This is a genomic window from Xanthomonas sp. AC360 (genome assembly GCF_979258225.1).
On the sequence record NZ_OZ409846.1, the window covers coordinates 1,145,316 to 1,260,658 of the forward strand.

Consider the following 115,343-nt stretch of genomic DNA (forward strand, 5'->3'; position numbering starts at 1 on the left):
GGCGTTGCGTGCTTGCGGTGCAGCGTGATGGCAGCGCCGCTTCGCTATGCCCCGGCAACTATGCTGCCCTGCAGCGTGATGTTCTGAATTTGGTAGCGCTAACATCCAGCGCCACTGATCGCCCGTCTCCCCCATCGCATCATCGTCGCGCCGATTCCGGGCAGCGGCACTCCCTACGCAGGGGCGATGCGTGGGACATCTGCTCACCTGTTAGGGAAGGGAATACGGTGAAGAACAGCTACGCACGTACCGCGTTGTCCTGCGCGTTGGGGTCCATCCTGCTGGGCATGACCAGCACTGCCGCCTGGGCACAGTCCACCGACGCCGACAGCGCCGCGCAAACGCCACCGGCCACAGCCGGCAACAACGATGCAGTGACCCAGCTCGACACCGTCACCGTCTCCGGCTACCGACGCAGCATCCAGTTTTCCACCGATGCCAAGCGCGACTCGGTCGGCTTTGCCGACACCGTGTTTGCAGAGGACATCGGCAAATTTCCGGACATGAATATCGCCGAGTCGCTCAACCGCATCCCCGGCGTGCAGCTCTCGCGCGACGTCAATGGCGAAGGCCTCAACATCGCCATCCGCGGCCTGGGCACCAGCTTCACCAAGACCACGCTCAACGGCGCCAGCATCGCTACCGCCTCGATCGGTCTGAATGCGCAGAACCAGAATCGCGAAGTCGATCTGAACCTGTTTCCCACCGAATTCTTCACCCAGCTCACCGTGAGCAAGACGCCCACCGCCAGCATGCTCGAAGGCGGCGTTTCCGGTGTGGTGGACATGCGCAGCGCGCGCCCGTTCGATCGCCCCGGCGTGCACTTCACCTACCAGGCGCAGGCCGACTGGAACAGCACCAGCGAAAAGACCACCCCGCGTGGCGCCTTCATGGGCAGCTGGACCAACGAAGCAGGCACGCTCGGCGCGTTGTTCGGCGTGGCCTCGGTGCGTAGCAAGCTGGGCGTGCGCGGCTTCGAAAGCGTGGGCTGGACCAACCCTGGCCTCACCTACACCCAATGCGGGCTCACCCCGCCTGCAGGCACGCCGGCGACCAATCAACCGGCGGCCTGCAACGTCAACGGCGGCGGCAACTGGCGCATTCCAGACCGCGTGCCGGCCACCGCCGGCAGTGGCTTGACCACCGGCGAAACCATCGACGCGGCATGGCTGCTGGCGCGCAACCCGGGCTTGAGCATCGACCAGATCAGCGATGCGTTGATTCCGCGCCTGGGCCGCAGCGTGTACATGAATGGCGATCGCGACCGCGATGCGTCGGTGATGTCGCTGGAATGGCGGCCCTCCGACAGCATGCATTTCTACCTGGACACGCTGTATTCCGAAGCCAAGCGCACCACCGAGCGGATCAGCATGAATCTGATCGGCCGCAACGGCAACATGATTCCGCTAGGCATGCAGCTGGATCAGAACAACGTGGTCACCAGCGCCACCTTCGCCAACGCGCAGTATTTCCTGGAAGCGCGCCCGTACCGCGAAGAGGTCAAGTTCTGGAGCGTCAATCCCGGTGCCGAACTGCTGTTCGGTGCCGAGCAGGACATCAAGCTCAACGTGCAGGCCAACGCCACGCGCAGCTGGCTGGATCGCGAGTCGCCCAGCATCCTGGTCACCTCGCCGTTCACCACCGTCGATTACCGCAACCAAGGCGGCGACCGCCCGTCGATCAGCAGCCCGCTGGATCTCAACGACCCGAACCTGGGCTGGGGCTGGAGCGGCGGACGGGTCAATATCCAGAACGAAAAACGCGTCACCCAGACCCGTGGTGGACGTGCCGATCTGCAGTTCGGCGAAGACAAGCGCAACATCAAGATCGGCGCCGCATACGACCAGGCCGAGCGCACCATTCGCGGCTTCGACAACAGCATTGCCTGGGAGCAGGTGGTGTGCCGCGGCGGTGGCGGCAACGTGTGCAACGGCGGCCCTGGTTCGGCAGTCCCGAATGCGGCCCTGGCCAGTTACTTGCGGCCCGGCCCGGGCGGCTTCATCACTGCCGATTTCAACCGTTTCCTGGGCGACACCAACTACTACGCGCTACGCGATTCCGCACCGGAAACCAACTCCGCCAACACCGGCGCCTCGGCCGGCGGCATCCGCGAAAAGAACCTGGGTTTCTATATCGAAACCAACGCCGAAACCGAAGTGTGGAACCGCACGCTGCGCTTCAACGCCGGTGTGCGTTACGTCACCACCGACCAGACCATCACCGGCCCGGTCACCATCAACGGCATCCGCCGCGTGCAGGTGCTCGATTCCGATTACGCCGAAACCCTGCCCTCGTTCAACGCAGCCTGGGATGTGGCCGACAACGTGGTACTGCGTCTGTCCAGCTCGCGCACGCTCACGCGTCCGGACCCGAGCGCGATGTTGCCCAACACCAATTTCAGCGATCCGTCCGCACAGACCGCGACCCAGGGCAATCCGAACCTGGCGCCGTATCTGTCCACCAATGTCGACTTCGGCGGCGAGTGGTACACCGGCGGCGAAGGCTATGTGGGCCTGACGCTGTTCAACAAGCGCATCAGCGGCTTCACCGTCAATGGCGTGCGGCGCATTCCCTTCAACGATCTTGGTGTGCCCTACGAGAGCCTGCTGCCGATCCAGCAAGCCGGGCTGGACCAGCGCGGTGGCCCAAATGCCGCCACGGTGGACGTGCAGACCCAGGTCAACGCCGATGGCGTGCTCAACATCCGCGGCACCGAAGCGATCTGGGTGCAGCCGTTGGACAAGCTGGTCGACGGCATGGGCTTCAGCGTGAACTACACCCATGTTACCCAATCTTCGGAAGGCGAAGGCATTCCGGCAGTGGCCGTCGGTGTGGCGCCCAATCTGTGGAACGGCACTGTGTACTGGGAAAAGAACGCAGCCTCGGTGCGCCTGTCCTACACCTGGAACGACGACATGGTGATCTCCGGCGCCAATCAGAACGGCATCCCGTACGCACGCCTGAATGCCGATGCACGCGGCCAGCTCGATCTGTCGGCCAGCTACGCGCTGGACTGGCTGCCTTCCAAGCCGCAACTCACGCTCAATGTCACCAACATCACCGACGAGCCGTTGCGCACCACCTATGCGTGGCCCAACGCCACCTACGATCTGTACGAGCCCGGGCGCACCGTCATGCTCGGCATCCGCGGCACGTTTTGACAGTGTCCATCGAGACGCGCTCGCCGTTGGTTGCCGGGTGTAGCGGGTGTTCGGACTGCACGCGTGATTCGCGTGCACTCCGTCTGCCGCGCGCCGTCCAACGTGCCTGCACGACGGCGCACGACGTTTTGTCCGACACTTCAGGCACTGCGCCTGCAACCGCGATCCAGACGGATCGCGGCCGGCGGCGTAGCGCGCGCCGCGGCGTTTTCCGCAGCACTCTCCGAGCCCGCCTCACCTCATGAACGATCGATCACAGCAGCTCTCCGTGCGCGAAAAGATCGGCTATAGCCTGGGCGACCTGGCCGCCAATCTGATCTTCCAGACGCTGGTGACGTTTTTGGCGTTCTTCTACACCGACGTGTTCCGCATCCCGGCGAGCGCGGCGGCCACGTTGATCTTCGTGGTCGGCCTGCTCGGCGCGTTCGTGTTTACGCCCATCATCGGCATCCTGGCCGATCGCACCCGCACCCGCTGGGGCAAATTCCGCCCATGGATCCTGTGGACCGCACTGCCGTTTGGCGCACTGTCGCTGGCGGCCTTCAACACACCTGCGCTGGGCGAGCACGGCAAGATCACCTACGCATTTGCCACCTACACCTTGCTGATGCTGGTGTACGTGGCCAACAACCTGCCGTATTCGGCGCTGAGCGGCGTGCTCACCGGCAGCATGGAGCAGCGCAACAGCTTGTCGGCGTATCGCTTTCTGGCGGTGACGTTTGCGCAGTTCATCATCCAGGTCTTGCTGCTGCCGCTGGTGCTGATCCTGGGTAATGGCGACAAGGCGCAAGGCTTTCGCAACACCATGGGGTTGTTCGCCGCGGTCGGCACGCTGTGCTTTCTGATCACCTTTTTCACCACCCGCGAGCGCGTGCTGCCGATCGCCGAACAACGCAGTAGCGTGCGACAGGACCTCACCGACCTGGTGCGCAACAAACCCTGGCTGGTGATGCTGGCACTGACCATTCTGGTCTTCATCAATCTCGCCATGAAGGGCGGGATGTACATCTACTACTTCAAGTACACCCTCGACGCGGGCGCGCTGACTCACTTTCTCGATGCCGCCGGATTCAACCGGTTTATTGCCGCAATCAACAGCGTGCTGACCGGCGCCGGCATGAGCGCCTTGCAGTGGCCGCAAGACGCGCCAACCTCGGCGTTCAGTGTGTTCAGTGCCGGCGGCATCCTGGCCATGATCGTGGGTATCGGGTTTTCCAAACGCCTGGCCGACCGCTACGGCAAGCGCAATGTGTTTGGTGGGGCGCTGCTGATTTCCACGCTGTTTCTGCTGGCGTTCTATGTCTATCCGGCGACTGCCATCGGTTGGGTATTCGGCTCCTATGTGCTGCACGGCTTTTTCTACGGCATCACCATCCCGTTGCTGTGGGCGATGATTGCCGACGTTGCCGACTACTCGGAGTGGAAGAACCACCGCCGTGCCACCGCCATCATTTTTTCGGCGATGTTGTGCGGCCTGAAAATCGGCCTGAGCGTCGGCGGCGCACTGGTCGCCGGCCTGCTCGCCTTCTATGGCTACGACGCTGCGCTGCCGCAGCAAAGCGGCGCGGTCACTGACGGCATTCGATTAGCCATCAGCGTGTATGCGTCCATCCCGTTCCTGCTCGGCACCGCACTGCTGGTGTTTTACGAGATCGACAAGCCGCTGGAATCCCGCATCGAACGCGAACTGGGCGTGCGCCGTCAGGCCGCTCCGCTCGCGTCGCCCTAACCCTTTCCTTCCACCTCATGCACAGGTCCGCGCATGTCCGATGAACTGCAAGCCGCCACACTGCAGGCGCTGGCGCGCACCGCCATTTCCGCACCGCTGGTCACCCATCTCTACACCGCCGACCCGTCCGCACACGTCTTCGACGGCGCGCTGTACATCTATCCCTCGCACGACATCGATGCCGGCGTGGCCTTCAGCGACGACGGCTCGCATTTCGGCATGGAGGATTACCACGTCTTTCGCATGGCGCATCCCAACGCGCCGGTCGAAGACCTGGGCGAAGTGCTGCACGTGCGCGATGTGCCGTGGGCGCAACGCCAGATGTGGGCACCGGATGCAGCGCAACGCAATGGCAAGACCTATTTGTATTTCCCGGCAAAGCGCGCCGACGGCATCTTCCAGATCGGCGTGGCAGTCGGCGATCAACCCCACGGCCCCTTCATCGCCGAAGCCGAACCGATCGCCGGCACCTACTCGATCGACCCGGCCGTGTTCGCCGACGACGATGGCGCGCATTACCTGTACTTCGGCGGCATCTGGGGTGGTCAGCTGCAGCACTACCGCGACAACCGCTACGCGCAGACCAACCAGGAACCGGTGGGCGATGCGCCCGCACTGGGCCCGCGCGTGGCGCGCCTGCACGAGAGCATGACCGCACTGGCCGAACCCACACGCGAGATCGTCATCCTCGACGAACACGGCACCCCGCTACGCGCCGACGACCTCGACCGCCGCTTCTTCGAAGGCCCCTGGCTGCACCGCCACGCCGGTCGTTACTACCTGTCGTATTCCACCGGCGATACGCACCTGATCTGCTACGCCACCAGCGACTCGCCGTATGGCCCATTTCACTACCAGGGCGTGCTGATGCAGCCGGTGATCGGCTGGACCACCCACCACTCCATCTGCGCGTTCGACGGCCAGTGGTATTTGTTCTATCACGACGCCGTGGTATCGGGCGGCCAGACCCATCTGCGCAACATCAAGATGGCACCACTGGAACATCTGGCGGATGGAACGATCGCGACGATTTATCCGTACGGGAAGGATGCCGTCTCGCCTTGGTGAGATGGCGGTGGCGATCAGGTCCGCTGCTGTCTGTCCATCATGGGGTCGCCGGCCAACTGCGCATCAGAGCGGCTGACAGAACGACATCGCTCATGGCCACCCAGGCTCGGCCGCTCCTCGGCGCGGCACCAACCACCCGTACACTCCAGTGCTGAGTACGCCGTTCACATCCATCTGATGACTGCTCGTGACGTATCAGTCGCTGTAAGGCAACGCTCATCAAGTCCCCCGCGCCAGTCATTCCCGCGAAAGCAGAAACTCCAAGGCCTCGCAAGCCAGCGATTCACGTCCATGGCCTGACGCTATCGCCTGGATGACAAGACTTATGCAGCGTTGCCCTAAGCTCGCTCCCGACCTCGCACCGGCATAGCACCTGATCGTCACGCTCGCGAACCGGTTGTCGAGCCGATGTGGGAGATCCTGCAAACCTGCCTGCTACCGCCCGTGACCACCGCAGCCACCGCATTCTTCAATGCGTCCGAGCCGTCCTTGCAAGGGTAGAGTCCGTCAACGAACGGGAACTCACCGCGCCTTTCGATAGGCAGCGCATTGCACGCTGCATCCACACGCATCGTCGCAACGTATGCCCCTGCACTGAGCTTTTTTGAGAGAGGTTGCCATGCGCCAGGCGTCGATGCTGTTCTTACTCACCCTTGCGGTCTACGGCAATGCAAGCGGCAGCGAGCCGCGCGCCGCACTGCCCCGCGCAGACAGCGTTGACGTGCCGCGCTTCATGGGCGACTGGTATGTCATCGCACATATTCCAACCCGTCCAGAACGCAAAGCCTACGACGCAGTAGAGAGTTATGCCCTGCGACCGGATGGCCGTATCCAGACCACCTTCACTTTCCGCAAAGGCAGCTTCCAGGCCCCGCTCAAGTCCATGCACCCGATCGGCCAAGTCGCAGAGAATGGCAACGGCGCGCTGTGGAGCATGCAATTCCTTTGGCCGTTCAAGGCCGAGTATGTCATCGCCTGGCGCGATGCCGACTACACCCAGACCATCGTGGCGCGCAGCAAGCGCGATTACGTCTGGTACATGGCACGAACCCCGCAGGTCTCCGATGCCGACTATCAGCAGGCGCTCGCGCGCATTGCGGCGATGGGCTACGACGTGTCACAGCTGCGACGCGTCCCGCAATCGCCGCGCTGATGTGGCCTAACCTGTTGGAGAGCCCACACGCCGCGCTCTCCAACGCACCTGCCGCACACATCAGACGTCTTTGGTGTCTACCGAAAATTCCCATCCATCGTTCAACCCACCCAAGGGCTTGGCCTCTGTCGCCAACTCCTCCTCGAACGCGCAAATCGCCTTGTATGTCGGCACCATGGTCGGATACACCGTGACATCCATCGGAAACGCGGTGTTTTCCGGGTAATGGCAGCAACGCACCTTCTGCTCGAAGCGCAGCAACGTCACCGAAAATTCCAGTGCCGACTCTTTGCTCGGGAACACCACGGAAAACGCAATCTCGCGCGGCTTGGAAAGATCCACGCCCTGCTCCGCAATGTGCCACAAGGTGTCGCCGTTATCGTCTTTGGGATACAGATCCAGATTTCGCTGCATGGTTGATTCGCTGTGTGGCGCCTGGTTGGCCGATACAGAAGCTTAGCGCCTTGGCGGTCGGCGATCTGTGTCTTCTAACATCCAGGCGTCCCGCCAAGTCGTGTAGCCGAAGCCTGCCCTGAGAGTTGAGCGTAAGGCAGTCTTGGTCGGGTATTGCCCACTGCTGAAAAATGCACAGCGTCGCTTTCTGAAGGGATGAGCTCACCTACGCTTCTCGCAACGCGTGCACATCCCAGCCATGCCACGAGGGACCGCCAATAGTCATCTGAGGCGATTCATACCTGGCGCCGGCGGCTCCAGACGGCGCACAGGCCCAGACGATAAGGTATCCTGCGCCGCTACTTTTTTGGAGCCGAGACCTTCAGCTCGTTCTTCAACGCCGCCATGAAATCATCGAGCCGATGGCGCCCGCTTAGATGCTCCTGCACGTTCGGAAACTGCGCTGCAACATAACGCATCAAATACGTCACCTTATCGTCGGACTTAGCATGTAGCACAAGGTTGAGCCGCTGAATTTCGGCGCTATTGGGGAAGTCGCGTGCGGCCTGCGCAAGCGCAGCGGAGTACCCGGGGTTTGCCTCGGTCAGGCCTTTCAGATAGCTCAGCGCATAGGCCTCGATCTTCAGTGTCTTCCAGCCGTACAGGTCTATCGGTTGGAGTTGCTTGCTTCGCCCTGTCGCGCTGTACAGAAACGCCAGCAGATCCAGCGTCGAACGATCGGAGGGCATCCGCTTGTAGCGCTGCTCCAGCGCCGCGCCGTAACGCTGGAAGATCTCGTCCGCCGTCGCCATCTTTCGTTTCTGCAACTGACTGATCAACGTATAGCTCGCTATCGGATCTTCCGGCAACCGGGCACCCTCTCCCCAATAGCCCGCCGAGACGATAAGGCGTCTGAATTTATCGTCATCGAGGTCCACCGCGTCGATACACAGCCCCGCAACTTGCTGAATCTTCTTGTCGTTCCTGGACAATGACCTGACAAGTGCAATGTCATACGCAAGGTACTCGGGCTGCTTTTTCGCATTCCACCAGTCGATTTCCCAATTCTTGTCGAGTTTGATCAACGTGCAAACGTCACCTGCTGCCCCTGCGCGGATGGACGCGATCAAGCGCTCTCTTTCGGCGTCCGGATCTGTCGTCGAGAAGATGTCATACATCGATTTCTCGATCGCCGTGTGTTTCTCCTTGAAGTCCACATGTGTCCAGGCGGCGACAGCTCCGCGTGCATCCTCAAGCACGAGGCGGCAGTGCGTGATGTAGGCCCACAGGCGATCCGGCACTTGCGACCTTGGCAGCAGTTTCGCGGCTTTTTCGTACAGAGGCAGTGCGATATCACAGTGCCCCGCGCGGTGTTCGCGCATACCGCGCTCGAATATGATGAATGGATTGCCAGGCAGCTTTTCGTCAGCGAGCTTCATGTAGGCGTCACTGGCAGCGACATCGGCCCGGTAGAGGATATTGGACAGGACAAACGCGTCATACGCGCTTTTGCTTGTCTCCGGCACCAGTCGCTTCAACCTTGCATTGACCTCGCTCTTCCTCCCTTCATCGATAAGGCGCTCTGACTCGGCAGAGTTGGCCAGACGCTCGTATACCGGCGACACTTTCCCGACTTCGGACATGAAGGTGGACGAGCTCGAGGCCTGCACCGCCGGCAGCCAAGTTGCCATAAAGAAGACGACCACAGCCACGCACCGCAGTTTCACGGAGCCCCCTCGGTGAATGCTTGACCCGCTATGCATGCTGCGCCTCGACGACGACTGCGGTGCCATAGCACAGGACTTCGGTCAGGCCGGCCATCAACTCGGTAGCGTCGTAGCGCACCGCAATGATGGCGTTGGCGCCAAGTTGCCTGGCATGCTGCACCATGTCGCGATAGGTCTCCGAGCGTGCCTGTTCGCACAGTTCGGTGTAGATGGTGATGTTGCCGCCGAACAAGCTCTGCAGACTGCCGAAGAAGTTGCCGACGATGGAGCGCGACCTCACGGTGATACCGCGCACCAAGCCCAGGTTGCGGATGATTCGATGTCCAGGAAGCTCCAGCGCTGTGGTTACCATAGTGTCGTTGAGCGAGGAAATCGCTGAGTGGATTGGCGAAGAGTCGTATGGGTTTGTCATTAACTTGTTCTCTCCTCATGAGGGCGAAAGCCACCGATCGTCTTATATCGGAGGATAGATAAACGACTGCAGCCGGAAGATGCCTGTTGCTTACTAGGAGAACTCGAACCATCGTGATATCCAACCCAAGCGCTTTGCTTACAACGCCAGGCCCTTCTCAAAGGCAACGCTGGCAGATCAGAACCATGCCCGGATACACGATGACATCCGCAAGCAAGTCTTTGGTCTGTTCGCAATACCGACAACATGCCTTCTGTTCGCAACTCAGCATGATCAAGCCCAATTCCATCGCCAATTCCTTGCTAGGAAGCACAACTAGAAAACGATCTCCCTGGACTCGGCGAGATCCACTCATCACTCAGCAATGTTAAAGAAAGTGTTTTCACTATCGCTTTTAGGATAGAAAGCTGACAAAAATTGCGGTAATCAACTGCAAGACAAGATGCGCGCCTTGTTGGGACGCACTGCGTGATGCTGACAGCGATCGACAGATCAGCTCACCTAACTAGTGGCTACCAACGCCAGCCATATCGGCGCTTGCGCTCTGCATGCACGCTCTTGTCCTCATTCCAGTCATAGCGTTTATACCCCGCGCCGTACAAACCCAGGTGCAAGAAGATATAGCCGAAAGGCAGCAGCCCGGCAGACCACCACAACAGCGATGGCGAGGCAGCTCTGGTGAGCACCAGATAGCCCATATAGGCGGCACCTCCCCAAAACAGAAGTGCCATCGAAAAGCATAACAGTCGCCGGATCACCAGCCACAGCATCGCCAAACCGCGCTCCACCTTGCTCGGTGGGAGATGCCGTCTGGAATGAAAATACGCATGCACGCCAATTAGTGCAGCAACGAACAGGAATGCTATGAGGATATTCAACGTCGGACCAATTGCCTTCGAAAAGTCTCGTGCGAAATTTTTTACAAGGACGACCAACGCACGGACTATGCGTTGCAGCCGTGGCGCATCGACATCTACTGAGCTATGTGTCGACTACAAGACTCAGCAAGTTTGGACGGTGCGCTGTCTCTGCAGAGACCACTGGCAGATGCAGCGCACTATGCCAAGCCAGCGTCGTTACGGCACCCAGACCAGATTCATCAGCTGCGGGTCGGCGGTCACCTTGACCAACTTGCCGCTGGGGCCGAACTGCACCTGGTACTCGGCGAAGCTGTCGCGCCAGTAGCGCCACAACGAGGCTTCCAGATTCGGGTTCTCGCTGCTGATCGGGTAGCCGACCGCCATGAGCACCTGTTCGCGGGTCATGCCGCCGGTGAGCTTGCCGTCCACGATGGCCTGACGGATCTTCGGCGGGAAGGTGGCGAGCTTGAGCTTGGGATCGGCGGTGACGATGTAGCGGGCGGCGAAGGCGGTGTTGTCCAGGTCGCGGCTGTAATCGTTGCCGATGGACTGCTTTTCACCGGCAATCTTGAGGTTGACGCGGTTGCGGCCAAAGCCGGTGACGCTGACCGGGGTGCCGACCGGGAGCACGCGCTTGCCGTCTTCGGCGTAGTTGCTGTCGCTGATCCAGCTGCCGTCGGTGCGCAGGTTGCAGCACAGAAAGCCGTCGTACTTGGCCACATCGGCGGCCGAGGCCAGGTTGGCGGCGGTGAGCAGGCTCAGGGCCAGCAGGGAAGAACGCAAACGCATCGTAAAGACTCCTTTCTCGACGGCCGTAGCCGCGCGGCAATGATGGGGTGAGGCGCGCCGCCGTTTCCCCAACGGCGCACACGCATTGTCGCAGCCTGCGGCCGCTTGGCAAGCGCGGGTGACGCGGGTCGCCCGGGGTTGTGTATGCTCGGGGCGTGGAAACCCTCTCACCCGCCGAGATCGTCGAACAGATCGCCGAGTTGCGACGCACGCACCGTGCGTTGGACGACGAAATCCAGCGCATGCCCGCGAACCTGGAAGACGAGCTGCAGATGAAGCGCCTGAAGAAGCGCAAATTGCAGATCAAGGACTGCATTATTCGGCTGGAAATGGAGCTGGTGCCCGACGAGCCCGCTTGAGGCGTTGGGGGCTTTGCTCGGACCTGGACCTTCATTGCGAGGGCAGGTGCACTTGGACCCGCGCTTCGGTATCAGGTGTCCGGCGATCCTTTACAGGCGCTGGTCTGGCGTGACCTAGGCTGATCGACTTTGTAGCAGTGGTGAAGCAGCACGCGGGGGTGGACGCACCGTGCCTCGCAAGCCGTCCCCTCACCCCCAACCCCTCTCCCGCAGGCGGGAGAGGGGCTTCAGAGCAGCGATCGGCGGACTGCTTTCTCCCGCCTGCGGGAGAAGGTGCCCCGCAGGGGCGGATGAGGGGACGGGCGCGATTCGAATCGGCTTACAGGTTTGAATTTGCCTACGGACATGGGGCCCGATTTCCGTCCTTCTGCTGCCCCGCCCTGCTCCGGATTTGAGTGCAGATGCAGTTGGGTGTGGATTCGGATTGGAGTACAAAAGCGAGTGCGGCGTCGGTCGTGGGCGCCACAGATTCTTACCCTGGCCGCATTGCTCCATCTGGCCGTAGTTAATCTACTTCGGCCGCACGCGGACTGCTTCGATCGCGACCAGCCCCGAACCTCCGGGCACCCTTTTTGCTAAGCCACGCGCGTGTCAGCCAGCGCGCAACAGGATCTTGCCGCGGCGGCCTGGCTCGTCACTTGCCGCCGCTGCCTTGGCCGCATCTTTCAGGTCGAACACCGCTCCCACCGGCAAGGCCAGGCTGCCATCGACGGCGGCCTTCAACAGCTCGCCGATCATGCGGCGCTTGTCCTCTGATTTTGTGGCCTGCATCACCTTGCTGCCCCAGAAGCCGCGCACGGTCGCCTGCTTGAAAATCACATCGCCGCTGGAGATCTGCAGCGGCTCGCCGGTCATCGACCCGAACGACACCAGCTCGCCGCCTTCGGCCAGCAGCCCCATCAAGTCGCCGGCAGCACTGCCAGCGACCGAATCGACGGCGCGGATGATCGGCGCATCGCCGGCCAGCGCGCGCACTTTGTCCTGCCAGCCGTCCTGCGCAGTGGAAACTGCATTGCCGATGCCCAGCGCCTTGAGTTCGTCCACGCCTGCATCGCGACGGACCAGGTTGATCACGTTGATGCCGCGTGCGGCGGCAAGCATGGCCACGGTCTTGCCGACGGCGCCGTTGGCGGTGTTCTGCACGATCCAGTCGCCTTTTTCCACGCGCAGGAATTCGATCAGCATCAGGGCGCTCAGGGGCATGGCGATCAACTGGCAACCGCGGTCGTCGTCCAGTGCGTCGGGCAGCGGGACCACGCCAGCTGCATCGGCCAGGAAATACTCCGCCCAGCTTTCGTGGACGCCGGCCGCGACCACGCGCTGCCCGGTCTGCAGGCCTTCCACGCCCTCGCCCAGGGCGTCGATGACGCCTGCCCCTTCGCTGCCACCGATCGCCGGCAACTCCGGCTTATAGCCGTAGTTGCCGCGCACGGTCCACAGGTCGTGGTTGTGGATGGGTGAGCGGCGCATGGCGATGCGCACCTGCCCCTTGCCGGGCTGCGGCACGGGCCGTTCGCCGAGTTCAAGCACCTTGGCGGGATCGCCGAATTGGGTATGGATGGCTGCGCGCATGGAATCTCCTGCCAAGCGCATCCGCATTGCGATGCGCTCGATCACTGTGAAAGGTGATTCGATGTTATCGACATGCGCGCAAGCGGCTGATGAAACGAACGCAACTGTTGTGTGAAATCTCGCTGTGCTGCGGATCGATGTCTGGTGAGGGGCGATGTGCTGCATGGCTGCACGGTTACCTGCAGCCGCACCCTCATCCGGCGCTATGCGCCACCTTCTCCCGGTGGGAGAAGGAGTCATCGGGTCGTTGGATATGCTGCGGATCGATGTGTGATGAGGGGCAATGCGCTGCATAGCTGCATGGTTGCCTGCAGCCGTACCCTCATCCGGCGCTACGCACCACCTTCTCCCGGTGGGAGAAGGAGTCATCGGGTCGTTGGATATGCTTCGGATCGATGTCTGGTGAGGAGCGGTGTGCAGCACGGTTGCACGGTTGCCTGCAGCCGCACCCTCATCCGGCGCTGCGCGCCACCTTCTCCCGGTGGGAGAAGGAATCATCGGGTCGTTGGATAGGGTGCGAATCGATGTGTAGTGAGGATCGATGTGCTGCATAGCTGCACGGTTGCTTGCCAGCCGCACCATCATCCGGCGCTATGCGCCACCTTCTCCCGATGGGAGAAGGAATCACCGGCTCGTTGCTGCGGGTGGGGTGCCTCGAGGCCGCGATGGTGTTTTGTCTATGCCGCGCGCGTGTTGTGTCTCTGCCGCGCTGTCCCGCTTCAGCGGCAACACCGCGTTCGATTTACTGCGGCCGCACTGCAGCGCGCGATGTCGCACCATTTCCAACTCGACCGAACGGGAACACTGCGTCATCGCCAAGCATTGCCGCGCGCTTCGCCACCTGCGCGGCTCTTACCGCCAAGACCGCCGCCTCACTCCGGCGGCAACACCACATCCGGTTTCACCGCCTCCGGGCTCACCCGCTCGATGGTGTGACGCAGTTCGCGGCCGAGGATGAACTTGGCATCCTTGGCCCACGCATCCAGCCGCTCATCGAACAGCAACTTGCTGTTCTCGTCCGGCCAAACCAGGCGCAGCTCGCGCAGTTTCTGGATGAAGCTGCGGAACAGGGTCTTGTCGAAGAACTCCGGCGCGGCAGGTGCATACAACAGGCTCAAACGCTGCGCCGCCTGTTGGCACAGGCTTTCCAACTCGCCGGCGCCGAGCACGCCGGGGCCGTTCTTCACCAGCACCGAAATGGCGATGTAATAGCGCTCGAAAGCCTGTTGCAGCGAGTGGCCAATCGCGCGCAGACGGAACACTTCATCGGTCTGCCCGGTGTTGCGGGTCAGGATGCCGCCGTCGTCTTCGGTGACATTGAGCAGCAGGCCTTCGCGCACGAACATGTCGATAGTCTGTTCGATGCGTTCGGCAAAGCGGTCTTCGCTCCACGGCAAAAACAGCTCGGCCTGCAGGAACGGGTACACCGTGCGACCCAGCCGGATCAGACCGGCGCGGCTCATGCGGCGGTTGTTCTGGAAGCAGCACGCCACCCACGAGGATGCGGTGAACAAATGCAGCACGTTGTTGCGGAAGTAGCTCAGCAGCACCGCGGTATCGCCGCTGACGCTGAGCACATCGCCTAGCGGGTGCGACACGCGCGTGAGCACGTTGATCTCTTCGGCGTGAGTGATGATGCGTGCCGGGGTATGCGGAGTCACCGTGACGCGGTCCGAATACGGCATTTCCGCCAGCAGTTTCTTGCACAACTCGATCTGCGCGATCAGATCCGCCTCGCCCATCGCGTGCTTGGGCGTGGACAGCAGCGCCAGCGCCAGCAGGTTGATCGGGTTGACGTCGGCCGCGCAGTTGATGCGGGTCTGGATCTGCGTGGACAAGGTATCCACCGCCGGTGCCAGCCAGCTGGGTTTTGCGTCTTCCGGCAGCGGCTGGCCGTCCCAGTCCGGGGCGTGCTTGGCCAGCACGTCGTTGAGCGCGATCGGCTCGCCGAAGTTCACCACTACCTGGCCGTAGTTCTGCTTGAGCACCTTGGGGATCGACCACAGCAGTCCCCAGATGGATTCTTTTTCCTTGGGCCGGCCGGTGAGCTCGTCCAGATAGCTGTTGCCTTCCATCAGCTTCTCGTAGCCGATGTAGACCGGCTGAAACAGCACCGGCTTGCGTGGCTGACGCAGATAAGCGCGCAGCGTCATCGCGATCATGCCGCCCTTGGGCTGCAGCAGACGCCCGGTGCGCGAGCGTCCACCTTCGACGAAATATTCGATCGAATAGCCGCCGGCCACCAGCTGCGCGACGTATTCGCTCAGCACCGCCGAATACAGCGCATTGCCGCGGATGCTGCGGCGGATGAAGAACGCGCCGCCCTTGCGCAGCAGCGTGCCGACCACCGGCAGATTGAGGTTGATGCCGGCCACGATGTGCGGCGGCACGATGCCGCGTTCGTACAGCAGGTAGCTCAGCAGCAGGTAATCCATGTGACTGCGGTGACTGGGCACGTACACCACTTCGTGTCCGGGCGCGGCCTGCTTGAGCTTGTCCAGGTGATGCACCAGCACGCCAGCGTAGATGCGATTCCACACATGGGTGAGCAGGAAGCTGGCCGAACGCACCACCGGGCTGGAATAGTCGGCGGCGATTTCCCACGCATAGGCATGCGCCTTGCGCCAGGCATCGACCGGCTTGGAGTTATCGCGCTTGGCCTGGGTGGCGATGGCTTCGCGCACCGAGTCGGCGGCCAGCACCTGGTCCACCAGCAGGCGGCGGGTGGACAGATCCGGCCCGATCACCGCCTCGCGGATCCGCCGGAAATGCGTACGCAACACGCGCTGCAATTTGCGCAAGGTGCGCTCGGGCGGCAGACCTTCGGCCATGGTCTGGCGCAGCGAGATCGGCGGGGCGAAACGCACGATGGTGGTGCGGCCATTGAGCAGCACCGCCAACAGACGGCGGAACCGGCCGACCAACGCCCAGTTTTCCGAGAACAGCACCGCGAACCAGCCGCTCTGCTTGTCCGGTGCACGGCCGACGAAGATCGATACCGGCACCAGATGCACGTCCAGATCGGCGCGCACCCGATGCGCCTGCAGCAGCTTGGCCAGCGAGTCGGAATGGGTCTTGCCGCCGCGCTGTTCGGGAATCAGCGAGTTGCTGCTGCTGCGCCGTGACAGCGCCAGGTAGGCGCGCTTGCGCTGCAGCGGGTCGCCCGGCAGTGGCACCAAGGGCGATGGCAGGCCGGCTTCGCGGCAGGCCTTGTCCAGGATCAGGGCGCTGGATAGACCATAGTCCTCCAGCACGTAAACCACCTGGGTGCCGTCGTCGTAGCGGGCGAGCGGTTCCGGCTCGATGGTCAGGCTCAGCCACGGGTCGGCCAGGCGCCCGAGCAGGCGCGCCCACCACGGGCGCTTGGCCTGACGTGCAGTGGCCAGCAGCGGCGCGGTCGACGCCGCTGCTTCCGGCGGCACCGGGGCGGCGGTGGGCAACGGCAGGGCGGCCGCGCTCGCGCCGGGGTCGGCAGCGACCGGGGTGGTCGGGGCAGGCTGGCCGTCCGGAAACGGCAGGGGGTTCTGTTCTGGCATCGCGGTCATTATCGCCCAGCCGGGCGTTGCCCGGCGTCTGGGGCCGGTACAGGCGGTAGCAGCGCCGTATCGGGGCCTGCCGCAGCATCGGGTAAGGGCTTGGCCGGCATGGCGTCGAGCAGCGCCTGTATCTCGTTCTGGGTCTGTTGCTGGTACCAGTGCCCATCGCGCTTGATCAGCGCCACGGTCAGGTCGATGGCGTGCGCCGCCAACGGATAGCGCAGCCGTACCTGGGCGCTATCGCCGTCCTGCTTGATCAAGCCGGTGCGCAGCGCATCCAGACTGGTATCGATCGACAGGTCGTAGCGCTCCAGCACCTTCTTGCACGCCGCCCAAAACGGCCCCAGCCGGCGCAGGCTTTCTTCCATGCCCAGCCGTTGCAGATCGGCATCGGAGGTGATGCCGGTGGCGCGGGCCGCGGCCACCAGGTCGGCGATGCTGGCCTTGGCGCGCGGGCGATCGGCCAGCGGCGCGGTGGCCGCCCAGGCGCTCAGCGCGTCGACCAATTGCACGTAATGGGCGCGCTGCTCGGGCTGGTAATCGCTACGGCTGCGCAGGTACTGCACGCCGAACTGGCCCAGCGACTGCGCGGCCTGGGCGATGCCGCGCGACTGCCCGGCCAGCTGCGCGTCGAAGGCCTGCTGCAGACGGCGCTCGGCATCGGGTGCCGACAACGACCCCAGCAGCGCACCGACTTCGTTGGGCAGCGGCAGCTCGGTCAGCGGCCAGCGGCTGGCACCGCTGCGCCAGGCGGCTTCCAACTGGGTGTATTGCGCAGGCGTCACCCGGATCCGCGCATAGGCGACCAGATCGTTGCGACGCAACGGCAGGGTCATCGACTGCATCGCGGCGGCGGGCTCGGCCTTCGCACCGGGCAAAGGGGCAGCAGTGTCGTTGCGCTGGCAGCCGCCAATGCACAGCGCAGCCAGCAGCACCCACGCAATGGACTGACACCGGCCGGCGCGGACGGTAAATGGCGACATGCGCACGATGTTCCCCTGATCGATCGGCGCATCTTGCTGTCTGAATGCACTGGCGGCAAGGCGCGACGCTGCCGTACGCAAAGGTATGGGCCAAAGATGTTAGGTTTTCGTGGTTTCCTGCACGATGTCAGCCGGTGTCCGACATTGGCTGCTGTTGTCTTACTCGGACAACTTTGTCCACCCACCAGGTCGCAGCCCTTGTCCCAGCTATGTTTGACCCAATGGTGCGGCGCATCATGTAAGCGCTTGCAGTTCCTGCTAGCGTGCGCGCCATCTCGCTTCGAGGTCGCCATCGGATGGGGCCGATGACATTCATGAGCCTGTGCGACACGAACGTTCTGCGCCAGCAGACCGTGCGCCCTGTGCTGGCGTACGGTCGCCACCGCCTTGTTTTGGAGAAAGCGCCATGAGTCGGCCCCGTTCGGAAGGCGGCAGCGTCACCATCAAGGATGTGGCGCGCGAAGCGCAGGTGTCGGTGGCCACGGTGTCGCGCACCATGAACGGGCATCAGCACGTGGCCGAGTCGGTCCGCGAGCGCGTGCTGCAGGTGGCGCGGGCGCTGAATTACATCCCCCATCACGCTGCGCGTAGCCTGAGCAGCCGTCGCACCCACACCATCGGGGTGGTGCTGCCGGATCTGCATGGCGAGTTCTTTTCCGAATTGATCCGCGGCATCGACCAGGTGGCGCGCGACCAGGGCTACCACTTGCTGGTGTCCAGTTCGCACGGCGACCCGCAAGCGCAGCGGCGCGCCCTCGAACGCCTGCCCGGGCGCGTGGATGGCGTGGTGGTGATGTCGCCATCGCTGGGCGATTCGGGCGTGCACGAAGACGCATTGCCCGGCGGCCTGCCAGCGGTGCTGCTCAACTGCGCCGGCCGCGCCAGCCAGCGCCCGGTGCTCAATGTCGACAACTACGGCGGCGCGCGGGTGATGACGCGCCACCTGCGCGACAGCGGCCACCGCCGCATTGCCTTCATCGCCGGCCCCGCCGACAACTTCGACGCGCACGAGCGCCTGCGCGGCTATCGCGACGAGCTGGCGCTGGATGCGGATGCGCAGCCGTGGGTGCTGCCGGGCAACTTCGATGAAGAATCCGGCTACCGCGCCGGCCAGACGCTGGCGCAGGACGTGCATCCGGATGCGGTGTTCGCCGCCAACGACATGATGGCGCTGGGCTGCCTGTTTGCGCTCGGCCATGCCGGGTTGAAAGTGCCGCAGGACATCGCGCTGGCCGGCTTCGACGATGTGCCGATGGCACGTTACGTGTTGCCTGCGCTGACCACCATGCGGGTGGATATCGCCGGGCTGGGCGCGCGTGCGCTGCGCTTGCTGTTGGGCCAGCAGTTGGTGGATGCACCCGCGCCGCCTGCCGATGCCGCGCCGCCGGCGTTTTCGGAAATGGTGCCTGAGCTGATCGTGCGTGCGTCCAGCGCGCCGCGCGCCTCGCCTGGCGGCTGACACCATGCGCCACGTCGCATCTTCACGAATTCTTTGCAGTTTCTTATGCTTTTTATAACGCCTGTCATTTGTTTGTTGCCGTTCTGCTGTCTTTGAAACAACGCACCACCCGCGCCACGCCGACCACTTTGCCGGTACGCGCCTGACCCCTGGGAGGGGGAAAGTCATGAAGACCTACCGCACCGTGTCCACCCTGCCGGCACGCAGCCTGTTGTGCTGCGCCCTCGCCGCTTCGTTGTTGTCCGCCGCTCCGGCGATGGCCCAGTCCAGCAATGCCACATTGCGCGGACAGGTAACCACGTCCCAGGCGGGCACCACCGTGACCGCGACCAATGTCGCCAGCGGCGCGGTGCGACGAGTGACCACCGGTACGGACGGGACTTATGCGCTGGTCGGCCTGCCGCCGGGCACCTACAAAGTGGATGCCGGCCCGGGCACCGAAAAGACCGTGACCCTGTCGGTGGCCTCCTCGGTCAGCCTGGACCTGGGCGGCGGCGATGCGACGGCCACGGCGCCGGCCGGCGACGCCACCACGCTGGACGCGGTGCAGGTCACCGCCACCACGCTGCAGGAGGTCAAGACCTCCGAGGTGGGCACCAATATCTCGTTGAAGCAGATCAACACGGTGCCGCAGCTGACGCGCAACTTCCTGGAATTTGCCGACACCGTGCCGGGCATGCAGTTCGAGACCGATGCCAACGGCAACAGCCGCATCCGCGGCGGTGCGCAGGCCAGTTCGGCGGTCAACGTCTATATCGATGGCGTGGGCCAGAAGAGCTATCTGTTCGGCGGCGTCTCCGGCCAGCAGCAGAGCGCGGGCAACCCGTTCCCGCAGTTGGCGATCGGCGAGTACAAGGTCATCACCTCCAACTACAAGGCCGAGTTCGACCAGGTCGGGTCGGCGGCGATCGTGGCGTCCACCAAGTCCGGCGGTAACGAATTCCACGGCGAGATCTTCGGGCGCACCACCAACACCGATTTCCGCGCCCGCCAGGCCGACGAGCGCGCCGGCGCGCCCAACGCCGACGGTGACAAGCGCAAGACGCACCAGGACGAATACGGCTTTGCGCTGAGCGGGCCGATCGTCCAGGACAAGGCGCACTTCTTCTTCAGCTACGAAGGCAAGGGCTTTGAAGTCTCGGCCAACCCGGTTGCGGTGCCGGACGCCTTCAGCGCACTGCGCGACGATTTGCCGGCCGGCGTGCAGAGCCGGCTGGGCTCGGTCACCCGTCCGTTCAACGAAGATCTGTACTTCGGCAAGATCGATTGGGACATCGGCGACAACGACCGCCTGGAGCTCACCGCCAAGGTGCGCGACGAAGAAAGCCGCGACAGCGTGGGCGACCAGAACACCGCCATCGCCGCCAAGACCAATCTCAATTCCGAAGAACGCTACGACCTGCGTTGGCAGCATTTCGGCGAGAACTACGTCAACGAAGCACGGGTGTCGTATGAAGACGTGCTGTTCAACCCGACCGCCTACACCATCGGCAGCCAGACCGTGTACACGCGCGGCATCGCCGAAGACGATGTGCTGCTCAACGACGATGCCACCAGCGGCCTGGCGATTCAGCGCAAGGGACAAAAAGGCCCCAGCTTCCAGAACGACCTGACCTTCAACAACATCGAGTGGCACGGCAGCCACGTCATCAAGATGGGTGTGAAGTACAAGGAAGTGGAGTTGACCCAGAGCGAAAATTCCGCGGCCAACCCGTCGTTCTACTACGCGGTGACCGATGGCGCGGGCACTGCGTCCATTCCCTACCAGGTGCGCTTCAATCTGCCGTTTGCCGGCGCCGCGCCGTCGGTGACCACCACCAGCAAACAGCTGGGCCTGTACCTGCAGGACGATTGGGACGTCAACGACAAGTTGCAGTTGAACATCGGTGTGCGCTGGGATGGCGAAAAGATTCCGTCCTACCTGGACAACGTGACCCCGCCGGAAGTGATCGCCGCATTGAACGGCCCCGGCACCAACCCGGCGGTCAGCGCCACCTATGCCGAACAACTGGCCAAGGGTGGCGTGAACATCAACGACTACATCAGCAACGGCCGTAATCGCAAACAGGACAACAACAACTTCGCGCCGCGCCTGGGCTTTTCCTACGACTTCCGTGGCGACGAATCGCTGGTGCTGTTCGGTGGCGCCGGGCGCAGCTACGACCGCAACCTGTTCGACATCATGGGCCTGGAGCAGGTCAAGTCGGCGCTGTCGCAGTACACCGTTCGCTTTGTCGAATCCTCCGGTTGCACCCCGGCTGCCGGCACTTGCACCAACTTCAATCCGTCCTTTGTCAGCAACCCGGACAGCCTGGGCGGCCTGGTCAATGCACGTGTGCGCAACGGCGAGATCGACCTGCTCAACAACGATCTGAAAACTCCGTATTCGGACCAGTATTCGCTCGGCCTGCGCACGCGCGTGGGCGAGTGGAGCAACTCGGCGACGGTGTCGTACATCCACAGCAAGGACGGTTTGATCTTGACCTTGGGCAATCGCTTTCCCAATGGCGATTTCTTCCAGGCCGGTGCGCAGCCGTGGAGCCAGCCACCGCAAGGCTTCGGCAATCTGATCATCGGCAACAACGGTGTCGAAACCAAGACCGCGCAGCTGCTTTTGTCCACCGACAAGGCCTACACCAAGGAAAGCGGCTGGGGCCTGACCGCCGCCTACACGTTCTCGCACGCACGCGGTAACCGCGGCAACGACGATCAGTACGGCTTCGATGCGGCGACGATCGCCAACTACCCGTTCCTGGATCTGAACTCGGTACCGCGCCACCGACTGGTGCTCACTGGCATCTACGATCTGTTCTGGGGCATCAGCGCCTCGGCCAAGCTGACCCTGGCCACGGTGGCGCCGCGCAACGAAGCGGTGTCGTTCGACCAGTACGGCGGCCCGACATCGGACAACATCCGCATCGTGTCGGTGGATGCACCGGGCGGCAAGTTCCTGGCCGGCGGCGACATCTTCGGCACGCGTCAGCTGGATCTGTCGTTGTCCAAGGACATGCATGTCACCGATGCACTCACCGTGCAGGTGCGTGGCGATTTGATCAATGCGCTGAACTTCCGCAACTACGACCAGTACGCCATCGACTGGGGCAATGCCGGCGTGTATAGCCCGCGCGTGAGCATCAACCAGTACGGTGCGATCTCCACCCCGCCCCGTACCTTGTTCATGAGCGCCCGCATCATCTGGTAAGCCGGCCCCGCGATCTGCACCACCGACTGGTGCAGATCGCAGGTGTCGCACGCTTCTGTTTCCCGCGCACGGAGATCGCGCCGTTCTGGACTGGTAACGCTTACTGGTTCGGTGCGGCGCATGCCGCGACGCATGCCGTATAGCGCACTTACTGCGCGCTGCGCCCCGCAACGTTTGCGCCTTTGCCGTTTTTGTTTGCAGTTGCTGTTGTTTTTTGCGTTGCCCGTTGTCCCGTATCACTCACATCAAAGTACCAACCTCGACGCGCCAGTCACTCCACTGGTTCGCGCTTTACCCCTGGGAGGGGGAAAGTCATGAAGAAGCACCGCACCGTCTCCACCCTGCCGGCACGCAGCCTGTTGTGCTGCGCCCTGGCCGCCTCGTTGTTCGCCACCACCCCGGCCATGGCCCAGTCCAGCAACGCCACGTTGCGCGGCCAGGTCGCCTCCGCGCAGAGCGGCAGCGAAGTCGTCGTCACCAATATCGCCACCGGCTCGGTGCGTCGTGCGCCGGTCAATGCGAACGGCAACTACACCATCGTCGGGTTGCAGCCGGGTACCTACAAGGTCGAGTCCAACGGCGTCAGCCGCACGGTGACCTTGTCGGTGGCCTCCAGCGCCACTGTCGACCTGGGCGCCGAGACGGCTGCACCGGCCGGCGATGCGACCACGCTGGAGACGGTGACGGTCAGTGCGCCGATGATTCGCGACGTCAAGACGTCCGAGGTGGGGAACACCATTTCCGCGCGGCAGATTCAGCAGTTGCCGCAAGCCACGCGCAACTTCCTGGAGTTTGCCGACACCGTGCCCGGCATGGTGTTTCAGGTAGACGGCAACGGCAACACCAAGCTGCGCGGCGGTGCGTCCAACGCCAGTGCCGGCAATCTGTACATCGATGGCGTGGGCCAGAAGAGCTACGTGCGCAGTGGCGGCGTCGCCGGGCAGAGCGACACGCAAGGCAATCCGTTCCCGCAGCTCGCCATTGGCGAGTACAAGGTGATCACCTCCAACTACAAGGCCGAATACGGCCAGATCAGTGGCGCGGCGATCACCGCGGCCACCAAGTCCGGCACCAACGAACTGCACGGCGAAGTGTTCTATCGCTACACCGATCAGGATCTGCGCGATAAGCGGCCCGACGAGGAAGACAACGGCAAGATCGACTCGCAGACCAAGGAATACGGGTTTGCGTTGGGCGGGCCGATCATCCAGGACCGCATGCATTTCTTCGTGGCCTACGAGGGCAAGGAAAACGTTGCGCCCAAGAGCGTGCAGCCCAGCGCAGAGGCGGCCACCTTCGTCAATCAGCTGCCGTCCAACCTGGCCAGCCAGTATGGCCCAGCCAACATGCCGTTCGAAGAAGACCTGTTCTTCGGCAAGATCGATTTCGAACCCACCGACCGCGATCGCATCGAGCTGAGCACGATCTACCGCGACGAAACCCAGACCGCCAATGTCGGCGGCACCAATACGCTGGCGCAGGCCACCGACAAGATCAACAAGGACAAGCGTACCAATCTGCGTTGGCAGCACAGCGCCGACAACTGGTTCAATGAGGTCATCGTCGGCACCGAGAATTCGGAGAACAATCCGACTCCGCGCACGCTGGGCAACGGCATCGTCTATACGTATTTCCAGCCACGTGCCGGCTCCACCGATATCGATGAGCGCACCTTTTTGACCACCGGCTCGGCGGGTGGCCTCAATGCGCAGCGCAAGAGTCAAAAAGGCTGGTTCATCCAGAACGATCTGACCTTCACCAGCTTCCAGTGGCACGGCGAACACACCATCAAGATGGGTGTGAACTACAAGGACATCGAGCTGACCTCGCAGGACGCCGCGGCGGTGAATCCGCAGTTCAGCTATCGCGTCAACGGTGGCAGCGTGGAGTCCACGCCGTACCGCGTGGACTTCGTGGCGCCGTACACCACGCCGGGCCAGCGCGCCACGGTGGTGTCGCCGTCCAAGCAGTACGGTATCTACCTGCAGGACGATTGGGCCGCCACCGACAAGCTGATGATCAACATCGGCGTGCGCTGGGATTACGAAGACACCCCGGCCTATACCAACTTCGTCACCTCGCCGGACTTTGTCACCGCGCTCTACGCCAACGATGCCGAAAACCCGGGCCAACCGTGGGCCAACCGCCTGCTGCCCAGCGGCATCAACGTGGCCGACTACATCAGCACCGGCAATAACCGCAAGAACTTCAAGGATGCCTGGGCGCCGCGCTTCGGCTTCTCGTACGACTTCTTCGGCGATGAGAGCGCCATCCTGCACGGTGGTGCGGCGCGCTCGTACGACCGCAATCTGTTCGAACAGTTGGCACTGGAAACCAGCAAGGCGGCGTTGTCGCCGGTGGCGGTGTATTTCGAAAATCCGGCATCAGGCCAGTGCTATCGCGCAGATCGCTCCTGCGTTGCGTTCGACCCGCGCTATCTCAACGGTATCGATCAGCTCAACACCATTCCCGGTGTCAGCGGCAGCGCCGAGCTGTTTATGTTCAACAACAAGCTCAAGACGCCGTACAGCGATCAGTACAGCATCGGCATCACCAATCAGGTGGGCGATTGGTTGACCGATGTGACCTTCCAGCGCGTGCTGAGCTACGACGGGTTTGCGATGGGCTTGATCAACCGCTACCCGGATGGTTCGTACTTCCAGAATGGCAATGTGCCGTGGGGCGAGCCGGTACCGGGCTACCAGAACACCATCCTGGGCACCAATGGTCTGGAGCAGCGCAACAGCCAGGTGCTGCTGTCGGCCGACAAGCCGTACACCAAGGAATCCGGTTGGGGCCTGACCCTGTCCTACACGCACACCAGCGCGCGCCAGAACCGCAACATCGACGAGCCGTACGGCTTCGACAAGGCCACCATTCGCGACTATCCGTTCGTCAAATCCGACGCGGTGTCCGCGCATCGCTTTGTGGCCTCCGGCTCGATCGACGGCCCGTGGGGCGTGACGCTGGGTGCCAAGCTGGTACTGGCAACGCCCGAGCCGATCAACACGATCGCCTGCTTCGGCTTCACCGATCCCGATGGTGCGACCTGCCAGCAGGTGGGCGTCACGCCGCCGGGTAGCGGCAAGTTCCTGGTCGGTGGCGATATCTGGGGCTACCGCACGGTGGACTTCCAGGCCACCAAGGAGTTCACCGTTGTTGGCGACTTCAAGATGTCGGCGCGCGTCAACCTGCTCAATGCCTTCAACTTCAAGAACTACAGCGCGTATTCCTATAACAGCTTCGGCAGCAATGGGCAGTTCGATCCGGATATCAGCCTCAACACCAGTGGCGAGATCAACTACGTGCCACGCAGCGTGGTGTTGGAAGTCGGCGCAAAGTTCTGATTGAGCGTCATCGCCACACGCGTGCGGCTGCGCGTGTGGTCTTCGCAACGGGGCCAGCTGGCCCCGTTCGTTTGTCCGTCCTCCCTCGATCAGGAACGTGCAGGCATGATCCCCGCACCACTTCGCAACATCGTCATCGTCGGTGGCGGCACCGCTGGCTGGATGGCGGCCGCCGCCTTCGCGCGCGTGCTTGGCCCCACCTTCAACGTGCAGCTGATCGAGTCCGAGCAGCTCGGCACCGTGGGTGTCGGCGAAGCCACCGTGCCGCACATCAAGGCCTTCAATAACTTGCTCGGCATCGATGAGGCCGAGTTCGTGCGCCAGACCCAGGGCAGCTTCAAACTGGGGATCGAATTCGTCGACTGGCAACGCCCGGGCAGCGCGTACATCCATGGTTTCGGCACGCAGATCGGCCATTCGCTCGGGCTGCTGCCGTTTCATCAATACTGGATCAGGCAACAGCTGCGCGGCAAAGCGCAGCCGTTGGGCGCGTACACGCTCAATACCGTGGCCGCGGCGCGCGGCAAGTTCATGACCTCGGCCGGCGATGTGCCGGCCACTTCGCCGCTGGCCAACATCGCCTACGCGTATCACTTCGATGCCTCACTCTACGCGCGCTTCTTGCGCGGGTTTGCCGAAGCGCGCGGCGTGCGCCGCATCGAAGGCATGGTGGAGCAGGTGCAACTGCACCCCGAGTCGGGCCATGTGGTGTCGCTGCAGCTGGCGTCCGGCCAAGTCATTGCCGGCGATCTGTTTATCGATTGCTCGGGCTTTCGCGGCCTGTTGATCGAAGACGCGTTGCACACCGGCTACCACGACTTCACCCACTGGCTGCCGTGCGACCGCGCGCTGGCCGTGCCCTGCGAAAAGATCGGCCCGCCCACGCCGTACACGCGCTGCACCGCGCGCGCGGCCGGCTGGCAATGGCGCATCCCGCTGCAGCACCGCACCGGCAACGGCTACGTGTATTCCAGCGCGCACATCAGCGACGACGAAGCCGCGGCCAGCTTGCTCGCCAACCTGGATGGCACGCCCTTGGGCGACCCGCGCCCGCTGCGCTTCACCACCGGCCGGCGCAAGCAGTGCTGGAACCGCAATGTGGTCGCGCTGGGCCTGGCCAGCGGTTTTCTGGAACCGCTGGAATCCACCAGCATCCATCTGATTCAGTCCGGTATTTCCAAGTTGCTGGAGCTGTTCCCGCGGCAAGGCATCAGCCCGGTGCTGGTGCAGCGCTACAACGACCGGCTGGCGTTCGAGTTCGACCGCATCCGCGATTTCCTGCTGCTGCACTACCACGCCACCGAGCGCGACGACAGCGCGTTCTGGCGGCACTGCCGCAACATGCCGATTACCCCCGAGCTGCAGGCCACGCTGGACCTGTTCCGCGACAGCGGGCGGTTCTATCGCAATGCCGAAGAGATGTTCGCCGAGATCAGCTGGGTGCAGGTGATGGTAGGCCAGGGCATCCTGCCGACCGGCTACCACCCGCTGGTGGACCAGGTGCCGGACACCGACGCCGAAGGCTTCCTGGCCAGCGTGGCGCAGACCATCAGCCACTGCGTGGATGTCATGCCGACCCATCAGCAGTTCATCGACCGCTATTGCAAGGCGGCGCCGGTGCGGTGAGCGCCCGCCGGTGCAGCGATCGGTACCGGGCGAGTGCCTCAGGACTTTGGCGAGGCAATGCCGGAGTCGCGTGCGATCGTGCCGAAGACGCCGCCCCCAGCACGGTGCGCAGTCGGGTGGCAGCGGCGCATCCGCGCCGGGCGACGGCCAAAAAAAGGATCGGGCACAAGGCCCGATCCCTTCGAAAACCGGGACAAGCCCGGTGGACAATGAGTGGCACAGCTTCCGACTGACATCGGACGCGGCATGCTAACCAGACTTTAACGTTAAAGCAACACTTTAATTCTATTGGGTTAACTTGTTGATTTTGCTGGCAGCGCATGCGCTGGCGTACGGCACGCGTGTTGTCATTCCCGGTGCTGTCCGATTGCTACGCGGATTTCGGCCTGGATAGCGGCAGCCGCCGCTGCCGGGTCGGCGGCCAGGCGGATCGGCCGGCCGACGACAATCGCATCGGCGCCATCGGTGAAGGCCTGCGCCACGCCCACGGTGCGTTGCTGGTCGTCGCCGACCGGGCCGCCCGGACGGATGCCGGGGCAGACGATCGAAAAGGCCGGGCCGGTGGCGCGGCGGATCGGGCCGGCTTCCTGGCCGGAGGCGATCACCCCGTCGATGCCGGCGGCCTGTGCGGCCAGCGCGCGCTCCACCACTACGTCCACCGGTTCGCGGTCGATGCCCATCGCGGCCAGGTCCGGACGCCCCATCGAGGTCAGCACGGTCACTGCCAGCAGGCGCATGTCGCCCTGGTTGGCCTCGGCGGCGGCCTGCAGCATGCCGGCGTGCCAACCGTGCACGGTGCAATAGCTCACCGGCCATTGCGACAGGCGGCGGATGGTGCCGGCCACGGTGGCGGGGATGTCGAAGAACTTCAGGTCGACGAACACGCGCTTGTTGCGCTTGGCCAGGGCATCGAGCACATGGAAGTACTCGCCCGACGCCAGCAGCTCCATGCCGATCTTGTAGAAGGCCACAGAGTCGCCCAAGCGGTCGACCCAGGCGATCGCCTCGTCATGGCTGGGCACGTCCAACGCGAAGATCAGCCGCTCGTGCGCGGCCAGCGGCAAGGGGGGACGGCTCATCGTGCAAGCTCCAGTGCGGCGCGCTTGGCGTCGTGGCGGGTCTGCCAGGGTTGGGAATAATCGTTGTTGAACTGCACCGGCTCCCAGCCGCCATAGCTGGGATTGGGCAGCATCCACCAGCGCTCGCCGAACCAGTCGTGGTACTGCTGCAGCAACGCGCCGCGCGCCTGGCTGGTGTTGGCGGTCACCTGTACGAAGTCGCCCAGCTGGTCGCCGAACTGCATCAGCACGCGGTAGGTCTGCCCGGCCAGCTGACGACGGCAGTTCTTCTCGCTGCCGTTCTGCTCGCAGCCTTGCACCACCGTGCCCAGGCCGAGAAACACGCTGTCGTCGGCCACCGGCAGGCCGGCGCTACGCAGGTTGGCCAGGGTGGCGTCCTTCAGGTGCACGGCGCGGTTGGAGATGTAAATCAGGGTGATGCCACGGGCGTTGGCGGCCTTGGCGAAATCCACTACGCCGGGGATCGGCTTGGCCTTCTTCTGGGCCACCCACTGGTCCCAGCTCAATTCGTCGTACTCCTTGCCATCGCGCAGCAGGCGCGCCTGGTAGGGCGAGTTGTCCAGCACGGTCTCGTCCACGTCCAGCACCACCGCCGGCTTCAGGCCGGTGGCGGCATTGCCGCGTTCTTCCGGCACCAGCGCATCCCAATTGGATTGCTTGAGCGCGGCATCGAGCTTGTCCGCCGCAGCGCGGTAGGTCTGCTCGGCCACCGCACGGTATTCCTCCGAGCGCTGCATCCACAGCACCGCGTTGAGGTTGTCGTCGCCGGCTGGGGCGGTGTTTGCAGTGGGCGCGGAGGCCTGTTTCGCCGCAGCGGCACTGGCGGCCGCGCTGGCCGACACGGCAGCGGCTTGCGCACGCTGGCCCATCTCCTCTTGGCCAGGCTTGCAGGCGCTCAAGGCCAGCGCAGTGCAGGCGAGCAAGGACAACGGTGCGTAAAGCGAGGGGCGCATGGCATCCACCAGAACAGGAGCGGTAATGAAGAGCGCAATTTTAGCGGGTTCGCGCCGCATCGCTCGCCGCTGCCGAAGGCGCTGCGTTCGAGAGCCGCAGAGGCACACCGCCGCTGGCCTGGTCGATCAGAGTTTTCGGTGCGACGGCCGGTGGTCGGATGGCGGCGCTGGTTGCGTCCCCGCGCGCGCGCCAGCTGCCGGCGCCGCCGCCGCAATGGCGCATCCATAACGACGCGTCACGCTGCACGATCACAAGAGCCGAAGAACGCCGATGCCGGATCGGCATATCCTTGCGGGCTGATCGCCCCTGGAGCCACCCATGACAGAGACCTCGCCACCGCCCGTCCTCGATGCCGCTCAGGCCCGCGTGCTTGGTTGCCTGATCGAAAAGGAAGCGACCACCCCGGACGCTTATCCGCTCACCGTCAACGCCGCACAGGTGGCCGCCAACCAGAAGACCGCGCGCGAGCCGGTGCTGAACCTGCAGACCGGCGTGGTGCATCACGCGCTGCGCCAGCTGGAAACGCTGGGCCTGGTGCGCCAGCAGTTCTCCTCGCGTGCAGAACGTTACGAACATCGGCTGGGCAGCGTGCTGGATCTGACGCGCCAGCAAGTGGCCCTGATCGGCCTGCTGCTGTTGCGCGGCCCGCAGACCCTGGGCGAGCTGTTCGCGCGCAGCGAGCGGCTGGCGCGCTTCAACGATACCGACGACGTGCGCCATCACCTGGACCGGCTGATCCAGCGCAGCCTGGCGGTACAACTGCCGCGCGCCAGCGGCCAGCGCGAAGAGCGTTATGCCCACCTGCTCAGTGGCGAGCTGGACCTCGACGCACTGCAGGCCGCCGCCGCAACGCGCGAAAGCACGCCACGCGGCGCCGACACCGCGGCCCTGGAAGCACGGGTGCAGAGCCTGGAAGAGCAGCTGCAGGAACTGCGCGAGCAGGTGACCGAGCTGCGTACCCGCTTGGGCGAGTAAACGCGGGGATTGAAGCGACTGCGCCGCATCGTCGTGGGTGGCGTGCTGCTTCCAGAACAACCGCCGCATGAGCCGCGCCGGTCTGATCCGGCTGGGTCGCACGGTGTACCCGTTCCTGCAGGCCGAGCTGTTTTTGCCATGGAGCAAAGACCGCTTTGCCGAACGCATCGAACAGACCATCGACATGTTCGTGCGCGAAGGCCAGGGCGCACGCCGCAGTCTTCGATGCGGCGTCACGTGCGCACTGCGGTTCCTTCGCGCATCCACTCCGCCGAAGAATGCGCGTCAGCGGCTATCAACCGCTCCGGAGCAAGTCACCGGTCTGCAGTGGCCGGCTCACGCCGTCGCCGGCACCCGTTCCAGCACGCCGCCTGCATAGTCGGCCTGGAACGGCAGGTCCGGCCGATGCGCATAGCCGATAAAGCAATCGCATCGCGCATTGGGGCAGCTGCGGGCACGTAACTGCGTCGCGAAACTGCCGTCGTAGAGATTGCCCAGCGGCGTATCGACGAAGTGGCAGCGCCGCACGGTGCCGTCGCCATCCACCGACAACACCGATTCGCCAGTCAGGCAGGGCGCGCCGAAGCTCGGCGGCGGGGCGAGGTTGTAGCCGAAATGCGGATCGATCCGGCTCAAGCGCTGCACCTGCTCGGGCGTGTAGTAATCGGGCGGACGCGGATCGAAGGCGTTGAGCCACATCGGCGTGATGTCGGGCAAGGCCGCACGCAGCGCTTCGATCTCGTCCATGTGCGCGTGCGCGGCGACCATGCCCACGCTGTGGCGCACGCCGCGGTCGCGCAACGCCTGGCAGCGCCGCAGGAAGGCCGCACGCGTCACCTGGCTGGGATGGTAGGTGCACCACAACGCCAGGCGGTCGAGATTGGCCGCGTCGAGCCAGCGCATGCCCGTGCACAGGTTGGTCTGGATCGCCACGCGGCGTAGTTGCGGCAGCTGGCTCAGCTGCACCATCGCCTCGCGGTAATGCCGCCGCACCAGGCCCTCGCCCCAGGGCGTGAACAGGATCGACAACGGCCGCGTCTGCGCCCGTGCCCAGCTAACAAACCGCGCCAGATCCTGCGCGTCGCGACGCAGCGCGGCGGGGCTGTCGTAGGTCTTGGCGAACGGGCAGTAATCGCAGGCGTAGTTGCAGCTGCTCAGCCGGCCGCGATAGAGCAATGACAGATGCATCGGCCGCTTACCCGACCTGGTACTGCTGCATGCGCTCGACAATCGGCGCCGAGGTCAGCCACGGGCCGATGGTGTCGGCCCGCTCCATGCCCGCGGCGGTGAGCGCCAGCAGCGCTCCGTGCCGTTGCGCCAGCCCTAACGCCAGCAACTCCTGCAGCTGTGGCAAAGCCTCCAGGCAATCGCGGCCAAAGCGCTGACGGAACTCATCGCAGTCCAGCCCCGGAAACACCAACAGCGACTGGATCGCATGCCGCCGCATGGCATCGTCGGCATCCAGCGCAATGCCGTAGTCGGCGCAGGCGAAACTGGCCGGATCGCGCGCCAGATAGTGTTCGAGAATCTCCGCCACCGAGCGCCGGCTGACCCCGTATTCGCTGGAGTAATGCAGGCCGGCGGTATACGAGCGCGCGCCGCAGCCGATGCCCACCATGCCATCGCTCTGGCAGCAGTACACCGGCGCGTCGCTATCGCGTGCATGCGGGGCGCGGAACATGCGCATCGACACCTGCGTGTAGCCGGCCGCCAGCAGATGGTCGCGGCCGGCGCGGTACAGCACCAGGCGCTCGTCCAGCGGCTCGGGTTGCAGCACAAAGCTGCGTCGCCCGCCCGCCTTGGCCTCGATCCGGCCCAGGCCGGTCATCGGACGCACGTACAGCGGATACAGATACAGTTCTTCGGGCGCATGCTGCAGCGCGCTGTCGATGGAGGCCAGGAAACTGTCCACGGTCTGCCCGGCGATGCCGTAGATCAGATCCAGATTCAGCGTTGGAATGTCCTGGGCGCGAATGATGGCGATCGCCCGCTCCACCGTGTCGCGCTGCTGCGGCCGCACCAATGCGCTCACTTCGGCAGCGCTGAAACTCTGGATGCCCATGCTGACGCGATCGATGCCGGCCTGCCGGCAGACCCGCAGCCGCTCGGCATCGACGGTTTCCGGCGACACCTCGATGCCGGCCGGAATGGTGTCCAGCGCAATCGTCGCGTGGCGGTCCACCATGTCGAACACGCGCTGCAATTGCGCCGGATCCAGATAGCTCGGCGTGCCGCCGCCCATCGCAAAGCGCACGAAGCGGTGCGTGCCCAACGCCTGCACGGTGGCGCGCAGTTGCTGCTCCATCTGCGCCAGATACGCCTCCACCTGCGCCGGCGCCGGCCGCGCCAATGCGAACAGATTGCAGAACCCGCAGCGGTACGAGCAGAACGGAATATGCAGGTACAGAAACAGCGCCTGCCGGGGCTCGTCGGCCCAGACCTGCGACAACGGCACGGCCGGCTGTAGCGGCCGGTAACTGGTCTTGTGCGGATACGAGTACGAATAGGCCTGATACGGCGGCTGGCGCAGCAATTCGGCCAACGAAGGCAGGCTCATGGGGTCACCAGGAAATGGGCATAAGGCACGGTCATCACCACCTCGTGGGCCAGGCGATGGCCATGGTAGCCATCCTCGCCGTAGGCAGTGCCGTGATCGGAACAGACGATGGCAAACGCACCGCCGCGCGCGCGCAGTGCGGCAAACAACGGCGCCAGCGCGGCATCCACATAGCGCAGCGCGGCGCAGTGGCTATCGAGGTCGTCGCGCACCGCGCCGGGCAGGTAATGGCAATTGGGCTGATGCATGGCCGAAACGTTGATGAATAGAAAACAGCGGGTCTCGCGCAGCGCGGGGTCGCCCAGGCGTGCGCAGGCCAGCGCGACCTGGCGCTCGGTCGAATCGGCGGCGGTGACGCCAAACTGCGGCGACCAGTGGCTTTCGCGAAACAGGCCGGGCAACTGTGCGCCCAGCGCGTTGCGCTTGTTGAAGAAACCGGTGCCGCCGATGCACAGCGTGTGGTATCCGCAACGTGCCAGGCCATCGACGATAGTGCCGCTGTCGGCGAACACCTGGGTCTGCGCAACGATGGTTTCGCTGCCATCGAAGGCCAGCGCAAACAGGCGCGGATGCGGTCCCTGCCGCGCGGGAGTCGGCAAAAACCCCGCGAAAAACGCCATGTGCGCCGCATACGTAAAGCTGCCCGGCGTGTGCCGCCGCTCCCAGCCGTCGGCAGGCAGATACGGCGCCAGCACCGGCAGTTCGCCGCGCGCAAAACAGCGCTGCGCAGCGTCGTAGCGCAGCGTATCCAAGGTGATCAGCACGATGTCGTGCGCACCGACAATTGCGCGCATGTCCGGCAGCAGTTCAGCCATGCAGCAGGCCCTCCTGGCGCGTGTCGGCGGTCATGCCAGGAGCGGCGGCAACGGCGCCGAGTGCCGCCTGATCTTCGTAGGTGGTGCGGCCCTGCCAGCGCAGCTGCGGCAGCAGATCGCCAAAGCCGTTGGCCTCCAGCACATGGCAGCGCCCGGCGCGCTGGATCAGGTCGAAACCGATCATGCGACAGTCGGCAAACGCGCTGGCCGCCTGCGCCACGGTGCTGGCTACCGCTGCATCCACTTCGGCGCTCTGCCAGGCCTGCGCCGGCAGGCGCCGGTTGCCCAGGTGCAGATTGGTCAACGGGCCGCGGCTGGCACGCGCCACGCGTTGCCGCGCTGCGCCGTCGAACGCGACCACGCGCAGGTCGTAGTGATAACCGGGCAGGCCGGGCGCGCGCGGCTTGGGAATCCACTGTTCCAGGTAAGCGCCCTGCGCGGCGATCGCATCGACCAGCGGCGCAATCTCGTCGGTGCGGGTATAGCGGCGCTGGCGCAAGGCGTTGAACACGCGCACCTGGCCGTCCTGTACCACCAGCTCGGCCGAACCGCTGGCGATCTGGCGTCCGTCGCGATGCCAACGATACGCCAGCACGCCGGCACCGGAGGAGCCGTAGCGCGGCTTGAGAAATGCCTGGGTGCAGCCGCTGGCCTGCAAGCATTCGCGCAGGCCGGCGTAGCTGTCGACCGTACCCAGCAGGGTCGGCACGCTGACCCCTGCCGAGGCCAAGCGCTGCTGGCAGCCAAGTTTGTCGGTCATTGCCAGCAGGTCCGCCGGTGGATTGAGATAGCGCGCCGCCGGCAAGGTTGCGAGCAGGTCTGCAAACCCGGCATGCCACAGGTGCTGATGCGCCAGTTCGCCATGCGCCAATGGCGCAGGTGCCGGCCCTGGCTGTCCAAGGCAATGCCAACCACGCACGATCAGCGCCTGATGCAACGCCGGCGCTTCGCCCGGCGATTCCAGCTTGACCAGCGCGCCCGGATGCCGCGCCAGCCAGTCTTGCAACGGCGCTGTGGTGTCCAGCAGCTGCAGATAATCGAACACCGTCGCCGCGGGCTGTCCCTGCGCCTGCAATGCCTGCTGCAGGGCGGCGACCCTGCGGCTACCCTGCGGTCCCACCAACACCCAATGCGCGCTCACGTCATTCGGAGACAGCGACGTAGCGCTCGTCTTCGTCTTCCTCTTCGTGCTCTTCCAGGATCACCGTGGCCGGCAGCGTCGCCAGACGGGCCTGCCAGTCGGCAGAAATGTAGTGGTGGCTCAGATCGATCCGCTGCAGCTGGCCCAGCTGCGTGCTTTCGACCAGCGCCCGCGCCCCGACATCGCCGATGGTGCCCAGCGACAGGTCCAGCGTGTCCAGGCTGCCCAACCACGGCTGGGTGGCCAGCCAGGTCGCCAATTCGTCGGTGTTGGCCGCGTTGCGCAGGCCCAGATAGCGCAGACGCTCCGGGCCGATGGCTGCCAGCAGCCGCTGGTAGGTGCCCAGATCGCCGTCGTAACCGTAGTCCTCCACGCCCAGCCACAGCTCCAGGTGCTGCAGCGCCGGCAGCGTGGAGTCGGCGATCGCCTGCACGATGGCAGACGGCAGCCCACCGCATTCGATCGCCAGTTCCTGCAGCTGCGTGTGCGTGAACGGGGTCAGCACCAATTTGGACGAACCGCGCACACGCAGCGATTGCAGCGCCGGAAATGCGGCCAGCAGCGGGGTGTAATCGGTCTGGATGATCCACGACACCTCGCAGTCCTCGCAGACCATGTCGCCGACGAACAGCGCGCGCAGCGCGGTCAGTTCGTCGCGGCGTTCGATCAGCCGCTGCAAATAGCCGCTGGGGCCTTCCTCGTAGGATTCGCGCCACGGGCCGATGATCAATGCCTGGATGCTGGCCGGGTCGACCTGCGCCAACAGGGTGTCGAGCAACTCCGCCTGGCTGCCTTCGCTTTCGTACTCCTGCCGCAGCCGGTACACCACGTCGCCGCCGCTGGCGGGCTGGTCCACACTGAAGTCCACCACGCGCTTGCCGCGATAGAATTCCGAATACTCGCCGATCGTCATTGCATTGCCTCCCTGGCTCGGTGAGGTCACAGGATACCCGCACGGTCATGGCAACCTCGTTAATGCCATGCGCCACCGTTCCATTGCCCGTTGCACAGGCGGTCACCGGTGCCTGCACCGCGCCGCACGTTTTGTTCGAAGGACCGATCGCATGCATGCCCATCCCGCCGCCGCGCGCATTCGCGCCACCGTCCAGGCCGCCACCACCGGATTGATCGAGCGCGATCAGCTGGCCGAATTGATCGTGCTCGCTGCAGTGGCGCAGGAACATCTGCTGATCATCGGCCCGCCGGGCACCGCCAAGAGCGCGGTGGTGCGGCGCGTCGCCGCCGCACTGGGCGGCCGCTATTTCGAATATCTGCTCGGCCGCTTCACCGAACCGGCTGAATTATTCGGCCCGGTGGACCTGCGCAAATTGCGCGAGGGCAGCGTGCAGACCGATGTGACCGGGATGTTGCCCGAAGCGGACATCGCCTTCCTCGACGAAGTCTTCCTGGGTTCCACCGCCATCCTCAACACCTTGCTCGGGCTGCTCAACGAACGCCGCTTCCGGCGTGGCCAGACCGACCTGCATTGCCCGTTGCGCCTGTGCGTGGGCGCGGCCAACGCGCTGCCGGAAGACGATGCGCTGGCGGCCTTCAGCGACCGCTTCCTGCTGCATCTGTTCGTCGACCCGGTGGCAGACCATCAGCTCGAAGCGCTGCTGGCCGGCGGATGGCAGGCCGAGCGTGCGCCGCTGCAGCCTGTGGCCGGGCTGGCCGACCTGGACCTGCTGTGCGAACAGGCACGTGCGGTGGACATGGAGGGCGCGCGCACGGCGCTCGCTGCAGCGATCCGGACATTGCGCGGCGCAGGCGTGCAGCTGTCGGACCGTCGCCTGGTCAAGACCCAGCGGCTGATCGCCGCCGCCTGCGTGCTGGCCGGACGCACCCAGGCCAGCGAGGCCGACCTGTGGCCGCTGTTCTATGTGCTGCCCACGCGCGCGCAGCAAGCCAGCGCGCAGGATCTGCTACGCGGCACGCTGGCCGTTGCTGCCAATCCCACCTTGCGCGCGGCCGTCGAACAAGCTGCCCTGCAACCGCTCTCGCGCACTGCGCGGCTGGTGGAGGCCGCCCAGTCTTGCCTGCAGGATCAGCACAATCCGGCCCTGCGCACCATGGCCGAAGCCTTGCTGCGCGAGATCGATGCCAACTTCACGGCCACCTCGCTGCCGGCCGAGCTGGCCCACGAACGCACGCGCCTGATCGAGCAGATCGGCAGCGCCGCGTGACCTGGTCGTGGCAGGACGAGCCGCTGCCGGTCGCCCCGCAAGGGGTGATCGGCGTGGGCGAGGCCGCACGCGCGTTGCTGGCGGCATGGGCGCGTTTGCCCGACGGCGCGGGCTTGCTGGTCACCGCCACCGCGCACGCGTTGCTGCTGACCGGCCCTGCGCCGCAGCTGCCCTGGGCCAACGGCGTGCAGTACGTGGCACCGCGCGCGGACGCCGCTGGCCTGTGGTTGCCCACCGCCGAACGCCCCGCGCTTCCGCTGGAACTGCTGGAGCGTGCGCTGCGCCACCAACACGGGCCGCAGCCGCTGCTGCTGCTGCGATCACCTGCGCTGGTGCTGCCGCTGCATCGGTTGCTGCCAGCGCGTGCCGAGGTCGTGGCGCAGATCCGTCAGCGCTGGGAGGCCGCGTGAGCGCCGCGCTGCAGGTGCCCGCCCCGCTACAGGCCTGGCGGCTGTGGCTGGACTGGTTCGACCCGGACATCGCCTCCCAGCTCGGCACCTGGTTGTTGCGTCTGGACCCCTTGCTCGGCCGCGACAGCCTGCGCCGCCGCGATGGCGACAGCGAACCGGACGGTATCGACGACCTGCGTCGGCGCGGCAGCTACGACCACCTGCTACTGAGCGAGTGGGCACTGGCCGACGCACTGCCGGAAGAATTTCTGCGCCGCGCCGCGCACGCCGAGCACCTGTTCCTGGTGCCCCGCATGCAGACCCGCGCGCGCGATGCGCGTCTGGTGGCGATCTTCGATGCCGGTCCGGCGCAATGGGGCGCGCCGCGTCTGGCACAGATCGCATTGTGGATCCTGCTGGCACGCCGTGCGCAGGCCGCCAATGCGCGCTTTGTCTGGGGCCTGGCGCATCTGCCCGGCGACCTGCACGACGCCGACAGCCCTGACCGGCTGCAACAGCTGCTGCAGGGCCGCACCTTCGAGGCGACCGGCCCGCAGCACGCGCAGGCCTGGGCCACGCAGTGGGCAAACGCGACCCCGACCACCAGCGAGTGCTGGTGGATCGGCGCGCAACCGGTGCGCATGGCGCCGTTCCACCACCAGGCCAGCATCGCGCCGGCAGCCGATGCGCATCTGCAGGTGGTCCTGCAAACGCGCCACGGCACCCGCAGCAGCCTGTTGCCGGTACCTGCCAGCATGGCCGCCAGGCAGCTGCTGCTTGGGCACTTCACCGACACGCAACGCCCCGCCGAGGCCGACACCGCAAACCACGTGGTCAAGGGTAAGTTTTCGCTGCGCCACGCGCCGCTGTTCAGTCCGGACGGCAGCCATGTGGCGCTGCTGCTGGCAGACGGCTACCGCAGCGCGATGGTGAAGGTGCAGCCCGCCGACATCCCCAAACGGGCGGCGCCGCGCTACCACCAATGGGCGCAGGGCGGTCAGCCGCTGTGCCTGACGGCGCAGAACAAGCACGTGGGCGGCATCGTCGCTTTCGGGGAGCAGGCCGCGTTCTGGAATCTCGATGGCATGCACGGCTCCATCGAAGCCGGCGGGCAGAGCCTCTGCCCTGCACCCGGCCAGGTGCGGCTACGTCCATGCGTGTGGCTCAACAGCGGCGGCAAGCCACAGCGGTTCCTGCTGTGGGACCAGCACGGCCGGCTGATGACCTGGACGCGCGATACCAACCAGCGGCAGCGGGTTGCGCAAGGCAGCGAACTCGCCGGGCAGGTGGTGGCGCTGGCACAAGGCGATGCCGAACACGCGGTCTACGCCACCCATGTCGCTGGCGAACTGCGGGTGCTGCGCCTGCATCGCAACGGCAAGCAGGACCTCATCCTGCAGCTGGCGCTGGGGTCGCGCCCGCCGGTCGTGTTGCTGCGCAACCTGGTCCAGGAGGGCCAATGGCGTGGCGCCATCGCCCTCGAACTGGCAAGCCGTCAGGCCGGCGGCGACCGCTCGCTGGCTTACCGGGTGCTGCACGGGGGCCCGGCCGACGGCTTTCAGGAATTCGAGGCGATCGTGGCGTCCGGCGACCGACCGATCGGCCTGATCGGCGACCCGGACGCGCCGCAGCACAGTCTGCTGCTGGTGCTGCGCGCCGATCGTCGCGCGCTGCTCGCCATCGGGGCCAGCGGCCGGCGGACACTGCATCGCGCCGCCAGCGAGATCAGCGCTGCGGCGGTGTCCAGCGATGGTGCGCGGGTCGCACTGGTGACCCTGCAGGGGCAGGCGTGGATCTTGGGCGATGGCGGGCTGACCCCGTTGATGGTCGTGCAAGGCCAGGCCGAGCAACCCGGCCATGACTAGCCCGGCGCGCACGGACAACGCCGGCAGCAGCGTGCGCTACCCGCTGTGGCACGGCAGCCAGATGGTGTCGGCGTTGTGGTTCTCGGCAGCGTGGCTCAGCCCGGAACAACGCCTGGCCAGGATTATCTGTGCCTGGCAACCGGGTAGCCGGGCGCTGCGCTTTGCCGACGGCGATGTGCTGTGCTTCGCCGCGCCGCGTGCGTTGGTCTGCGAGCAGGCGCCCGGCCTGGCGCTGTGCCAGGTGCACGGCGGCCTGTTCTCGGGCGCGTTGACTGCCGCCGAGGCGGCGCAGTTGCCCCCCGCCGATATCGGCCTGGTGCATGGCGCCCAGGTGATCGCCTTGCAGTGGCAACACGCGGTGGCGCTGGATCCTTCCGGGGCGATCGACGTGTCTGGCTACCCGCTGCACATGCCCTACGACTGCCGCCCGAGCGAGCCACCGCTGCAGGTGGACCGGCTGCGCGGCAAACCGCTGCGGCAATTGCTGGGCAATGCCGTCCCGCCAGCCAGCGCCGAGCGCGATGCATTCCTGCACGCGCTGAAGACGCAGCGCCCCGCCGTGCAGAACACCACGCTGTGGCAACGCCTGCTGGCGCGCGCTCAGCGCACCTTGAGCCGCGAGCACGCACCGGCATCGAACGGATCCGCAGCGTCTGGCGCCGGCACCGCCACCGGGCAGAACACGACCGTGCCGGCACGCCGGGGCGCTGCATCGGTATCGGCCTGGCGCACGCGGCTGGCCCGCGCACTGGTTGCCTCACGCATGGCGAGCCTGGTCGGACGTCATCAGGGCGCCTACATGCGCCGGATGCTGCGCCAGTTCGAAAACGGCGATCTGGACGAAGCCTTGCGCAACGCGCTGCCGCTCGATGGCCTGGGCGAATCCCTGGGGCAGGCGTTCGGGGTGCCACAGCGGCGCAGCGACCTGAGTCTGTCGCGCACGCGCGGCGCCGGCACCAGCATCGGCCTGGGCGAAGAGCTGCAGGCGCATCTGCGCGCGACCTATCGCAGCGCCTTCGCGCGCCTGGACCGCGAGGGCCAGATCGATCGTGCGGTGTTCGTGCTGGCCGAATTGCTCAATGCGCGCCAGGAAGCGCTCGACTATCTGGTCAAGCACGCCCGTTACAAACAGGCCGCGGAGCTGGCGCTGGGCTGGGACATGTCGGCGGCGATGATCATCCGGCTGCTGATGCTGGCCGGCGACCACGCGCGTGCGGTGCAGGTCGCGCGCCGCGATGGCGCCTTTGCCGCCGCCATCCAGCTGCTGCACGGCACCGACCGCGTATTGGCCGACGCGCTGCGGCTGGACTGGGGCCAGGCGCTGGTGCAGGCCGGCGACTGGCTGGCGGCTGTGGAGGCAGTGTGGCCGTTGCACAACGCGCGCCACCAGGCTGCGCAGTGGCTGCTGGCCGCAGAACAGGCCGGCAGCACGCTGCACGCACGCGCGCTGGTCAAACGCGCGCAGCTGTTGCCGGACACGCTGAAACACTACGCAGACCGCATCGCCGCGCTTGCAGACCCCAGCGCCGATCCCGCACCGCGCAGCGACATGGCAGCCGCGCTGCTGGTGGATGCTGCCCCCAACCGCTCGCTGCAACAACTGGCGCGGCAACTGCTGCCGGCGATTGCCGCCGATCATGCGTTCGCCCGCAACAGCCTGTCCGTCGGCGATCTGACCACGCTGCTGAAACTGGCCAAGGACCCGCTGCTCAGCGCCGATATTCCAACCTTCAAACCACACGTCGCGGCCAGCCAATCCAAGCTTTGGGACGGCGCCACCCCGCTACAACTGCAGGCACCGCAAGCCGGCCTGGCGGCCATCCACGATGTGGCGGCACTCCCGGGTCGCCGCTATCTGCTGGCCCTGGGCGAAGCCGGCGCGGCGGTGGTGGACGCGCACGGGCGCCTGCTGCGGCGCTACCCGGCGCCTGCCTTTGGCGTGGTCATCGCCGACAGCGGGCAGGTCGCCCTGGCAATCGCACCCCGCGAGCGCGTGTCCACCGTCCACCGCCTGGATTTGATCACCCATGCGGTGCGCGACCTTGGCCAGCTCGCACTGCAGTACGCCGCGCCCAGCTACAGCGGAATCGGCTGGAGCATCGTGGTCGACAACCGGCTGCTGGTGGTCGATACCGACAAGGATCTGCACAGCGTGCTGTGGCATGTCGGCGACCTGCCCGGGCCGGTGATTGCGGCGGGATTCTTCAGCGATTGCGAGGTGTATCTGGTGCAGGCCGGCGAGCACCTGGAGGACTGGACCTACAGCCTGCCTGCGCGACGCCTCAAAGCGCGCGATCCCCTGCGCGTGGACCCGCAAGCGCCGGTGCTCGCGCATCGGCTCGGCAGCGCACAGCAAACGGAGGTGCGCACCGATCCCAATGGCGAGAGTTACCTGCACTACCAGCACATCGGCAGCGCCCGTCAGTGCCGATTGAACGAACACAGTGCCGCATTCGGCGCGCCGGATGGATCGAACGTGGTGGCGCTTGAAGCGGGATTCCTGGTTGGCCTGCATTGGCCGCACGGCTCGCGCTATCTGGTGGTGCGCCACCATGATGGCGGCATCGTTGCGTCGCTGGACTGGCCTGCGGGCAGCACGGTCAAGGTGCGCGAGCAGTCCGGCCATCTGCTGTTCCATGACGCGCACGGCCGCGTGCTGGATCTGCAGACCGACCGCTCGCTGACCCACGCCATGTCCTTCCTCGGCTAGGGAAGGTCCGAACAACGCGTGGCATGACGGGGGAACCTGGGATGTCGCTCAAACGCGGCGGCCCTCCCTGCTGAACATCAAGCGCTTGCGCGTAGTGAAGATGGCCAGCGGTGTCGATCGAAACCACACGGACGCGTTGTTCAGCGCTTGCCTGGCGCGTGTGAGAACCGCACGCCATGGCAGGCGCGACGCCACAACGCCATGCGGATGCATCCCTTGAGGGACGCTTAGAGCAGCTAACAAAACTACTGTGCAGCCGCCAGGCGGGCGCGGCCGGTGCTCGGAATCCTCATGTACCACCCGTACACTCCGGTTCCTCCGCGCCGTCCACACCCACCTGACGACTGCTCGCTACGTTTTGTTAGCCGCTCTTAGCCCCGACGTGATCGGTGCGCGCTCCGCTCAGGTCGGCGTATCCACCTCGTCCCAGTCCGCATCTTCGAAGTGCAGCAGCCAGTTGAGCGCGTAATGGCGCTCGTACACCACGCCGGGCACGATGCCGGCCGGCGGTGCCTGCTGGGTGTGGCCGGCCTGGCGCACGGCCCAGTGCAGGCGCAGATGCAGGTCCAATGCATCCAGCAGTTCGGGCAGCGGCCGCAGCGTCAGCAACGTGCGCGCAGGCGCCTGCACATGCTCCAGAGCGCGCTGCGCGGCCAGCGGCACGTCGCACAGGGCGGTCGGCTGCGGCAAGCTGTCGGCCAGGCCCAGCGCCCACTGCAACACGGCCAGGCTTTCATAACGCCAGCCAAAATTGGCCAGCATCTGTGCTTCTGGGTGCGCCTCGGCGAAGAAAGCGCGCTCCTGCGGCGACAGTGCAGCCGTCACGCCGGGCAAGCGCGTCTCCACCTCCTCCAACGCCGGTGGTGCATCGCCGGCCGCCAGCATCTCCGCACGCAAGGCCACCGCAAACAACGCCAGCATCCGTTGCGTCACCGCCGTCGCCTCGCGCACCCGCGCTTCGCCCACACCGGCCACCGGCGGCAAGCTCGGCGGTACGCGGATGCCCTGTGCGCTCAGCTGCGCCAGATGATGCGCTCGCCGCTCAAGCGCGTCCGGCGGGTACGGCACCTGCGCTTGGTCATCGAGCGCCGGCTCGCCCTGGCTGATCAGCACCCGCCCCTGCGGGTCGCGCACGCTGCCGTCGGTCAGAAAACACACCGCATTGGCTTGCTCGGCCCACTGCGCCAGATCGCCAAACGCGCTGTCGTCGACCTCGAAGCTGAAGTGCTGCCGCACCCGCTGCACATGCCGCATCAGGTGATACCGCGACTGGGTCATTTGCCCGTCGCCCGCCTGATTCACGTAGCCGACAAAGCCATGCAGATGGTTGGCCAGCTCCGGGTCGGCATGGTCGCGATGCTGCACAGCGTCGTGCGGCAGGAAGTCCGGCCAGCGCGGTTCGCGCAACGTGGAATAGGCATTGACCAGCAGCGGCATGCGGGTGTCCTTATGCAGTCGGAGGCAGGCCGGCAGGGTGCCGCACACCTGGGGTGCTGTCCATGTCGGCGGGAGCGAGGTTAATCGTGTAATACGCCAGCGCATCGGTGCCGGGACTCAACACCCGCAGGCCCTCGCGGTGCAGCCCCAGCGCTTCCAGCGCGCGAATGGAAGCGGCGTTGTCCGGCGACACGATCGCGCACAGCTGGGTCAGCCCCAGCCCATCGCGTGCGTAATCCAGCACCGCACGCCCGGCTTCGCGCACATAGCCCTTGCCGCGATAAGCCGGCAATAGTGCAAAGCCGAGATGCGGCACCGGCAAGGTGTCGCGGCACAACAAACCCAACGTCCCCATGAAGGTGGAACCGTCGCGCGTCTCCAGCGCCCAATGCGCAAACCCGTACATGTCGTGATGCGCCTGTGCCCACTCGCGCAGATGCGCGCTCGCCTGCTCGCGGGTACGGATGCCGCGGTCGTTGATGCCGGCGATAAAGCCGGGGTCGTTGACCAGCGTCAATATCGCATCGGCATCGCGCTCGGGATCGAGCGTGCGCAAGCGCAAGCGCGGGGTTTCGATCACGACAGTCACGGCGCACTCCTGCAGCAGGGAAAACCAGACTGCCGTGCGGTTGTGGCGCTGGCAAGCCTCAGCGCGCGCTACAGCCAGATGGGACTGGCAATCATCCAGCAGACGAACCGCGCCGTGCATACACGCGCCGCCAACCTGGCACGTCGAAGTAGATGTCGACGGTCACAATCCATTCCGCGCGCAGCAACCGCCAGGCTTTCGACAACTGGTTACTGCCGTGCCGCCCTTAGCAATGCGGCAGTGTGCGGATCCGTACAGCAGCTACTCTCACGCGTATTGAAGCGCAGGACACGCCTGGAACGGTCTGCATACCACCGCCAATACGCTGGCGCGTGCCAGACCGCGGTGCCAAACGCTAACCACGCACCAGCCGCGCCCACCCGACGACAAGCGTGGTGGCTTGATCAGCCGCGGCTAGTCGAACAACGCCTGGATCGCCGCCAGCCCGGCGCTGGCGCGCTCTTTTTTGCGCTCGGCATCGGCAACCGGGTCGGCACCATCGCGCTGCAGTTCTTCGGCAGGAATCTCATCGAAGAACCGGCTCGGCTTGAGCCGCACATGCTCGCCAAACTTGCGCGTCAGCTTGCTGTGACTCATCCACAGCTGCTCCTTGGCGCGGGTGATACCCACATACAGCAGCCGGCGCTCTTCCTGCAGATTGCCTTCTTCCAGGCTCACTTCGTGTGGCAGCACACCGTCTTCGCAGCCGACGATGAACACATAGCGGAACTCCAGACCCTTGGACGCATGCATGGTCATCATGCGCACCTGGTTACCGCCGTCGTCCTTGTCGTTGCGCGACAACAGCGCCAGCTGCGCGGCCAGATCGCTGGCGCTCGCGCCACGTGGGCCGCCTTCGAACCACTCGGCCAACTCGTCCAGATTGCGCTTGCGGCGTTGGAAGCCGGTTTCGTCCTTGGATTGATTGCGCAGGTCGTTGAGCAGGCCAGATTTGTCGGCCAGCGTACGCACCAATTCGCCGGCCGGCATGGTCGCCGAGTGCTCGCGCATGTCGCGCAGAATATCGGTGAAGGCACTCAGGCCATTGGCCGCGCGCGGCGGCAGATGCTGCAATGCGCCCATCGATTCGGCCGCGCGCGACATCGGCACCGACTTCGCACTTGCCAGCTCGGCCAACCGCGCCAGCGAGGTCGCCCCCACTTCGCGCTTGGGCGATTGCACCGCGCGCAAAAACGCCGCGTCATCCTCGGGGTTGACGATCAGGCGCAGCCAGGACAACACGTCCTTGACCTCCTGCCGCTCCAGAAACGCGGTGCCGCCGGTGAGGTGATACGGCACCCGCAGCAGCTGCATGGCTTTTTCCAGCGGCCGCGACTGGAAATTACCGCGAAACAGAATGCAGAAATCGCTCCACGGCACCTGCTTGGCGGTGCCCAGAAACGAGATTTCGGCCGCGACCTTTTCGGCCTCGTGCTCGCTGTCGCGGCATTCCCACACGCGGATACGTTCGCCGTCGGCCTGGTCGCTCCACAGCGTCTTCAAATGCTCGTGCGGGTTGTGCGCGATCAGCGCATTGGCCGCGCGCAGCACGCGATTGGAGCAGCGATAGTTCTGTTCCAGCTTGATGATTTCCAGCGCCGGGTAATCGCGCCCCATCTGCTGCAGGTTTTCCGGATTGGCGCCGCGCCAGGCGTAGATGCTCTGGTCGTCGTCGCCCACGCAGGTGAAGTTGCCGCGCGGCCCGGCCAGCATCTTCAACAACCGGTACTGGGCATCGTTGGTGTCCTGGCACTCGTCCACCAGCAGGTAGCCGATGCGCTCGCGCCAGCCCATCACGATCTCTTCGTTGGCTTCCAGGATCTGCACCGGCAGGCGGATCAGATCGTCGAAGTCCACCGCATTGAAGGTGGTCAGCCGCGCCTGGTAGCGCTCGTACAGGCTGGCGGCTTCCTTCTCGCGGTTGCTGCGCGCAGCGGCCATCGCCTGTTCCGGCGACAGGCCGGCATTCTTGGCGCGCGAGATCAGGTTCTTGGCATCTTCGATCGCATCGGGCTTGGCGCCATGCATCAGGTCCTTGATCTGCGCGGCAGCATCGTCGGAATCGAAGATCGAAAAGCCGCGCTTCAAGCCGGCAGCGGCGTGCTCGATCTGCAGGAACTTCAACCCCAGCGCATGGAAGGTGCAGATGGTCAGGCCATCGGCGCCATCGCCGCGGATGCGCTTGGCCACACGCTCGCGCATTTCCTTGGCCGACTTGTTGGTGAAGGTGATCGCGGCGATGCGCTTGGCCGGATAGCGGCCGATCGCGATCAGATGCGCGATCTTTTCCACGATCACGCGCGTCTTGCCGCTGCCGGCACCGGCCAGCACCAACAAGGGACCTTCGCAGTGCAGCACCGCGGCGCTTTGCGGGGGATTGAGACCGTGCATAGAGGCTTCCGACAGAGCGCGCCATTGTACCGGGGCGGCCCCGGGCTGGCCGGCGCGATGGATTCAGGTCGGCAGGGGAATGGTTCTGTCGCACAAGGTCTGCAGGTGCGGCGGCACGGCATCAGCGCCGCCCGCGTTGGGCCGCGCGGCAGCATTCACCAATAGCGCGCGCTGCATGCAGCCGCCCGGCCCGGTAAAATCGCCCGATGGCCAAGCTCTATTTCTATTATTCGGCGATGAATGCCGGCAAGACCACCACCTTGCTGCAGTCGGCGCACAACTACCGCGAACGCGGCATGCGCACGCTGATCCTGACGCCCAAACTCGACCACCGCGCCGGCAGCGGCGTGGTCGCATCGCGGATTGGCTTGCGTGCAGACGGGCGCGCGTTCGATCGCGACACCGAACTGCAGCAGCTGGTCGAACGCGACATCGCCACCCAGGGCGCCCTGCATTGCGTGCTGGTCGATGAGGCGCAGTTCCTCAGCCGTGCACAGGTCTGGCAGTTGAGCGAAGTGGTCGACCGGCTGCGCATCCCGGTGCTGTGCTACGGCCTGCGGACGGATTTTCGCGGCGAGCTGTTCGAGGGCAGCCAGTTCCTGCTGGCCTGGGCCGACGAGCTGGAGGAGATCAAGACCATCTGCCACAGCGGCAGCAAGGCCACTATGACCGTGCGCGTGGACGCACAGGGACATGCGGTGCAGGACGGCCCGCAAGTGGAGATCGGCGGCAACGAGCGCTACGTGTCGGTCAGCCGCCCCGAGTTCAAGAAGATCATGCGTGGCGAAGGCCGCATCGACCCACTGCAAATCGCCTTGCCGCTGCCGTCTGCCGACGCCTGAGTAACCGGCATCCTGCCGACTGGCGACACCGCAGCGTCGGTCCGTCCGGCCTGCGCCGGGTAGTGCCCGCTCATTTCGCCACCTGCCGCATGGCGACGTCTTAAGCGGTAGATGGCGGTGTGGCACGAACACACGAATCACCCGTCGCCTTGGTCAGCGCAGCGGAGTCACAGCGCCGTTGGGCAGCTGCGGTAGCGCCGCCACCATCTGTGGCGGCATCCCTGATCGCCAGCGCGCATTGGCGCCAAGCTATACGCTGCGAACGCATCGCTAAACCTATGCAGGCATGCATTCGCAGCGGCATCGCCGGCACCGGCCGACAAGGCGTATCGTTGACACCGATTGCAGTGGCTTGGCACGTCACCAGGCCCAACTGCAGTCCTGTAAACTGGCGATCATCCACTTGTCGGGAGGCACACATGGGTACGCTTCCTCCCGAGTTACGCGCCGATATCGCGCGTGTTGGCCGGCTATCGTCGGTCCCCGATGTGCTGAACATCCTGACCCGCCTCACCGGCATGGGCTTTGCCGCCGTCGCGCGGGTAACCGAGGCGCGCTGGATCACCTGCCAGGTGCGCGACGAGTTGTCTTTCGGTCTGATGCCGGGCGACGAGCTGCCGCTGGCCACCACCTTCTGCGACAGCGTGCGGGTGAAGGGCAACGCGGTGTGGTTCGGGCATGCCTCCGACGACCCGGTCTATCGCGACCACCCATCGCCGCGATTGTATGGCTTCGAAAGCTACGTCTCGGTGCCGATCCGTTTCGACGATGGCAGCGTGTTCGGCACCTTGTGCGCGCTGGACCCGTTACCGCGGGTCATGGACCAGCAGTTGGTGGAGAAGGTCGAGCTGCTCGCACAGCTGCTGGCCGCGCAGATCCAGGCCGAACAGCGCGCCGAAGAGAGCGCGCAGGAATCGCGGCGCGCACGCAGCGAACTGGGCCGCGCCGGTGCCTCGGCGCGGTTGCGCGAAGAGTTCATCGGCATCCTCGGGCACGACCTGCGCAACCCGCTGCAGTCCATGCATGCGGTGGTGGACATGCTCGCCATCGACCCACTCAACCAGCGCCAGGGCGGCGCCATCCGCTGCCTGCAGCGCAGCCTGCAGCGCATGGAAGAACTGATCGATTTCGCCTCCGATTTCGCGCGCGGCATCGAGCGCGACTGGCTGCAGCTGGATTACGGCAGCGGCAGCGACCTGCTCGATGCGCTGTCGCAGGTCGTCGACGAAACCCGCGCCGCCTATCCCAATCAGGTGCTGTCCACGCACGTGGCCATCGACGAACCCGTGCATGGCGATGCGGTGCGTCTGGCGCAGATGTTCGGCAGCATGATGATCAATGCGGTGGTGCAGGGGCAGCAGAGTTCGCTGATCAAGGCGGTCGCGGTCACCGAACAGGGCCGCCTGCGCATCGAGGTCTGCAATCTGGATGGCATCGATCCACGCCGGCTGGATGTGCTGCACGCCTCCACCCACGTACACACCGCCGGCCGCCCCGTGCCGGAAGTGGATCTGGGCCTGCACATGGCCGCGCAGATCGCACAGGCGCATCAGGGCGAGCTGCGCATCACCAGCGGCAAGAACGGCACCTGCTTCCGCGTAGAGCTGGCCTGCGCACGACCACGTGCGCGCATGCACCTGGTCAGCGGCACCACCTCGGCCTGAGTGCTTAAAACCGGCGATACCGCCCCACCGCGGCGATCGCGTCCTGCAGCAGTGCGGTTGCGCTCCGGAAGCGCGTCCACGGATAGGCGCTTTTGGCGACACGCACGTTTTCGTGCGGCGATCACTCCAGGACGCGACGTGCGTGGGTGCATTGGCGGACGCAGCATGTACGAAATTGCATGTCGGTCGCTGGTGTCAGCACAGGCTTGATCGGCGAGATGTACGGCAGGCGCAGGCATTGCCCGCCTACGCCGCACAACACGTAAGGACGCGGCGTGCATGGGTGCATTGGCGGACACGGCATGCCCGAAATCGCACGTCGGCCGCTGATGTCAGCCAGGCCTGATCGGCGAGATGTGCGGCAGGCGCAGACATTGTTCGCCTACGCCGCGCAACACGTACGCATGACTGGGAGAGCGACGGTCTGCCGTCGTTGCGATCGATGCACGCATGTCGGCGATTTACCCACCACGCCGAGATCACTGCAGCATTCTCGCTTCTAGCTTTGATCGCCCAGGATCGCTCTACAAAGACGTCGCTTTGCAGACGAAGCCGCGCGATGCGCACCCGTGCGCACCGCCACACACTCAATAGATCTTGCGCTCGCTCACTGGCGGCGGCGTCCATTGATAGAGCCAGGTTTCGGTCAGCGGCTTGCCATTGGCGCGCAGGTACAGGCGGATATCGATCTGCTGCATGCTGTCATCCGGCGGCACCAGGTCAAACATGGCCCGATAGCCCTTGAGCTCATGCAACGGCCGCGCCGAGACAATCTCGGTGGTACCGCGCGACACCTGGATCACCGCTTCGACCTTGGTCTTGGCATCCTTCACCAACCCAGGCAAGTCGCCGCCGGCAAAGTCCACCGCAAAGCGCCAGGAAAAATGGCTGCGCTTCTGCCCGACGATGCCGCCCAATCCGGTGCGGGTGGCCACGCAATGCGCCAAATGCGAACTGGCCGGCGGTTGGGCGCCCCAATACAACCGGTAGCCCATCAACAGCTCCTGTCCCGGCTGCGGCTTGGCCTGCGGGTTCCAGAACGCCACGATGTTGTCGAAGGTCTCGTCCACGGTCGGGATCTCGACCAACTGCACCGAGCCCTTGCCCCAACCGCTCTTCGGTTCCACCCACAGGCACGGGCGCTTCTCGTAGAACACGCCGTCGTCCTGGTAATGGTCGAAATTGCGGTCGCGCTGCAACAGTCCGAACCCACGTGGGTTTTCATCGACAAACATGTTGAAGCGCAGATGCGGCGGGTTGCACAGCGGCCGCCAGATCCATTCGCCACCGCCGGTCCACATCGCCAGACCATCGGTATCGTGGATCTCCGGGCGCCAGTCCCAATCCATCCGGCTGTCGTTTTCGCCGACCTGGTACATGCTGGTGCACGGGCCGATGCCGAGCCGTTCGATGGCCTTGCGCGGGTACAGCGCGCTGTCGATATCCATCACCAGCACGTCGCCGTTGGTGATGGCAAAGCGGTAGGCGCCGGCGACACTGGGCGAATCCAGCAGGCCGTAGACCACCACGGTGTCGGAGTCGTCGGCCGGCTGCTCCAGGTAGTAGGCGATGAAGTCCGGAAACTCTTCCGGTCCACCGGTGCCGGTATCGATTGCCAGCCCGCGCGCCGACTGCCCGTACTGGCCTTCCTTGCCCACCGCACGGAAATAGCTCGCGCCCAGAAACGCCGAAAAGTCGCGATCGGTGTCCTTGCGCGTGTTGAGCCGGAAGCCGGCAAACCCCAGATCCTTCGGCAACTGCTTGCCGCCTAGCCCACTGCTGCCGTAATCGAACGCAGCCGGGTCGTAGGCCAGCTGCTGGGCCTTGCCATCCACGATGTCGTAGATGTGCACGGGGGTATGGAAGTACAGCCCCAGGTGGAAGAACTTCGCCTGAAACTTGCCATTGCCGTCGGCCCACAACGCGTGGTCCTGCCGATAGCGGATCGACTGATACTGATCCCAGTTCAACGCTTCCAGCGGCCCCGGCAACACTTGCTTGTGGCTTTTGTATGGCGCCTTGGCCAGCGCACGCGCCTGCCCCTTGAGCCACGCATAGTCGAACGGTTGCGGCTGCCCGAGCCGACGCAGCCCCACGGCCTTGGCAGCCAACGCCCACTGCGGCAATGCCGGTAAACCGAGCGCGGCCAAGGCGGCAGCGGCATTCTTCAGGAAGTGGCGTCGTTGCATGCGCATCGATCTGATCGGGAATTGGGCGACATCATAGCCACAAGCCCGGCGTGGACGCGCGTGCGTGCGTCAAGGCGCCGCGGCTGCGGCGTCGCACGCATTGTCCAAAGCCAGCTCTGTCGCCTTGCTGCACAGGAAGCGCCGCTGCGCCTGCACCTCGTCCGGCCCGCTGTACTGCAGCAACGTCCACTGCTCCTGCGCCTGCATCTGCGCACCTGGTGCGAGCTGGCGATACGGTGCATGCACCTCCATTTCCAGCAAGCCCTGCTCGGGATGCAGCGGCGGGGCATCCAGGTACAGCTCCACCTGTCCTTGTTCCGGATGGATCGCGGCCAACGGCTGATGTACAAAGCGGATCACCAGCACCTGCGCGCCGGCAAAGCCGGCCATCCAGCCCGCCGATGGCTGCAGCAACACCTTGCCGCGCTGGACCATGCCGTCATCGCGTACGTCTGCACGCAACGCCAGAACACCCGCATGGTGACCGAACACGGGCGGCACCGTGCCTGGCTCGCTCGGCGGTTGCACCCGAATATCGCCGGCATCGGCCACCGGTACGAAGACCCGCGTACTCGCCGCAACCCGGGTGTTGAACCACAGATCCCAGGCGATCGCATCCTTGCGGATATTGCGCGCCGTGGCTTGCACGTCCACCGTGTCGGCGCGCGCTGTAGACAGGGCGATGCGCTTGCTCAGTTGCACGCCCGTCACCGGGCTGGGCACGCCCTGCAGGGTCACCTCGGTCGGTCCACGTACAACGGCCCGCGTACTGGCCAACGAGAGATACGGATCCGGCGGCCACACCGCGGCGGCAGCCTTGCGCTCAAGGTTGACCTGCTGATGCAACCACCACTGACTCTGCGGCCCCACCCACACATCGTGACCGAGATACGGAACATCGCCTGCGCTGGCAGACACCGTAGGCGCAGGCTGGCGATCCACTGCTGCTCCGATCTTCAACACACTAGGGTGCCCGCGCAGGCTGAAGGACAGCACACGGCCACCGAATGCTGGCGTGACGCTCAGCTCCACTGCATCGTTGCGCAACTGGATACGTTCTATTGGCGCGAGGCCAGCTTTCGCGGACTCATCCGCATGTGCCTTGCCAGGAAGCAATAGCGCCAGTGCCCCGCCAGCCACCAAGGGAATGAAAAGAGGCCGTGACATGGGCATAACGCAGTTCCAAATGCAGGACGTATCGATTGTGGCGTGGTGCACGTGTGGAAACTAGCCGTTTGCATCTTGTTACTGCGAAGGTGGACCCATTGATCGCCCGGCCGGCTGCTTATCCGTTGAGGCTGCACATCGATCGCGAAGATCCATCTGATCCTGGAGGCAGCAGGAACTGCTTAAAAGGTGCTGCCATACCTCAACGCTGGCAACTGCTGCACCACACCGTCGCGCGTTGTCCAATCGTTGCGTGTTTCAATGCCCTTCCGCACTGTTTGCAGGGCTCACCCTCGCGGCCGTAGACCGTCAGTTCCTGCTCGAAATAGCCAGGCGCCCCGTCCGGGCTGATGAAGTCGCGCAATGTCGTGCCGCCGCGCTGGATCGCGTATCCCAGAATATCCTTCACCGCAGTAGCCAGATGCCGGTATCGATCGAGCGATACCTTTCCAGCTTCGCGCAATGGGCTGATTCCCGCACGATGCAGGCTCTCAGCGGCATAGATATTTCCTACGCCGACAACCACCGCTTGATCCATCAGAAAGGTTTTGACTGCAGCGCGACGACCGCGCGATAGCGCATAGAGATAATCGCCAGTAAATGCCTCAGATAATGGCTCCGGACCTAGCGCAGCGAGCAGCTCATGCACCTGCGTATCAGATTGCCACAGCAGGCAACCAAACCGTCGCGGGTCGTTGAAGCGCAGCACACGCCCGTTCTGCAGGCTGATATCCACATGATCATGTGCGCGCGGCAGCGTATCGCCAGGCAATACACGCAAGCTCCCGGACATGCCCAGATGCAGCAACGCACTCCCGCCGGCATCGGTATCCATCAATAGATACTTGGCACGTCGACGGACCTGCGTGATGGTAGCTCCAGGAAGCAAGCGCTCGATCTGCTCGGCAATGGGCCAACGCAGATCTGGCCGACGCAGGATCACCCCATGGATGCGCTGCCCAACCAGATGCGGCGCAAGGCCGCGCACCGCAGTTTCGACTTCAGGCAATTCCGGCATCAGCGCATCCAGCAACAGCCGGTCATGCACCGGCACGGCACGATATGGAGGTTGGCATGCTGAAAAGCAATCAAGCGGCGGTCGGCCAGTCACCGGATAGCGGTCTGCAGGAGCAGCCGAGGGTTTGCGAGCGAGAGTTTATGAGCGACGCATGTGGTGTGCGTCGTCGTCCAGCTTATGCCGAGCACGCTCGCCGGCATGTTCGCGGCGACAGCGGCACCTTCCGCTGGCATGAGTCGCCCCCCGTGCAGCGCGGGAGGCACCTCACGGGCGGTACCTCATCTATTTGCAGGTCGCGTGCGGCTGGAGGTCAGCATGCAGAAAAGCAATCGAGCGGCGATCAGCTAGCTACCAGATAGCGGTCTCCAGGAGCACAGGCGAGGGTTGACGAGGCACGCAGCCCGGTGCGGGTATGGGTGGATTGCGGGGTTTTTCCTAACGACCAGGCAAAAAGAAACCCTCAGTCCAGTTGGACTGAGGGTTTCGGGTAAAGCCCCTGGCGATGACCTACTCTCGCATGGCTTGAGCCACACTACCATCGGCGCAGCTGCGTTTCACTTCCGAGTTCGGGATGGGATCGGGTGGTTCCACAGCGCTAATTTCACCAGGGAGACGGTTGGAGTGTCGCCAGTCGGAGCTTCGTGGCAAACGGATGCACATGGGTGCAAGCGTTTGCGTTGAAGCGCCTACGGCGCTCGTCTCGCATAGTTAACTTGTGACGTAGCTTGCGTTTGCGGATCTACCAACGTTCGTTGGGACCAAGGCAACTTGAGGTTATATGGTCAAGCCGCACGGATCATTAGTATCAGTTAGCTCAATACATTGCTGTACTTACACACCTGACCTATCAACCACATAGTCTATATGGTTCCTTTAGGGGGCTTGTGCCCCGGGAAGTCTCATCTTGAGGCGCGCTTCCCGCTTAGATGCTTTCAGCGGTTATCGCTTCCGAACATAGCTACCCGGCAATGCCACTGGCGTGACAACCGGAACACCAGAGGTTCGTCCACTCCGGTCCTCTCGTACTAGGAGCAGCCCCTCTCAAACTTCCAACGCCCATGGCAGATAGGGACCGAACTGTCTCACGACGTTCTGAACCCAGCTCGCGTACCACTTTAAATGGCGAACAGCCATACCCTTGGGACCGACTACAGCCCCAGGATGTGATGAGCCGACATCGAGGTGCCAAACACCGCCGTCGATATGAACTCTTGGGCGGTATCAGCCTGTTATCCCCGGAGTACCTTTTATCCGTTGAGCGATGGCCCTTCCATACAGAACCACCGGATCACTAAGACCTACTTTCGTACCTGCTTGATCCGTCGATCTTGCAGTCAAGCACGCTTATGCCTTTGCACACAGTGCGCGATGTCCGACCGCGCTGAGCGTACCTTCGTGCTCCTCCGTTACTCTTTAGGAGGAGACCGCCCCAGTCAAACTACCCACCATACACGGTCCCTGATCCGGATAACGGATCTAGGTTAGAACGTCAAGCACGACAGGGTGGTATTTCAAGGATGGCTCCACTGCAGCTAGCGCCACAGTTTCATAGCCTCCCACCTATCCTACACAGACGAACTCAACGTTCAGTGTAAAGCTATAGTAAAGGTTCACGGGGTCTTTCCGTCTTGCCACGGGAACGCTGCATCTTCACAGCGATTTCAATTTCACTGAGTCTCGGGTGGAGACAGCGCCGCTGTCGTTACGCCATTCGTGCAGGTCGGAACTTACCCGACAAGGAATTTCGCTACCTTAGGACCGTTATAGTTACGGCCGCCGTTTACTGGGGCTTCGATCAAGAGCTTCGCCTTGCGGCTGACCCCATCAATTAACCTTCCAGCACCGGGCAGGCGTCACACCCTATACGTCCACTTTCGTGTTTGCAGAGTGCTGTGTTTTTGATAAACAGTCGCAGCGGCCTGGTTTCTGCGACCCTCTTCAGCTATAGCTCGCATGAGCCACCAAAAAGGGTGCACCTTCTCCCGAAGTTACGGTGCCATGTTGCCTAGTTCCTTCACCCGAGTTCTCTCAAGCGCCTGAGAATTCTCATCCTACCCACCTGTGTCGGTTTACGGTACGGTCTTCGTGAGCTGAAGCTTAGGAGCTTTTCCTGGAAGCGTGGTATCAGTGACTTCGCCATAAAGGCTCGTCTCGGTGCTCGGTCTTAAAGAATCCCGGATTTGCCAAAGATTCAAACCTACCGCCTTTCCCCGGGACAACCAACGCCCGGTACACCTAACCTTCTCCGTCCCTCCATCGCACTCACGCGAGGTGCAGGAATATTAACCTGCTTCCCATCGACTACGGCTTTCGCCCTCGCCTTAGGGACCGACTAACCCTGCGTCGATTAACGTTGCGCAAGGAAACCTTGGGCTTTCGGCGTGCGGGCTTTTCACCCGCATTATCGTTACTCATGTCAGCATTCGCACTTCCGATACCTCCAGCAGACTTCTCAATCCACCTTCGCAGGCTTACGGAACGCTCCTCTACCGCGCATAAAACAAGTTTTATGCACCCCAAGCTTCGGTTCACTGCTTAGCCCCGTTAAATCTTCCGCGCAGACCGACTCGACCAGTGAGCTATTACGCTTTCTTTAAAGGGTGGCTGCTTCTAAGCCAACCTCCTGGCTGTCTGTGCCTTTCCACATCGTTTTCCACTTAGCAGTGAATTTGGGACCTTAGCTGTGGGTCTGGGTTGTTTCCCTTTTCACGACGGACGTTAGCACCCGCCGTGTGTCTCCCGGATAGTACGTACTGGTATTCGGAGTTTGCAATGGTTTGGTAAGTCGCGATGACCCCCTAGCCATAACAGTGCTCTACCCCCAGTAGTATTCGTCCGAGGCGCTACCTAAATAGCTTTCGAGGAGAACCAGCTATCTCCGGGTTCGATTAGCTTTTCACTCCTAATCACAGCTCATCCCCGTCTTTTGCAACAGACGTGGGTTCGGGCCTCCAGTACCTGTTACGGCACCTTCACCCTGGCCATGACTAGATCACCCGGTTTCGGGTCTACTGCCCGCGACTATGCGCCCTTATCAGACTCGGTTTCCCTTCGCCTCCCCTATACGGTTAAGCTTGCCACGAACAGTAAGTCGCTGACCCATTATACAAAAGGTACGCAGTCACTCTTGCGAGCTCCTACTGCTTGTACGCACACGGTTTCAGGATCTATTTCACTCCCCTCTCCGGGGTTCTTTTCGCCTTTCCCTCACGGTACTGGTTCACTATCGGTCGGTCAGGAGTATTTAGCCTTGGAGGATGGTCCCCCCATATTCAGACAGGGTTTCACGTGCCCCGCCCTACTCGTCTTCACTGGAGTGGCCCTTTTAAATACAGGGCTATCACCTTCTATGGCCAATCTTTCCAGATTGTTTTTCTAAAGCCATTCCAGCTTAAGGGCTGTTCCCCGTTCGCTCGTCACTACTTAGGGAATCTCGGTTGATTTCTTTTCCTCCGGTTACTTAGATATTTCAGTTCACCGGGTTCGCTTCCAGCAGCTATGAATTCACTGCAGGATACTGCCGAAGCAGTGGGTTTCCCCATTCGGATATTGCCGGATCAAAGCTTGTTGCCAGCTCCCCGACACTTTTCGCAGGCTACCACGTCCTTCATCGCCTCTGACCGCCTAGGCATCCACCGTGTGCGCTTATTCGCTTGACCATATAACCCCAAGTTGCCTCGGAGCTATATGTACGTGTTGTGTGGGGTACAAAGCCACCAACGCGAACATACGACTCAATTACTTAGGGACTCGAAGTCCCCGCCTTAGCCTCAACGACACGTTTAGATAGATATCTCAAACGCTCGCTACGTCACAAGTTATAAAAGAACATGTATCAGCCTCAACGCTGATCCATATAAATTCTTAAGTGTGCACTACATTCAGAGTGGTGGGTCTGGGTAGACTCGAACTACCGACCTCACCCTTATCAGGGGTGCGCTCTAACCACCTGAGCTACAGACCCGAAGTCTTTTCACTCAATATGGTGGAGCCTGTCGGGATCGAACCGACGACCCCCTGCTTGCAAAGCAGGTGCTCTCCCAGCTGAGCTAAGGCCCCAAAAGGGACTTCGCATACCGACCTGTGCCGGTATGAATCTCTGAATGCAGGTAATTTGTGAGGACGCCCGACAGGACGAATGACGTCATGCTCAAAAGGAGGTGATCCAGCCGCACCTTCCGATACGGCTACCTTGTTACGACTTCACCCCAGTCATCGGCCACACCGTGGCAAGCGCCCTCCCGAAGGTTAAGCTACCTGCTTCTGGTGCAACAAACTCCCATGGTGTGACGGGCGGTGTGTACAAGGCCCGGGAACGTATTCACCGCAGCAATGCTGATCTGCGATTACTAGCGATTCCGACTTCATGGAGTCGAGTTGCAGACTCCAATCCGGACTGAGATAGGGTTTCTGGGATTGGCTTGCCCTCGCGGGTTTGCAGCCCTCTGTCCCTACCATTGTAGTACGTGTGTAGCCCTGGTCGTAAGGGCCATGATGACTTGACGTCATCCCCACCTTCCTCCGGTTTGTCACCGGCGGTCTCCTTAGAGTTCCCACCATTACGTGCTGGCAACTAAGGACAAGGGTTGCGCTCGTTGCGGGACTTAACCCAACATCTCACGACACGAGCTGACGACAGCCATGCAGCACCTGTCTCACGGTTCCCGAAGGCACCAATCCATCTCTGGAAAGTTCCGTGGATGTCAAGACCAGGTAAGGTTCTTCGCGTTGCATCGAATTAAACCACATACTCCACCGCTTGTGCGGGCCCCCGTCAATTCCTTTGAGTTTCAGTCTTGCGACCGTACTCCCCAGGCGGCGAACTTAACGCGTTAGCTTCGATACTGCGTGCCAAATTGCACCCAACATCCAGTTCGCATCGTTTAGGGCGTGGACTACCAGGGTATCTAATCCTGTTTGCTCCCCACGCTTTCGTGCCTCAGTGTCAGTGTTGGTCCAGGTAGCCGCCTTCGCCACGGATGTTCCTCCCGATCTCTACGCATTTCACTGCTACACCGGGAATTCCGCTACCCTCTACCACACTCTAGTGACCCAGTATCCACTGCAATTCCCAGGTTGAGCCCAGGGCTTTCACAACAGACTTAAACCACCACCTACGCACGCTTTACGCCCAGTAATTCCGAGTAACGCTTGCACCCTTCGTATTACCGCGGCTGCTGGCACGAAGTTAGCCGGTGCTTATTCTTTGGGTACCGTCAGAACAATCGGGTATTAACCGACTGCTTTTCTTTCCCAACAAAAGGGCTTTACAACCCGAAGGCCTTCTTCACCCACGCGGCATGGCTGGATCAGGCTTGCGCCCATTGTCCAATATTCCCCACTGCTGCCTCCCGTAGGAGTCTGGACCGTGTCTCAGTTCCAGTGTGGCTGATCATCCTCTCAGACCAGCTACGGATCGTCGCCTTGGTGGGCCTTTACCCCGCCAACTAGCTAATCCGACATCGGCTCATTCAATCGCGCGAAGCCCGAAGGTCCTCCGCTTTCACCCGTAGGTCGTATGCGGTATTAGCGTAAGTTTCCCTACGTTATCCCCCACGAAAGAGTAGATTCCGATGTATTCCTCACCCGTCCGCCACTCGCCACCCATAAGAGCAAGCTCTTACTGTGCTGCCGTTCGACTTGCATGTGTTAGGCCTGCCGCCAGCGTTCACTCTGAGCCAGGATCAAACTCTTCACTTAAAATTACATGTCCGAAGACAAATTACTTTAGCTGCAGAAGTTCAACCACTGACAACTTATCGCTTGCAAAGCAATTAATATGTTGCTTTTTGATTAAACGTCTGCAAGATGGACAATCATCCTTCCTGCAGGCGTCCGCACAAATTACCTGCGCACACTGTCAAAGAACATTGGGAAGTGGCCTCAGCGCCGTTCCCGTCAGCTTCGTCGTTTCCGTCGAAGCGAGCCGCCCATTATAGCGGACTTTTTCTTGCCGTCAACACCTTGTTTCCGAGGTGGTTGACGCTGCTTCGTTTCAACCCGAAGGTTTTCTGCGAAGCGAGCCGGCCATATTAGCAGGCTTTTCATCTCCGTCAACCCCTCGTGAAGAGGAAGTTGTCGCCGCTGCACCTCAATCCGCCGTAGCGTCTTTCCGTGTAGCGAGCCGCCCATCATAGCCGGCTTTTCCGTTTCGTCAACACCTTTCGGTGTTTCCGATTCGCCCCGTTCGTTGTTGCGGTGCTTGAAGAAGCGCCGCCGTCCTGAGCGAGGTCGCGCAGTTTATCGAGCCTGTGCAGAAGTGCAAGCACTTTTTGACACGGGCATGACAATGCGCCGAATTTCTTAGGCAGGCTCCAACACGGCAAGGACACCAGCGCGCTCCATGGTCACCTCTATATAGATTGGTGCGCTCCACGCTTCGGTACCGCTGACTGGTCGGCTCGGTAAGAATGCAGGGCCCGGAGGAGCCATACGATGCCGCCAGCCCGCAACCTGTTCCGCGATCTATCCCTGTCAGCGATTGCCGCAGGCTTTGTCACCGTACTGGTGGGATTTGCCAGTTCCGCGGTAATCGTCTTCGAGGCGGCGCGACATCTGGGCGCGGACCAGGCGCAGATCGCATCGTGGATGTGGGCGCTTGGCATCGGCATGGGCGTGACGTGCATCGGGTTGTCGCTGCGCTACCGCGTGCCGGTGGTGACGGCCTGGTCGACGCCGGGTGCGGCGATGCTGATCGGCAGTGCCGCAGGGGTTCCGTTGCGCGAGGCGGTCGGTGCGTTCGTGGTTGCGGCGGTGCTTGGGCTGGTGGCCGGGTTCTCCGGGTTGTTCGAGCGGGCGATCAAGCGCATGCCGGTGTCCCTGGCGTCCGGCATGTTGGCCGGGGTGCTGCTGCGCTTTGGACTGGATCTGTTCGTGGCGATGCAGAGCCAGCGGGTCCTGGCAATCGCGATGCTGGCCACCTATCTGGTTGGCCGGCGCTGGTTTGCGCGCTATGCGGTGATTGCGACCTTACTGGTGGGCATTGCGATTGCGGCGGGCGGTGGGCTGATGCATTGGAATAGCGTGCAGCTGGAGCTGGCCTATCCGGTGCTGGTGGTGCCGTCGCTGTCGTGGGCGGCGGTGGTCGGGCTGGCGATTCCACTGTTCGTCGTGACGATGGCCTCGCAGAACGTGCCCGGCGTGGCGGTGATCCGCGCGTCCGGCTACACGGTGCCGATCTCGCCGACGATCGGCTGGATCGGTGTGGTCAATACGTTGCTGGCGCCGTTCGGCGGCTACGCCTTGAACCTGGCCGCGATCACCGCGGCGATCTGCATGGGCCGCGAGGCGCATGAGGACCCTGCCCGGCGCTATACCGCCGCGGTGAGCGCGGGCGTGTTGTATGTGGTGATCGGCTTGTTCGGGGCGACCGTGGCGGCGGTCTTTGCGGCGTTCCCGCGCGAGCTGGTGATGGCGATTGCCGGAATCGCGCTGCTGGGCACCATCGGCAACAGCCTGGCGGCAGCCTTGCGCGAAGACAGCGAACGCGAGGCGGCATTGGTCACCTTCCTGGTGACGGCCTCCGGGCTGACCTTGGGCGGGATCGGTGCGTCGTTCTGGGGGCTGGTGGCCGGGACCGTCACCCTGTTGCTGTTGCGGCCGCGCGCTTGACGCGGCGATTGCAGCTCAGCGCTGGCAGCGCTGCCGGGGCTCGATGTCCTTTGGTGTGTTGCCTCAGGCTTTGAGCGGTACCACTGATCGATACGCACTGACTCAAGACGCCGAAGGGGCGCATCGTTGCCCGGGTCGCTGGTGAGGCTGCCCGACGCGATGGATGCGGCAGCAGCGGCCGGCTGCAACCGCCACTCGACGTCAATGCGTCGGGCGGCACTTATTCCGGATCGCGAAGCTGCAGCAGCCAGTGGGCGATGACGCCGCTGGGGCTGGGCAGCGGTTCGAGATGGAATTGGCGATAGATGGGCGAGCCATCGTGGGCGCGCAGCGGCAGGGTGACGTAGGCGGCACGGCCCAGGCGCAGGGCGTCCTCGAGCAGTTCGACCTTGGACCTGGCGGCATCGTTGGCCACCAGGGTCAGAATGTCGCAACCGATCAGCTCGGCAACCTCGGCCTGGCTGAGGTCGGCGAATGCGGGGTTGGCGAAGATCAGCCGGTGCGGGGCGCTGCTGGCGCCCCGCTCGATAATGGCCACGCCGTCGCGCAGACGCGACAGCGAGGCTTCCAGCAAAGTGAAATCCTGCTGGAAGCGCTTGCGCTCCATCAGTTCGATCAACACGCGCAGGCTGCGTGCCGACTCCAGGTGCAGCGGCGACCAGCGCCGCGCGCGGCCGCTCACGGTTTCCTGCCAGAGATCGAAGCTCTTGCGGGGCGACAGCCGTGAGTTGGGGATATCCGGCAACTTGGCCAACTGCGGGTTGCCGGCCCATTTGACCTGCTGCACCTGTTCGCGGCGTGTCCATAGCAGCGCGCTGCGCGATTGCGGCATCAGCGGCACGAAGATGAAACCGGCTGCCAGTGGCGCGAGATCGGCCAGCTCCGGGAACACCTCGCCGATGGCATCCACATGCAGGGCGCCGAGGGCGTCCTCGCGCAGCGCCTCGTGGTGCTCGGATTCGATGTGGTTGCGGATACGCCGGAGCGCGGCGGCATCGGGCGTACTGCCGTGACGGCTGATCTCGTTGCCATGGAAGATCGCCACTCCGTCGGCATCCACCACGTCCATCAGATCCGGCGCCATGTCGGCGAGCAGCTCCACGGTCATGTGGTCGGCGGCGTTGAAGTCGGTGATCAACTTTTCGCGCACGGTGAGCAGCACCGATTCCAGATGCGCGCGCGACACCGCCTGCAAGGCGCCGATGCGTCCGGCTAGCGCGCGGGTGACCGCATCGGTGGCATCGCGCATGGCGTGACTGGTGAAGTGCGGGCTGTAGTGATGGCAGGCGATCAGCCCCCACAACACGTCGTTGACCACGATCGAGGAGACCAGGGTGGCGGTCACGCCCATGTTGGCCAGATATTCCAGATGCACCGGCGAAACGCTACGCAGGCTGACGTCGCTCAGATCCACCGGGGTGCCCAGGCGCGGATGCAGGGTGGGCTCGATCGGCGATGGCCGGTAGCCGACATCGGCGATCTGGCGGACGCGGTTGCGCAGGTACAGCGCGCGCGCTTGGGCGGGGATATCGGTGGCCGGGTAATGCAGGCCGAGGTAGGCCTCCAGATCGGGTTGGCGTGCCTCGGCGATCACGTCGCCGTTCCACTCCTCGTCGAAGCGGTAAATCATCACCCGGTCGAAGCCGATCATGCTGCGCAGGCCCTTGGCCGCCCGCACCGCGGCTTCGGCGATGCCGGGATCGCGCTCGATGCTGCGCAACAGCGGCAGCGCTTCGCGCAGGGTGACGTCGATCAGGCGCGCGTCGCGCGGCTCGATTTCGATCAGCCACTGCTCGGGATACAGATGCCAGGCGGCCACCCAGGGGTGATCAGTGGGCGCAGCGCGCCTGGGGAAGCGCACCTCGGCATGCAACAGGTGTTGCGGTTGATCGTCCACCGCGAAGGGCTGCGCGTCGGGCAGCTCCAGCACCTGGGCGTAAGGCATGCCGAGCAAGGCGTCCATCGGCACGCCGAGCAGGTCGGCTGCGGTGGTGCTGGCCTGCACGATGCGGCCGTCGGCCGGTTCGATCACCAGCAACACGCCATAAGGCTGGATCAAGCCGGGGATGTGGATCGGCTCGCGCGCGCAAACATCCATATCCAGGGGTTCGGTGGGCTGATTCACGGGCACGGCTCCGCAGCGAGGCAAGTGTGGAAGTGGGCAAACATGGCCTGCGCACCAGCGATGGCGGCAGCCTGCGTGTGAGGGGAATCCAGGCGCTGATCGAGGACCGCCTGGAAGCGGCGCCAACCGGCGGGGTCTTCGTCGGCCAGTTCGAAATACTGCAGCGCATCGGCCAGGCCGGGCTGGTGCTTGCGTAGACCGCGCGCAATGACCCGGCCGCCAAGCTGCGAGCCTTCGACCACATACAACATGCCCCAGCGCGTGGCATCGGTGCGCGCAGCGGGCAGTGCGATCGGCAGATCCAGTGGTTGATCGAGCGCCCGCAGGTCGGCACGCAAGGCCGGCACGCGGCGGCGATAGTGCCAGCCGTTGCCGACCAGGGTGCTGAGCCAATCGCCCAGATGCGTTTCGAAGCCGGCCAGCAAGGCGTGGTGGCGACGCAGGATCTGCGCATAGCTGGCGCGATCGACCTGTCCCTGCCCCAGGGCCTGCATCAGCGGCACCGCTTCGACCAGGCGATGGGTGTCCTGGGTGGCGTGCCGCAGCACGTGCGCGGCCGATGGCGGAACAGCCAGGGTGTCAGGACACATAAGCAATCGAGGCGGTGCCGCGGCACGGAGTGCACCAGCCTAGCAGCGCCTGCGCAAATCAGATAAAGCGGACGCGAGTGCCGGATGAATACGTTGGCATCAGCCCTGCGCTGCCGGAGCGATGCCACCGCCCCGCCCGGCGCGCTTCCATGCCATCACCCACCCGGCGGCGAGTAGCACACCGGCCAGCAACCACGGCGCGCCGGGCAGATGCAGTGGCGCGCCACTGCCGATGAACCAGGCAAACACGTTGGCGAACAACAACGGCCCGGCGATACCGGCCAGGCTGATCAATCCGGTCAGGGCGCCCTGCACGCGACCCTGCGCATCGGCGCCGACTTCGCGGGTGATCAAGGCTTGCGCGGCTGGCGCAGCGATCGCCCAGAAGGCGCTGATCGGCACGCCGATCAGGAAGGCCGCACCACTGTCGGCCAGCCCGTAGATGACGAAACCCACCACCCCGCAGCCCAGGCCCAACAACAAGGCGCGACGTTCGCCCAGCCAGCGCACGATCCGGCCGACCAGCAGCGCGTTGACGATGATGCTGCACACCCCGACCCCGGCCAGCACCCAGCTCACTTCGCGCGGACCCCAGTGGTACTGGTAGCCGGCGAACAGCACGAAGATGCTGGGATAGACGTAATGCGCCAGGTTGGCCAGAAACACCACCGAGGCCAGGCCGAACACCTGCGGGTAGCGGCGTAGCAACTTGAGTGCGCCCAGCGGGTTGGCATGCGACCACTCCAGGCGTGCGGTACGGCGCTCGGGCGGCAGCGATTCGGGCAGCACGAACCAGCCGTACAACACGTTCAACAGCGCCAGGCCTGCGGCAAACCAGAACGGCCAGCGCAAGCCGATGCCACCCAGCCAACCGCCGATCAACGGGCCGGCGACAAAGCCAATACCGAACGCGGCGCCGAGCATGCCGAACGCGCCGGCACGTTTGTCGGCGGGTGTGACGTCGGCGATGTAGGCATTGGCCGTGGAAAAACTGGCCGAGCAGATGCCCGAGATCACCCGTGCCAACAGCAGCATCGGCAAGCTGTGGGCGATGGCCATCAGGATGAAATCCAGCCCCAGGCCCAGGCACGACAGCAGGATGACCGGGCGACGGCCGAAGCGGTCGGACAAGGCGCCTTGCAGCGGCGAGCAGACGAACTGGATGGAGGCGAACAGGAAGCCGAACCAGCCAATCCAGCCGGCGGCCACCACGTAATCGCCACCGGTGAAATGCCGCACCAGATCTGGCAGCACCGGAATGATCACGCCGAAGGACAGCACGTCGATCAGCACGGTGATGAAGATGAAGATCAACGCGGCGCGGCGGCGCCCCGGGGCTGGAGCGGAATCGGCGGAGAGAGACATCGCGCGGCCCAGGATGGCGAGGCGGGAAGTGTAGCTGCGGATTGGCTCGGATCGGCTCTGGGCGCGTGACCAGGTGTGGGGGACTAGGCTTAAGCGGTGCGAGCGGCTGGATTGGGCTCGGCCGCAGGAGATTGGTGCAATCGCTCTGTGGAGATCGCTTGGGTTTGGTGGGGCTTGTGCGAGCGGGCTGAGCGACTTGGTGTCTGAAAGGCGATGTCAGCTGATTTTTTAGCTAGGAGCAGCGCCGGACGTGCGGGTGCGTTCGGCTGGGAGTTCTTGCTGACACCGTACCCTCATCCGCCCTGCGGGCACCTTCTCCCGGTGGGAGAAGGGAGTGGGTCGTGCGATGCGGCTTGGAGGTCTCTCGTCTGCCTGCGCTTGGAGAAGTTGAGGTACGGGTGGGTCCGGCTGGAGACCTTGCTGGAACCGTACCCGCATTCGCCCTGCGGGCACCTTCTCCCGGTGGGAGAAGGGAGCGGGTCGTGCGATGCGGCTTGGAGGTCTCTCGTCTGCCTGCGCTTGGAGAAGTTGAGGTGCGGGTGGGTCCCGGCTGGAGTTCTTGCTGAAACCGTACCCTCATCCGCACTGCGGGCACCTTCTCCCGGTGGGAGAAGGGAGTGGGTCGTGCGATGCGGCTTGGATGTCTCTCGGACGCATGGCGCCATGCTCAAGCCCCTCTCCCGCCGGGAGAGCAACTGTCTTGATCAACTGGCGGCGCCAGCCGCTAATTGATCTCGTAGCTTTGCGTTGAGGATCACCAGCAGTTTGCGCATGGCCGCCACCAGCGCCACCTTGCTCGCTTTGCCTTGCGCGCGTAGCCGCTGGTAAAACGCGCGCAGTGATTCGTTGAAACGCACTGCCGTCAGGGTCGCCATGTACAGCACCTGGCGCACGCAAGCCCGCCCGCCCCAGATGCAGCGGGCGCCGCGCATCGTGCCACTATCTCGGGCAAGCGGCGCCACCCCGACCAGCTTGGCGATCGCCTTGCCGGTGAGTTTGCCCAGTTCCGGTAGCTGCGCCGCCAGGCTCGCCAACAGCACCGGGCCGACGCCTTTGACCTGGCTCAGCACCGCCAGCTCGGCGCGCGCGCCCACTTGCTGCGCAATACGCTTGTCCAGCTCGGCAAGCTGCTGCTGCAAGTGCCGCAGGCTGCTCTGCGCCTGGCTGCACAGCCAAGCGTCGGTCAGGTGGGACTGGCGCTGCCGTTCCTGCTGCACCATCGCCACCACCTGCGTGCGGCGCTGCTGGTAGGCGCGCAGCTGCGCGCGCCAGCCTTCTACCGGCTGGTAGCGCGTCAGCGGCAACAGCGCGGCCATCTGCGCCAGCACGCGTGCATCCAGTCGATCCGTCTTTGCCAGCTGACCGGTGGCCTTGGCAAAGTCCCGTGCCTGCCGAGAATTGACACGCGCCACCGGCATCCCAGCCGCATACAAGCTCTCCAACGCCAGCTGCTCATAGCCGCCGGTCGCCTCCACCACCACTTGATGCAGGTGCGCCGGCCCCAGCCAGGTGCACATCTGCTGCAGGCCCGACACGCTGTTGGCAAACCGCCGCCCGTCGCGTTGGCCGTGCACCTGCACATCCAGCCACCGCTTGCTGACATCGATTCCGACACTCTCGCTCATGGACAACTCCGCTATGCTCGAAGGGTCGAGAGTTCTCCTGTGCGGCCCAGCCTTAGCATTACGAGCGCCTACTCGAGCAACTGTTCGGGCGTTTGCAAGGAGATTCCGGCGGGGCGACCTCGCTCTCCCGCGGTCGCTCAGACCCATGGGTTATCGGTCGACCACGCCGGCTCTCGACACCTAATCTGGCAGATCCCCAAGAACTAAGGGGTTGGGGTGAGGGTGCGGCGGCTGCGTGTGGTGCGGCTGCAGTGCGTCTCCAACTCGTTCTGCCTGATGCTCCTGCCCTTTGGCCGCTGCATCCTCCATGCAGGTTGCAATCAAGGAGCAGCCCGGCGATCAGACAGCGCGCGCGCCGTCGCAACGCTCAGCCGGATCGAATGGAGGCCACATCAATGCTCAACATCCTTTGACGAGCAGCCGCGCCAGCCCTCGCCCACGGCCACCCACAGACGGTGTGCGCGGCCGGCTGGGTGGGCCCGCGCCACACCGGCTGCGGCGCAGGCCACCAGGTTATTCGACGCTGATGGTCTGGGTCAGGCTGTGGCTGGCGCCGGGGGCCAGTTCGATCACGTCCGGGCCGGCGTTGGCCGCTTCCAGGCAGACGTAGTCGCGCCAGCCTTCGCCCACGTCGGCCATTTTCTTGCCGGCCTCCTCGCCCGGGTTCCAGGCCACCAGCGAGCGGCTACCCTGTGTGGCGATGACGATGCGGCGGCCAAGCACCGGGTCAGTGAGGGTGTAGCGGCCGCCGGCGTTGGTGTAGATGCGGTCGCTGCGGCCGGGATCGCGCGGGTCGCGCAGGCTCCAGTCGCCTTGCTGGCGATGCGCGGTGGCGTAGTTCTCGTATTTATCGAGATAGTCCAGGCCATCCAGCCCCTGCACGCTGACCTTGAGCGCGTCGCCGACGCGGAAGTAGTTGTGCAGCGCCTGGGTAAATCGCACCGGGGCGCCGCTGGTGTTTTCGGTGATCAGGCGTTGTTCGAGGGTGCGACCGATGCGCAGGGTCATGCGCAGGCGCAGCGCCAGGTCGTCGAAGGCCGGCGGGGTGAGCGTGAGCACCACGGTGCCGTCGTCTTCGCGGTGGCTCTCGGTGAGTTGCCACGGCACGGTGCGCACAAACCCGTGCGCGGGCACGTCACCGGTCTGGTCCTGGCGGCCGAAGTACGGCCAGCACACCGGCGCGCCACCGCGGATCGGGGTGGGCGGCTGCTTGGCGAGCGGCGACAGCCACATGACGTCCTGACCGCCCTTGGGCACGAACGACAGCAACTGGCCGCCGAACAGGCTGATGGCGGCAGTGGAGAACGGGGTGTCGATCAGCAGCGAGGGGAAGCCATGGAAGTCGCCTGTGGTGAGGCCGGTGGTGTCGGACATGGGGGATGCCTTGTGGACGATGGGAGATTGGGCGAATGCGGGGTACGCGGCCGGCAGCTTGAAAGCGGTGCCGCGCACGGCGGCCATGCCGGTGAGCGGCGGCGCAGCACGCAAAGCGGTGAGGATGCGCTGGCCGGGGCGGCCGTCGGCGGGCTGCAGGCCCAGCCGGGTCTGCTCGACCTGGATGGCGCGGCGGGTGGCGCTGCCGACCATGCCGTCGGCTTCGCCGATCTGGTAGCCGCGGGCGAGCAGCAACTGTTGCAGGTCGCGGCGTTCCGGACGGCCCAGGCCGGGGTCGTCGGTGGGCCAAGCGGCAACCAGGCCGGGGCCGCCGCGCAGGCGATCGGCCAGCAGCGCGATCGACAGCGCGTAGCTTTCGGCAGCGTTATAAGCGTAGATCGCGTCGTAGTTGCGGAACACCAGGAAGGCCGGGCCGGTGGCACCAGCCGGTAGCAGCAAGGCGGCCGGCGTCTCGCCGGGTAGGCCGGTCGGGGCCAGCGGCTTGCCGTCGGTGCCGAGCAGGCCGGCGGCCTGCCAGGCCTGCAAGGGTTGGCGGCGGGTGCGACCGGCCTTGCTGACATCGAAACCGCGCGGCAGGGTGACTTCCATCCCCCAGGGGCGGGCGCGTTCCCAGCCGGCCTTGACCAGATAGTTGGCGGTGGAGGCCAGCGCATCGGGAATGCTGGCGACCAGATTGCGGCGGCCGTCACCGTCGCCGTCCACCGCAATCCGCGCATAGGTCGAGGGCATGAACTGGGTCTGCCCGAACGCGCCGGCCCACGAGCCGGTCAAGCCATCCGACGACAGATCGCCCTGCTGCAACAGACTGAGCAACGCGAGGAATTCGCCGCGAAAGAACGGCTGGCGGCGGCCTGCGCACGACAGCGTGGCCAGCGAAACCAGCAGCGGGCGCTTGCCGGTGACGCGGCCGTAGTCGCTCTCCACGCCCCAGACCGCCACGATGGTGGCCGGGTCGACGCCGGTCTGCTCGGACAGGCGGGTGAGCAAGTCGTGGTGGGTGACCAGCATGGCCTGGCCGTCGGTGACGCGCTGGCTGTCGACCAGGCTGGCGAGGTAGTCCCAGATGGGCGTGGTGAACTCCGGTTGCGCGTCCAACAGCGGCAACACGCTGGGATCGGGCGCCAACCCGGCGGTAAAACGCTGGAAACTGGCGGCGTCCACGCCCTTGGCGGCGGCCTGGGTCTGCAACCCGGCCAGGCAACGGTCGAAGGCCGGGTCGGCGCAAGCGACCAGCGGCAGCAAGGCCATCAACAGCGGCAAAGCGCGCCGGGTCGGCGTCATGGCGCGGTGGCCGGCGGGTGGACGGACGTCATGCGGTAAAGCGCTCCAGTCGCGAATCGATCCGGAAGGATAGCCAACCTGGCTGGGTCGAGGCGTGCAAGCGGCGGCGGCGTGACGCGGTGGTTGCCGCGCGCGGCGGTGCGGACGCGATGGATGTGTGGGCGGTGCGTTGGCTAAGCGGCTGCGGGCTGGCGCCCGGTGTCTGCTGCCGTCCTTGAACGGCACACACTCGGTATCGAGAGGTGTTCGCCAGTCAACCGCTTGAATCCGGAGTGTGCTGGCGCTGGCCGGCTTGCGATTGCAGCTGGGGTAACGCGGGCGTCAGCGTTGACGCGTCAGCTGCCGTCGCCGGTGATGCCGCTCAGCAGCGACAGCGCTGGCGTGGAAGCGCCGGTCTCGGCAACGCGGCGCAGGCGTGCGCGGCGCGGCGCATCGTGGCGAGGCCCGAAACGGACCATGCACGTGGCCAGCAACGCCGGCAACACGATTGCAAAGACCACCAAGGCCGTCAGCGCCCATTGCCAGAAGTTGAAGGTTGCCATGATCGCTGTCCGCCCCCCGCGGCGAGCTTCGCCGCGCGGCAAGCTTCCCGGATCGGCTGCGAACGCTGTGTCGACAAAGTGGCGCGATGGGCGCCGTTGGTCGGGTGAGGCGGCGATGGTGGAGGTGCTGCATGGCATGGCGCATACCAATCACGGCTGCGCAGCTACCAGGCGGGCGCGGATGGTGCTCGGTACTAGCCTGGATCAGGCATCCGCTTCGGTTCTGAGCGCGCTGTCCCTTAGGGAACGATGGCTCGCTGCGGGTTATCTACCGCGCTGCATTCCCGATGGTGCTGGTTGGAGGCTGCGGCTGGCTGGTTGGAAGACATCAAACACGAAGGGCGGCAGGCAGGGGTGGTCCTCACCTATGAGGATTTGAGGGATTGGCCTGGGTCGAGGCGAGTGCGCCAGAAGACGCACCCTCATCCGCCCGTTGGGCACCTTCTCCCGATGGGAGAAGGGTTTGATTTATCTCGGTGTGAGACCTGGTTGCGCGCGGTTGCGCTTGCGGTGGTCGATTGAAGCGGCTGCACGTCTCTAACGTCACCCTTTGCTCTGTCATTGCGACAAGTGTCGAAGCACGGATGCGTGTGTGGTCGTTCGCACGGTGGGTTGATCAACCACAGTTGCCCGACGGACCGGCCAGCACGTTGCGCGGACTGCAGCACCGCTGGCGGCACTTAGCGAGGGCAAGCGTCGGAACACGGATGTACGCGCGGTCTTCCGCACAGTTGGACGATCAGCCACTGCTGGCAACGGAAACGGCCAGCACGTTGTGCGGACTGCAGCACCGCTGGCGGCACTCAGCGGGCGTCGAGGTAATACCAGCGGCCGTCTTCGCGGACGAAGCGGCTGTGTTCGGTCATGCGCACCGCGCTGCCGCCGCCGATGCGATAGCGGGCCAGAAACACCACCTCGGTGGTGTCCTCGCCGGTGACGCTGGTGCGCTGGATGGTCAGGCCGAGCCAGGTGGTGCGACCGCCTTCGTCCAGCGACAGTTCGGCCGGGCGCGTGGACGGGTGCCAGCTGGCCAACAGGTAGTCGACATCGCGGCGCACATAAGCGCTGTAGCGCGAGCGCATCAGGGTTTCGGCATCCGGCGCAGCGGCACCGGCGTGGTAGAGCCCGCAGCAGCGCGCGTAGTCGGCGGGGCGGCCGCAGGGACAGGGATCGGTAGATGCAGAGTTCGCCATGGAGGGATTGTGCTTGATTCGGGATTCGGGATTCGGAATTCGGGATTGGGGATTGGGGATTGGGGATTGGGGATTGGGGATTGGGGATTGGGGATTGGGGATTCGGTGATCAGCAGGCAGCGAGCGTCCATATGTCATGAGCAGTCTGTGGGGTTGGTGGACAACTGCTAGGTGGATGTTCTGCGATGTTGGGTGGTGTGCATTGAAGATTCCTGCTTACTTCCTGCGTTTTCGTGCCGCACGTTGCGTCGCAATTCGCGGGTGTGGCTGGGAGGTGGACGTGATGGATCGCGATGCCGCCATGGACTGCAGCAGGACTTGCTTCCGTCCCCTACCCCGCTCCGAGGCCAGCGCTTGCTGCGAGGGCACTCCAAGAAGCGCGTGTTCATGCTGCGCAAGCCGCGCCCTTTGCCCCGCGGGGGAGAGGGGCTTTGGATTCCGTGCTCTGGATGCTGCACGTTATCGATTGGGTATGTACGTGGGTGACGTGGGGGGTCAGGCATCGGCTCACGCGACCTGCTGCTATCGCTACTACGCCTGATCCTGCTACTCCCGACGCTGCTACGCCTGCCGCCGTTCCGTTAGCTGTTACTGCGGCGCATGCCGTCAGTGCACTCGCTATGCTGTCGCCCCCGTCGTGCGGAGCGCCGTTGTGCTGGAGCTGATTCCCACCGAGTTGCCGTGGCTGCTGTGCATTGCGTTCGTTGCCGGGCTGGTGGATGCCGCGGTGGGTGGCGGCGGGTTGATCCAGTTGCCGGGATTGTTTGGGACCTTGCCGCAGCAGGCGCCGTCGCTGATCTTGGGCACCAACAAGTTCAGCGCGATGTTCGGCACCGGGGCGTCGGCGTGGCGGTATGCGCGCACGGTGCGCTTCCCGTGGCGGCCGGTGCTGTATGCCACTGCGGCGGCGTTTACGTTTTCGTTTCTGGGCGCGACGGCGGTCAGCCTGTTGCCCAAGCAAGCGGTGCGGCCGCTGATTTTGCTGTTGCTGATCGCGATGTTGATCTACACGCTGATCAAGAAGGATTTCGGCGCGCTGCATCGGCCGCGCGAGATCGGTCGACGCGAGTTGATAACCGCCTTGGCGATGGGCGCGGCGATCGGGTTTTACGACGGGTTCTTCGGTCCGGGCACGGGGAGCTTTTTGATCTTCTTGTTCATTCGCTTTTTCGGGCTGGATTTTCTGCGCGCCTCGGCGGCGGCCAAGGTAGTGAACCTGGCCACCAACCTGGCAGCGCTGTCGTTCTTTCTGCCCAGCGGCCAGGTGATGCTGGCACTGGGCATTCCGATGGCGGTGGCGAACGTGGCCGGCGCGGTGGCGGGCACGCGGATGGCGCTGCGCGGGGGCACACCGTTGATTCGCAAGTTGTTCCTGGTGCTGGTGGTGGTGCTGATCGGCAAGATGGGCTGGGATCTGCTGCACTGATCACGCTGCACATGTCCTCGCCTTTCTAAAACTCCATGCTCAACGTCGCCGACAGCGTGCGCGGTGCACCCGGGTAGTTGGTTGTCTGCGTCACCGGTTGCTCGATGTAAAAACGATTGGCGACATTGCGCAGCATCAACGCCAGTTGATAACGGCCGCCGAAACGGTACGCCGCCGATGCATCGACCCGCGTGTAGCCGTCAATGCGGTAGCTGTTGTTCAAGTCGCCCTCGCGCTTGCCGACATGCACCGCACCGGCGCCCAGGGTCAGGCCATACAACGGACCGGTGGCCACGTGGTAAGTGCTCCACAGACTGGCGCTGACGCGCGGCACACCGCGCAGGCGATTACCGACCGGAATCACGCTGTCGCGGGTGACCTGCGCATCCAGATAGCCGGCGCCGAGAATCATCCGCCAGCGTTGGGTGAGCTCGCCGGTGATGTCCAGCTCGACGCCGCGCACGCGCTGCTGGCCGGTGACCAGCACAAAGCCGCTGTTGTCCGGGTCGCTGGTGGCGACGTTGTCCTTGGTGATCTGGAATGCCGCAGCAGTGGCGAGCACGCGGTTGTCCAGCAGCGCGCTTTTCAGGCCGATCTCGTACTGGCGGCCGGTCTCCGGCGGTGCGCTGCCGCCGGCAAACAGCGTGGCGCTGCGCGGACGAAACGACGTCGACGTATTCGCATACAGCGACAGCTGCGGCGCGGCCTTCCACACCACACCCACACGCGGCGAGGCGCGTCGGCCGTCTTCGCGGGTACGCGCGCCGTTGTCCACGGTGGCCTGCTGCACGTCGTCCCAACGCACGCCAGCCAGCACGTCCCAGCGCTGCCCGATGCTGATCTGATCCTGCACGTACAACGCGGCGTAGCGCGCATCGACCTCGATCTGCCGCGCCGGCACATAGCGGCCCGGCACTGCGCCCTGTACCGGGTTGCTCACGCTGATGCGGGCCAACGGCGCGCGGGCTTCGTCGGTGTGGCGATGCGCATCGACGTATTCGGCGCCGGCCAGCACCTGATGGCGCAGCTGGCCAGTATTGAAACGGGCCAGCGCTTCGGTCTGCGAGGTGGTGGCGCGTACCTGCTGGTCCTGACGCACGGCGCGACGTTGCACAAACGCACGGTCGGCGCTGAAACCGGTGAAGTCGGCCACGTCGCGACCGCTGTCACCGTCTTGGTGATTGAGGATCTGGCGCAGCGTCAGCCACTCATTCGCGTCATATTCGATACGGCCGCGTGCAGTGCGCGAGGTGCCGCGATTGCGCGACCACGGCTCACCGAAACTGCGCTCTGCCGGGCCACGCACCACCCCATCGATGACGACCAGACCGCGATCGCCCGGGCTGGTCTGGCGGGTGTAGTCCAGGTCCAGATCGGCACGCAGCTGCGCAGTGCGCCGCCATGCCAGCGAGGGCGAGACGAAGACGCGGTCACCATCGGCCTGCGCAGCGCGGAAGCTGCCGGTCTGCTGCGCGGCGGCGCTGACGCGGGCAGACAGCGTGGGACTCAGCGGGCCGGTGATGCTGGACTGCACGCGGCGCAAGCCATGTTCGGCCACCTGCAGCGACGCGTTGCCGCCGAACGTGTCGTCCGGCCGCAGCGTGACCAGGTTGATCACCCCGCCGGGCTCACCGCGCCCGTACAACACCGCCGCAGGCCCTTTGAGCACTTCCACCTGGGCGACGTTGGCCAGATCGCGCACGGTTTCGGTGAAGTTCTGCGCCGGGTTGAGCAGGATGCCGTCGACCGCATACGACGACGCTTCGAAGCCGCGAATGACGAAGGTTTCCGAGCGATTGCCCTGGGTACCGCCGGGCTGCACGTTGGACACGTTGGCCACCACATCGACCAACCGGGTGAGTTGCTGCTCGTCGATCACCGAACGCGGCACCACCTGGATCGCCTGCGGGATGCGCTCCACCGGCGTCTGCGTGCGGGTGGCGCCGGCGGCTTTTCCCGGGCGGTACAAAGCGCGTCGCTCGCTCACCACGATGGCATCGAGCAGGCTGGCCTCCTGCGCGGCGGCCGGCAATGCGGCAAACAGGGACACCAACAACAACGGGCGCGGCAGGGGGCGTGGGGTCATCGACATCTTCAGCGGGAGCGATGTGTGCGGTGGCAAACACATCAGGGTCCGCAATGATAACGATTCTTATCTTTGAGCATGCGATCTGCCGCCCTGTCCCAGAGCGGCCAATAGACCTACCAACCGATCGCAGCAACAGAAGTGCCGACGACAAAGCGCTGCGGGGTCGGTCGTGCACGGTCGGCTGCACGGTGCAGCCGCAGGCCTCGCCGCGAATATGCAGAGGGCAATCGCGCACGTCGTCATGCCGCCCCGCTTGCACCGCGCCCATGCCAGGCGCAAACCCCGCCACTAAGGGCGCAAAGCTGCCTGGATCTGTGGCCAGGCATGACTCCAGGCGATGCGCTCCTGCTCAAGCCGCGGCGCTGCACCGAAGTATCCGTTGCGCAAGTGCGTATACAGCAGTTGCTCGGCCGGGGTCAGCGCGGCGAGCCGGTGGGCGCGATGTTGCCTGGGCTCGTGCCCCCACATGGCGCGTGGCGTGGACAGCAACGTGGCCTCGTCCATCAGCAGTGCCACAGTCTGCGGGGCATGCGTGCGCAGCCGGTGCAGGATCGCCAACCCGTGCGTATCGATGTCGCCCCAATAGAACAGCGGAAGCGTGCGTAACCAGTCGATACTGCGTACGTAGTCGAGCGCATAGCCGCGTGCCATCAGCACCGCCGTGCCCGGCAAGGTTTCGCAGGCCAGGCCGGTGTCGAGATTTTCGACGATCAGCACGCGCTCGATCGGCAGCCGCAGCGCGGCCAGCTGCTGGATCGGCACGCTCAGATCGTCCAGGCCGCCGAGCTGTCGGGACAACGCCGGGTCCAGCAGCCGCAGGCGCACCCGATCCGGTGCGCTACGCAGGCCGGACAGGCTGTCGAAGCTGCGCGGCTCGGCGATGCCGCGCAGCCCGCCAAGCCAGTCGGCGATGATGCCGCGTCGCGCGTGCACCCACTTGCTGTCGATGCCGGCGATGGGCAGCTGACGCAGGAACAGGCCGCTGTCGCGGTGCCGGTGCAGCCAGTCGACCACGGCGACCAGCCGGTCGATATCGGCCTGTGCGCTATCGGCGAGCAGATCGAACTGGCGCCGCAGGCGCGCGGGCAATCCAGCCGCCTCCGGCCAGTGCGCCTGCAGACTGGCGCAGCGCGCGCTGGCGCGTTGCCAGCGGTCATGTTCCTGCAGCGCTGCGGCGGCATCGGCCGGGGTGGCGAGCACCCAGCTCTGCGGCAACCGTTGCGGACCCAGCTGCGACCACAGCACATCGCGATAATCCACCCGTCCTGGCAGCGCAGTGCGCTGCCAGCTCCGCAGCCATGCGCCGAACGCTTCGAACCGGGCGCTGGCCTGTGCCTGGGTCGGTGGCTGCAGGGGAATGGGCCGTGGCGCCGCGGCGCCGATCAACCAGTCGCCGCGATGACGTTGCCACTGCCCACGCAAAGCCTGCAGTGCAGCAGGCGGCAACAACATGCAATCGGCGCGCGCCATCAGCTCACTCCTGGCCGGCAACTGGGTCGATGTCGGCCGCTGCAGATGCGGCGCGCGTGCGCTCTGGCAGCTTGAGCCTGCGCGAGGCTTCGTCGTATTCGATCAGCAACACGCCCGAGTCGTGCCGCCCGCTGATCTCCACAAAGCACGCGCCACCGATGAACGGCTCCAGCGTCATCACCGATTTTAACGGCGTGGCCACCACCATCTGGAAGCCGAAATTTTCGAAGATGTTCATCGCCAGTGCGGTGAATTCGTTGTCGGCCTTGTCGAAGGCTTCGTCCAGCACCACCGCGCAATAGCGCGGCAGTTCGCCATCTTCGCCACCGAGCTGATAGCGCAGCGCTGCCGCCAAACAGGTGGTGGCCAGTTTCTGCCGCTGGCCGCCGGACTTGCCGGCGCCGCTGCGGTAGATCTCCACCTGCTGGCGCGTCGCCGCATCCAGTTCCACGCCGACGAATTCCACATGCAGCCGCACGTCCAGCACCAGTTCGCGCCAGCGCTTGTCTTCGCCCTCCAGCGAGCCGAGCTTGCGCACCAACTCGCGCAACACCGCAAATTGTTGTTCGGCCACCTCGCGCTGCTCGGTCTGGTGATGGCCGAGCACATCGCGCAGACGCTGGTGGAAGTCGATCACCTCCGGCAGGCGGCGGTCGCTGAGTTCGATGGTGAGCAAGGTGCCGTGGTTGAACGGCACCTGCTCCAGGCTGGCGTTGACCTCGTCCAGGCGTTGGGCGATCGACTTGCGCGCTTCGGCAGTGTGCCGCTGCAGCGCCAGCAGGTTGTTCTTGCTCTGGCTTTGCAGCAGGTCGAAAAAACGTGCCTCGTGTTGCGGCAGGCCGTCACGTTCAAGCCGCTGCAGGCGTGCGAGAAAATCGTCGGCGCCTTCCAGCGTGAGGCTCAGATCGCCGCTGTCTTCGGGCCATTGCCGGATGTATCGCTTGAAGCAACCAAGCAGCTCCTGTACCAGGTCATTATCGCGAACAAGCAATTCCTGATGTTGCTCGCTCAATTCCTTGGTCATCTCACGAAAATGAGCATCCAAGTTCTCTAGTGACAGCAGACCCAAGGCTGAAAGACGGCTGGTAAGACCCTGCTGCTGTAGCGGAGTGACAAAGCGCTCATTAGCACCAGCGCATTTAAGGCGCTGCTTCTCCCACTCCTCTCGCTTGCCATCAAGTTTGGCTCGCTCTTTTCGCACGTCATCATACGTGCGCGTGGCCTGGACGATGTCGCCGCGTGTGCGGTCGATCGCCTCGCCCAACGCGCGCAGGTTGGCGTCGCCTTCGCGCAGCTGTTGCAAGGTTTGGGTGATCTGGCTCAGGCGTTGCAGCGCTGCGGCCACATCGATTTCTTCCCAGCCCAGATTGACCAGGGTGTTGCGGGCCAGACGCTGCTGCCCATCGCGTTCGCGGCGCGCGCGCAGGCCGGCCACGTCGGCGTCGCAAGCAGCAATGCGTTGCGCCAGTTCCTGGCCTTCGCGTTCGTACAAGGCCAGCTTGTCGCGGTTGTTGAAGCCCAGCAGCCAGCGGCGGCGATCGCCCACGGCGTGGCGGTCGTCCTTTTCGTACCGATCGCCCGGATGCTTGACCTGACCTTCGCGGGTGATGGCACGTTCGGCGTGGCGCAAGGCCTTGGCGCTGTCCACGCAGTCGTAATCGAAGCGCTTGCCCAGCTCGCGCCGCAACCAGGCGGCGTACGGATGATCGCGCAATTCCAGCTTGTGCAGCAGCGAGGCGCTGCCGGGGTCGCGGCTACTCAGCGCCTGCTCGTTGTTGCGCACCCGGTAATAGACCAGGCGCGTACCGAGCTGGGTGCGATTGACCCAGTCGGCGACCTCGGCGTAATGCCGCTCGTCCACCAGCAACGATTGCGCAAAACCGTGCAGCACGCGTTCGATGGCGCCACGCCAGGCGGATGCGTCCTCGCGCACCTGGATCAACTCGCCAACGAACGGCAACGCCGCTTCCGGCACGCCGGTGTCGGCGCTCATGCGTGCGCGCAGGCTCTGCATCGGCGCCGGAATATTGGACGGGTTGCGCGTCAGCGCCTCGATTTCCGCACGCACCTCGGCAAAGCGCTTGGTGTCGTCGTGCTTGCCGGCGATGCGTTCGCTGATCGCTTCGTCGAGCTCGGCGGCGGCACGCTGGCCATCTTCCAGCGCGGCGCGCGCCTGCGCGACCTGTTCGGCAAAGCCGTGCGCGCTGTCGGCCAGCGCCTGCTCCAATGCACGGCACGCCTGTTCGGCCTGCACCCGCTTGGCCGCGCGGCGGTCGCGCTCGGCCTGCAGCTGGCCTTGTTCGCGCTCCAGCGCATCGATACGCTCGCCGCCTTGTGCGCGGCGCTGTGCTTCCAGATCGTCCAGGTGACGGGTGTGGTTGTCCAATGTGGCGCGGCGCTGGCCTTCTTCGCCAGCAAGGCCGCGATCTTGTGTGTCCAGTTCCTGCAGGCGCGCGTCCAGCAAGGCGAGCCGGCGCTGCTCGCGATAGATGTCGATGCCGGCCTTGAGTTCGTCCAGTTCGCTGCGCTGGCGGCGCAGTTGCATCAGCTCGGCGTGGTGCGTGCGCGCAGGCAGCAGGGTCTCCACCTGGCGCCGCGCCGTCACCACCGCATGGTGGGCGCCGTCCAGTTCGGCGAAGTCGCCGACCAGGCGCTCGGCCGCATCGAAGGTCTTGGGTTCTTCCAGCATGAAGCCGCGCAGGAAGGCGTTGAGATCGCCCAGATTCTTGGCCGATTGGGTCTTGTGCAACAGACGCAGCGCCATCTCGTTGCCAATGCCCAGCTGATGGCGAAACCGCTCGGCGTAGCCGGCAAAACTGTCGAAGTGATGCACGTCGTGCAGCCGCTGCTTGAGCTTGCGCAGATCCAGGTCGAAGCCGGCCAGATCCTGCGCCACATCGAAGGCGCGCTCGGCCACCATGTAGTGCTTGCGCACGTCGCCGGTGGCCGCGCTGTTGCCGGCGATCCAGAACAGCCGCACCAGGCTGACCACGCGGTCTTCGCCGTTGCGGTATTCCAGCACGAGTGCAGTCCAGGTGGCGCCCTTGCGCAGGTATTGCGTGGCGATTTCGCCGGACGCGCTGTCCTGCTGGTCGGCCCAGGCGCCGCGCACGTACGACACCAGGTTGCGGTCGCGGCCACTGCGCTCGGCCTCGCGCGCAGCAGCGTTGAAGTCGACGATGCTGGGCGGGGTGAGCAGTGCCGACATCGCATCAAGCAGCGTCGATTTGCCCGAGCCGGAGCGGCCGACGAACAAGAAGCCACGCTCGGCGATCGGCACTTCGGTCAGTCCCGAGAACGTCCCCCAGTTGTGTACCTGCAGGCGGCGCATACGGAACTGCTGCAGGCGTGCGTCGGGCAGATCGTTGGCAAACAGGCTGGAAGGCGCGGCAGAGGAAGTCATCGATACGGTCCGAAAAAGCCAGAAAAGCGCAGGCCTGCGCTCAAACTTGTGGTGCGGTGCTAGGCGTGCGCAGGGTCCGCCTCGTCCTCGTCGCCAGCCGGGCTCTCGCGCAGCTGGCGATAGACCTGGCCCAGGGCGGCGACATCTTCGGCCGAGAACAGCAGTTTGAGCGCGGGCGAGATTTCGTAGCGTGCGTCTTCGCCGCGTAAACGGGTCAGTACGTGGCTGTCCTTCATTTTCTGCACCGCCGTGGCCACCCGACGCAAAAAGCCGGCGCGATCAGTGGACAGGTTTTTTTCGTAAACGGCCAGCGCCTCGCCCAGCGCCGCCTCTTCCACTACTGCGCGCACGCCGCGCGCGTCTGCTTCGGCCAGTTGCTGGCGCAAGTGCAGGAGCAGCACCGAATCGATGAAGGTCAGCGGCGCCGAACGCAGCAGCACCGGCGCTTCCAGCTCGCCGGTGTCGGCCTGGCGGGTGAACGCAATGCCGGCCTCACGATCGAGCACCAACTCCAGAAACACCTCGGCCAAGGCGCTGCGAATGCCGGCCTCGCTGCGCAGCAAGGCCGGCCACAAGCGTCCATGCCGCTGCGCGTCCACGCTGGGACCGCTGAGCAACTGACACAGCGCGCGACGCGCCTCTACCGGCAAGCGGCCGGTATCGCCAGCGAACAGACCGGTGCTGTCTGCGGCCGGATGCTGCGTGTCGGCGATATCGGGGGCGATCTCGGTATCGGGATCGTGCTCAGGCCAGTTCATGGCGTTTCTCCTGGGTGAACCAGATCAACGGGATGCGCGCGCGACGCCATTGACCATCGTTACCGCGCCATTGCGCGACTTCCGACTGATCGGCGCTGACGATGCCATGGCGCGTGCCCAGCGAGAGGTAGCCGATCACGCTGCCCAGGCCCTGGGTGGCCTGACGTTGCGTCAATGCTTGCGCGATTGACAGCTGCGGCTGGGTGGCCAGCAGCTCGAACAGGTCGCGTCGCAGAGTACGGAAGTCAATCTCCGACTGCGCCACCAGATCACCCACGCTGTCCAGCGAGATCGCGGCCGCCTCGTTGCGTTGGATGCTGCCATCGACCTGCTGTTGGCGCGGGTCGTGCAGGCGCCACTGCGCGAGCGACCGCAGCCGGCTGGTGGTCAGCATCAGGCTGCGGCCGATCAGCCGCTGGGCCGGTATGTGCTCGCGCAGGCTCAGCGCTTCGGCCTGCGCCTGCTTGAGCAACCGGTTAAGCCGGCGCTGTTCCAGATAGCCACGGCTCTGCACAAAACCGCGCAGGCTGCGCGCGAAATGCTGCATCACATCGTGGACCTGGCCACCGCGCTCGAGCATGGTGCCGGTGAGCCCGCGCAGGAAGCTGCGTTCGCGACGATCAAGCTTGCGCGCAAACGCACGCGCCAGCACCGTCTCCAGCGCCGCATCCAGCTGCGCGCTCTGTTCGGCATCGTTGAGCAACGCCCAGAACGCCTGGAAGCTGCGCCCGGCTTCGCTGTCGCCGATGACATCCACGCCTTCGAACAATTTGGTCAGCACCTCACCGCGCTCGCCTTCGTCATCGATGATGCGTTCGCGGAATTGCCGGTTGAGCTGTTCGAAATCGTCGCGCACACGGCGGAAGTCTTCGGTCAATTCGTCGGCCAGCGCGATCACCTGGCGGGTGCGCTCGAGCGCACGCTTGCCGTCCAGCGAGGCGACCTTGCCGGCCGACACCCGCGCGATTTCCGCATCGATCCGATCGCGCTCGTCGCGTAACGCAGACAGGCGCGCATCCGGGTTGGTCTCGGTCAATGCCGCCAGCTGGGCGAGCTGCTGCATCACCAACGCCAACCGGCTTTCGGTGGCCGTGCCACGGCTGTGCTCCAGGCCGTCGACAAAGCGGATCGCCTGCGCGGCCTGCGTGGACAGCTCGTACTCCTCCTGCTGCGCGCCGTCGGGTAGGCGCCGTTCCAGCCAGCCCTGCGCCAGCCAGTGCGCGACATAGGCCTGTGCGGTGCGCGGCAGGTCGCGCGCCAAGTGTTCGGCGTTGATGTCGTCGAGCATGCGCTGCAGCCGCTCGTGCAGCACCGCAGCCGGCAACACGCGCTCTCCATCCAGCAATAGCCCCTGCAACAGAGCGATCACCTCCGGTGCATGGTCGGCGGCCAGCAGTTTCCACAGCGGCTCGTCGCGCAAGCTGCGGTAGCGGGCGATGCGGGCACGCACTTTCATGCCGGTTCACCGTGGCACGGCCTCGGCGGCGTCAGGCCAGTAGCTCGCTGACAAGCCAATGGCAAAGTGCGCAAAACGTCTGCCCGGCCGACGGATGCGTTGCAGTCTCCCAACGGGATGTTCATGCGGTCTCCCACCGTATGCTGCCCTGCCCTCATGCTTGCCTCAGCGCGTTGCGCGCGACTGCAGGGGCTGCCTCAACGCTTGCCGCCTACTTCGAGGAACTGCAGGAATTCGGCGCGGGTGCGCGCATCTTCGCGGAAGCTGCCCAGCATCTTGGACGTCACCATGCTGACGCCGCGCTTGTGGATGCCGCGGGTGGTCATGCACTCGTGCGAGCCTTCGACCACCACGCCGACGCCGCGCGGTTGCAGCACGTCCTGGATGCACTGGGCGATCTGCGCGGTCATCTTTTCCTGCACCTGGAAGCGGCGCGCGTAGCTTTCCACCACGCGGGCCAGCTTGCTGATGCCAACCACCTTGCCGCTGGGCAGGTAGCCGACGTGCACCTTGCCGATGATCGGCGCCATGTGGTGCTCGCAATGGCTTTCGTAGGAAATGTCGCGCAGCACGATCAGTTCGTCGTAGCCGGCGACTTCCTCGAAGGTGCGTTCCAGGTATTCGCGCGGTTCTTCGCGGTAGCCGCTGAACCAGTCGCCATAGGCTTCGGCGACACGGCGCGGCGTATCCAACAGGCCTTCGCGGGCCGGATCTTCGCCGGCCCAGCGCAGCAGGGTGCGCACGGCATCTTCGGCCTGGGCCTGGGTAACGGAGGAATCGGGCTGGTCGGACTGGCTCATGCGCAGGTGCACCCAAAGGGGGCGAGCATGGTACCCGAGGACGGGCCGGCGGCCCCAGTGGCGGTTGTGGCCGCTGGGCCGGGTTCAGTGACTATTGATTCATTGTTGAATTGATAGCATCCTAACTATTATGACGCTTAGCACTCTCTCTCCCCGCGCCCAGCTCAGCTCCGGCCTGTTGGTCGCCGCCCGCCAGTGGCAGCGGCTGGCCGACCAGGCCTTTGCCGAATTCGGCCTGTCCAGCGCCTGCACCGGCCCGCTGCTGATGATCGGACGCTCCGGCGGCGGTATCCGGCAGGTGGCGCTGGCACAGCAGCTGGGTATGGAAGGCCCTTCGCTGGTGCGCCTGCTCGACAAGCTCTGCACACAGGCGCTGGTGCGCCGCGAGGCAGACAGCAGCGACCGCCGCGCCAACCAGCTGTGGCTCACCGACGCAGGCCATGCGCTGGTCGGGCGCATCGAGATCCGCCTGGATGCGCTGCGCGCCGAGGTCTTCGGCGCGCTCAGCGAAGCGCAGGTGCAGACGGTGCTGACGCTGTGGGAGCAGATCGCGCAGGCGCATGCGCGGCTGAGTCAGCCCGACTGAGTCAGCTGTCAGGCGTCGTCCTGCGACGCCGGTTGTGACGTTCCGCAGGCTCTGGCGCGCGTGCTGCGCTGCGCCGGGCGTGGTTGTTTCCCTTTCCCAGGATGTGCCCGATGTACGGCGAATTCAGTCTCTACGGTGTGTTCGTTCCCACCTTGCTGGCGTTGATGACGCTGGCCTACCTGCTCAACAGCGCCATCGGCGCGCTGCTGACCCGCGCCGGTGCGTATCGCCATGTCTGGCACCCGGCGCTGTTCAACCTGGCGCTGTACATCGCGCTGTTGGGCGGCCTGTTTTTCCTTACCCGTTGGATGCAATCGTGAAAAAGTTGATCAAGACCGCGGGGCCGGCGCTGCTGACCCTGGCAATGGTGGTGGTGGCCGCGCTGGTGCTGCAGCAGTTGTGGCGGTACTACATGGACGCGCCGTGGACGCGCGATGCGCACGTGGGCGCCGATGTGGTGCAGGTGGCGCCCGATGTGTCCGGGCTGGTGGAATCGGTGGCGGTGGACGACAACCAGGCGGTCAAGCGCGGCCAGCTGCTGTTTGTGGTGGACCGCGCGCGCTATGCGATTGCGCTGGAACAGGCGCAAGCCGCGCTGGCCGAGCGCCAGGCCACGCTGAGCCAGTTGCGCCGCGAGATTGCGCGCGACCGCAGCCTGCAGGACCTGGTGGCGGCTGAAGATGCCGAGGTGCGCCGCTCGAACGTGCAAAAGGCGCAGGCTGCGGTGGCCACCGCGCAGTCGGCGGTGGATCTGGCCCAGCTCAATCTGGACCGCACGCAAGTGCGCAGCCCGGCCGATGGCCATGTCAGCGACCGCACCGTGCGCGTGGGCGATTACGTCAGCGCCGGGCGTCCGGTGGTGGCGGTACTGGATACCGGCTCGTTCCGCGTCGATGGCTATTTCGAAGAAACCCGCCTGCATGGCGTGCATGCCGGCCAGCGCGTGGACGTGCGCCTGATGGGCGAGCCAGTGACCCTGCACGGGCATGTGCAAAGCATCGCTGCCGGCATCGAGGACCGCTACCGCAGCGGTAGCGCCGGCGCGCTGCCCAATGTCACCCCGGCGTTCGACTGGGTGCGGCTGGCGCAGCGCATCCCGGTGCGCATTGCGCTGGATCAGGTGCCTACGCACGTGCAGCTGATTGCCGGGCGCACCGCCACGGTGACGATCCTGCCCGATGCCGCACCGGCGCCGTCTGCTGGCTCGCCTGCGCATGTGCAGGCAAAGGCCGCGCCATGAAGCGCCTGCGTCTGCTCGCTCTGAGCGCGACCGTCACGTTGCTGGCGGCGTGCAGCACGGTCGGCCCCAATTACGCACTGCCGGACCAATCCGCCTACCAGCGGCCGGCCGCCAATGCGGCGTTTCTGGACACCGGCAACGACCAGGTGCAGCCCGGCGCGCCGCTGCCGGCACGCTGGTGGGCGTTATATCAGGACCCGATGCTCGATGGCCTGGTCGAACAGGCGCTGCACGACAACGTCGCGTTGAAGGTCGCCAGCGCCAACCTGCGCCGTGCCGCAGCGGTGTACGAACAGGCCATGGATGCCGGCGGCTTCGATTACGAAGTGGAAGCCGGCGTCAGCCGCGCGCAGGTGTCGGCCGAAGCCTTCCTGCAGGAAGAAAAGCTGCCGGTGTTCAACCTGGCCGATGGCAAGTTCGGCGTGTCGTACCAGTTCGACCTGTTCGGCAAGCTGCAACGCGGCGCCGAGGCTGCGCACGCCGATACGCAGGTGGCGCAGGCCGCGATCGATCTGGCCCGTGTCAACGTGGCCGCGCAGGTCGCCGGCAGTTATGTAGAGATCTGCCACGCCAACCACGAACTGCACGTGGCCGAGCATTCGCTGCAATTGCAGCAGCGCAGCCGCGAGATCACCCAACGCCTGATCGCCGCCGGACGTGGCACGCCACCGGATCTGGCCCGCGCCACCGCGCAGGTGGCGATGCTGCAAGCCGCCCTGCCACCGCTGCGCGCGCGTCGCCAGGCAGCCGGCTATCAACTGGCGGCATTGCTCGGCAAGACGCCTGGCGAAGTGCCTGCCGGTGTCGACCGCTGCGCGCAAGCGCCGGCCTTGCAGCACCCCATTCCGATTGGCGATGGCCGCAGCTTGCTCGCCCGTCGCCCGGACGTGCGCCAGGCCGAGCGGCGGCTGGCCGCGGCCACTGCACGCATCGGCGTGGCCACCGCCGAGCTGTATCCGGATATCCGCCTGGGCGGTTCGATCGGCGCCACCGGCCTGCTGGCGGATTTCGGTGAGCCGGCCACGCATGCCTGGTCGTTCGGCCCGCTGATTTCCTGGACGCTGCCATCCAGCGGTGCGCGTGCCCGCGTGCGCGCCACCGAAGCCGGCGCCGATGCCGCGCTGGCGCAGTTCGACAACACCGTGCTGCAGGCGCTGCGCGAGGTGCAGACCACACTCTCGCGCTACGCGCAGGATCTGGACCGCCTGCATCTGCTGGAACAGGCGCAGCAACAGGCCGAACTGGCGTCGACGCAAAACCGCCGGCTGTATCAAGGCGGGCGCACCCCGTATCTGTCCAGCCTGGATGCCGAGCGCACCCTGGCAACTGCCGACATGACCCTGGCCACTGCGCAGGCGCAGGTGTCGCAGGATCAACTCCAGCTGTTTCTGGCACTGGGCGGCGGTTGGAACACCGATGCCCGTAGCGACGCCACCGCTGCCACTGCCGCGCCATGAACGCACTGCTGCGCGATCGCCAAGCCTGGCTGTTTTCGGTCAAGACCTTTGCCGCCTCGATCGCCGCGTTGTACGTGGCGCTGGCCGGCAATCTGTCGCGGCCGTACTGGGCGATGGCCACGGTCTATATCGTCTCGCAACCGCTGCTCGGCCCCACCCGCGCCAAGGGCGTGTACCGCGTGCTCGGCACCGTGCTGGCCGGCGCGGCCACCTTGGTGATGCTGCCGAATCTGGTCGAAACGCCGCTATTGCTGAGCGCGGCGATGGCGTTGTGGTTGTCGGCCTGCCTGTTTCTGGCGCTGCTCAATCGCGGCCCGCGCGGCTATGCGTTTTTGCTGGCCGGCTACACCACCGCGTTTATCGGCTTTCCTGCGGTGACTGCGCCGGAAGGCATCTTCGACACCGTGGTGGCGCGCAGCGAAGAGATCGTATTGGGCACGGTAATGGCGGTGCTGTTTGCCTCGCTGGTGTTCCCCGCTTCGGTACGGCCAATGCTCACTGCACGCATCGGCAACTGGATGCAGGACGCTGCGCAATGGTGCCGGCAAGTGCTGCAGCGTGGCGACTCGCACACGCCGCGTAACCGGCTGGCGGCAGACCTGGTGCAGTTCGAGGCCTTGATCGCCTTCGTCCGTCACGACGACCCGCGGCATGCCAGTGCGGCGCCGGCGATGGAGCAGCTGCGCGCGCGCATGCTGATGCTGCTGCCGGTGCTGTCGTCGATCGCCGATCGGCTGGATGCATTGCAGCGCGATGGGTCTGCACAGCCGCCCGCACTCAAGGCGCTGCTGGATGACGTCGCCGGTTGGGTGGATCAGCGCGAGGACGCAGGCAGCGATGCTGACGTGGACGCGTTGCGCGCACGCATCGCCGCGCTGCGCCCGGTAGTCGATCAGGACATCGAGCATCTGCTGCTGGCGAGCTTGCTGCTGCGCCTGGATGAACTGCTCGACCTCTGGCAAGACTGCCGCGCGCTGGAACAGACGTTGCTGCGGGGCACCGCGCTGCCGGCGGCAAGACAGGCTGCAACAGCCGAATCGATGGACGCTGCGCAAGGCGATGCCGGTGCGCGTTCGCGCCTGCGACCCTCGCTGCTGCAGCGCCTCGGCATATCGCGACCCCAAACCGCTGATGCAGGCGTACCTGCCAGCAGCGCGCGCCACATCGACTTCGGCATGGCGGCGTTTTCCGCGCTCAGCGCTGGCTTTGCGCTGCTGGCGTACTGCGTGTTGTGGATCGGCATCGGTTGGGAGGGCGGTGGCAACGGCGCGATGATGGCTGCCGTCACAGCCGCGTTCTTTGCCGCGCAGGACGACCCTGCACCCAGCATGGTGTCGTTCCTGACCTGGGCGGTAGTCGCCAGCGTGGTCGCAGGTATTTACCTGTTCGGTATCTTCCCTGCGATCCACGACTTCCCGATGTTGGTGCTGCTGTTGGCAGCGGTGTTTCTGCCCATCGGCGCGTTGCTGCATCGGCCCAAGAGCATGTTGATCGCGCTACCGCTGGTGGTGAATCTCACCGCCCTGCTCAGCCTGCAGAACACCTACAACGCCAACATCCAGAGCTTCGTCAACGCCGCCGTGGCGATGGTGCTGGGGATCGGATTCGCGGTGGTGCTCACAAAGGTGTTCCGCTCGGTCGGCGCCGAATGGAGCGCGCGTCGCCTGGTCCGCCAGGGTTGGCGCACGCTGGCCGACGCCGCCGATGGCCATGGCACGCAGAACCGCCACCAGTTCGCCGCACGCATGCTGGATCTGCTCGGCTTGCTCGCGCCCAGGCTGGCGCTGGCGCCGGAAGGCAGCGACCTGGCATCGATGGATATGCTCAGCGAAGTACGCGTGGGCTTGAACATCTTGCAGCTGCGCAGCGCACGGCACGGCTTGGCGCCATCGAGCGTGGACGCGGTGGACACCATCCTGGCCGACGTCGCCGCGCACTACCGGCAACAGATCGCGCACAAGCGTCCGTTGCCTGCACCGGATGCCTTGCGTGCGCGGCTGGATGCCTCGCTGGCGCGCGTGGGCAAGGTGCCGGCGGGGACGCATCGCGATGACGCGCTGCTGGGCTTGATCGGCCTGCGTTACAGCGTGTTTGCCGAGATGGCTCAGAAGGACGCAAATGCCAGACACCAGAAGCCTGATTTAGCCCCTCTCCCTGCGGGGCGATAAGGCACTGCCTGCGCGCCACTGGCGCGCGTGCCTTGGAGCGCCCGCGCTGCTGGCGCGGGCCGGGGCGCGGGCCCGGAGCCCGGGCTGGGGTTGGGGTTGGGGTGTCCCAATGCACGACCGCAATATCGATGCTTCACCTTGGCGACGCGTGGCGACGCGTTCACCATGGCTGGCATGCTAGTCGCCTGAGGCGCCCCTCATCCGCCCTTCGGGCACCTTCTCCCGAAAGGAGAAGAGAGCTAGCTATCAAGCTTGCGGTTGCATCAACACCTCAGCGTTTGCGCTCACGCATCGCCGCTTCGTCATCCAGCCAGTTGCTGCCCTTGTTGGTCAGGAAGAACATGTACACCACCAACGACACCGCAATCACCGCGGTTGCGTAGATCACGAACTCGCTTACGTGACCGGTCTTCAACGAGGCCTGATACAACAGCGGCGCGGTGCCACCAAACGCGGAGTTCGCCAGTGCATAGCCCAGGCCAACGCCCAGCGCGCGCACATGGGTGGGGAACAATTCCGCCTTCACCACCGCATTGATCGAGGTGTAGCCGGTCAGGATCACAAAGCCCACGGTGAGGATCGCGAATGCGGTCAACCAGTCGGTCTGCTTGGGTAGCTCGGTCACCAGGAACCAGGTGTACAGCACGCCGCCGATGCCGAAGAACACCAGCAAGGTCTTGCGCCCCACGATATCCGACAGCCAACCGCCCACCGGCTGCATCAGCATCAGCACCGTCAGCGCAACCAGGTTGATGATGGTGCCGGCCATCACGTCGCCACCGGCGAACGCGGTCTGGATCATCTTCGGGCCCGTCACCGAATAGGTGTAGAACGCGATGGTGCCGCCGGCCGTGATCAAGAAGCACAGCAACAGCGGACGCCACTGATTGACGAACAGCTCGCGCATCGAGCCCGACGCCTTGGCCTTGCCGGTGCGCGAATCGGCGATGGATTCAGAGCTCAGCGATTCGTCCATGGTCTGACGCAACCAGAACACCACCAGCGCACCGATACCGCCCAGGCCGAACGCCACACGCCAGCCCCATTCGGACACCTGCGAGGCATCGAAGAAGTGCAGCATCACCAGCAAGGTGGTCTGCGCCAGCACGTGCCCACCCACCAGGGTGACGTAATGGAACGACGACAAGAACCCGCGCCGGCCCGGAATCGCCGCCTCGGACATGTAGGTCGCGCTGGTGCCGTATTCGCCACCGGTCGCAAAGCCCTGCACCATGCGCGCCAACAACAGGATGATCGGCGCGGCAATACCAATAGTGGCCACCGTCGGCGTTACCGCGATCACGAACGAGCACAGCGCCATCATCGACACCGAGATCGTCAACGCCAACCGCCGGCCGTAGCGGTCGGCAAAGCGACCGAAGTACCACGCACCGATCGGCCGCATCAAAAACGTCATCGCAAAGATCGCCCACACGAACATCGTGGCGTTCTTGTCTTCCTTGGAAAAGAACTGCGATTCGAAATAGGTGGCAAATACCGAGTAGACGTAGACGTCGTACCACTCGACCAGGTTGCCGGCCGATCCTTTGAGCGTATTGGACACCGAGCGGCGAAGGCTACCGGGTGCTGCGCCAGAACCGGCGGCGATCGGAGACGAGGGGGGTGCGCTCATGCGGTCAAAACCTCTTCGGTGGGGCAGCCTGGGAGTATAGGTGCGCACTTGTGTGACGCATGTAAGCATTTCGGCGCATATACATCCCGCAGATCCGGTTGCCGCGCGCCCGCTTCAGTCCGCTTTGAGCGTTGGCGCCGCAAGCGATTTGCTGTACATCCCCGACCGGTCGAAACAGCACGCACGCCGCTTGCCGGAGGCGAGCATGTCGCAGGCAGTGGCAATGCGCTTGATCCGCGTGTCGGCCTTCTTGCCCGAGGTGATCCAAAAGATCCAGTCGCGCCGCGCCACTGCGGTGATGGCGTCCCAGGTGGCCCGCGCGTTTGGCTGCGTGGCCAACGCGGCATGCAGATCGTCCGGCAGCACCGGCTCGGGTTCTTCGGCAACCGGCGCGATGTCCAGCGCCACCGTCTCGCCAGCGGCAACCCCGGCAGTGCGCTGCAGCGCGCGATCCACCTTGAGCCAATGCCCACCCTGCCCGTCCGGCTGCAACGTCGCCTGCACTGGATGCCCGGCAAACGTGCCCGCAATGGTCACCATACTGCGCGACGGCAGCTTGTTGCTTGCCGTCGCGGGCAGCTGCAGAAACAGCCAAGTGGCATCGGCCGGCACTGCCGGTTGCAGCAGCGCCGCCTTGAAGCGGATGGTGTCGGCTGGCTTGACCATGGCGCGGACGATAGCACTGCATGGGATCGCGTTCGCTGCCGCGCAGTGCGCGCGTTGCGGGCGCCTGTAGAGCCGATCGCCCACCATGCGACGCATATATAGATGGCGGTGCAAGCTGTAGCTCGCAATCGATGCGTCTGCAGCTTCGTCGCAAAGCGGCGAGCACTTCATGACACGCAGCGACTGGCCAGAAGACGCGCGGACGCCGCACGAGAAACGGACGCACTGCATAACCGCCGCACCAGACGCACCTGCCCGGCGCTCAGGCAGCCGCCTCTATCCCCACCTGTAAACTCAAGCGTCCAGGGCACACGGATCGTCCAGCGCAATCACCATGAGCAAGCATCACACCGAGACCAGTAAGTTTCTCAGCTACGTCTTGCGGCATGCACCGGAATCCATCGGGCTGACGCTGGATCGCGACGGCTGGGCAGACATCGACGCGTTGATTGCGGCAGCCAATGTCCACGGCAAGGCGCTGGATGCGGAGCTGATCGGCGCTGTGGTCTCCAGCAGCGACAAGCAGCGCTTTGCGCTGTCTGCCAACGGCCTGCGCATCCGTGCAGTGCAGGGTCATTCGACGGCGAGCGTGGCGCTTGCGCACGTGGCAAAGACACCGCCGACGCTGCTATACCACGGCACCGCAACGCGGTTTCTCGACGCGATCCTGCGCGAAGGCCTGCGCCCGGGCCAACGCCACCATGTGCATCTGTCCGCCGATCCGCAGACCGCCATGCACGTGGGCGCCCGCTATGGCACGCCGGTCTTGCTGATCGTCCAGGCCGGACAGATGCATGACCAGGGCCTGCGGTTTTTTGAGGCCGACAATGGCGTGTGGCTCATCGACGCAGTACCGGTAACGTTTCTGACCCAGGCCACCTGACGCACGCAGGCCGGCAACTGCCGCTGGGCGCAGCGGCATGTGGCACGGCACCACAGCAGTGCCTGGCAGCGCAGCGCACGCACCTGCCTTCACAACCCCCATGCCGCGCGCCTTGGCAGAATACCGGCCGCTTGTGGCCGCAGTGGCAGGGGAATCGGAGTTGGATGCATGACATGGATCATCGTGGCCACCGTCGTCATCACCTTGCTGGTGGGGCTGCTGCTGCTCAACTTCGCCACACCTGAGAAGAAGCTCGAGCATATTCCGAGCCATTGCTACGACGTTTCGGACCCGCAGTTCAAACGCGAGATGTCGGTGTTGCTGGGGCCAGCGATCCTGCCCGGCAACAAGATCCAGGTGCTGCAGAACGGGCACGAGATCTTTCCGGCGATGCTGGCCGCCATCCGCGGTGCGCAGCACACGATCACCTTCGAAACCTACATCTACTGGTCGGGCGAGATCGGCCGCGAGTTCAGCGAGGCGCTGTCCGAGCGCGCGCGCGCCGGCGTCAAGGTGCGCGTCACCATCGATTGGGGCGGCAGTTTGAAGATGGACCCGTCGCTGGTCGAAGAGATGACCGACGCCGGCGTGGAAGTGCACCGCTACCGTCCGCTCACCTGGTACAACCTGCACCGCGTCAACAACCGCACCCATCGCAAGTTGCTGGTGATCGATGGCCGCATCGGCTTTACCGGCGGTGTGGGCGTGGCCGATCAATGGATGGGCGATGCGCAGGACCCGGAGCACTGGCGCGACTCGCATTACCGCATCGAAGGCCCGGTGGTGGCGCAGGTGCAGGCCGCCTTCAACGACAACTGGATCAAGACCACCGGCCGCGTGCTCAACGGCGCCGAGTACTACCCGCAGCTGGCGCCAGCCGGCGACAGCGATGCGCAGCTGTTCGTGGCCTCGCCGGCCGGCGGCAGCGAGAGCATGCACCTGATGTATCTGATCGCCATTGCCGCGGCACGCACGTCCATCGATCTGGCCGCGGCATACTTCGTGCCGGATGCGCTGATCACCCGCTCGCTGCTGGAGGCGCGCAGCCGCGGCGTCAAGATCCGCGTGCTGCTGCCGGGCAAACATATCGATGCGGTGTCGGTGCGGCTGGCGTCCAAGGCCAGCTGGGAGCCGCTGCTGCAGGCCGGTATCGAAATCCACGAATACCGGCCCACCATGCTGCACACCAAGCTGCTGATCATCGACACCTTGCTGGTGTCGGTGGGCTCGACCAACTTCGACATCCGCTCGTTCCGCCTCAACGACGAGGCCAGCCTGAATGTCTACGACGCCACGCTGGCCGCGCGCATGACCGAGGTATTCGATCGCGACCTGCAACGCGCCGAGCAGTACACGCTGGAACGCTGGCGGGCGCGGCCGCTGCGGCAGAAGCTGGGCGAAAAACTGGTGTTCCCGTTCCGTTCGCAGGTGTGATGCAGCGTCACCGATGCCGCGCACCGCATCGGCTCACACCACTGCGTCAGCTGCCTGCAACCGCAGCTGGCGCAGGCGCCACCACACCCCGCCCACGTGCACCAGCGAATACAGCACCAGTGCGGCGGCAATGCCCAGGGTCAGCGGGCTGGCCTGCGACCCGGCAGCCGCCGCACCTTCGCTGAAAGCACCGGAACCCCAGCGCCAGGCCAAGCGGCCCAGCAGCACCAGCATCAACGCGCCGCCGATCCATGGATTGGGCGTGTACCAGCCGCGGCCGTCCACCCATTCGGCGTGCGTGTAACGCAGCGACACTGCGCCCAGCCCGATGCCGGCCGCCGTTCCCAGCGCAACGCCCAGCCGCACCTGCGGTAATCCGTAGACCGCAAACGCCAGTGCGGCGGCGGCGATGACCAGCACGGCCACACGCACCCCAGTGCCCACCGGCTTCCACTGCTGGCGACCGAAGCTGCGGCGGATGCGCCGGTAGTAAATAAAGGCGATGGCCGCCATCGACAGGTACGGGGTAAACGGTGCGATGGCAGCAGCGGGCATGACCAATCCTGTGTGGGTGCAGTGACGGCTGCAGGATGAAACCCGCCGGTACCGCGAACAAGGTGCCAAGTGTCACTTTCTGCGGCCGGCGGCGTATTTCACGGCGGCCGGCTCCTGGGTGCGTCGCTCTCCCGATCGCCGGTGCCATCGCCTTCGGTGAACGCCGCACACGCGCACGCCAGCCATTGCCACACGCGGATCAAGGCCGCGGCGGTAGACTTGCCGGCAGTATTCCCCCACCGCAGTGCCATGTCCGCCATCAAGCACCACGCCCAGACGCTGATCGATACGCTGCCCGACACGGCAGACTGGCAGGACGTGGTGCGCGTCGTGGAGGCGGCCAGCTTCCAGGCCGCCGTGCTGGACGGGATTGCCGCAGCCGACCAGGGCGCCATCACCGCACCGGCCCAGGTCACCGCACTGTTCGCCAGATGGGGCGTTGATGTTGCGGCGTGACTGGACCGTCCCGGCCGCCAAGCAGCTCGCCCACGCCCAGGATCATTACCACGCGCTCAACCCGACCATTGCCGCGGCGATGGCGCGGCATGTGCTGGAGGCCACCCGCACCCTGGCCGAGCAGCCCGGGCGTGGCCAGCGCCGGCCGCGTGCCCGGTACCCGCGAGTGGGTGGTCAAGCACACGCCCTACGTGCTGGTTTACCGCGTGCGCGACGACGCGCTGCAACTGCTGCACATCCATCTGGACCCCAGCGACTGGCTGCCCCGCAGCGAACCGCTGATCGAACGTATCGAGCCGTGGATCGCCGCGCTGATCAGCGCGCTGCTGCATGTGCTGATGCTGCTGATCCTGCTGTCCGCCTCCACCCCCAGCATGACCCCGCCGCAAGGCTCGGCCAGCGGTGGCCGCACCAAGGTGGATTTTGTCGGCGACACCGATCAGCCGCAGCAACCCACGCCCTCCCCGACGCCCACACCGCCCTCGCAGACCCCTGCGCCGGTGCAGCCGCCGCCGGCCGCCTCACCGCTGCAATCCACGCTGGTCCAGAACGCCAAGAACCCGGTGCCGCCGCAAGGCAATACCCGCCGCGGCAGCCTGGCCGAGCAGCGCCGTGCACAACCGGTGCAGCGCCCCACCCCGCCGCAACCGCCGGCCGAACCGTCATCGCCGCCGCAGCGCCGCCCCGAAACCTGGACCGGCCGCCCACCGGGCATGCTCGACGAATCGGCCGATGCCGCCGAAGACGGCAGCGCCAACACGCCCACCATCAGCGAAGGCCGCCGCCGCGACCGCAGCAACGCCCAGCCCAGCATGGATATCGGCGGCTTCCAGGTCTATTACGACGTGCGCAGCGAAACCCAGCTGCGCGCGTGGAAGGAACAGGGCATGCAGGAGATCGCCATCATCCTGCCCGGCACCCAGCAACGCATGGTCTGCCCGCTGGATGTCGCGCTCAAACGCGGCTCCAGCAAATGCCGCCTGCTGCCACCGGATTCGCCGGAACTGAAGAACATCGGCGACGCCCGCGAGGTCATCAACATGATGGAGGTCTACCGCCAGGGCGAGCCAGTCTGGCGCGGGCCGGGGCCGTATCGGTAATGCATGGATCTATGTCTGCCGCACATGTCGGCAGGCAATCCTGCTGTGCTTCAGAAACGCTCACCAAAAACCGCTGTCGCGTTGCCCATCGACCGCAACCGAACGCGCCGACCATTTAGAGCGGCTAATAAAACGTAGCGAGCAGTCGTCAGGTGGGTGTGGACGGCGCGCTCAGAACCGGCATGTATGGGTGGTACATGCCGCTTCCGAGCACCGGCCGCGCCCGCCTGGCGGTGAGCACGGTAGGGTTGTTAGCTGCCCTTAGTCAGCGCGTTCGGCGGCAATTCGCACGTCGCGCAGATCAGCGCCCCTGGTCTTTGCCCAGCTGGGTGCCCAGTTTTCCATTGAACGGCGCCGGATCGCTGGTGACCAGGCAGTTATAGGGTTTGTCGCTGTTGAGGACGAGCACCGATGACTTGGGGCCCTTGAAATTCAGCCCAGTCGAAAACAGCACATAGGTATTGGGCAACGCGCTCGGGCGAAACGCGCCGAAGGCATATTCGCCAGACAACCCCAACGGGGACAGCGGCACCGTCAGCATCAGCGGCTGTGTCACGACGGGTGAGGGAAGCGACGACGAGGCGGTCATGATCAGGGACTGCGCATCGATGGAATACGTGGTGGTGACCACCATCCCCAGATATTTGGAACTCGGCGCCGCAACCTGCTTGCGACATGCGGCAATGTCTTCCGGCTTCTTGTCTTCCTGCCCGCTCTGCAGCGTGGCGAAGACATGGCTCAAGGTGACCCGCTCGGTGTTGCTGACCGGCGCCGCCATGGCCGCTTCCATGCACACGGCCGTCGTCAGCAGTAACGCGCTGCATGCGGCGAGTTGGCGAGAAAGGCTGAGTGTTTGATGCATGTCGAAAACTCCTGAGTCTGAAGCGGGTTAATGGCACTGGACGCGCATTGGCGGCGTTACCTGGCATGACGAACATGTTCATCCCGACGTTCCCTGCGCATCCCGCACAGGTGACATGTCTCACTCAGCCATCCAAACAAAAACCGTCGGTTTACGTTCTCGCTTGATTCCAATCTCGACCTCACGATTCTCGCCAACGCATGCTCTAGCGAATATGTCACTCGGCACGATGAGAAACGCTTGATATAGCGATATTGGAGAGCGGTCGTTTCACAACCCGACAAATCGTCTCATTAACTTCGATGCGTGATGCATCGCCTATTTTCAATCCGACAGAAGGTCGGATCTGTTCTCAATCTCAGTGATCGACCGATACTGAAAATCCACGGCCGTAGCGATGGAATCACTGCACGGCGCAACCTGCGTACACACCAGTCAGGCCACCCGGTTGCTGACGCTGGCCAGCGCGGCCGGACAAGGTACAGAGCAGGCAGATCGGATCCGTTGACCTGACATCGCACTCAGAGCCCGCAGCCCGCTGCAAACTGGCTACAGTGCGCCCAGGGCCACCACGCCTACTCCGTCCATCAGCGTCTCAAAGGATCCGCATGTCTCTGCATCGTCTTGCACCTCGCCTTGGGCTGGCCGTTGGCCTGCTGTGCGCCTGCGCCGCGCACGCCGCCGAGCCGGCGGCCGCGCATCGCCTGCTGCGCGTCACCCTGGGCGGCGCCACCGACCAGCCCGTCTCCGGGCGGCTGTTGGTGTTCGCCACCCTGGCCAAGGACGCGCAGGCGCAGGCCAAGGACGGCAAGGTGGAGGCGGTGGATACCAACCCGTTCCGTCCTAGCGCCACGACGGTGGCCGCGCAGGAGGTTGCCGGGCTTGCGCCGGGGGCCAGCGTGCAGATCGATCTGGACAACATCGTCTACCCCAGCGGGTTTTCCGCGCTGCCGGCCGGCGCCTATCTGTTCCAGGCCGTGCTGGACCCGGACCACAGCTACGGCTACGGCGGCCGCGATGGCGGCGACCTGCTGAGCGCGGTGACGCCGGTCACCCTGGGCAAAAGCGCAGCGCTGCCGGCACTGACGCTCAGCACACAGCTGCCTGTCTCGGACGACCCGTGGCAGGTGTCGCCACGCGCACCGCAGGCTGTGCGCGATGCCGTGCCGGAGGCCAAGCTGCACACCACCGATGCCTCGATGGTCAGCCCGTCGCTGAGCGCGTTCTGGGGCCGGCCGGTCTCGCTGCGCGCACGCGTGCTCACCCCACCCGGCTATGACGCCAAAGCCCGCACGCGCTACCCAACCGTGTATGTCACCCACGGCTTCGGCGGCAACTACAACCGCTTTGCCGGCAGCATCGCCGCCACCTGGAGCGCGATGGCGGCCAAGCAGATGCCGCCGATGATCTGGGTGTTCCTGGATCAGGCCACGCCCACCGGCACCCACGAGTTCGCAGACTCGGTCAACAACGGCCCCTGGGGCAACGCGCTGACCGAAGAGCTGATCCCGGCGCTGGAGCGCCAGTACAAGATGGACGGCAAGGCCAGCGGCCGGTTCTTGACCGGGCACTCGTCCGGCGGCTGGGCCACGCTGTGGCTGCAGACGCGCTACCCCAAACTGTTCGGCGGCACCTGGTCCACCTCGCCCGATTCCAGCGACTTCCGCGACTTCACCGGCCCGGATCTGTACGCGCCCAATGCCAACGTCTACCGGCGCCCCGACGGCAGCCAGTTCCCGCTGGTCCGCGATGGGGGCAAGGTGGTGGCCGAACTGGAAACCTTCGCCAAGCTCGAACGCGTGCTCGGCCCGTACGGCGGCCAGCTCACCTCGTTCGAGTGGGTGTTCTCCCCGCGCGGTGCCGACGGCCGCCCGGTGCCGATGTTCGATCGCGACACCGGCAAGGTCGACCCGGCCGTGGCGGCCTACTGGCGCACGCATTACGACATCGCCGCCCGCGTGGCCGCGCAGTGGCCCACGCTCAAGCCGGACCTGGACGGCAAGATTCACCTGATTGTCGGCACCGCCGACACGTTCTACCTGGACGGCGCGGCGCATAAATTCCAGTCGGTGCTGGACGGCCTGGGCGCCAAGAGCGACTTCCGCTATCTGGAAGGCCGCAGCCACTTCGACCTGTACAAGGAAGGCGACGACGGCAACGCCCTGATGAAGAAGATCGCGTCGGAAATGTACGCAGTGGCGCGACCGAAGCAGTAAGTGCGCCCTCGCACCGCCGGCGCCGCCGCGTGGCGTCCCGGCGGTGCGCGCGACGGATTTCGCTCAGACGATTAACTCGATATCTGCGCCTGCGCTGCAACACCGCACGGCGCAGCAGCGCGCTCGTGCAACCGCATGCAGGGCTGCTGCGTGCAGCAACGCACCTGAGCATCGCGATGCAGTGTGCCAACGTACTGTGCAAGACGCGCAAGATGCGTGGCATTGACCACACCGCGCGCATCTTCGCTCTCGCCGCTGAGAGCAGCTAACAACACGTCACGAGCAGTCGTCAGGTGGCTCTGGACGACGCGCCCATCACCGGTGTGCACGCGTGCACCGAACACCGGCCAACCCGCCATGCGGTGAGTACAGTCGGTTTCTCAGCTGCTCACGCCGAGCGCTTGGGCAGCTCCCACTCCATCTGCTGGCGCAATACCAGCAGCAGCACCTTGAGGCTGCCGGAGCGGACCAATGCGGCGGGGGTCTGGCCATCCAGCGCGTTCATCGGTTCGCGAAACCAGCGGATCAGCGCCGCGTTATTGCCACCGTGCAGTGCCCAGGCGTGGCACACGATCTCGCCCAGCGCCTCGATGCCGGCACCGCCCAGCAACTTGAGATGCTCCGGGCTGAATTTGAACAGCGACAGCACCAGCTCGGCGTCGGCGGCCTTGCCGTGATCGACCGCCATCTGCGCGCTGTGCGCGGTGCTGTAGCTGGACGGCTGCGCGCGCAGGGCTTCGGCCCGGCGCATGCCAATGAGCAGTGAGTCAATCAGGTCGGCGCGTTCCACGGTGCAGTCCGGCAGTGTCTAGCGCGCACGCTAACGGTGCGGCTAGCCGCGCTCAATCGGGAGTCTCCCGACAGCCGCTGCGTCAGTCAGCCGGCATTGCCATCGGCAGTCTTTAACAACCGCCTTGCTAGCATCTGGGCGCGTTGCTGGTGGCGCCGGGTGACCCGGGCCGCCGTTTCTGGAGTGTCATCTCATGAGGAGTCGCCGATGAACTGGAAGTCCGCCGTTGCCCTGCTTGCCCTGTCCGCCACCGCCGTGCCGGCGCTGGCCCAATCCGACCGGCAAGTCGCCGAAGACATGATCACCCGCTCGGCCAATGTCTGCCCCGGCCACAGCACCGAGCGCACCAGCCCCACCGTCAAGGCCGTGCCCGTCGGCGCGCTGCGCGTGATGCTGGAGCGTGGCCTGGTGATGTGCCCCGACCGCCGCCTGGATGCCACCGCCCCGGCCGTGTTCTATGGCCGCCTGGGCGTGTTCGCCTGGAACCCGGAAGTACCCGCCGGCAAGACCGTGATCGTCAAGCAGATCGACACGATGACCCGCAAGGACGACTACCCGGTCGAAACGCTGGTGTGGGACGCCAAGGGCACCGCGCTCAAGCAGCAGACCGTGCCGATGTTCGAGCCACGGCCTGGTGCGGCGGTGTTGTACAAGGTGCGTTGAGGCCATCCGGCGCTACGCGCCGGAACCGTTTCAGCCGGCATCCCGAGCGATGCCTGCACCCGCCGGGGCCGCATGCACGCGCGCGCCCCGGCATCTGATATCTGCACTACCGCTTGCTACCGCGCGCTAGCGATACCCGCACTGCGCAATCATCGCTAAGCCGCTGCGCGTGGATCTGGTCGACGACCACGCGCACCGCGCGTGCGGCATTGAAAATGTTCTCGCCCAGCACCGATAGGCTGTTGGCATCCAGTGGATTGCCGCTGCACACCGCCACCATGTCGCTCTGCGCAGTGATCGTACGCAGCAGCGTGTGGAACTGGTCGATCTGCGCGACGGTGACGCCGAAGGTGAAGGGCTCTTGCTGCGTCCGTAGCGTGGCGGTTTTGCGGGTTTTCGAAGTCGTCATGGCATCCGTCCTCGACGTGAGCGGACAAGATGTCCGCATACCAAATTTATCCCTTTTTCAGATATTTGAAAAGGGGATATAGCTTCAGTGCGGCCCATCAACGTTGCCGCCATGCCAATCAAGTCGATCCACAAAGACCATTACGACATTCTGCTACAGCAACTGCGCGAGCTTCGCCTCTCCGCTGGGTTGACGCAGGTTGCCTTGAGCACAGCACTTGAGCGTCCACAGTCGTATGTGAGTGACGTCGAGCGAGGCAGTCGCCGGATGGATCTTCTCCAGTTACGCGACTTCTGCAACGCCTGCGGAACCTCACTGACGAAGTTCGTTAGCGATTTCGAGAAGGAACTGAAATAACGCGTCGAACCAGCGCTTGTTGGGTCACTCATGACTGTTCGGCGCGACCGTCGCGGTGAAGTGTCTCGGCTCCCCCGTGATCGGGTCATCGAATGCCAGCGTCTGCGCGAACAGCTGCAACGGCCGTTCTGGATCATCTGGCCGCTGGTCTTCCAGATCGGGATAGAAGCGGTCATGCAGGATCGGTACGCCCAACGCGGCCATATGCACGCGTAACTGATGCTTGCGCCCGGTGACCGGCTCCAACCGATAGGTCCACGCGTCTGCGCCGCGCGCAACTACATCGATCACCGTCTCGCTATTCGGTTCGCCCACGCACTCGCGCATGCGAAAGAACGGCTCGCCCGGCTCAAGTCGGCTGCGACGCACATACGGAAACGCCAGCCCCGGTAGCGGCGGTGCCACCGCCAGATAGTGCTTGCGGATGCGTCGCTCGCGAAACAACGCCTGGTAGATCCCACGTGTCGCCGGGTTGGCCGAGAACAACACCAGTCCGGCGGTATCGCGGTCGATGCGGTGCAGCGGCACCAGCGCCGGGTTATCCAGGCGCTGAACCAACCGCGTCAATAGCGTCTGGCGCACGTACGCACCAGCAGGCACCACGGGCAGAAAATGCGGCTTGCAGGCAACGACGATATGCGCGTCGGCATGTACCACCGTTTCCGTTGCCGTGATGATCGGCTCGTCCGCGACTTCGCGAAAATAATAGATCTCTGCGCCAAGCCGATACGGCGTGGCAACATCCAATGCCCGCTGCTGGTCATCCAGCACGCGTCCACGCGCGAAGCGATCGCGCCACGTCTCAGCCGCCACGCCGGGAAAGCACGCACATAGCGCCTGCAGCACCGTGTGCCACGGGCCGGACGGTAGCTGGAACTGGCTGGCAGGAATGCCATCAAGGGTCGGGCGGGGAGCGGACATGGCGACAGCAGCAGCGCACTCAAACAATTGAATGGGATCGTACCTTGCCGCACCGACTATCACTGCAACGTGCCTGCCTCACTGATCGGGGAATGCGATTCCCAAGCGATCTCCAAGCGGCGCGTTGGTGGACAACGCATCCCCTGCCGCCTGGCTTGCTGGCCTGCATGTCGCGCGCGCTCATCCCGACGCACGTCCGCCGCACGCGTCGACACCATACATGCGGCGCAGGCCCGTGCCTGCGCCGCATACCGCTACAGCAGCCCGGTTCCTACATCTGCCAGCACTGCGGCTGGCACCTCCGACGTCGGCAGCAGCGCGTACGCATACGGCGGCTTCCAGCCGATCGCCGTGTTGAGGGTGCAGACCATGGGCACGCCGTTGACCTGCGAACCACGATCGACATACCTGCCGCCACCGATGTCCTGCACCACATCCTTGCAGCCACTGGCGCCGCCCACCAGGAAGGTATTGTTCTCCGACAGAATCGCCGACTGGATCGCCACACCATGCGCATAGTTGAACGGATAGTCCGGATCGGCCTTGTCGCCCAGGTGCAGATTGTTGAATAGATGGATCTGGCCATAACGCCCACGCGGGCCACGTGATGCCACCGCGTTGAACAGCGAATCGTGGATGGTGACCTTCAACTTACCCACATCGCCACGGTCAGTCTTGTCGGTGGAGCCAATCAGCGTGTTCTTCTCGTGGTGATCGAAGAACGTGTGCGAGATGGTCACGTAGTTGGCACCATTCTTGACGTCCAGCGCGCCATCGTGATGTTGCACATGGCGGCCATTGGCGACTTCGTTGCGATCATCCAGCCGACGTCCATCGGTGAACACCATATGGTCGATCCATACATTGCTGGCACCGTCGATGGTCAGGCCATCGAACTCTGAATTCCAATTGCCCAGCTTGCCGTCGGTCGGATCCCACAGCGGCTCCGGGTCCCAAGGGTTTTCGATGTTGAGGTTGCGCAGGATGACATCGTTGCTCTTGACCAGCAGATAGCCTTCGATGATCCAGGCATCGGCTCCCACCCCGATCAGCGTAGTTTTGGCGGGAATCTCCAGGCGCGCGCGCTGCTTCATTTCGGCCTTGGTGGCATAGGCCACACCGCCACTGACGTCGATGACGCCTTGCACATAGATCAAGCGCCCGCCCGCACCGACCGGTGCGCGCAACGCCGTCCTGAGCGCATCGGCATCGGCGACCACGAACGTATCTGCCAGCGCCGCCGCGCTGCCGCCACGTGTGCCACCATTTTGCGTTGCCCACCCGGTGCTGGCCACCTCACGCGCAGGATCGGCCAACGCCGCCATGCTCGCCACAGACAGGCACACACCGCAAACGGCGCGCAGCATCCCACTTCGCGCAAGAGTCTTGCTCGATTCGATCTTCATGTTGTCCCCATGACGCATGCAAGAGATTGCCTGCCGCACGCACGTCGCAAGACGAAGACGGCAGGCATGCTGGCCATCGGCAACACCGCTGTTATTGCAGGGTGCCGCGATGGCGGGCGAAATCTAGCAAAACAGACTCAACCGCAAACGACTATTCACTTTTAAATCGCGCGTGTGTTGCGTTTTGCTGCGCAGCGAACCCATCGCGGGTGATGGCATGCACACAAATCCACAATGCGCCGACGCATGTCACGCGAGCCATTGGGACAACGTTGAAGACATTGCGCAAAACACACAGCGCCTGCATCGCAACGCGCGCTGTTTGGACGTGTACGGTGTCGAAAAAAAAGACACGTCGAAGACCGTCTGCTTACAACTTGCCGACGCTGGCTTTGGCCGTGGCGTCGACAGCCGCTTCATGCAATGGGATCGCGCTTTGCCTTGCCGATTCTCTCTGCAGGATGTCTCTCTCTTCGGTCGCGTAGGAAGAGGTTGGAGCGATGCCCATACGATGCGTTGGCAGACAACGCTCACACCAAGATCGACTGCGCCGGGTTGATCGCATCCCATACCTGCACGCGCAAGAGCGCGGCCAGACGCATAAGCGAGCTCAAGCTTTTAATGACAAATCTCGCCCTTTTTCCGACCGCATGCATCGCGCAGATCGTTGATGGGACGTTGTTCGCATCGGCAGGAGCGCTCTGCTGACAAAACACGTCTCAGCAGCTATGGTCGAACTTGGAACGGGGGTTCTTGCATGGGACGCAGAAAGAAACAGAGCGGATTTGAAGCGTTGGCCGCATTGCCGTGGCCAGCCGCCTTCGTTGCGGGAATCGCAGCGTATCTCGCAGTGCGCTACGGCATCGCCTGGTGGTTCTCTCAGCACGGCGGGATGCTGTCGCAAGCCATTGCCCAGCAATCAGATGGCATGTTCGCGCCCTTGGCGTGGATGCTGCTCGGCATCTGCTGGCTCGCCGCGTTGTTCTCCTACCTGGGCACACGCAGCCGGCGACGCTTTCTGGAAACACGCACCACGCTGGAGAGCCTGGCGGCCGGCGGCTGGCGCCAGTTCGAACAACTGGTGGGCGACGCCTTTCGCCGACAAGGCTATAGCGTCGAGGAAACCGGCCTGGGCGGCCCCGACGGCGGCATCGACCTGATCCTGCGCAAGGACGGCCGCCGCACGTTGGTGCAATGCAAGCAATGGAAACGCCAGCAGGTCGGCGTCAGCGTCGTACGCGAAATGTTCGGTCTGCTCGCCCATCACCAGGCTGACGCGGTCAAGATCGTCTGTATCGGCAGCTACACCAAGGATGCAGAGCACTTCGCCCAAGGCAAGCCGATTGAATTGATTGGCGGCGAGCAACTGTTGGGGATGATTCGAGCGGTGCAACAGCAAGCCATAGCGCAGTGGACCCCGGCACCGGTACGGGTTGAACCTGTCTTTGCTTCAACTGCCTCCACTGCCGTTGCTGCCCCAACCTGCCCGCGCTGTGGCAGCCCACTTGTGCAGCGAAGGAACCGGCGCACCGGCGAGCAGTTTCTAGGTTGCAGACAGTTCCCGAAGTGCCGAGGGACTGCGTAAGTGACCCTGACTCCGTTTCGCTTGTCGGCAGTAACACTTAAATGCGTTCCTGCTAAAATTCTTCTTCTTGTAGGGTTGCAGGGATGATGTTACAGGCTAAGCACTGGCTCTTAGGACTGCAAAAGAACTCGGCCGAAATAAATCAGATCGAGTCCAGGTTGCGGCCATTTTTTATTATTTCGTTTGCCCACTTGTACCGAGTGTTCGCAGCACTCGCTGGCTGGTCCAACTACAGGCTATTTCTAGCTAGGGAGGCTTGGCCTAAAGGTGCGAGGGTGCGAAGCCGCGCTATGATCCTTGTTGCCTATGGTATTGAGGGGCGCCGTCATGGCTAAGCCGGCCGCAAAGTCCAATCGATATGTAGTCAAGCGAGGTGCCGTTCCCCCTGCTGTCTATCTGATGCACGTGTCTGACAAAGATTGGGAGCATTTCATTGAGGCAGCTTGCCGCCACAGGCCTGTCTTGGGCTCCAAATATGTTTCAGTGAAAGTACTCGGAAATGCACGCGACAAAGGTAGAGATGTAGAGGCCCGCATTGCTCCCACGCTGGCGGCTGACACTTGGGATCTCTACCAAGCCAAACACTACAAAGATCGACTTTCTCCTGGGACAGCATATCCGGAGATCGCCAAGTTCTTCATGCATCTACTAGCTGGCAGCTACCCCGTGCCTCGCAAATACTATTTTTGCGCGCCCCATAACGTGGGCCCTGATCTGCATGACCTTCTAGCGAATCCTGTCAAATTTAAAACGACTTTTTTGGTTGCATGGCGTAATGGCACTCAGGGTTTGAAGTCACTTTCCGGTGAGTTGGATGCAGAAATGGAAATGCTGGTCGAAGGATTTGACTTTGGCCGCTTTGAAGAATGCCAGGTCCACGATCTTTTGAATTGGCACGAGGAAGATTATAAAGCTCACTTTGCTATGTTTGGAATAGAGCCAGAACGCGGTGATGATCCGAACGTGCCGAGTAGTGCAGTTGCAGAAGAGATGGTGTATGTAAGTGAGCTCATAAAGATTTACTGCGAGCACTCAGGGGTAACCATGATCCTTGAAGATGTTATCAAATCTGATACATACGCAGAACACTACGAAGCGGCACGAGCGACTTTTTATGCCGCTGAAGGTCTGCGTCGGTTTAGTCGTGATCTTTACCAAGATGACGAGTTCACGAGGCTTCTGGATATGGTGCTTCAGGGCATCAAATCTATAGCGACAAGCCCTCTTCACAAGCTAGGTCTTGAGCGGCATGAGGCGGCCATCGCGGCGTCAAGCACAATAAAGGTGACCGATAGCGTTCTTCATCCGAGCTTACGCGGTGGAGATCTACCAGGAACCTGCCAGCACCTTGTCAACGAAAAGAGATTGAAATGGGTAAAGTAAGTGTTCGGAAGGAATTCGACTTGTTCAACACGCCATTCGAGCTTGGCCTCAGAATGGTTTATCTACTTTTCTCACTACGTCCGTTTGGGGCAGATCTGCAGAAGCTGGTGCTACTGGACTATGCGATCGTTTACTCAAAGGACGTAGGTGGCCCAGCGAGTCTTCACACCCCAGTCCCACATCGTAATTCCGAGCTTTTTAGCCGACGAGAGAGGATCGAGCAGGGGCTCTATCTAATGAGCACGCGAGGTTTGGTGGGCGTCAAACTGGACGACAATGGGCTTACTTATATTGCTGGGCCTGCGAGTTTCACCATGGTTGGATCGCTGTCATCTGGTTATTGGCGTGAGTTAGAGGACCGGTGCGAATGGGCGGCTGAGAAATTCGGTCAACGCGGCTCCGAGGATTTGTTGAGGATTTTTTCAGTGGCCGGACATTTGTGGGGGGCTGAAATTGAGTCTTCAGGTCAAAGGCGCCTACTGTGAGCATTATTCTTAAGAGCCTTCTTGCGACTGGCATCGACAAGCCGGATGCTATGGTCGAGTTTCGTTTTCCTGCCATGCTCGTTCGCGGAGCGAGCGACACTGGGAAGTCGTACATCCGTGACTGCCTTTGGTTTCTTCTGGGCGGAGACAAGCCACCTAAGCAGATACCAGAGGCACTTGGCTATGACTTACTGCATCTCACTATTGAACTGATGGGTCAAACCTACGTGCTGCGCAGGGCACTCGCTGGTGGTGAGACGAGAATTATCAAAGCTGCAGCCTCTCTCGATGAAACTGGGGAAATGGCTGAGCAAGAGCTAGAAGACGATTTGAGCACGTTACTTGTTAGAGGTTCAGGTGCGCAAGGTAAGTTGCTCCTGCGAAGCTCTTCAAAGAAAGGACCCGTCACCGGCGGCGATTTGCGTCACTGGTTCTTACTTTCCCAGCCAAACATGATCAGTGAGGAGCCGACAGCAGGTCCTGTCGTCTCGATCGTGCAACGCATCGCTGCATTTCATTTGTTTCTCACTGGATCAGATGACGCCGCCATTCAGCTAGTTCGAACTAGCAAAGAGCTAGAACACATAGCTGGTCAGATCACTGGGGCTGAGCAGGCTCTGGTGCGCGTCCGTGCCGAAATTCGCAGCGACGTTCAGCGAGATGACGTTGTGGATGCATTGAGCAAAGTGGACCGGGCGCTGAGTGCCATGACGCAGCACTATGATGCACGCGCTGCTCAGCTCAGGGAAGTTCGCGAGAAGATTGCAGTGGCAAGCGAAGGTCTGCGGCTGGCGCAGAATGAGCGATCACATAGTGAGTCCATGCTTCAGCGCTTTGATCTTCTTGATAAGAAGTACAAGAATGACACTGAGCGACTTGGTGCTACTTGGGAGGGAATCTCGGTCTTCCAGGAGCTGGAAGAAGTCTCTTGTCCTCTCTGCGGAACATCGGCAGAGCAGCAGCTCGACCCGAATCACCTTCGTCATGAGGGGCAGGAGGTTTATCGACGGGCTCTGAAGGCTGAGGTTCAGAAGATCTCCGTTTTAAGATTAGGTCTTGCTGAGGCATTGAAACGAGAGAAGTCGCGTGTTGATGACTCACGATTGAAAGAGCGCGTGCATCGCCAGAACTTATCGGTTTTGGAAAACCTTGAGATTTCCCGTCTCGAAACGACAAAGAGCGAATTCGTTGGAAGTCCCAAGATGCTTGCGGAACGAAGAAGTGAGTTGTCAGAACAGCTGACGCGTTTCGATGATGAGGCACGAATTCTTGCTGATCTTGAGAAGTTAAGAGCGCTAAGAAAACGTGACAAGTTCAAGCTTGAGCGCAACGTCGGAAATGCAGGCGTTGAAGTTGCTGCTCTAGCCCTCTCGTACCTTCATGCTTGGGGGTTCAACAACATCAAGTCCGCATCGCTTGATCCAGGGGCTTGTGACATTGTCCTCGATGGGCGTGCTCGCCTAGGTTATGGCGCTGGAAAGCGGGCGATATTCTTGGCCGCTCTGATGATTGCTGTAATGCATTATGCGCTGTCGAACGGGAACCCCCATTTGGGCATCACTGTTATCGACTCGCCCCTGAAATCCTATGCGGATCCTAAAGTTTTCGAGAAGCGTGATGTGCCTTCGGAGACCGTTACGGACAAGTTTTACAGTTGGTTAGCTGCTTGGGACGGTCCAGGCCAGATTATTATCCTGGAAAATCAGGACATTCGTGCGGACTCGAAGGCGTTGCTCAAGCCACTCGAATTTGACGGTCAGGATATCGGAAATGGTAGAGCCGGCTTCTATCCTCGGCCGGGCAGACCGCTGAAAACTCCCGAGGTGTAGCTTCCGCCGAATGCTGGTTCGACACCATACAGATCTTGGCTCTGTTCGAGAGCACCCCTAGACATCAATCTTGGGGCGACCCGCATTGCATGTACAAGGGGCACGGAGTGAAAAGGAACCTTGACCTCCCGTACATCCCCCACCGGTCATCCTCGCCCCAGCCTCAACTGGAGAACGCACGATGATGAAGTGGATGGGTGCCGCGCTGGCCGCGGCGTTGCTGGTGACCGGGTGCGCCAAGGTGGAGGGCGAGAAGTTCGTCGGGCACTGGGTCAACGTGCAGACGCAGGAAGAGACGATGGACATCGCGCGCAATGGCGAGACCTTCATGGTCCGCAGCACCACGCCGAAGTTCTTCAGCCGCAAGCCCAAGACCGAGAGCTACCCGGCCGTCTACAAGGACGGGGCGCTGCAGGTCACCAACGATGGCGAGACGGTGAACTTCGCCATCGATGAGACCAATGGCCACCTCAATACCGGTGGCGAGCAGTACCAGCGCGTGCCGGCCAAGTAAGGCCGTTGCCGCGAGCGCCCGCGTGCAGACGGTGACCGTCGCACGCGGGCGTTTTGCGTTCTGGGGCTGCCGGCGGCTGCGGGAGCTGCCGGCGCCGCTCCTTGAAAAGGCTGCGCCTGACACGCCGCTTGTCCCCCGGCCTCGCTCCCCCCTCCCATTCCAGGGCGCACAAGCCGTAAAGTGCGCAGGCACGCCAGGGTCATGGCGCTGCCCGACCGATCAATCCAGCAACTACGAGGGTGTCATGAGCAAGGGGATGGACCAGAAGAAGAGCCAGAAGAAAGAGCCGGCCAAGACGCTGAAAGAAAAGCGCGCGGCCAAGCAGGAAAAGAAGGGCAAGTAAGCCGCCCGGCCTGCCAGACGGCAAAACGGGGTCAGGTGGATCGCCTGACCTCGCGTTTTGAGAGAAGCGCTGTACAAGGGGGCTTCATGCACCGCCCAGGCGTAACGGGTGCGTAGGATGCCCACTGATGAAGCGATCCACCTCCGACAGCTTGGCGGACAGCGGAGCGCACAGGTGGTTGCGGTAACTGAAGAACCGAAATCCCGCGCGGTACAGCCGCTCGACCTTGATCCACTGCGCATGGTTGCGGGCCGGCGGCGCCTTGAAAGAGCGCCCCATCACGCACAGCGCTTTGCCGCAGCCAGGGCACGGTGCCACCTGGTCGCGCGGCGCAATCTTGAGACTTCTGCGGCACCCGAAGCAGGCGTGCGCCAGGCGTTAAGTGGCGCCGGTGACAGGCGGCTTCGTTCTCCGCGGCTGACGGGCACCGACTGCGTAACGCACTGCGGTGCGGTGGGCTTTGTCGGTGGAATTCATTGGCGGCCCCCCGTGCCGGCCGCATCGGGCTGACGCTGCACGACGTACCAGGTACTGCCGTCGCATGACGCGGTGCCGGCCCGATGCGTGGCGGGCAGTATCGCTGCGACCTCCCTAGGCAGAGCCTGCTGCCAATCCAGGTTGGGAAAGGTCGCGGGGAAGGTCGTGCCGTTCGGGTTGGCAGAGTGCGCGTAGATGCCGGTATCCATCGTATCCGGACTGAGGTCCGCCCACAGTTGCACCGCTGCACCACGATGCGCCAGACGTGCTTCCAGGTAGCACAGCACACGCACTGCAACCGCATTGACCATCTGCCGATGCTCAGTAGATGAGTGGCCGCGGCCATTCCAGTCCACATGCGTATGCCACAGATCGAACCAGCTCTGCGGGTCCAACCGGTCGACCGCAGCACGCGCCTTGGCTTCTGCCCGCGCCCAGTAGCGCTCCATCCGTTTGCGACGACGTCGGCCCATCGGTGTGGTCTTGTTTCTAGAATTGATTACTGCCTACAACAGCCAAGCGTTGCAGCAGGCAGTGCTGCCTTACCGCGCAACGGTCAGACCAGATTCGCTAATCTGCTCTGGTTATGTGCTTAACGCGGCATGCTGAAAAAACGCGTATCACGCCGCCAGCCGCTTGATCCGTGACGGCAAATCGCCCAGCGCGCGGTGCGCTTGTTCCAGCTCGTAATCGGCTTGCAGGCCCAGCCAGAAGCGCTCGGTTGTGCCCAGCGCTGCAGCCAGGCGCACGGCGGTGTCGGCGGTGATGCCGCGCTTGCCCAGCACGATCTCGTTGATACGACGCGGCGGCACGCCGGTGGCCTGCGCCAGTGCGTTCTGACTGATGCCCATCGGCTCGAGGAACTCTTCAAGCAGGATTTCGCCAGGGTGGATGTTGGGTAGGACTGTCATGGACAGATGCCTCTTGCTCAGTGGCGATGATCGCCGCGATTTTAATGCTTGGTGGCGTAGCTCTTGCCGTCGGCGGCAGTTATTCGAAAATTTCGAATAACTGTCTTCGGCTACAGCTCTTTGCCTGAGAGCACTTTTCACTGCTGTCATCGCGCCGGCTTGCGTCCATCAGAACAACGATCCCTGCACGGGCGACGCGGTGGATGGTTCTGTTGCTGGCTTGGCGGGTGCCGCCTGCTGCTGCGCACCCAACCGCCACGCCAATCCCGAAATGCGCGCGGCGTGCCGGGCGAGCGCGGCGCGGATGACCGCTTCGCTGCCGGCCAGGTGCAGGGCGCGGCGGGCGCGGGTGATGCCGGTGTAGAGCAGTTCGCGGCTGAGCACGCGGGCGTCGCGGGTGGGGAGTTGCAGCCAGACGTCGTCGAATTCGCTGCCCTGGGCCTTGTGCACGGTCATGGCGAAGGCGCTCTCGTGGGCGGGCAAGGCGGCGGGGTGGAAGCCGCGCACCTGGCCGTCGCCGTCGCCTTCGAACCAGGCGACCAAGGGGCCTTGGGCACGGCGGTCGGCGGCGGGGTCGTCGCGGGTTGCGGTGCCGCTGGTGTGGCTTGGGCCGGAAGATGCAGCTGCGTCGCTGCGTGCTGTCACGGTGCTTGCATCGCTGCGCTCTGAGCTGGCGCTTGTGTTGTCGCGCCCCGAGAAGGGATTCGCGTCGCTTTGCCCCGAAGAGGGACTCGCGTCGCTGCGCAAACAGATGCCGACGTCGCCGTTGAACAGGCCGTGGCGGTAGCTGTTTTCGGTGATCAGCAGCAGGCGGCCCTGGAACCAGGGCGAGGCGCCGCCGAGTCTGCGGGCGCCGGAGCCGGTGTCGGCGAGCAGTTGTTCGATGCGGGCGTTGAGGCCGCGCGCGCCTTGCGGGCCGGCGCGCACGGCGGTGAGCAGGCGCAGGCGGCTGGCCGCGCGCAGGGCGGCAGCGGGGTCTTGCGCATCGGCCAGCGCGCGCCAGTGGGCCAGCAGTGCGTCGCGGCCGAGGGTGAGCGGGTCGTCGCCGTCTTCGTGGAAGTGCACGCCGGCCAGCTCGCCGCTGCGCAGCAGGGCCAGCGCGGTGTCGGCGTCGCCGGCGCGGATGGCGTCGGCCAGTGGGGCGAGCGCGAAGTTTTCCGCTTGCCGATAGCCGCGTAGCAGGTGCACGCGGTGGCCGGCCAGGCCGCTGCTGTGGGTGTGGCTGATGGTGTGGCTAACGGTCTGGATGCTGGCAGGCGTACTGCCAGTGGGCGCGCTGCCGAGCAGCGGTTGCAGCGCGTCGGCGTCGTGCGGTTGCAGGGCATCGCCGGGGCCGGCGGCCTGCAGGATGGCGGCGAGCACGTCGCCGGCTTCCACCGAAGGCAGCTGGTCGGCGTCGCCGAGCAGGATCAGCTGGGTGCCATCGGCCACGGCTTCGACCAGCTTGCACATCAGCGGCAGGTCGACCATGGAAGCTTCGTCGACGACGATCAGGTCGAACGGCAGCGGGTTGTCTGCGTTATGGCGGAAGTTTGGCGAATCCGGGATGACGCCGAGCAGGCGATGCAGGGTGCTGGCGCCGGTGGGGAGGAGGGATTCCCAGGGCAGTGGCGGGCCCTCACCCGCCCTTCGGGCACCCTCTCCCGCAAGCGGGAGAGGGGAAACATCAGGGCTTGCTGCTTCCGCTTGCAGGTGAGGGGAAACATCAGGGCTTGCTGCCTCCGCTTGCGGGTGAGGGGAAACATCAGGGCTTGCTGCTTCCGCTTGCGGGTGAGGGGAAACATCAGGGCTTGCTGCTTCCGCTTGCGGGTGAGGGGAAACATCAGGGCTTGCTGCTTCCGCTTGCGGGCGAGGGGAAACATCAGGGTTTGCTGCTTCCGCTTGCTGGAGAGGAGAAACGTGCGGGCTTGCTGTCTCTGTCGTTTGCGGGAGAGGTGAAGCACCGAGGTTTGCTGCCTCTGTCGCTGGATGCAGAGGAGACGTGGCGGGGTTCGGCGATTGTGTCGTTGGCCTGGGCGGGGTTGCGTTGGGATGGGGCGGCAGCTGGATGCCGGCAGCGATGGCGCGGGCGACGGCGGCGCGCAGGCTTTCGGCCATGCGCTCGGCGGCACGGCCGGTGGGCGCGGCCAGGGCGATGCGTGGCGGCGCGTGGCCGGCGGCATGGGCCTGGGCGATGCGCAGCAGTAACAGGCGGGCGATGGTGGTGGTCTTGCCGGTGCCGGGGCCGCCGGTGATCAGCAGCAGCGCGCGACGCAGGGCCAGCGCGGCGGCTTGGGCCTGGCGGTCGGGGGAGTGGGACGGGGCCGGTGGCTTCGTGCCGTCTTGGTGGTGGGATGGCTCGGGCAGGCCCGACCCCTCACCCGCGCTTCGGGCACCCTCTCCCGGGGGGAAAGGGGTTGGGTCCACGGGCTGAGCGGTTGGGGTCGCGTTTGGGAACAACTGTGCGAACAACGGCGCCAGCGCGTTGGCGTCGAACGCCGGCATGGGCTGGGCGGCGATGCGCTGCAGGCCCAGGGCCAGCCGGCGTTCGTACTCGCGATACCGGCGCAGGTAGAGCAGGCCGTGTTCGAGGACCAGCGGGCAGTCGGCGGCGGCCGGGTCGTCGGGGTTCGGTTGGTCGACCCAGCGCGAAGCCGCCAGGGTGCGTTGCCAGTCGGTAGGGTCCGGGAATGCGGGAGATGGGCCGTCGCGCTGGTCCAGCAGCATGGCGGCGCGCGCCGGGTCCAGCCCGGCATGGCCGCTGGTGACTGCCAGCGACGCGAGCGCGGCGCCGGCCAGGACCTGTGGGTCGGTGTCTGGGGCCAGGCGTTGCAGGCTTTGGGCGAAGGCCAGGTCCAGCGTGCGCAGGGCGCCGCTCTGGTGGAGGGCGGTCAGCAGGGTTGGGTGGCTCATAAAGTGGATGCCTGACTCGCGGACCTAGCGTCACTCCGACCCCCGCTCCGCGCCCCATCCCACGCCAGCGGCGCGGTCGCTCCAGGGCACGCGCGCCAGCGGCACGCAACCAGTGCCTTATCGCCCCGGGGGGAGAGGGGCTTTGGTGCATCGGCGCTGACGGGCTGCGCACTCTCCCGGAGGGACAGCGGCTTTGGTGCGTCGGCGGCGAGAGGCTGTGTGCTAGTGGGCATTGGGCGTGCCTGCGTTGCTGGAAGTCGGCTCCAGGGCGCTGCCGGCGAACAGCGCGTCCAGGGCGTCGACCAGGGCCGGGTCGAAGCGCCAGGCGTGGACGCCGGGTGCGGGCGGGCCGGGCACGGCAGCGCTGGCTGAGCCGGCGTCGGCTGCATTGCGGGTGGCGTCCAGGCCGCGGCAGAACAGGTAGCGCACGCCGCCGAAGTCGCGGGTGTAGTCGTAGCCGCCGCCATCGGCGGCATCGCCCAGGCGGAAGCGCAGCCAGCGGTGCAAGGCCACGGTGTAGATCAGCGCCTGCAGCTCGTACTCGCTGTGCGCCATGGCGCGGGCCAGGGCGTCGGCGTCATAGCTGGGCAGGCGGTTGGATTTGTAGTCGAGCACGTACCAGCGGCCATCGACGGTGTAGGTGAGATCGATCAGGCCGGTCATCAGGCCTTCCAGGCGGTGGCGCGCGCCGAAGGCCTGGCGGTCGCCGACCACACCAAACCGATGCAGCAACGCCAGCAGCGCATCGACGCGGGTGGGCCGCATGGCGAAGTGGAATTCCATTTCGTTGCGGCGCTGCGGCTCGGGCACGCCGGCCAGGGCGGTGCCTTCGGGCAATACCACGGTGAGGGTGTGGCCGATCAGGGCGGTGAGCACGCGCAGGCCGTCGTCTAGGTCGTCCTTGGCATAGCCGCCGCGCTGCAGGGCCTCGAGGATCGGCGCGGCCTGACCCTCGGGCGCGGGTTGGCCAGGCTGCCACGCGTGCCAGGCGGCAAAGTCGCAGCGCTCGAACACATCGTGCATCACCACGCCGAAGCGGTTGCCGGCAAAACGCGCATCGAACGGTTCGGCCTCGGTGGCTGCGGCAACCGCCACCGCCTCGCTGCCGGACGGTTCGTCGCTGCCGCCACTGCCGACCACGGTGGCGCTGGCCATCGGGTCGATGGCGACGCCGGCGTCGGCGTTGGCCAGCTGGGTGAAGCTGTAGACCCACCATTCCGGCGCGATGTGCCGCTGCGGACTGCGCGCCGGCGGCACCTGCGCTTCGAGCGGCGGCGGCAGGCGCGGCAGGTTGGCTGGCGGGGTGCTGGTGTCCACCACCACCGCGCCCTCGCCTGCCGCGCCTTGCAACGCATCGAGCGCGCGCAGCATGCCCGACAAAGCGGTGCGTTCGTGCTGATGGAAGCTGCCGCTGGCGATCCATAGCGCATGCTCGGCGCGGGTCAGGCCGACGTAGAGCAGGCGTGCGTCTTCGGCACGTTGTTCCTGCTTCCAGGCGGCTTCGGCGGCGCTCCAGGTCGGGTCGTCTTTCTCACGACTCCATTTGGACACGTTCCAATGCAGCTGACGGCCGCTATCCGGCGCATGCACCACACAATGGCGGCCAGCGCCCTTGTCGCTGCGGCCGATGCCGATGTACGGCAGAAACACCAGCGGATACTCCAGACCCTTGCTCTTGTGCAGGGTGACGATCTGCACGCGGCGCGCGTCCGATTCCAGCCGCAGTTGCTGGGCTTCGTCGTTGTCGTCGGCATTGGCGATGCGGCGTGCCAGCCAGTCGACCAAACCATGGGGGCCGAGTGCGCGCACGTCGGCTTCCTGCAGCAGTTCGGCCAGTTGCAGGTAATTGGTGAGGCGGCGTTCGCCATCGACCAGCGCGAGCAGGCGTTGCCCGTGCGTGGCGCCCAGCTCGCCGATCAAGGCCAGCGGGCCGCCGCGCTGCCAGCGCTCGCGCCAGTCCAGTGCGTGCTGCTGCCAGCGGCGATGGCGTTCGCCATCGCGTTCGAGTGCGGCAATGGCGATGGCGTCTTCGCCGATCAACACCGTGGCCAGCGCGGCGCGCAGGCGGCTGTCGTCGCCGGGGTCGAGCAAGGCCTGCAGCAGGGCCAGCAGTTCCAATGCTTCGTCGGTGGCGAACAGGCTCTGCTTGCCGGCGGCGACCGCCGGAATGCCCATCGCGCCCAGTGCTTGCTGGATGCGCGTGGCCTCGCCGTGGCTACGCACCAGCACGGCGATATCGCCAGCCTGCACCGGGTTGCCATTGATGGTGGCGGTGCCGTCGCGACCACCGGCCAGCCAGCCGCGGATGGCAGCCACGCAGGCGGCGGTGGCCAGCTCGCGCGCGCGGCCGGCGCTCCAGGGTTTGGGCTTGCCTTTCGCAGGCGGCGGCGGTTCCGGCGCGCGCCACAGCGTCAGCGCCGGGGCGGTGGCGCCATCGCGCTGCAGGTCGGCATCGCTGCGCTTGGTGCCGGCCTGTACCGGATGGAAGGCGATACCGTCGGTGAGAAACGCGTCGGTGTAGCCGGCCTGCGCGTACAGCGCATCGATCGCCGCCAGCACGCCGGGGCGCGAGCGAAAATTATGGCTCAGCGGTGGCGCCAGTTCGGCGGTGATTGCGGCGGCCAAATAGGTGCGCACATCGCCGCCACGGAA

The 115,343-nt window shown here is 64.5% G+C and carries 81 protein-coding genes, 2 tRNA genes, 3 rRNA genes, 3 other RNA genes and 4 pseudogenes (1 of these 93 only partly in view); 38 read left to right on the forward strand and 55 right to left on the reverse strand.

Going from position 1 to position 115,343, the window contains the following annotated elements; all coding sequences use genetic code 11:
* Positions 1 to 227 precede the first annotated feature (227 nt).
* The 4 genes from ACZZ0O_RS04955 (at position 228) to ACZZ0O_RS04970 (ending at position 7,111) form a co-directional block, all read left to right on the forward strand.
* Complete coding sequence (locus ACZZ0O_RS04955) at positions 228 to 3,161, forward strand: TonB-dependent receptor (protein WP_323539451.1); 2,934 nt, start codon at positions 228 to 230, stop codon at positions 3,159 to 3,161.
* A 241-nt stretch (positions 3,162 to 3,402) separates the two neighbouring features.
* A complete protein-coding gene (locus ACZZ0O_RS04960) occupies positions 3,403 to 4,890 on the forward strand; it encodes an MFS transporter (protein WP_463592378.1) in 1,488 nt (495 codons plus the stop codon).
* A gap of 33 nt (positions 4,891 to 4,923) precedes the next feature.
* Complete coding sequence (locus ACZZ0O_RS04965) at positions 4,924 to 5,958, forward strand: glycoside hydrolase family 43 protein (protein ID WP_463592379.1); 1,035 nt, start codon at positions 4,924 to 4,926, stop codon at positions 5,956 to 5,958.
* 619 nt (positions 5,959 to 6,577) lie between these two features.
* The gene (locus ACZZ0O_RS04970; protein ID WP_115514337.1) at positions 6,578 to 7,111 is read left to right on the forward strand and encodes a lipocalin family protein; all 534 of its coding nucleotides are present in this window, start codon (positions 6,578 to 6,580) and stop codon (positions 7,109 to 7,111) included.
* A gap of 60 nt (positions 7,112 to 7,171) precedes the next feature.
* On the opposite strand, the gene ACZZ0O_RS04975 is transcribed toward ACZZ0O_RS04970, so the two are convergent.
* From ACZZ0O_RS04975 to ACZZ0O_RS04995, 5 genes are all read right to left on the reverse strand, one after another.
* Complete coding sequence (locus ACZZ0O_RS04975; protein ID WP_115529319.1) at positions 7,172 to 7,525, reverse strand: ribonuclease E inhibitor RraB; 354 nt, start codon at positions 7,523 to 7,525, stop codon at positions 7,172 to 7,174.
* Positions 7,526 to 7,863: 338 nt separating this feature from the next.
* Positions 7,864 to 9,216: a hypothetical protein gene (locus ACZZ0O_RS04980; protein ID WP_463592380.1), complete on the reverse strand. Its 1,353-nt coding sequence runs from the start codon at positions 9,214 to 9,216 to the stop codon at positions 7,864 to 7,866.
* Positions 9,217 to 9,259: 43 nt separating this feature from the next.
* Positions 9,260 to 9,643: a YbjQ family protein gene (locus ACZZ0O_RS04985; protein ID WP_463592381.1), complete on the reverse strand. Its 384-nt coding sequence runs from the start codon at positions 9,641 to 9,643 to the stop codon at positions 9,260 to 9,262.
* 512 nt (positions 9,644 to 10,155) lie between these two features.
* Positions 10,156 to 10,521, reverse strand: coding sequence for a hypothetical protein (locus ACZZ0O_RS04990; RefSeq protein WP_463592382.1), 366 nt, complete (start codon positions 10,519 to 10,521; stop codon positions 10,156 to 10,158).
* Positions 10,522 to 10,719: 198 nt separating this feature from the next.
* On the reverse strand, positions 10,720 to 11,292 hold the full coding sequence (locus tag ACZZ0O_RS04995; RefSeq protein WP_055854683.1) for a hypothetical protein: 573 nt from the start codon (positions 11,290 to 11,292) through the stop codon (positions 10,720 to 10,722).
* 155 nt (positions 11,293 to 11,447) lie between these two features.
* On the opposite strand from ACZZ0O_RS04995, the gene ACZZ0O_RS05000 reads away from it, so the two are divergent.
* Positions 11,448 to 11,651, forward strand: coding sequence for a YdcH family protein (locus ACZZ0O_RS05000; protein ID WP_055854679.1), 204 nt, complete (start codon positions 11,448 to 11,450; stop codon positions 11,649 to 11,651).
* Between the two features lie 591 nt (positions 11,652 to 12,242).
* Here the strand turns inward: ACZZ0O_RS05000 and ACZZ0O_RS05005 are convergent.
* The 3 genes from ACZZ0O_RS05005 to ACZZ0O_RS05015 all read right to left on the reverse strand — a co-directional run bounded on the left by ACZZ0O_RS05005 (position 12,243) and on the right by ACZZ0O_RS05015 (position 17,742).
* Entirely contained in the window at positions 12,243 to 13,223 is a 981-nt protein-coding gene (locus ACZZ0O_RS05005; protein WP_463592383.1) for a zinc-binding dehydrogenase, read from the reverse strand.
* Between the two features lie 872 nt (positions 13,224 to 14,095).
* Positions 14,096 to 16,768 carry a glycerol-3-phosphate 1-O-acyltransferase PlsB gene (plsB, locus tag ACZZ0O_RS05010; RefSeq protein WP_323518611.1) on the reverse strand — a complete coding sequence of 891 codons (2,673 nt, stop codon included), beginning with the start codon at positions 16,766 to 16,768 and terminating at the stop codon, positions 14,096 to 14,098.
* On the reverse strand, positions 16,768 to 17,742 hold the full coding sequence (locus ACZZ0O_RS05015; protein ID WP_323526914.1) for a hypothetical protein: 975 nt from the start codon (positions 17,740 to 17,742) through the stop codon (positions 16,768 to 16,770). The genes plsB and ACZZ0O_RS05015 overlap by 1 nt, the downstream gene beginning before the upstream one ends.
* 406 nt (positions 17,743 to 18,148) lie before the next feature.
* On the opposite strand from ACZZ0O_RS05015, the gene ACZZ0O_RS05020 reads away from it, so the two are divergent.
* From ACZZ0O_RS05020 to ACZZ0O_RS05035, 4 genes are all read left to right on the forward strand, one after another.
* Positions 18,149 to 19,201, forward strand: coding sequence for a LacI family DNA-binding transcriptional regulator (locus ACZZ0O_RS05020; RefSeq protein ID WP_055854668.1), 1,053 nt, complete (start codon positions 18,149 to 18,151; stop codon positions 19,199 to 19,201).
* A gap of 166 nt (positions 19,202 to 19,367) precedes the next feature.
* A complete protein-coding gene (locus ACZZ0O_RS05025; RefSeq protein WP_463592384.1) occupies positions 19,368 to 22,403 on the forward strand; it encodes a TonB-dependent receptor in 3,036 nt (1,011 codons plus the stop codon).
* A 314-nt stretch (positions 22,404 to 22,717) separates the two neighbouring features.
* Positions 22,718 to 25,750 carry a TonB-dependent receptor gene (locus ACZZ0O_RS05030; protein WP_463592385.1) on the forward strand — a complete coding sequence of 1,011 codons (3,033 nt, stop codon included), beginning with the start codon at positions 22,718 to 22,720 and terminating at the stop codon, positions 25,748 to 25,750.
* A gap of 105 nt (positions 25,751 to 25,855) precedes the next feature.
* Positions 25,856 to 27,376: a tryptophan halogenase family protein gene (locus ACZZ0O_RS05035; protein ID WP_463592386.1), complete on the forward strand. Its 1,521-nt coding sequence runs from the start codon at positions 25,856 to 25,858 to the stop codon at positions 27,374 to 27,376.
* A gap of 347 nt (positions 27,377 to 27,723) precedes the next feature.
* Here the strand turns inward: ACZZ0O_RS05035 and pyrF are convergent, their stop codons facing one another.
* The gene (pyrF, locus tag ACZZ0O_RS05040) at positions 27,724 to 28,455 is read right to left on the reverse strand and encodes an orotidine-5'-phosphate decarboxylase (protein WP_323539463.1); all 732 of its coding nucleotides are present in this window, start codon (positions 28,453 to 28,455) and stop codon (positions 27,724 to 27,726) included.
* A complete protein-coding gene (locus tag ACZZ0O_RS05045; protein ID WP_463592387.1) occupies positions 28,452 to 29,417 on the reverse strand; it encodes a 5'-nucleotidase, lipoprotein e(P4) family in 966 nt (321 codons plus the stop codon). Before ACZZ0O_RS05045 ends, pyrF begins: the two co-directional genes overlap by 4 nt.
* Positions 29,418 to 29,727: 310 nt before the next feature.
* On the opposite strand from ACZZ0O_RS05045, the gene ACZZ0O_RS05050 reads away from it, so the two are divergent.
* Together ACZZ0O_RS05050 and ACZZ0O_RS05055 are read left to right on the forward strand one after the other, a co-directional pair.
* On the forward strand, positions 29,728 to 30,384 hold the full coding sequence (locus ACZZ0O_RS05050) for a YceH family protein (RefSeq protein WP_055854651.1): 657 nt from the start codon (positions 29,728 to 29,730) through the stop codon (positions 30,382 to 30,384).
* A gap of 25 nt (positions 30,385 to 30,409) precedes the next feature.
* Positions 30,410 to 30,586: pseudogene (locus tag ACZZ0O_RS05055) on the forward strand (hypothetical protein); the annotation flags it as partial.
* Positions 30,587 to 30,720: 134 nt separating this feature from the next.
* Here the strand turns inward: ACZZ0O_RS05055 and ACZZ0O_RS05060 are convergent.
* From ACZZ0O_RS05060 to ACZZ0O_RS05080, 5 genes are read right to left on the reverse strand one after another with little or no spacing between them, the layout of a single operon-like run.
* Positions 30,721 to 31,572: an STM4011 family radical SAM protein gene (locus ACZZ0O_RS05060; RefSeq protein ID WP_463592388.1), complete on the reverse strand. Its 852-nt coding sequence runs from the start codon at positions 31,570 to 31,572 to the stop codon at positions 30,721 to 30,723.
* A gap of 7 nt (positions 31,573 to 31,579) precedes the next feature.
* A complete protein-coding gene (locus ACZZ0O_RS05065; RefSeq protein ID WP_463592389.1) occupies positions 31,580 to 32,941 on the reverse strand; it encodes an STM4012 family radical SAM protein in 1,362 nt (453 codons plus the stop codon).
* Entirely contained in the window at positions 32,938 to 33,756 is an 819-nt protein-coding gene (locus ACZZ0O_RS05070) for an STM4013/SEN3800 family hydrolase (protein WP_463592390.1), read from the reverse strand. Before ACZZ0O_RS05070 ends, ACZZ0O_RS05065 begins: the two co-directional genes overlap by 4 nt.
* Positions 33,749 to 34,879, reverse strand: a complete 1,131-nt coding sequence (locus ACZZ0O_RS05075) for an STM4014 family protein (RefSeq protein ID WP_463592555.1) — start codon at positions 34,877 to 34,879, stop codon at positions 33,749 to 33,751. Before ACZZ0O_RS05075 ends, ACZZ0O_RS05070 begins: the two co-directional genes overlap by 8 nt.
* Before the next feature lie 19 nt (positions 34,880 to 34,898).
* The gene (locus tag ACZZ0O_RS05080) at positions 34,899 to 35,810 is read right to left on the reverse strand and encodes an STM4015 family protein (protein ID WP_104616989.1); all 912 of its coding nucleotides are present in this window, start codon (positions 35,808 to 35,810) and stop codon (positions 34,899 to 34,901) included.
* Positions 35,811 to 35,961: 151 nt separating this feature from the next.
* On the opposite strand from ACZZ0O_RS05080, the gene ACZZ0O_RS05085 reads away from it, so the two are divergent.
* The 5 genes from ACZZ0O_RS05085 to ACZZ0O_RS05105 all read left to right on the forward strand — a co-directional run bounded on the left by ACZZ0O_RS05085 (position 35,962) and on the right by ACZZ0O_RS05105 (position 42,411).
* The gene (locus ACZZ0O_RS05085) at positions 35,962 to 37,080 is read left to right on the forward strand and encodes an AAA family ATPase (RefSeq protein ID WP_463602869.1); all 1,119 of its coding nucleotides are present in this window, start codon (positions 35,962 to 35,964) and stop codon (positions 37,078 to 37,080) included.
* Positions 37,077 to 37,490: a bpX5 domain-containing protein gene (locus tag ACZZ0O_RS05090; protein WP_463592391.1), complete on the forward strand. Its 414-nt coding sequence runs from the start codon at positions 37,077 to 37,079 to the stop codon at positions 37,488 to 37,490. Before ACZZ0O_RS05085 ends, ACZZ0O_RS05090 begins: the two co-directional genes overlap by 4 nt.
* Positions 37,487 to 39,334, forward strand: coding sequence for a hypothetical protein (locus tag ACZZ0O_RS05095; RefSeq protein ID WP_463592392.1), 1,848 nt, complete (start codon positions 37,487 to 37,489; stop codon positions 39,332 to 39,334). The genes ACZZ0O_RS05090 and ACZZ0O_RS05095 overlap by 4 nt, the downstream gene beginning before the upstream one ends.
* A complete protein-coding gene (locus tag ACZZ0O_RS05100; protein WP_463592393.1) occupies positions 39,327 to 42,044 on the forward strand; it encodes a bpX6 domain-containing protein in 2,718 nt (905 codons plus the stop codon). Before ACZZ0O_RS05095 ends, ACZZ0O_RS05100 begins: the two co-directional genes overlap by 8 nt.
* A gap of 291 nt (positions 42,045 to 42,335) precedes the next feature.
* A non-coding RNA gene (locus ACZZ0O_RS05105) (sX9 sRNA) lies at positions 42,336 to 42,411 on the forward strand.
* A 35-nt stretch (positions 42,412 to 42,446) separates the two neighbouring features.
* Here the strand turns inward: ACZZ0O_RS05105 and ACZZ0O_RS05110 are convergent.
* From ACZZ0O_RS05110 to ACZZ0O_RS05120, 3 genes are all read right to left on the reverse strand, one after another.
* Entirely contained in the window at positions 42,447 to 43,481 is a 1,035-nt protein-coding gene (locus ACZZ0O_RS05110) for a DUF4272 domain-containing protein (RefSeq protein WP_463592394.1), read from the reverse strand.
* Positions 43,482 to 43,491: 10 nt separating this feature from the next.
* Positions 43,492 to 44,088: a GNAT family N-acetyltransferase gene (locus ACZZ0O_RS05115; RefSeq protein WP_463592556.1), complete on the reverse strand. Its 597-nt coding sequence runs from the start codon at positions 44,086 to 44,088 to the stop codon at positions 43,492 to 43,494.
* Between the two features lie 396 nt (positions 44,089 to 44,484).
* Positions 44,485 to 46,461, reverse strand: coding sequence for a UvrD-helicase domain-containing protein (locus tag ACZZ0O_RS05120; protein WP_055854615.1), 1,977 nt, complete (start codon positions 46,459 to 46,461; stop codon positions 44,485 to 44,487).
* Positions 46,462 to 46,667: 206 nt separating this feature from the next.
* Between ACZZ0O_RS05120 and ACZZ0O_RS05125 the strand changes: the two genes are divergently transcribed.
* Positions 46,668 to 47,303 (forward strand): thymidine kinase, encoded by a 636-nt coding sequence (locus ACZZ0O_RS05125; protein WP_055854611.1) that lies wholly within the window; start codon positions 46,668 to 46,670, stop codon positions 47,301 to 47,303.
* 419 nt (positions 47,304 to 47,722) lie between these two features.
* Complete coding sequence (locus ACZZ0O_RS05130) at positions 47,723 to 48,967, forward strand: GAF domain-containing sensor histidine kinase (protein ID WP_115514365.1); 1,245 nt, start codon at positions 47,723 to 47,725, stop codon at positions 48,965 to 48,967.
* Between the two features lie 587 nt (positions 48,968 to 49,554).
* On the opposite strand, the gene ACZZ0O_RS05135 is transcribed toward ACZZ0O_RS05130, so the two are convergent.
* From ACZZ0O_RS05135 to mutM, 3 genes are all read right to left on the reverse strand, one after another.
* Positions 49,555 to 51,156 (reverse strand): OpgD/OpgG family glucan biosynthesis protein, encoded by a 1,602-nt coding sequence (locus ACZZ0O_RS05135; RefSeq protein WP_055854750.1) that lies wholly within the window; start codon positions 51,154 to 51,156, stop codon positions 49,555 to 49,557.
* Between the two features lie 69 nt (positions 51,157 to 51,225).
* Positions 51,226 to 52,329, reverse strand: a complete 1,104-nt coding sequence (locus ACZZ0O_RS05140; RefSeq protein WP_463592395.1) for a DUF4380 domain-containing protein — start codon at positions 52,327 to 52,329, stop codon at positions 51,226 to 51,228.
* Between the two features lie 196 nt (positions 52,330 to 52,525).
* Positions 52,526 to 53,311: a bifunctional DNA-formamidopyrimidine glycosylase/DNA-(apurinic or apyrimidinic site) lyase gene (mutM, locus tag ACZZ0O_RS05145; protein ID WP_463602891.1), complete on the reverse strand. Its 786-nt coding sequence runs from the start codon at positions 53,309 to 53,311 to the stop codon at positions 52,526 to 52,528.
* On the opposite strand from mutM, the gene ACZZ0O_RS05150 reads away from it, so the two are divergent.
* Positions 53,270 to 53,404, forward strand: coding sequence for a hypothetical protein (locus ACZZ0O_RS05150; protein ID WP_463602896.1), 135 nt, complete (start codon positions 53,270 to 53,272; stop codon positions 53,402 to 53,404). The genes mutM and ACZZ0O_RS05150 overlap by 42 nt on opposite strands.
* Before the next feature lie 431 nt (positions 53,405 to 53,835).
* Here ACZZ0O_RS05150 and rrf read toward each other — a convergent pair.
* From rrf to ACZZ0O_RS05175, 5 genes are all read right to left on the reverse strand, one after another.
* Positions 53,836 to 53,950 (reverse strand): 5S ribosomal RNA (gene rrf / locus ACZZ0O_RS05155).
* 169 nt (positions 53,951 to 54,119) lie between these two features.
* Positions 54,120 to 57,000: ribosomal RNA gene (locus ACZZ0O_RS05160) — 23S ribosomal RNA — on the reverse strand.
* A 228-nt stretch (positions 57,001 to 57,228) separates the two neighbouring features.
* Positions 57,229 to 57,305, reverse strand: a tRNA-Ile gene (locus tag ACZZ0O_RS05165).
* Between the two features lie 19 nt (positions 57,306 to 57,324).
* Positions 57,325 to 57,400: transfer RNA gene (locus ACZZ0O_RS05170), tRNA-Ala, on the reverse strand.
* A 94-nt stretch (positions 57,401 to 57,494) separates the two neighbouring features.
* Positions 57,495 to 59,041, reverse strand: a 16S ribosomal RNA gene (locus ACZZ0O_RS05175).
* The 16S, 23S and 5S rRNA genes sit together here with 2 tRNA genes alongside, the layout of an rRNA operon.
* Before the next feature lie 735 nt (positions 59,042 to 59,776).
* Between ACZZ0O_RS05175 and ACZZ0O_RS05180 the strand changes: the two genes are divergently transcribed.
* On the forward strand, positions 59,777 to 60,952 hold the full coding sequence (locus ACZZ0O_RS05180; protein ID WP_463590156.1) for a benzoate/H(+) symporter BenE family transporter: 1,176 nt from the start codon (positions 59,777 to 59,779) through the stop codon (positions 60,950 to 60,952).
* Positions 60,953 to 61,172: 220 nt separating this feature from the next.
* On the opposite strand, the gene bphP is transcribed toward ACZZ0O_RS05180, so the two are convergent.
* The 7 genes from bphP to ACZZ0O_RS05215 all read right to left on the reverse strand — a co-directional run bounded on the left by bphP (position 61,173) and on the right by ACZZ0O_RS05215 (position 71,068).
* Entirely contained in the window at positions 61,173 to 63,077 is a 1,905-nt protein-coding gene (gene bphP, locus ACZZ0O_RS05185; protein WP_463590157.1) for a bacteriophytochrome BphP, read from the reverse strand.
* Positions 63,074 to 63,667 carry a biliverdin-producing heme oxygenase gene (locus tag ACZZ0O_RS05190; RefSeq protein WP_055852343.1) on the reverse strand — a complete coding sequence of 198 codons (594 nt, stop codon included), beginning with the start codon at positions 63,665 to 63,667 and terminating at the stop codon, positions 63,074 to 63,076. Before ACZZ0O_RS05190 ends, bphP begins: the two co-directional genes overlap by 4 nt.
* A gap of 99 nt (positions 63,668 to 63,766) precedes the next feature.
* Positions 63,767 to 65,032: a TCR/Tet family MFS transporter gene (locus ACZZ0O_RS05195; RefSeq protein WP_055852348.1), complete on the reverse strand. Its 1,266-nt coding sequence runs from the start codon at positions 65,030 to 65,032 to the stop codon at positions 63,767 to 63,769.
* Between the two features lie 704 nt (positions 65,033 to 65,736).
* A complete protein-coding gene (locus ACZZ0O_RS05200) occupies positions 65,737 to 66,657 on the reverse strand; it encodes an IS110 family RNA-guided transposase (protein WP_463590158.1) in 921 nt (306 codons plus the stop codon).
* A gap of 513 nt (positions 66,658 to 67,170) precedes the next feature.
* Positions 67,171 to 69,333 (reverse strand): lytic murein transglycosylase, encoded by a 2,163-nt coding sequence (locus ACZZ0O_RS05205; RefSeq protein WP_463590159.1) that lies wholly within the window; start codon positions 69,331 to 69,333, stop codon positions 67,171 to 67,173.
* A gap of 335 nt (positions 69,334 to 69,668) precedes the next feature.
* On the reverse strand, positions 69,669 to 69,875 hold the full coding sequence (locus tag ACZZ0O_RS05210; RefSeq protein ID WP_463590160.1) for a hypothetical protein: 207 nt from the start codon (positions 69,873 to 69,875) through the stop codon (positions 69,669 to 69,671).
* 803 nt (positions 69,876 to 70,678) lie between these two features.
* Positions 70,679 to 71,068: a YchJ family protein gene (locus tag ACZZ0O_RS05215; protein WP_463590161.1), complete on the reverse strand. Its 390-nt coding sequence runs from the start codon at positions 71,066 to 71,068 to the stop codon at positions 70,679 to 70,681.
* Positions 71,069 to 71,720: 652 nt separating this feature from the next.
* On the opposite strand from ACZZ0O_RS05215, the gene ACZZ0O_RS05220 reads away from it, so the two are divergent.
* Entirely contained in the window at positions 71,721 to 72,494 is a 774-nt protein-coding gene (locus tag ACZZ0O_RS05220; protein WP_463590162.1) for a sulfite exporter TauE/SafE family protein, read from the forward strand.
* A 25-nt stretch (positions 72,495 to 72,519) separates the two neighbouring features.
* On the opposite strand, the gene ACZZ0O_RS05225 is transcribed toward ACZZ0O_RS05220, so the two are convergent.
* The 6 genes from ACZZ0O_RS05225 to folE form a co-directional block, all read right to left on the reverse strand.
* Positions 72,520 to 74,580: a TonB-dependent siderophore receptor gene (locus ACZZ0O_RS05225; RefSeq protein ID WP_463590163.1), complete on the reverse strand. Its 2,061-nt coding sequence runs from the start codon at positions 74,578 to 74,580 to the stop codon at positions 72,520 to 72,522.
* Between the two features lie 291 nt (positions 74,581 to 74,871).
* On the reverse strand, positions 74,872 to 76,053 hold the full coding sequence (locus tag ACZZ0O_RS05230) for a Wadjet anti-phage system protein JetD domain-containing protein (protein WP_463590164.1): 1,182 nt from the start codon (positions 76,051 to 76,053) through the stop codon (positions 74,872 to 74,874).
* Positions 76,054 to 76,057: 4 nt separating this feature from the next.
* Positions 76,058 to 79,456 carry an ATP-binding protein gene (locus ACZZ0O_RS05235; RefSeq protein WP_463590165.1) on the reverse strand — a complete coding sequence of 1,133 codons (3,399 nt, stop codon included), beginning with the start codon at positions 79,454 to 79,456 and terminating at the stop codon, positions 76,058 to 76,060.
* A gap of 59 nt (positions 79,457 to 79,515) precedes the next feature.
* Positions 79,516 to 80,214, reverse strand: a complete 699-nt coding sequence (locus ACZZ0O_RS05240; protein ID WP_463590166.1) for a DUF4194 domain-containing protein — start codon at positions 80,212 to 80,214, stop codon at positions 79,516 to 79,518.
* Positions 80,201 to 81,670 carry a DUF3375 domain-containing protein gene (locus ACZZ0O_RS05245; RefSeq protein WP_463590167.1) on the reverse strand — a complete coding sequence of 490 codons (1,470 nt, stop codon included), beginning with the start codon at positions 81,668 to 81,670 and terminating at the stop codon, positions 80,201 to 80,203. Before ACZZ0O_RS05245 ends, ACZZ0O_RS05240 begins: the two co-directional genes overlap by 14 nt.
* A gap of 197 nt (positions 81,671 to 81,867) precedes the next feature.
* Positions 81,868 to 82,470, reverse strand: coding sequence for a GTP cyclohydrolase I FolE (gene folE / locus ACZZ0O_RS05250; protein ID WP_055852376.1), 603 nt, complete (start codon positions 82,468 to 82,470; stop codon positions 81,868 to 81,870).
* Between the two features lie 130 nt (positions 82,471 to 82,600).
* Here folE and ACZZ0O_RS05255 point away from each other — a divergent pair, with 130 nt between their 5' ends.
* The 5 genes from ACZZ0O_RS05255 to ACZZ0O_RS05275 all read left to right on the forward strand — a co-directional run bounded on the left by ACZZ0O_RS05255 (position 82,601) and on the right by ACZZ0O_RS05275 (position 87,921).
* Entirely contained in the window at positions 82,601 to 83,056 is a 456-nt protein-coding gene (locus tag ACZZ0O_RS05255; RefSeq protein ID WP_055852379.1) for a MarR family winged helix-turn-helix transcriptional regulator, read from the forward strand.
* A 101-nt stretch (positions 83,057 to 83,157) separates the two neighbouring features.
* Positions 83,158 to 83,376 carry a DUF1656 domain-containing protein gene (locus ACZZ0O_RS05260; protein WP_074052590.1) on the forward strand — a complete coding sequence of 73 codons (219 nt, stop codon included), beginning with the start codon at positions 83,158 to 83,160 and terminating at the stop codon, positions 83,374 to 83,376.
* Positions 83,373 to 84,296 (forward strand): efflux RND transporter periplasmic adaptor subunit, encoded by a 924-nt coding sequence (locus ACZZ0O_RS05265; protein WP_463590168.1) that lies wholly within the window; start codon positions 83,373 to 83,375, stop codon positions 84,294 to 84,296. The genes ACZZ0O_RS05260 and ACZZ0O_RS05265 overlap by 4 nt, the downstream gene beginning before the upstream one ends.
* Positions 84,293 to 85,753, forward strand: coding sequence for an efflux transporter outer membrane subunit (locus ACZZ0O_RS05270; RefSeq protein ID WP_463602870.1), 1,461 nt, complete (start codon positions 84,293 to 84,295; stop codon positions 85,751 to 85,753). Before ACZZ0O_RS05265 ends, ACZZ0O_RS05270 begins: the two co-directional genes overlap by 4 nt.
* The gene (locus tag ACZZ0O_RS05275) at positions 85,750 to 87,921 is read left to right on the forward strand and encodes an FUSC family protein (protein WP_463590169.1); all 2,172 of its coding nucleotides are present in this window, start codon (positions 85,750 to 85,752) and stop codon (positions 87,919 to 87,921) included. The genes ACZZ0O_RS05270 and ACZZ0O_RS05275 overlap by 4 nt, the downstream gene beginning before the upstream one ends.
* A gap of 271 nt (positions 87,922 to 88,192) precedes the next feature.
* Here ACZZ0O_RS05275 and ACZZ0O_RS05280 read toward each other — a convergent pair whose 3' ends face one another.
* Together ACZZ0O_RS05280 and ACZZ0O_RS05285 are read right to left on the reverse strand one after the other, a co-directional pair.
* Entirely contained in the window at positions 88,193 to 89,554 is a 1,362-nt protein-coding gene (locus tag ACZZ0O_RS05280) for an MFS transporter (protein ID WP_463590170.1), read from the reverse strand.
* A gap of 114 nt (positions 89,555 to 89,668) precedes the next feature.
* Entirely contained in the window at positions 89,669 to 90,220 is a 552-nt protein-coding gene (locus ACZZ0O_RS05285; RefSeq protein ID WP_463590171.1) for a YdeI/OmpD-associated family protein, read from the reverse strand.
* A gap of 334 nt (positions 90,221 to 90,554) precedes the next feature.
* Here ACZZ0O_RS05285 and ACZZ0O_RS05290 point away from each other — a divergent pair, with 334 nt between their 5' ends.
* Together ACZZ0O_RS05290 and ACZZ0O_RS05295 are read left to right on the forward strand one after the other, a co-directional pair.
* Positions 90,555 to 91,103: an RNA 2'-phosphotransferase gene (locus ACZZ0O_RS05290; protein ID WP_463590172.1), complete on the forward strand. Its 549-nt coding sequence runs from the start codon at positions 90,555 to 90,557 to the stop codon at positions 91,101 to 91,103.
* A 168-nt stretch (positions 91,104 to 91,271) separates the two neighbouring features.
* Positions 91,272 to 92,537 carry a phospholipase D-like domain-containing protein gene (locus tag ACZZ0O_RS05295; protein WP_161964561.1) on the forward strand — a complete coding sequence of 422 codons (1,266 nt, stop codon included), beginning with the start codon at positions 91,272 to 91,274 and terminating at the stop codon, positions 92,535 to 92,537.
* A 33-nt stretch (positions 92,538 to 92,570) separates the two neighbouring features.
* Here the strand turns inward: ACZZ0O_RS05295 and ACZZ0O_RS05300 are convergent, their stop codons facing one another.
* Positions 92,571 to 93,092: a hypothetical protein gene (locus ACZZ0O_RS05300; protein ID WP_463590173.1), complete on the reverse strand. Its 522-nt coding sequence runs from the start codon at positions 93,090 to 93,092 to the stop codon at positions 92,571 to 92,573.
* 249 nt (positions 93,093 to 93,341) lie between these two features.
* Here ACZZ0O_RS05300 and ACZZ0O_RS05305 point away from each other — a divergent pair, with 249 nt between their 5' ends.
* Positions 93,342 to 93,548 carry a hypothetical protein gene (locus ACZZ0O_RS05305; protein ID WP_463590174.1) on the forward strand — a complete coding sequence of 69 codons (207 nt, stop codon included), beginning with the start codon at positions 93,342 to 93,344 and terminating at the stop codon, positions 93,546 to 93,548.
* Positions 93,535 to 94,648 (forward strand): annotated as a pseudogene (locus ACZZ0O_RS05310) (type II toxin-antitoxin system RelE/ParE family toxin). The gene ACZZ0O_RS05305 and the pseudogene ACZZ0O_RS05310 overlap by 14 nt, the downstream one beginning before the upstream one ends.
* Positions 94,649 to 94,770: 122 nt before the next feature.
* Here the strand turns inward: ACZZ0O_RS05310 and ACZZ0O_RS05315 are convergent.
* Together ACZZ0O_RS05315 and ACZZ0O_RS05320 are read right to left on the reverse strand one after the other, a co-directional pair.
* Positions 94,771 to 94,847, reverse strand: a non-coding RNA gene (locus ACZZ0O_RS05315) — sX9 sRNA.
* 102 nt (positions 94,848 to 94,949) lie between these two features.
* Entirely contained in the window at positions 94,950 to 95,438 is a 489-nt protein-coding gene (locus ACZZ0O_RS05320; protein WP_463592398.1) for a hypothetical protein, read from the reverse strand.
* 680 nt (positions 95,439 to 96,118) lie between these two features.
* Between ACZZ0O_RS05320 and ACZZ0O_RS05325 the strand changes: the two genes are divergently transcribed.
* The gene (locus ACZZ0O_RS05325) at positions 96,119 to 97,726 is read left to right on the forward strand and encodes an alpha/beta hydrolase (RefSeq protein WP_463590175.1); all 1,608 of its coding nucleotides are present in this window, start codon (positions 96,119 to 96,121) and stop codon (positions 97,724 to 97,726) included.
* 263 nt (positions 97,727 to 97,989) lie between these two features.
* On the opposite strand, the gene ACZZ0O_RS05330 is transcribed toward ACZZ0O_RS05325, so the two are convergent.
* Positions 97,990 to 98,063, reverse strand: a non-coding RNA gene (locus ACZZ0O_RS05330) — sX9 sRNA.
* A gap of 51 nt (positions 98,064 to 98,114) precedes the next feature.
* A complete protein-coding gene (locus ACZZ0O_RS05335; RefSeq protein ID WP_463590176.1) occupies positions 98,115 to 98,516 on the reverse strand; it encodes a hypothetical protein in 402 nt (133 codons plus the stop codon).
* A gap of 231 nt (positions 98,517 to 98,747) precedes the next feature.
* On the opposite strand from ACZZ0O_RS05335, the gene ACZZ0O_RS05340 reads away from it, so the two are divergent.
* A complete protein-coding gene (locus ACZZ0O_RS05340) occupies positions 98,748 to 99,179 on the forward strand; it encodes a hypothetical protein (RefSeq protein ID WP_193552864.1) in 432 nt (143 codons plus the stop codon).
* A 106-nt stretch (positions 99,180 to 99,285) separates the two neighbouring features.
* Here ACZZ0O_RS05340 and ACZZ0O_RS05345 read toward each other — a convergent pair whose 3' ends face one another.
* Positions 99,286 to 99,588 carry a hypothetical protein gene (locus ACZZ0O_RS05345; RefSeq protein ID WP_463590177.1) on the reverse strand — a complete coding sequence of 101 codons (303 nt, stop codon included), beginning with the start codon at positions 99,586 to 99,588 and terminating at the stop codon, positions 99,286 to 99,288.
* A gap of 111 nt (positions 99,589 to 99,699) precedes the next feature.
* On the opposite strand from ACZZ0O_RS05345, the gene ACZZ0O_RS05350 reads away from it, so the two are divergent.
* A complete protein-coding gene (locus tag ACZZ0O_RS05350) occupies positions 99,700 to 99,945 on the forward strand; it encodes a helix-turn-helix domain-containing protein (protein WP_115552350.1) in 246 nt (81 codons plus the stop codon).
* Between the two features lie 24 nt (positions 99,946 to 99,969).
* On the opposite strand, the gene ACZZ0O_RS05355 is transcribed toward ACZZ0O_RS05350, so the two are convergent.
* Together ACZZ0O_RS05355 and ACZZ0O_RS05360 are read right to left on the reverse strand one after the other, a co-directional pair.
* Positions 99,970 to 100,866, reverse strand: a complete 897-nt coding sequence (locus tag ACZZ0O_RS05355; protein ID WP_463590178.1) for an RluA family pseudouridine synthase — start codon at positions 100,864 to 100,866, stop codon at positions 99,970 to 99,972.
* A 254-nt stretch (positions 100,867 to 101,120) separates the two neighbouring features.
* Positions 101,121 to 102,233 carry a pectate lyase family protein gene (locus ACZZ0O_RS05360; protein WP_463590179.1) on the reverse strand — a complete coding sequence of 371 codons (1,113 nt, stop codon included), beginning with the start codon at positions 102,231 to 102,233 and terminating at the stop codon, positions 101,121 to 101,123.
* Between the two features lie 796 nt (positions 102,234 to 103,029).
* Here ACZZ0O_RS05360 and ACZZ0O_RS05365 point away from each other — a divergent pair.
* The 5 genes from ACZZ0O_RS05365 (at position 103,030) to ACZZ0O_RS05385 (ending at position 108,068) form a co-directional block, all read left to right on the forward strand.
* Complete coding sequence (locus ACZZ0O_RS05365) at positions 103,030 to 103,857, forward strand: restriction endonuclease (RefSeq protein ID WP_463590180.1); 828 nt, start codon at positions 103,030 to 103,032, stop codon at positions 103,855 to 103,857.
* A 327-nt stretch (positions 103,858 to 104,184) separates the two neighbouring features.
* Positions 104,185 to 105,240: an ABC-three component system protein gene (locus ACZZ0O_RS05370; protein WP_463590181.1), complete on the forward strand. Its 1,056-nt coding sequence runs from the start codon at positions 104,185 to 104,187 to the stop codon at positions 105,238 to 105,240.
* Positions 105,228 to 105,725, forward strand: coding sequence for an ABC-three component system middle component 2 (locus ACZZ0O_RS05375; protein ID WP_463590182.1), 498 nt, complete (start codon positions 105,228 to 105,230; stop codon positions 105,723 to 105,725). The genes ACZZ0O_RS05370 and ACZZ0O_RS05375 overlap by 13 nt, the downstream gene beginning before the upstream one ends.
* The gene (locus ACZZ0O_RS05380; RefSeq protein ID WP_463590183.1) at positions 105,722 to 107,554 is read left to right on the forward strand and encodes a hypothetical protein; all 1,833 of its coding nucleotides are present in this window, start codon (positions 105,722 to 105,724) and stop codon (positions 107,552 to 107,554) included. Before ACZZ0O_RS05375 ends, ACZZ0O_RS05380 begins: the two co-directional genes overlap by 4 nt.
* Before the next feature lie 181 nt (positions 107,555 to 107,735).
* The gene (locus ACZZ0O_RS05385; protein WP_463590184.1) at positions 107,736 to 108,068 is read left to right on the forward strand and encodes a hypothetical protein; all 333 of its coding nucleotides are present in this window, start codon (positions 107,736 to 107,738) and stop codon (positions 108,066 to 108,068) included.
* Between the two features lie 427 nt (positions 108,069 to 108,495).
* On the opposite strand, the gene ACZZ0O_RS05390 is transcribed toward ACZZ0O_RS05385, so the two are convergent.
* From ACZZ0O_RS05390 to ACZZ0O_RS05415, 6 genes and pseudogenes are all read right to left on the reverse strand, one after another.
* Positions 108,496 to 108,690, reverse strand: a complete 195-nt coding sequence (locus tag ACZZ0O_RS05390) for a hypothetical protein (RefSeq protein ID WP_463590185.1) — start codon at positions 108,688 to 108,690, stop codon at positions 108,496 to 108,498.
* Between the two features lie 194 nt (positions 108,691 to 108,884).
* Positions 108,885 to 109,361 carry a hypothetical protein gene (locus ACZZ0O_RS05395; protein ID WP_463590186.1) on the reverse strand — a complete coding sequence of 159 codons (477 nt, stop codon included), beginning with the start codon at positions 109,359 to 109,361 and terminating at the stop codon, positions 108,885 to 108,887.
* A 147-nt stretch (positions 109,362 to 109,508) separates the two neighbouring features.
* Positions 109,509 to 109,799: a HigA family addiction module antitoxin gene (locus ACZZ0O_RS05400; RefSeq protein ID WP_463590187.1), complete on the reverse strand. Its 291-nt coding sequence runs from the start codon at positions 109,797 to 109,799 to the stop codon at positions 109,509 to 109,511.
* Positions 109,800 to 109,967: 168 nt separating this feature from the next.
* A pseudogene (locus ACZZ0O_RS05405) lies at positions 109,968 to 111,641 on the reverse strand (AAA family ATPase); the annotation flags it as partial.
* A 174-nt stretch (positions 111,642 to 111,815) separates the two neighbouring features.
* Positions 111,816 to 112,691: pseudogene (locus tag ACZZ0O_RS05410) on the reverse strand (AAA family ATPase); the annotation flags it as partial.
* A gap of 222 nt (positions 112,692 to 112,913) precedes the next feature.
* On the reverse strand, positions 112,914 to 115,343 hold the 3' portion of the coding sequence (locus tag ACZZ0O_RS05415; RefSeq protein ID WP_463590188.1) for a UvrD-helicase domain-containing protein. It continues 1,449 nt past the right edge of the window; only the last 2,430 of its 3,879 coding nucleotides appear in the window; its start codon lies beyond the right edge, outside the window — the gene reads right to left on this strand; the stop codon is at positions 112,914 to 112,916.

Coding starts and splice junctions, on each gene's coding strand:
- ACZZ0O_RS04960 (WP_463592378.1), top strand. CDS start 3,403: ATGAACGATCGATCACAGCAGCTCTCCGTGCGCGAAAAGATCGGCTAT.
- ACZZ0O_RS04965 (WP_463592379.1), top strand. CDS start 4,924: ATGTCCGATGAACTGCAAGCCGCCACACTGCAGGCGCTGGCGCGCACC.
- ACZZ0O_RS04970 (WP_115514337.1), top strand. CDS start 6,578: ATGCGCCAGGCGTCGATGCTGTTCTTACTCACCCTTGCGGTCTACGGC.
- ACZZ0O_RS04975 (WP_115529319.1), bottom strand. CDS start 7,525: ATGCAGCGAAATCTGGATCTGTATCCCAAAGACGATAACGGCGACACC.
- ACZZ0O_RS04985 (WP_463592381.1), bottom strand. CDS start 9,643: ATGACAAACCCATACGACTCTTCGCCAATCCACTCAGCGATTTCCTCG.
- ACZZ0O_RS04995 (WP_055854683.1), bottom strand. CDS start 11,292: ATGCGTTTGCGTTCTTCCCTGCTGGCCCTGAGCCTGCTCACCGCCGCC.
- ACZZ0O_RS05005 (WP_463592383.1), bottom strand. CDS start 13,223: ATGCGCGCAGCCATCCATACCCAATTCGGCGATCCCGCCAAGGTGCTT.
- plsB (WP_323518611.1), bottom strand. CDS start 16,768: ATGACCGCGATGCCAGAACAGAACCCCCTGCCGTTTCCGGACGGCCAG.
- ACZZ0O_RS05015 (WP_323526914.1), bottom strand. CDS start 17,742: ATGTCGCCATTTACCGTCCGCGCCGGCCGGTGTCAGTCCATTGCGTGG.
- ACZZ0O_RS05020 (WP_055854668.1), top strand. CDS start 18,149: ATGAGTCGGCCCCGTTCGGAAGGCGGCAGCGTCACCATCAAGGATGTG.
- ACZZ0O_RS05025 (WP_463592384.1), top strand. CDS start 19,368: ATGAAGACCTACCGCACCGTGTCCACCCTGCCGGCACGCAGCCTGTTG.
- ACZZ0O_RS05030 (WP_463592385.1), top strand. CDS start 22,718: ATGAAGAAGCACCGCACCGTCTCCACCCTGCCGGCACGCAGCCTGTTG.
- ACZZ0O_RS05035 (WP_463592386.1), top strand. CDS start 25,856: ATGATCCCCGCACCACTTCGCAACATCGTCATCGTCGGTGGCGGCACC.
- pyrF (WP_323539463.1), bottom strand. CDS start 28,455: ATGAGCCGTCCCCCCTTGCCGCTGGCCGCGCACGAGCGGCTGATCTTC.
- ACZZ0O_RS05050 (WP_055854651.1), top strand. CDS start 29,728: ATGACAGAGACCTCGCCACCGCCCGTCCTCGATGCCGCTCAGGCCCGC.
- ACZZ0O_RS05060 (WP_463592388.1), bottom strand. CDS start 31,572: ATGCATCTGTCATTGCTCTATCGCGGCCGGCTGAGCAGCTGCAACTAC.
- ACZZ0O_RS05065 (WP_463592389.1), bottom strand. CDS start 32,941: ATGAGCCTGCCTTCGTTGGCCGAATTGCTGCGCCAGCCGCCGTATCAG.
- ACZZ0O_RS05070 (WP_463592390.1), bottom strand. CDS start 33,756: ATGGCTGAACTGCTGCCGGACATGCGCGCAATTGTCGGTGCGCACGAC.
- ACZZ0O_RS05080 (WP_104616989.1), bottom strand. CDS start 35,810: ATGACGATCGGCGAGTATTCGGAATTCTATCGCGGCAAGCGCGTGGTG.
- ACZZ0O_RS05085 (WP_463602869.1), top strand. CDS start 35,962: ATGCATGCCCATCCCGCCGCCGCGCGCATTCGCGCCACCGTCCAGGCC.
- ACZZ0O_RS05100 (WP_463592393.1), top strand. CDS start 39,327: ATGACTAGCCCGGCGCGCACGGACAACGCCGGCAGCAGCGTGCGCTAC.
- ACZZ0O_RS05110 (WP_463592394.1), bottom strand. CDS start 43,481: ATGCCGCTGCTGGTCAATGCCTATTCCACGTTGCGCGAACCGCGCTGG.
- ACZZ0O_RS05120 (WP_055854615.1), bottom strand. CDS start 46,461: ATGCACGGTCTCAATCCCCCGCAAAGCGCCGCGGTGCTGCACTGCGAA.
- ACZZ0O_RS05125 (WP_055854611.1), top strand. CDS start 46,668: ATGGCCAAGCTCTATTTCTATTATTCGGCGATGAATGCCGGCAAGACC.
- ACZZ0O_RS05130 (WP_115514365.1), top strand. CDS start 47,723: ATGGGTACGCTTCCTCCCGAGTTACGCGCCGATATCGCGCGTGTTGGC.
- ACZZ0O_RS05135 (WP_055854750.1), bottom strand. CDS start 51,156: ATGCAACGACGCCACTTCCTGAAGAATGCCGCTGCCGCCTTGGCCGCG.
- ACZZ0O_RS05140 (WP_463592395.1), bottom strand. CDS start 52,329: ATGCCCATGTCACGGCCTCTTTTCATTCCCTTGGTGGCTGGCGGGGCA.
- ACZZ0O_RS05150 (WP_463602896.1), top strand. CDS start 53,270: ATGGATGCGCTGCCCAACCAGATGCGGCGCAAGGCCGCGCACCGCAGT.
- ACZZ0O_RS05180 (WP_463590156.1), top strand. CDS start 59,777: ATGCCGCCAGCCCGCAACCTGTTCCGCGATCTATCCCTGTCAGCGATT.
- ACZZ0O_RS05190 (WP_055852343.1), bottom strand. CDS start 63,667: ATGTGTCCTGACACCCTGGCTGTTCCGCCATCGGCCGCGCACGTGCTG.
- ACZZ0O_RS05195 (WP_055852348.1), bottom strand. CDS start 65,032: ATGTCTCTCTCCGCCGATTCCGCTCCAGCCCCGGGGCGCCGCCGCGCC.
- ACZZ0O_RS05200 (WP_463590158.1), bottom strand. CDS start 66,657: ATGAGCGAGAGTGTCGGAATCGATGTCAGCAAGCGGTGGCTGGATGTG.
- ACZZ0O_RS05205 (WP_463590159.1), bottom strand. CDS start 69,333: ATGACGCCGACCCGGCGCGCTTTGCCGCTGTTGATGGCCTTGCTGCCG.
- ACZZ0O_RS05210 (WP_463590160.1), bottom strand. CDS start 69,875: ATGGCAACCTTCAACTTCTGGCAATGGGCGCTGACGGCCTTGGTGGTC.
- ACZZ0O_RS05215 (WP_463590161.1), bottom strand. CDS start 71,068: ATGGCGAACTCTGCATCTACCGATCCCTGTCCCTGCGGCCGCCCCGCC.
- ACZZ0O_RS05225 (WP_463590163.1), bottom strand. CDS start 74,580: ATGACCCCACGCCCCCTGCCGCGCCCGTTGTTGTTGGTGTCCCTGTTT.
- ACZZ0O_RS05230 (WP_463590164.1), bottom strand. CDS start 76,053: ATGGCGCGCGCCGATTGCATGTTGTTGCCGCCTGCTGCACTGCAGGCT.
- ACZZ0O_RS05235 (WP_463590165.1), bottom strand. CDS start 79,456: ATGACTTCCTCTGCCGCGCCTTCCAGCCTGTTTGCCAACGATCTGCCC.
- ACZZ0O_RS05240 (WP_463590166.1), bottom strand. CDS start 80,214: ATGAACTGGCCTGAGCACGATCCCGATACCGAGATCGCCCCCGATATC.
- ACZZ0O_RS05245 (WP_463590167.1), bottom strand. CDS start 81,670: ATGAAAGTGCGTGCCCGCATCGCCCGCTACCGCAGCTTGCGCGACGAG.
- folE (WP_055852376.1), bottom strand. CDS start 82,470: ATGAGCCAGTCCGACCAGCCCGATTCCTCCGTTACCCAGGCCCAGGCC.
- ACZZ0O_RS05255 (WP_055852379.1), top strand. CDS start 82,601: ATGACGCTTAGCACTCTCTCTCCCCGCGCCCAGCTCAGCTCCGGCCTG.
- ACZZ0O_RS05260 (WP_074052590.1), top strand. CDS start 83,158: ATGTGCCCGATGTACGGCGAATTCAGTCTCTACGGTGTGTTCGTTCCC.
- ACZZ0O_RS05270 (WP_463602870.1), top strand. CDS start 84,293: ATGAAGCGCCTGCGTCTGCTCGCTCTGAGCGCGACCGTCACGTTGCTG.
- ACZZ0O_RS05275 (WP_463590169.1), top strand. CDS start 85,750: ATGAACGCACTGCTGCGCGATCGCCAAGCCTGGCTGTTTTCGGTCAAG.
- ACZZ0O_RS05280 (WP_463590170.1), bottom strand. CDS start 89,554: ATGAGCGCACCCCCCTCGTCTCCGATCGCCGCCGGTTCTGGCGCAGCA.
- ACZZ0O_RS05285 (WP_463590171.1), bottom strand. CDS start 90,220: ATGGTCAAGCCAGCCGACACCATCCGCTTCAAGGCGGCGCTGCTGCAA.
- ACZZ0O_RS05290 (WP_463590172.1), top strand. CDS start 90,555: ATGAGCAAGCATCACACCGAGACCAGTAAGTTTCTCAGCTACGTCTTG.
- ACZZ0O_RS05295 (WP_161964561.1), top strand. CDS start 91,272: ATGACATGGATCATCGTGGCCACCGTCGTCATCACCTTGCTGGTGGGG.
- ACZZ0O_RS05300 (WP_463590173.1), bottom strand. CDS start 93,092: ATGCCCGCTGCTGCCATCGCACCGTTTACCCCGTACCTGTCGATGGCG.
- ACZZ0O_RS05305 (WP_463590174.1), top strand. CDS start 93,342: ATGTCCGCCATCAAGCACCACGCCCAGACGCTGATCGATACGCTGCCC.
- ACZZ0O_RS05320 (WP_463592398.1), bottom strand. CDS start 95,438: ATGGAAGCGGCCATGGCGGCGCCGGTCAGCAACACCGAGCGGGTCACC.
- ACZZ0O_RS05325 (WP_463590175.1), top strand. CDS start 96,119: ATGTCTCTGCATCGTCTTGCACCTCGCCTTGGGCTGGCCGTTGGCCTG.
- ACZZ0O_RS05345 (WP_463590177.1), bottom strand. CDS start 99,588: ATGACGACTTCGAAAACCCGCAAAACCGCCACGCTACGGACGCAGCAA.
- ACZZ0O_RS05350 (WP_115552350.1), top strand. CDS start 99,700: ATGCCAATCAAGTCGATCCACAAAGACCATTACGACATTCTGCTACAG.
- ACZZ0O_RS05355 (WP_463590178.1), bottom strand. CDS start 100,866: ATGTCCGCTCCCCGCCCGACCCTTGATGGCATTCCTGCCAGCCAGTTC.
- ACZZ0O_RS05360 (WP_463590179.1), bottom strand. CDS start 102,233: ATGCTGCGCGCCGTTTGCGGTGTGTGCCTGTCTGTGGCGAGCATGGCG.
- ACZZ0O_RS05365 (WP_463590180.1), top strand. CDS start 103,030: ATGGGACGCAGAAAGAAACAGAGCGGATTTGAAGCGTTGGCCGCATTG.
- ACZZ0O_RS05370 (WP_463590181.1), top strand. CDS start 104,185: ATGGCTAAGCCGGCCGCAAAGTCCAATCGATATGTAGTCAAGCGAGGT.
- ACZZ0O_RS05375 (WP_463590182.1), top strand. CDS start 105,228: ATGGGTAAAGTAAGTGTTCGGAAGGAATTCGACTTGTTCAACACGCCA.
- ACZZ0O_RS05385 (WP_463590184.1), top strand. CDS start 107,736: ATGATGAAGTGGATGGGTGCCGCGCTGGCCGCGGCGTTGCTGGTGACC.
- ACZZ0O_RS05390 (WP_463590185.1), bottom strand. CDS start 108,690: ATGGGGCGCTCTTTCAAGGCGCCGCCGGCCCGCAACCATGCGCAGTGG.
- ACZZ0O_RS05395 (WP_463590186.1), bottom strand. CDS start 109,361: ATGGGCCGACGTCGTCGCAAACGGATGGAGCGCTACTGGGCGCGGGCA.
- ACZZ0O_RS05400 (WP_463590187.1), bottom strand. CDS start 109,799: ATGACAGTCCTACCCAACATCCACCCTGGCGAAATCCTGCTTGAAGAG.